This is a genomic window from Massilia orientalis (genome assembly GCF_030411975.2).
In the GTDB taxonomy this organism is placed as follows: domain Bacteria; phylum Pseudomonadota; class Gammaproteobacteria; order Burkholderiales; family Burkholderiaceae_D; genus Telluria; species Telluria orientalis.
In genome coordinates this window covers 1-115343 of sequence record NZ_JASNRB020000012.1, presented here as the reverse complement: position 1 = coordinate 115343, position 115343 = coordinate 1, and the positions used below count along the sequence as shown (strand labels likewise).

General features: G+C 66.4%; 94 protein-coding genes and 1 tRNA gene (1 of these 95 running past the window's edge). 55 read left to right on the top strand and 40 right to left on the bottom strand.

Annotated features, from left to right (window positions below; genetic code table 11):
• The 10 genes from trpB to QPK29_RS19715 form a co-directional block, all read left to right on the top strand.
• Nucleotides 1–335 carry the 3' portion of a tryptophan synthase subunit beta gene (gene trpB / locus QPK29_RS19760; protein WP_160410287.1) on the top strand. Its footprint begins 922 nt before the window's first position, so the window shows 335 of its 1257 coding nt (coding positions 923–1257); its start codon lies beyond the left edge, outside the window; its stop codon occupies nucleotides 333–335.
• Between the two features lie 43 nt (nucleotides 336–378).
• Nucleotides 379–1179, top strand: a complete 801-nt coding sequence (gene trpA / locus QPK29_RS19755; protein WP_056136715.1) for a tryptophan synthase subunit alpha — start codon at nucleotides 379–381, stop codon at nucleotides 1177–1179.
• A gap of 223 nt (nucleotides 1180–1402) precedes the next feature.
• The gene (locus QPK29_RS19750) at nucleotides 1403–1687 is read left to right on the top strand and encodes a hypothetical protein (RefSeq protein WP_056136717.1); all 285 of its coding nucleotides are present in this window, start codon (nucleotides 1403–1405) and stop codon (nucleotides 1685–1687) included.
• A 162-nt stretch (nucleotides 1688–1849) separates the two neighbouring features.
• Complete coding sequence (accD, locus tag QPK29_RS19745; RefSeq protein WP_056136719.1) at nucleotides 1850–2722, top strand: acetyl-CoA carboxylase, carboxyltransferase subunit beta; 873 nt, start codon at nucleotides 1850–1852, stop codon at nucleotides 2720–2722.
• Nucleotides 2723–2790: 68 nt separating this feature from the next.
• Nucleotides 2791–4089 carry a bifunctional tetrahydrofolate synthase/dihydrofolate synthase gene (folC, locus tag QPK29_RS19740; protein ID WP_371770827.1) on the top strand — a complete coding sequence of 433 codons (1299 nt, stop codon included), beginning with the start codon at nucleotides 2791–2793 and terminating at the stop codon, nucleotides 4087–4089.
• A gap of 11 nt (nucleotides 4090–4100) precedes the next feature.
• A complete protein-coding gene (locus QPK29_RS19735; protein ID WP_371770826.1) occupies nucleotides 4101–5102 on the top strand; it encodes an SPOR domain-containing protein in 1002 nt (333 codons plus the stop codon).
• A 13-nt stretch (nucleotides 5103–5115) separates the two neighbouring features.
• Nucleotides 5116–5604: a CvpA family protein gene (locus QPK29_RS19730; protein WP_056136726.1), complete on the top strand. Its 489-nt coding sequence runs from the start codon at nucleotides 5116–5118 to the stop codon at nucleotides 5602–5604.
• A 40-nt stretch (nucleotides 5605–5644) separates the two neighbouring features.
• Nucleotides 5645–7168, top strand: a complete 1524-nt coding sequence (gene purF, locus QPK29_RS19725) for an amidophosphoribosyltransferase (protein ID WP_056136727.1) — start codon at nucleotides 5645–5647, stop codon at nucleotides 7166–7168.
• A gap of 66 nt (nucleotides 7169–7234) precedes the next feature.
• The gene (locus QPK29_RS19720) at nucleotides 7235–8476 is read left to right on the top strand and encodes a cystathionine gamma-synthase family protein (RefSeq protein ID WP_056136730.1); all 1242 of its coding nucleotides are present in this window, start codon (nucleotides 7235–7237) and stop codon (nucleotides 8474–8476) included.
• 52 nt (nucleotides 8477–8528) lie between these two features.
• Nucleotides 8529–9317, top strand: coding sequence for a tetratricopeptide repeat protein (locus tag QPK29_RS19715; protein ID WP_371770825.1), 789 nt, complete (start codon nucleotides 8529–8531; stop codon nucleotides 9315–9317).
• Nucleotides 9318–9333: 16 nt separating this feature from the next.
• Here QPK29_RS19715 and QPK29_RS19710 read toward each other — a convergent pair whose 3' ends face one another.
• Nucleotides 9334–9795: a hypothetical protein gene (locus QPK29_RS19710; RefSeq protein WP_371770824.1), complete on the bottom strand. Its 462-nt coding sequence runs from the start codon at nucleotides 9793–9795 to the stop codon at nucleotides 9334–9336.
• A 155-nt stretch (nucleotides 9796–9950) separates the two neighbouring features.
• Between QPK29_RS19710 and QPK29_RS19705 the strand changes: the two genes are divergently transcribed.
• Nucleotides 9951–10586, top strand: a complete 636-nt coding sequence (locus tag QPK29_RS19705; protein WP_371770823.1) for an SAM-dependent methyltransferase — start codon at nucleotides 9951–9953, stop codon at nucleotides 10584–10586.
• Nucleotides 10587–10641: 55 nt separating this feature from the next.
• On the opposite strand, the gene lexA is transcribed toward QPK29_RS19705, so the two are convergent.
• Nucleotides 10642–11304, bottom strand: coding sequence for a transcriptional repressor LexA (gene lexA / locus QPK29_RS19700; protein WP_056136736.1), 663 nt, complete (start codon nucleotides 11302–11304; stop codon nucleotides 10642–10644).
• Nucleotides 11305–11560: 256 nt separating this feature from the next.
• Here lexA and rpsF point away from each other — a divergent pair, with 256 nt between their 5' ends.
• From rpsF to QPK29_RS19660, 8 genes are all read left to right on the top strand, one after another.
• Nucleotides 11561–11944: a 30S ribosomal protein S6 gene (gene rpsF, locus QPK29_RS19695; RefSeq protein WP_056136738.1), complete on the top strand. Its 384-nt coding sequence runs from the start codon at nucleotides 11561–11563 to the stop codon at nucleotides 11942–11944.
• A gap of 23 nt (nucleotides 11945–11967) precedes the next feature.
• On the top strand, nucleotides 11968–12258 hold the full coding sequence (gene priB / locus QPK29_RS19690; protein WP_056136740.1) for a primosomal replication protein N: 291 nt from the start codon (nucleotides 11968–11970) through the stop codon (nucleotides 12256–12258).
• 38 nt (nucleotides 12259–12296) lie between these two features.
• Nucleotides 12297–12587: a 30S ribosomal protein S18 gene (rpsR, locus tag QPK29_RS19685; RefSeq protein WP_020656854.1), complete on the top strand. Its 291-nt coding sequence runs from the start codon at nucleotides 12297–12299 to the stop codon at nucleotides 12585–12587.
• Between the two features lie 46 nt (nucleotides 12588–12633).
• Nucleotides 12634–13086 carry a 50S ribosomal protein L9 gene (gene rplI, locus QPK29_RS19680; protein ID WP_056136742.1) on the top strand — a complete coding sequence of 151 codons (453 nt, stop codon included), beginning with the start codon at nucleotides 12634–12636 and terminating at the stop codon, nucleotides 13084–13086.
• A 183-nt stretch (nucleotides 13087–13269) separates the two neighbouring features.
• Nucleotides 13270–14655: a replicative DNA helicase gene (locus tag QPK29_RS19675; RefSeq protein ID WP_056136924.1), complete on the top strand. Its 1386-nt coding sequence runs from the start codon at nucleotides 13270–13272 to the stop codon at nucleotides 14653–14655.
• A gap of 96 nt (nucleotides 14656–14751) precedes the next feature.
• Entirely contained in the window at nucleotides 14752–15378 is a 627-nt protein-coding gene (locus tag QPK29_RS19670) for a DUF47 domain-containing protein (RefSeq protein ID WP_056136743.1), read from the top strand.
• A 22-nt stretch (nucleotides 15379–15400) separates the two neighbouring features.
• Nucleotides 15401–16411 (top strand): inorganic phosphate transporter, encoded by a 1011-nt coding sequence (locus tag QPK29_RS19665; RefSeq protein WP_056136745.1) that lies wholly within the window; start codon nucleotides 15401–15403, stop codon nucleotides 16409–16411.
• 387 nt (nucleotides 16412–16798) lie between these two features.
• The gene (locus QPK29_RS19660; protein WP_371770822.1) at nucleotides 16799–19894 is read left to right on the top strand and encodes an alpha-1,6-glucosidase domain-containing protein; all 3096 of its coding nucleotides are present in this window, start codon (nucleotides 16799–16801) and stop codon (nucleotides 19892–19894) included.
• 65 nt (nucleotides 19895–19959) lie between these two features.
• Here the strand turns inward: QPK29_RS19660 and QPK29_RS19655 are convergent, their stop codons facing one another.
• The 3 genes from QPK29_RS19655 to QPK29_RS19645 are packed head-to-tail and all read right to left on the bottom strand — an operon-like array spanning nucleotide 19960 to nucleotide 23528.
• Complete coding sequence (locus QPK29_RS19655; RefSeq protein ID WP_371770821.1) at nucleotides 19960–20208, bottom strand: hypothetical protein; 249 nt, start codon at nucleotides 20206–20208, stop codon at nucleotides 19960–19962.
• A gap of 36 nt (nucleotides 20209–20244) precedes the next feature.
• On the bottom strand, nucleotides 20245–22626 hold the full coding sequence (locus tag QPK29_RS19650; RefSeq protein WP_371770820.1) for a GspE/PulE family protein: 2382 nt from the start codon (nucleotides 22624–22626) through the stop codon (nucleotides 20245–20247).
• Complete coding sequence (locus tag QPK29_RS19645) at nucleotides 22626–23528, bottom strand: MBL fold metallo-hydrolase (RefSeq protein WP_056136751.1); 903 nt, start codon at nucleotides 23526–23528, stop codon at nucleotides 22626–22628. Before QPK29_RS19645 ends, QPK29_RS19650 begins: the two co-directional genes overlap by 1 nt.
• Nucleotides 23529–23738: 210 nt before the next feature.
• Here QPK29_RS19645 and QPK29_RS19640 point away from each other — a divergent pair, with 210 nt between their 5' ends.
• From QPK29_RS19640 to QPK29_RS19620, 5 genes are all read left to right on the top strand, one after another.
• Nucleotides 23739–25358 (top strand): HD domain-containing phosphohydrolase, encoded by a 1620-nt coding sequence (locus QPK29_RS19640; RefSeq protein WP_371770819.1) that lies wholly within the window; start codon nucleotides 23739–23741, stop codon nucleotides 25356–25358.
• Nucleotides 25355–27583 (top strand): CHASE2 domain-containing protein, encoded by a 2229-nt coding sequence (locus tag QPK29_RS19635; protein ID WP_371770818.1) that lies wholly within the window; start codon nucleotides 25355–25357, stop codon nucleotides 27581–27583. The genes QPK29_RS19640 and QPK29_RS19635 overlap by 4 nt, the downstream gene beginning before the upstream one ends.
• Before the next feature lie 188 nt (nucleotides 27584–27771).
• Nucleotides 27772–29340, top strand: coding sequence for a ShlB/FhaC/HecB family hemolysin secretion/activation protein (locus QPK29_RS19630; RefSeq protein ID WP_371770817.1), 1569 nt, complete (start codon nucleotides 27772–27774; stop codon nucleotides 29338–29340).
• 10 nt (nucleotides 29341–29350) lie between these two features.
• Nucleotides 29351–33418: a two-partner secretion domain-containing protein gene (locus QPK29_RS19625; RefSeq protein WP_371770816.1), complete on the top strand. Its 4068-nt coding sequence runs from the start codon at nucleotides 29351–29353 to the stop codon at nucleotides 33416–33418.
• Nucleotides 33384–34166, top strand: a complete 783-nt coding sequence (locus QPK29_RS19620) for a FecR family protein (protein ID WP_371770815.1) — start codon at nucleotides 33384–33386, stop codon at nucleotides 34164–34166. Before QPK29_RS19625 ends, QPK29_RS19620 begins: the two co-directional genes overlap by 35 nt.
• Nucleotides 34167–34330: 164 nt before the next feature.
• Here the strand turns inward: QPK29_RS19620 and QPK29_RS19615 are convergent, their stop codons facing one another.
• The 10 genes from QPK29_RS19615 to QPK29_RS19570 form a co-directional block, all read right to left on the bottom strand.
• Entirely contained in the window at nucleotides 34331–36148 is a 1818-nt protein-coding gene (locus QPK29_RS19615) for a PhoH family protein (protein ID WP_371770814.1), read from the bottom strand.
• Nucleotides 36149–36369: 221 nt separating this feature from the next.
• Complete coding sequence (locus tag QPK29_RS19610) at nucleotides 36370–36867, bottom strand: peroxiredoxin (RefSeq protein ID WP_267873886.1); 498 nt, start codon at nucleotides 36865–36867, stop codon at nucleotides 36370–36372.
• Between the two features lie 36 nt (nucleotides 36868–36903).
• Nucleotides 36904–37845 (bottom strand): polysaccharide deacetylase family protein, encoded by a 942-nt coding sequence (locus QPK29_RS19605; RefSeq protein ID WP_056136761.1) that lies wholly within the window; start codon nucleotides 37843–37845, stop codon nucleotides 36904–36906.
• Nucleotides 37846–37854: 9 nt separating this feature from the next.
• Entirely contained in the window at nucleotides 37855–38895 is a 1041-nt protein-coding gene (locus tag QPK29_RS19600; RefSeq protein WP_056136763.1) for a bifunctional UDP-4-keto-pentose/UDP-xylose synthase, read from the bottom strand.
• A 22-nt stretch (nucleotides 38896–38917) separates the two neighbouring features.
• Entirely contained in the window at nucleotides 38918–39835 is a 918-nt protein-coding gene (locus tag QPK29_RS19595; RefSeq protein ID WP_371770813.1) for a formyltransferase, read from the bottom strand.
• An 88-nt stretch (nucleotides 39836–39923) separates the two neighbouring features.
• A complete protein-coding gene (locus QPK29_RS19590; protein WP_056136935.1) occupies nucleotides 39924–40907 on the bottom strand; it encodes a glycosyltransferase in 984 nt (327 codons plus the stop codon).
• An 11-nt stretch (nucleotides 40908–40918) separates the two neighbouring features.
• Nucleotides 40919–42073: a DegT/DnrJ/EryC1/StrS family aminotransferase gene (locus QPK29_RS19585; protein ID WP_371770812.1), complete on the bottom strand. Its 1155-nt coding sequence runs from the start codon at nucleotides 42071–42073 to the stop codon at nucleotides 40919–40921.
• A gap of 77 nt (nucleotides 42074–42150) precedes the next feature.
• Nucleotides 42151–42525, bottom strand: coding sequence for a DMT family transporter (locus tag QPK29_RS19580; protein ID WP_056136768.1), 375 nt, complete (start codon nucleotides 42523–42525; stop codon nucleotides 42151–42153).
• A 9-nt stretch (nucleotides 42526–42534) separates the two neighbouring features.
• Complete coding sequence (locus tag QPK29_RS19575; protein WP_371770811.1) at nucleotides 42535–44202, bottom strand: glycosyltransferase family 39 protein; 1668 nt, start codon at nucleotides 44200–44202, stop codon at nucleotides 42535–42537.
• Nucleotides 44199–44588: an Mth938-like domain-containing protein gene (locus tag QPK29_RS19570; protein ID WP_056136772.1), complete on the bottom strand. Its 390-nt coding sequence runs from the start codon at nucleotides 44586–44588 to the stop codon at nucleotides 44199–44201. The genes QPK29_RS19575 and QPK29_RS19570 overlap by 4 nt, the downstream gene beginning before the upstream one ends.
• A 188-nt stretch (nucleotides 44589–44776) precedes the next feature.
• Here QPK29_RS19570 and QPK29_RS19565 point away from each other — a divergent pair, with 188 nt between their 5' ends.
• Together QPK29_RS19565 and QPK29_RS19560 are read left to right on the top strand one after the other, a co-directional pair.
• A complete protein-coding gene (locus tag QPK29_RS19565) occupies nucleotides 44777–46003 on the top strand; it encodes a pyridoxal phosphate-dependent aminotransferase (RefSeq protein WP_056136773.1) in 1227 nt (408 codons plus the stop codon).
• Between the two features lie 29 nt (nucleotides 46004–46032).
• Nucleotides 46033–47367: a homoserine dehydrogenase gene (locus QPK29_RS19560; protein ID WP_371770810.1), complete on the top strand. Its 1335-nt coding sequence runs from the start codon at nucleotides 46033–46035 to the stop codon at nucleotides 47365–47367.
• Between the two features lie 59 nt (nucleotides 47368–47426).
• Here the strand turns inward: QPK29_RS19560 and QPK29_RS19555 are convergent, their stop codons facing one another.
• From QPK29_RS19555 to QPK29_RS19535, 5 genes are all read right to left on the bottom strand, one after another.
• On the bottom strand, nucleotides 47427–47639 hold the full coding sequence (locus tag QPK29_RS19555; protein ID WP_056136775.1) for a hypothetical protein: 213 nt from the start codon (nucleotides 47637–47639) through the stop codon (nucleotides 47427–47429).
• Between the two features lie 185 nt (nucleotides 47640–47824).
• Entirely contained in the window at nucleotides 47825–49108 is a 1284-nt protein-coding gene (locus tag QPK29_RS19550; protein ID WP_371770809.1) for a Glu/Leu/Phe/Val family dehydrogenase, read from the bottom strand.
• Nucleotides 49109–49331: 223 nt separating this feature from the next.
• Nucleotides 49332–50678: a type II toxin-antitoxin system HipA family toxin gene (locus tag QPK29_RS19545; RefSeq protein ID WP_371770808.1), complete on the bottom strand. Its 1347-nt coding sequence runs from the start codon at nucleotides 50676–50678 to the stop codon at nucleotides 49332–49334.
• Between the two features lie 2 nt (nucleotides 50679–50680).
• A complete protein-coding gene (locus QPK29_RS19540) occupies nucleotides 50681–51064 on the bottom strand; it encodes a helix-turn-helix domain-containing protein (RefSeq protein WP_400189805.1) in 384 nt (127 codons plus the stop codon).
• A gap of 142 nt (nucleotides 51065–51206) precedes the next feature.
• On the bottom strand, nucleotides 51207–52133 hold the full coding sequence (locus tag QPK29_RS19535) for a LysR substrate-binding domain-containing protein (protein ID WP_371770806.1): 927 nt from the start codon (nucleotides 52131–52133) through the stop codon (nucleotides 51207–51209).
• A gap of 301 nt (nucleotides 52134–52434) precedes the next feature.
• Between QPK29_RS19535 and QPK29_RS19530 the strand changes: the two genes are divergently transcribed.
• Genes QPK29_RS19530 through QPK29_RS19515 form a run of 4 tightly spaced genes read left to right on the top strand, consistent with a single transcriptional unit; the run spans nucleotide 52435 to nucleotide 57994 of the window.
• Entirely contained in the window at nucleotides 52435–53706 is a 1272-nt protein-coding gene (locus tag QPK29_RS19530; protein ID WP_160410304.1) for a dicarboxylate/amino acid:cation symporter, read from the top strand.
• Nucleotides 53707–53738: 32 nt separating this feature from the next.
• Nucleotides 53739–54749, top strand: a complete 1011-nt coding sequence (locus QPK29_RS19525) for a porin (protein ID WP_371770805.1) — start codon at nucleotides 53739–53741, stop codon at nucleotides 54747–54749.
• Between the two features lie 29 nt (nucleotides 54750–54778).
• Nucleotides 54779–56641 (top strand): sensor histidine kinase, encoded by a 1863-nt coding sequence (locus tag QPK29_RS19520; RefSeq protein WP_371770804.1) that lies wholly within the window; start codon nucleotides 54779–54781, stop codon nucleotides 56639–56641.
• 9 nt (nucleotides 56642–56650) lie between these two features.
• On the top strand, nucleotides 56651–57994 hold the full coding sequence (locus QPK29_RS19515; RefSeq protein WP_056136787.1) for a sigma-54-dependent transcriptional regulator: 1344 nt from the start codon (nucleotides 56651–56653) through the stop codon (nucleotides 57992–57994).
• Nucleotides 57995–58018: 24 nt separating this feature from the next.
• Here the strand turns inward: QPK29_RS19515 and QPK29_RS19510 are convergent, their stop codons facing one another.
• Together QPK29_RS19510 and QPK29_RS19505 are read right to left on the bottom strand one after the other, a co-directional pair.
• Nucleotides 58019–59449, bottom strand: a complete 1431-nt coding sequence (locus tag QPK29_RS19510) for a sensor histidine kinase (RefSeq protein ID WP_056136789.1) — start codon at nucleotides 59447–59449, stop codon at nucleotides 58019–58021.
• A gap of 2 nt (nucleotides 59450–59451) precedes the next feature.
• Entirely contained in the window at nucleotides 59452–60150 is a 699-nt protein-coding gene (locus QPK29_RS19505; RefSeq protein WP_371767537.1) for a response regulator, read from the bottom strand.
• 164 nt (nucleotides 60151–60314) lie between these two features.
• Between QPK29_RS19505 and QPK29_RS19500 the strand changes: the two genes are divergently transcribed.
• The 10 genes from QPK29_RS19500 to ppc all read left to right on the top strand — a co-directional run bounded on the left by QPK29_RS19500 (nucleotide 60315) and on the right by ppc (nucleotide 74105).
• Nucleotides 60315–61370: a porin gene (locus tag QPK29_RS19500; protein WP_371770803.1), complete on the top strand. Its 1056-nt coding sequence runs from the start codon at nucleotides 60315–60317 to the stop codon at nucleotides 61368–61370.
• Between the two features lie 21 nt (nucleotides 61371–61391).
• On the top strand, nucleotides 61392–62345 hold the full coding sequence (locus QPK29_RS19495) for a tripartite tricarboxylate transporter substrate binding protein (protein WP_371770802.1): 954 nt from the start codon (nucleotides 61392–61394) through the stop codon (nucleotides 62343–62345).
• 23 nt (nucleotides 62346–62368) lie between these two features.
• A complete protein-coding gene (locus QPK29_RS19490; protein WP_056136795.1) occupies nucleotides 62369–63469 on the top strand; it encodes an ABC transporter substrate-binding protein in 1101 nt (366 codons plus the stop codon).
• Between the two features lie 140 nt (nucleotides 63470–63609).
• Nucleotides 63610–65406, top strand: coding sequence for an ABC transporter permease (locus QPK29_RS19485; RefSeq protein WP_371770890.1), 1797 nt, complete (start codon nucleotides 63610–63612; stop codon nucleotides 65404–65406).
• A gap of 21 nt (nucleotides 65407–65427) precedes the next feature.
• Nucleotides 65428–66501, top strand: coding sequence for an ABC transporter ATP-binding protein (locus tag QPK29_RS19480; protein WP_056136797.1), 1074 nt, complete (start codon nucleotides 65428–65430; stop codon nucleotides 66499–66501).
• Nucleotides 66462–67532, top strand: coding sequence for an AbrB family transcriptional regulator (locus QPK29_RS19475; protein ID WP_371770889.1), 1071 nt, complete (start codon nucleotides 66462–66464; stop codon nucleotides 67530–67532). Before QPK29_RS19480 ends, QPK29_RS19475 begins: the two co-directional genes overlap by 40 nt.
• Before the next feature lie 152 nt (nucleotides 67533–67684).
• A complete protein-coding gene (locus tag QPK29_RS19470) occupies nucleotides 67685–69580 on the top strand; it encodes an MFS transporter (RefSeq protein WP_371770801.1) in 1896 nt (631 codons plus the stop codon).
• Between the two features lie 71 nt (nucleotides 69581–69651).
• Nucleotides 69652–69728, top strand: a tRNA-Pro gene (locus QPK29_RS19465).
• A 230-nt stretch (nucleotides 69729–69958) separates the two neighbouring features.
• Nucleotides 69959–71164, top strand: coding sequence for a GGDEF domain-containing protein (locus QPK29_RS19460; RefSeq protein ID WP_371770800.1), 1206 nt, complete (start codon nucleotides 69959–69961; stop codon nucleotides 71162–71164).
• A 193-nt stretch (nucleotides 71165–71357) separates the two neighbouring features.
• Nucleotides 71358–74105 carry a phosphoenolpyruvate carboxylase gene (ppc, locus tag QPK29_RS19455; RefSeq protein WP_371770799.1) on the top strand — a complete coding sequence of 916 codons (2748 nt, stop codon included), beginning with the start codon at nucleotides 71358–71360 and terminating at the stop codon, nucleotides 74103–74105.
• Here the strand turns inward: ppc and QPK29_RS19450 are convergent, their stop codons facing one another.
• On the bottom strand, nucleotides 74106–76298 hold the full coding sequence (locus QPK29_RS19450) for a glycoside hydrolase family 88 protein (protein WP_371770798.1): 2193 nt from the start codon (nucleotides 76296–76298) through the stop codon (nucleotides 74106–74108).
• Between the two features lie 81 nt (nucleotides 76299–76379).
• On the opposite strand from QPK29_RS19450, the gene QPK29_RS19445 reads away from it, so the two are divergent.
• Nucleotides 76380–77354 carry an alginate lyase family protein gene (locus QPK29_RS19445; protein WP_371770797.1) on the top strand — a complete coding sequence of 325 codons (975 nt, stop codon included), beginning with the start codon at nucleotides 76380–76382 and terminating at the stop codon, nucleotides 77352–77354.
• On the opposite strand, the gene QPK29_RS19440 is transcribed toward QPK29_RS19445, so the two are convergent.
• Together QPK29_RS19440 and QPK29_RS19435 are read right to left on the bottom strand one after the other, a co-directional pair.
• Nucleotides 77323–79158, bottom strand: a complete 1836-nt coding sequence (locus tag QPK29_RS19440; RefSeq protein WP_371770796.1) for a hypothetical protein — start codon at nucleotides 79156–79158, stop codon at nucleotides 77323–77325. The genes QPK29_RS19445 and QPK29_RS19440 overlap by 32 nt on opposite strands.
• A gap of 77 nt (nucleotides 79159–79235) precedes the next feature.
• Complete coding sequence (locus tag QPK29_RS19435) at nucleotides 79236–80231, bottom strand: LacI family DNA-binding transcriptional regulator (RefSeq protein WP_371770795.1); 996 nt, start codon at nucleotides 80229–80231, stop codon at nucleotides 79236–79238.
• Between the two features lie 199 nt (nucleotides 80232–80430).
• Here QPK29_RS19435 and QPK29_RS19430 point away from each other — a divergent pair, with 199 nt between their 5' ends.
• On the top strand, nucleotides 80431–81255 hold the full coding sequence (locus tag QPK29_RS19430; protein WP_371770794.1) for an NAD-dependent epimerase/dehydratase family protein: 825 nt from the start codon (nucleotides 80431–80433) through the stop codon (nucleotides 81253–81255).
• A gap of 374 nt (nucleotides 81256–81629) precedes the next feature.
• Here QPK29_RS19430 and QPK29_RS19425 read toward each other — a convergent pair whose 3' ends face one another.
• The 4 genes from QPK29_RS19425 to QPK29_RS19410 form a co-directional block, all read right to left on the bottom strand.
• Nucleotides 81630–84122, bottom strand: coding sequence for a TonB-dependent receptor (locus tag QPK29_RS19425; protein ID WP_371770793.1), 2493 nt, complete (start codon nucleotides 84120–84122; stop codon nucleotides 81630–81632).
• 18 nt (nucleotides 84123–84140) lie between these two features.
• On the bottom strand, nucleotides 84141–85361 hold the full coding sequence (locus tag QPK29_RS19420; protein ID WP_371770792.1) for a glycoside hydrolase family 88 protein: 1221 nt from the start codon (nucleotides 85359–85361) through the stop codon (nucleotides 84141–84143).
• Between the two features lie 155 nt (nucleotides 85362–85516).
• Nucleotides 85517–85807 (bottom strand): hypothetical protein, encoded by a 291-nt coding sequence (locus tag QPK29_RS19415; RefSeq protein WP_371767463.1) that lies wholly within the window; start codon nucleotides 85805–85807, stop codon nucleotides 85517–85519.
• Nucleotides 85804–86514, bottom strand: a complete 711-nt coding sequence (locus QPK29_RS19410; protein ID WP_056136824.1) for a LexA family transcriptional regulator — start codon at nucleotides 86512–86514, stop codon at nucleotides 85804–85806. The genes QPK29_RS19415 and QPK29_RS19410 overlap by 4 nt, the downstream gene beginning before the upstream one ends.
• Nucleotides 86515–86642: 128 nt before the next feature.
• Here QPK29_RS19410 and QPK29_RS19405 point away from each other — a divergent pair, with 128 nt between their 5' ends.
• Both QPK29_RS19405 and ftsH read left to right on the top strand, forming a co-directional pair.
• Nucleotides 86643–86855, top strand: a complete 213-nt coding sequence (locus QPK29_RS19405; protein ID WP_156403740.1) for a phage holin family protein — start codon at nucleotides 86643–86645, stop codon at nucleotides 86853–86855.
• A 189-nt stretch (nucleotides 86856–87044) separates the two neighbouring features.
• Nucleotides 87045–88964, top strand: coding sequence for an ATP-dependent zinc metalloprotease FtsH (ftsH, locus tag QPK29_RS19400; protein ID WP_371770888.1), 1920 nt, complete (start codon nucleotides 87045–87047; stop codon nucleotides 88962–88964).
• Between the two features lie 37 nt (nucleotides 88965–89001).
• On the opposite strand, the gene QPK29_RS19395 is transcribed toward ftsH, so the two are convergent.
• The 6 genes from QPK29_RS19395 to QPK29_RS19370 all read right to left on the bottom strand — a co-directional run bounded on the left by QPK29_RS19395 (nucleotide 89002) and on the right by QPK29_RS19370 (nucleotide 94599).
• Entirely contained in the window at nucleotides 89002–90099 is a 1098-nt protein-coding gene (locus QPK29_RS19395; RefSeq protein WP_371770791.1) for a glycosyltransferase family 9 protein, read from the bottom strand.
• Complete coding sequence (locus tag QPK29_RS19390) at nucleotides 90096–90659, bottom strand: D-glycero-alpha-D-manno-heptose-1,7-bisphosphate 7-phosphatase (protein WP_371770790.1); 564 nt, start codon at nucleotides 90657–90659, stop codon at nucleotides 90096–90098. The genes QPK29_RS19395 and QPK29_RS19390 overlap by 4 nt, the downstream gene beginning before the upstream one ends.
• 26 nt (nucleotides 90660–90685) lie before the next feature.
• On the bottom strand, nucleotides 90686–91498 hold the full coding sequence (locus tag QPK29_RS19385; RefSeq protein ID WP_371770789.1) for an SDR family oxidoreductase: 813 nt from the start codon (nucleotides 91496–91498) through the stop codon (nucleotides 90686–90688).
• Between the two features lie 2 nt (nucleotides 91499–91500).
• On the bottom strand, nucleotides 91501–92445 hold the full coding sequence (locus QPK29_RS19380) for a glycosyltransferase (protein ID WP_371770788.1): 945 nt from the start codon (nucleotides 92443–92445) through the stop codon (nucleotides 91501–91503).
• Nucleotides 92446–92453: 8 nt separating this feature from the next.
• Nucleotides 92454–93437: a glycosyltransferase family 4 protein gene (locus QPK29_RS19375; RefSeq protein WP_371770787.1), complete on the bottom strand. Its 984-nt coding sequence runs from the start codon at nucleotides 93435–93437 to the stop codon at nucleotides 92454–92456.
• Nucleotides 93438–93645: 208 nt separating this feature from the next.
• Nucleotides 93646–94599, bottom strand: a complete 954-nt coding sequence (locus QPK29_RS19370; RefSeq protein ID WP_056136834.1) for a hypothetical protein — start codon at nucleotides 94597–94599, stop codon at nucleotides 93646–93648.
• A 293-nt stretch (nucleotides 94600–94892) separates the two neighbouring features.
• On the opposite strand from QPK29_RS19370, the gene QPK29_RS19365 reads away from it, so the two are divergent.
• From QPK29_RS19365 to QPK29_RS19330, 8 genes are all read left to right on the top strand, one after another.
• Nucleotides 94893–95135 carry a KGG domain-containing protein gene (locus tag QPK29_RS19365; RefSeq protein WP_052170513.1) on the top strand — a complete coding sequence of 81 codons (243 nt, stop codon included), beginning with the start codon at nucleotides 94893–94895 and terminating at the stop codon, nucleotides 95133–95135.
• 155 nt (nucleotides 95136–95290) lie between these two features.
• Nucleotides 95291–95692 (top strand): hypothetical protein, encoded by a 402-nt coding sequence (locus QPK29_RS19360; protein WP_229412077.1) that lies wholly within the window; start codon nucleotides 95291–95293, stop codon nucleotides 95690–95692.
• 86 nt (nucleotides 95693–95778) lie between these two features.
• The gene (locus QPK29_RS19355) at nucleotides 95779–96903 is read left to right on the top strand and encodes a M14 family metallopeptidase (RefSeq protein WP_371770786.1); all 1125 of its coding nucleotides are present in this window, start codon (nucleotides 95779–95781) and stop codon (nucleotides 96901–96903) included.
• 1 nt (nucleotide 96904) lies between these two features.
• The gene (locus QPK29_RS19350) at nucleotides 96905–97381 is read left to right on the top strand and encodes a CYTH domain-containing protein (protein ID WP_371770785.1); all 477 of its coding nucleotides are present in this window, start codon (nucleotides 96905–96907) and stop codon (nucleotides 97379–97381) included.
• Complete coding sequence (locus QPK29_RS19345; protein WP_371770784.1) at nucleotides 97378–98544, top strand: serine hydrolase domain-containing protein; 1167 nt, start codon at nucleotides 97378–97380, stop codon at nucleotides 98542–98544. Before QPK29_RS19350 ends, QPK29_RS19345 begins: the two co-directional genes overlap by 4 nt.
• A 107-nt stretch (nucleotides 98545–98651) precedes the next feature.
• The gene (locus QPK29_RS19340; RefSeq protein ID WP_371770783.1) at nucleotides 98652–99809 is read left to right on the top strand and encodes an acyltransferase family protein; all 1158 of its coding nucleotides are present in this window, start codon (nucleotides 98652–98654) and stop codon (nucleotides 99807–99809) included.
• 78 nt (nucleotides 99810–99887) lie between these two features.
• Nucleotides 99888–101594, top strand: a complete 1707-nt coding sequence (locus QPK29_RS19335) for an FAD-dependent oxidoreductase (protein WP_371770782.1) — start codon at nucleotides 99888–99890, stop codon at nucleotides 101592–101594.
• A 116-nt stretch (nucleotides 101595–101710) separates the two neighbouring features.
• Nucleotides 101711–103768 carry a tetratricopeptide repeat-containing diguanylate cyclase gene (locus QPK29_RS19330; protein ID WP_371770781.1) on the top strand — a complete coding sequence of 686 codons (2058 nt, stop codon included), beginning with the start codon at nucleotides 101711–101713 and terminating at the stop codon, nucleotides 103766–103768.
• Between the two features lie 311 nt (nucleotides 103769–104079).
• Here the strand turns inward: QPK29_RS19330 and QPK29_RS19325 are convergent, their stop codons facing one another.
• The gene (locus QPK29_RS19325) at nucleotides 104080–105333 is read right to left on the bottom strand and encodes a DUF2863 family protein (protein ID WP_371770780.1); all 1254 of its coding nucleotides are present in this window, start codon (nucleotides 105331–105333) and stop codon (nucleotides 104080–104082) included.
• 275 nt (nucleotides 105334–105608) lie between these two features.
• Between QPK29_RS19325 and QPK29_RS19320 the strand changes: the two genes are divergently transcribed.
• The gene (locus QPK29_RS19320) at nucleotides 105609–107909 is read left to right on the top strand and encodes a TonB-dependent receptor (protein WP_371770779.1); all 2301 of its coding nucleotides are present in this window, start codon (nucleotides 105609–105611) and stop codon (nucleotides 107907–107909) included.
• Nucleotides 107910–107911: 2 nt separating this feature from the next.
• A complete protein-coding gene (locus QPK29_RS19315) occupies nucleotides 107912–108589 on the top strand; it encodes a Fe2+-dependent dioxygenase (RefSeq protein WP_371770778.1) in 678 nt (225 codons plus the stop codon).
• 123 nt (nucleotides 108590–108712) lie between these two features.
• Here the strand turns inward: QPK29_RS19315 and acnA are convergent, their stop codons facing one another.
• The 4 genes from acnA to QPK29_RS19295 form a co-directional block, all read right to left on the bottom strand.
• A complete protein-coding gene (gene acnA / locus QPK29_RS19310; RefSeq protein WP_371770777.1) occupies nucleotides 108713–111421 on the bottom strand; it encodes an aconitate hydratase AcnA in 2709 nt (902 codons plus the stop codon).
• A 42-nt stretch (nucleotides 111422–111463) separates the two neighbouring features.
• A complete protein-coding gene (locus QPK29_RS19305; protein WP_371770776.1) occupies nucleotides 111464–111760 on the bottom strand; it encodes a hypothetical protein in 297 nt (98 codons plus the stop codon).
• A gap of 215 nt (nucleotides 111761–111975) precedes the next feature.
• On the bottom strand, nucleotides 111976–112965 hold the full coding sequence (locus QPK29_RS19300) for an HpcH/HpaI aldolase/citrate lyase family protein (RefSeq protein ID WP_371770775.1): 990 nt from the start codon (nucleotides 112963–112965) through the stop codon (nucleotides 111976–111978).
• Between the two features lie 51 nt (nucleotides 112966–113016).
• Nucleotides 113017–114009 (bottom strand): malate dehydrogenase, encoded by a 993-nt coding sequence (locus QPK29_RS19295; protein WP_056136855.1) that lies wholly within the window; start codon nucleotides 114007–114009, stop codon nucleotides 113017–113019.
• A gap of 263 nt (nucleotides 114010–114272) precedes the next feature.
• Here QPK29_RS19295 and QPK29_RS19290 point away from each other — a divergent pair, with 263 nt between their 5' ends.
• Nucleotides 114273–115070, top strand: a complete 798-nt coding sequence (locus QPK29_RS19290) for a GntR family transcriptional regulator (RefSeq protein ID WP_371770887.1) — start codon at nucleotides 114273–114275, stop codon at nucleotides 115068–115070.
• Nucleotides 115071–115343 lie beyond the last annotated feature (273 nt).

The following is a 115343-nucleotide window of genomic DNA, read 5'->3' as shown; positions in this document are numbered from 1 at the left end:
ATCTGCTGCAGGACGAGCATGGCCAGATCATCGAGACGCATTCGGTGTCGGCGGGCCTGGATTATCCGGGCGTCGGACCGGAACACGCGTGGCTGAAGGACAGCCAGCGTGCGGAATACGTGTCGATCACGGACGACGAGGCGCTGGCCGCCTTCCACGACTGCTGCCGCATCGAGGGCATCATCCCCGCGCTGGAATCGTCGCACGCGATCGCCTACGCCGCCAAGCTGGCGCCGACCCTGCCCAAGGACCAGATCATCCTGGTCAACCTGTCGGGCCGCGGCGACAAGGACATGCACACCGTGGCGCAACGGGCGGGACTCAACTTCGGCTGAGCCCCCATCCATCGTTTGCAACCACAGAATAAGGAATAACAGCATGTCCCGTATCGCACAAACTTTCGACGCCCTCAAGGAACAGGGCAAGACCGGCCTCGTCACCTTCATCACCGCCGGCGACCCGGCCCCGGAACTGACCGTCCCGCTGCTGCACGCCCTCGTGGAAGGCGGCGCCGACGTCCTCGAACTGGGTGTCCCGTTCTCCGACCCGATGGCGGAAGGCCCCGTCATCCAGCGCGCCTGCGAGCGGGCGCTCACTTTCGGCGTCAGCATGACTGACGTGTTCGGCTACGTCGCCGAGTTTCGAAAAACGAACCAGCACACGCCGGTCGTGCTGATGGGCTACGCGAACCCGATCGAGCGCATGGGCCAGAGCGAATTCGTCCGCCGCGCGAAGGCGGCCGGTGCCGACGGCGCCATCGTCGTCGACTACCCGCCGGAGGAATGCGAAGCGTTCGCGGCCGAGATGAAGGCCAACGACCTCGACGTGATCTTCCTGCTCGCACCGACGTCGACCACGGAACGCGTGAAGCAGGTGGCGCGCCACGGCAGCGGCTTCAGCTACTACGTGTCGCTGAAGGGCGTGACGGGTGCCGGCGGCATCGACACGGCCGACGTGGCCAAGCGCGTGGCCGCGATCCGCGAGCACGTCAAGCTGCCGATCGGCGTGGGCTTCGGCATCCGCGACGCGCAGACGGCGAAATCGGTGGCGAGCGTCGCCGACGCGGTCGTCATCGGCAGCCGCATCATCCAGGAACTGGAAAACACGCCGAAAGAGCAGGGGCCCGCGGCCGTGCGCGCCTTCGTCGCCGGGATCCGGGAAGCGCTGGACGCCCGCTGATTCATCCGCAGCACGACACGAACCGGGGCATGCCCCGGTTTTTTATTGCCCAAATTCGGGGTCAGAGCACATTTTCGAGAAAATGTGCTCTGACCCCGAATTTGGGAAATTGCTCGAAATCGGGAGCTGACCCCGGTGTTTTTTGATGCGGTCGATTTTCTTGGTGGAAATGGAGCGATAGAGTGGAAGTGCAGTTTTCTTCCACTCAACCCCGGCATCCATCATGAAAAAACAAATCGTGCAGGTTTCCGTCGTGCAGTCGGCCAAGGTCATGGCCGCTGTCTATCTCATCACCGCCATCCCCGTCGTCGTACTGGCCGGGTTGTTCATGTCATCGTTCATGCCTGCAGGCGCCGGCATCGCCATGCTGATCATGATGCCGGTGGCCTACGCGGTAGGCGCCTTCATCGGCGCTGCCTTCGGTGCGTGGATTTACAATCTGGTCGCAGCCCGCATCGGCGGCTTCGAATTCACGACGGCGGAGGTCGGCGAGGCTGCCGTGCGCTGACGCCGGGATCGTGCACGACATTACCGGGGCCAAGCGCCCCGGTTCTCATGTCTGCTAGCGCAACTTTGCTAAGAAGGCAAGTAATTAACGGCAAGAATTCGACAAGCCTGATGCGAACGGCTACACTACGCCCAATTCCAGAATTGCCGCAAAGGAGAGAACATGAGTTGGTTGGAAAAGCTGCTGCCCCCCCGGATCCAGCGCTCCGATGCCGCCAAACGCCAGACCATGCCCGAAGGCCTGTGGGTCAAGTGCCCGTCGTGCGAGTCGGTCCTGTACCGCGCCGACCTGGAGTCGAACCTGCATGTCTGCCCGAAATGCAGCCACCACATGCGCATCCGCGCCCGCGAGCGCCTCGACGCACTGCTCGACGAGGGCGGCCGCTACGAGATCGGCCAGGACGTGCTGCCGGTCGATACCCTCAAGTTCAAAGACAGCAAGAAATATCCTGATCGTCTGAAGGACGCGATGGAAGCCACCGGCGAGACCGATTCGATGGTCGTGCAGGGCGGTTCGATCATGAGCCTGCCGGTCGTGGTCGCCTGCTTCGCCTACGAATTCATGGCCGGCACGATGGGTTCCGTGAACGGCGAGCGCTTCGTGCGCGGCGCCCAGGTGGCGCTCGAGCAGAAGGTGCCGTTCATCTGCATTACCGCCAGCGGCGGCGCGCGCATGCAGGAAGGCCTGCTGTCGTTGATGCAGATGGCCAAGACCACGTCGATGCTGACCAAGCTGGCCGAGAAAAAACTGCCGTTCATCAGCGTGCTGACCGACCCGACGACGGGCGGCGTGTCCGCTTCGTTCGCGTTCATGGGCGACGTCGTCATCGCCGAACCGAAGGCCCTGATCGGCTTCGCAGGTCCGCGCGTGATCGAGAACACGGTGCGTGAAAAACTGCCGGAAGGCTTCCAGCGTTCCGAGTTCCTGCTGCAAAAAGGCGCCATCGACATGATCGTCGACCGCCGCAAGATGCGCGAAGAAATCGCGCAACTGCTCGCCCTGCTGCAAAGCCAGCCGGCCGACGTCATCGCCTGATTCGCTGTCACCGCGCGGCCGGCTGCTTGTGCAAAGCAGCCGGCCGCGCGCATTCCGGAAGCCATCCCATGCCTAACCTGCCGACTACCTTGCCCGACTGGCTGGCGCTGCTCGAGTCGCGCCATGCCGAAACCCACATCGACATGGGCCTGGACCGTGTGCGCGCCGTCAAGGAGCGCATGGGCCTCGCCTTTTCCTGCCCCGTGATCATGGTCGCGGGCACCAACGGCAAGGGCTCGACCTGCGCCATGCTGGAAGCCATCCTGCTGCAGAGCGGCTACAAAGTCGGCCTGTACATCAAGCCGCACTTCCTCGACTTCAACGAGCGCGCCCGCATCAACGGCGACATGGCCAGCGACGACAAGCTCATCGCCGCCTTCAACGAGGTCGAGGCGCGCCGCGGCGACATCGACCTCACGTATTTCGAATTCACGACGCTCGCGATCATGCACCTGCTGTCGACGTCCGGCGTCGACGTGGCGATCCTGGAAGTGGGTCTCGGCGGCCGCCTGGATGCCGTGAACGTGATCGATGCGGACGTGTCCATCGTCACGAGCATCGACATCGACCACAAGGATTATCTCGGCGACACGCGCGAAGAGATCGGCTTCGAGAAGGCCGGCATCTTCCGTCCCGGGAAGCCCGCGATCTGCAGCGATCCGCAGCCGCCGCAAGCGCTGATCAAGCATGCGGAAGACATCGGTGCCGACCTGTGGCTGCTGGGCCGCGATTTCAACTACCAGGGCGACAAGCAGCAGTGGGCCTACGGCGGCCGCACGCAGCGCCGCAATTCGCTCGCGTATCCGGCGCTGCGCGGCGCCAACCAGCTGCTGAACGCATCGGCCGCGCTGGCCGCGCTGGAAGCGCTGCGGAACAGGCTGCCGGTCGGTGCGCAGGAAACGCGCGCGGGCCTTGCGATGGTCGAATTGCCGGGCCGCTTCCAGGTGCTGGCGGGCCGTCCGACGACGATTCTCGACGTCGCGCACAACCCGCACGCGGCCGCGACGCTCGCCCAGAACCTGGGCAATATGGGGTTCCACCGGTTCACGTACGCCGTGTTCGGCATCATGCAGGACAAGGACATCGACGCCGTCATCGCCCACCTGGCGCCGACCATCGACCACTGGTGCGTGACGGCGCTGCCGTCGCCCCGGTCGGCCGACCCGGCCGTGCTGGCCGAGAAGCTGCAGGCATTGAAGCCGAGTGGTGCGAAAGACGACGAATTCTCGGTCAAAACGTTCGCGAATCCGGCCGATGCATTCGCAGATGCAACAAGCCGGGCCGGACAGGATGATAGAATAGTGGTCTTTGGCTCGTTCTATACCGTGGCTGGCGTGATGGCAGCCCGTAAATCCTCTCTTCATTGACGTGACACCGCATGGGCTTGTTCTCCCGTAAAAGCAAGCAGGACCGCCTCACCGAGGACAGTGGCCGCTTCTACAGCAAGGACGACGACGCCGCGATTGGCGAGCGCGCCCGCGCCAAACGCGCCAGCAATGCCGGTGGCGGCGCATCGCGCCGTCCCGGTGCCGACCCCATGCTCCCCGAAAAGAAGCGCGCCCGGCGCCGCCTCGTCGGCGCGATTGCGTTGGCGCTCGCGGCCGCCGTCGGCCTGCCGATGCTCCTCGATTCCGAGCCCAAGCCGCTCGCCGGCGACATCGCGATCCAGATTCCCGCGAAAGACAAGGCCGCGCCGCTGCCCGTGCCGGCCGCCGACAAGGCCGTGTCCGCCGCGGACAGCGTCGACAAGGGCGAGGAAGTGGTCGACGCACCGCCGCCCGCGCCCGCCGCGAAGGCCCCGGCCGCCGTCGCCGCCGCCAGGCCGGAGAGCGCCGCGACGCAGCCGCCGGCCGTGATCGCGCCGAAACCGGAGCCGAAGGTCGAGCACAAGCCCGAACACAAGGAAACGCCCGCGGCCGAGCACAAGGATGCGAAGGCCGAGGCGCGCCTCGCCGAGAAGGAAAAGGCGGAACGCGCGAAGGCCGAGCACGACCGGGCCGAGCACGAGAAGGCGGAGCGCCTCGCGCGTGAAGCCCGGGAGAAGGCGAAGAAGGCCGAGGACAAGCCCGTGAAGCCGAAGGACGACGCGGCGCGCGCCATGGCCATCCTGGAAGGCAAGCCGGCGGAGAAGGACAAACCGGCCGAGGCCTCGTCGCAGCGCTTCGTGCTGCAGGTGGCCGCGCTGTCGAGCCAGGAAAAGGCGGCGGAAGTGCAAGCGAAGCTGCGCGAAGCGGGCATCTCGTCGTACACGCAGAAGACGTCCACCCCCTCCGGCGAACTGATCCGCGTTAGAGTCGGCCCCCTGAACAAGGAAGACGCCGAGAAAGTACGCGCCAAGCTGGGCCGCCTGGGCTTGTCCGGCGCCATGACCCCGGTCTGATTCGATTGAAGCCGTGACGATTTTCGACTACGTGGTGTTGTTCATCCTGATCTCGTCGGTCGTCATCAGCACCATGCGCGGCCTGGTGAAGGAAATCCTGTCGCTGGTCGGCTGGGTGGCGGCCTTCATCGTGGCCAACGCCTTCGGCGCGAAACTGGCACCCATGCTACCATCCGTGATTCCGGGCGAAGCCTTGCGGCTGATCGTTGCCTTCATTGCACTGTTCCTCGGCGTGCGCGTGCTGATGGGCCTGCTGGCCCTTGCGATCAGCGCCCTGATCGAGGCCTCCGGCCTGTCCCTGGCCGACCGCGGACTCGGCGGCCTGTTCGGATTGGGCCGGGGTATTGTGATCGTGCTGGCCGGCGTCATATTGTGCGGGATGACATCCATCCCCCAACAGGCTTTCTGGAAAGACGCGCTGTTCTCGCCCATGGCGGAAACCGGAGCGCGCACCGTCAAACCTTTCTTGCCCGCTGCCTTCGCGCAGCACGTGCAGTTTTGAAACACCCTTTTGTCTAGCTGTCCAAGTTTAGGAGCACACCATGTGTGGCATCGTCGGCGTCGTCTCGCAAGCCCCCGTCAACCAGCTGTTATATGATGCGTTGCTGCTGTTGCAGCACCGCGGTCAGGACGCAGCGGGGATTGCAACCAATCACAGCAGCATGTTCTCGATGTACAAGGCCAACGGCCTCGTGCGAGACGTCTTCCGCACGCGTAACATGCGTTCGCTGCAAGGCAATTCCGGCATTGGCCACTGCCGCTACCCGACCGCCGGCTCGTCCAGCGAAGAGGAAGCGCAGCCGTTCTACGTGAATGCCCCGTTCGGCATCACCCTTGCGCACAACGGTAACCTCACGAACCAGGAACAACTGAAGGAAGAGCTGTTCCGCATCGACCGCCGCCACGTCAACACGAACTCCGACTCGGAAGTCCTGCTGAACGTGCTGGCCCACGAGATCGCCACGGCCGCCGACGGCTACTCGCTCGATCCGGACGCCGTGTTCAAGGCCGTCGCGCACGTGCACCGCCGCGTGCGCGGCGCGTACGCCGTCATCGCCCAGATCGCCGGCCATGGCCTGCTCGCGTTCCGCGACCCGTTCGGCATCCGCCCGCTGTGCCTCGGCATCAACGAGACGGAAAACGGCCCCGAATACCTCGTCGCCAGCGAATCCGTCGCGCTGGAAGGCCTGGGCTTCCGCTTCGTGCGCGACATCGCGCCGGGCGAAGCCGTCTGGGTCGACGCCGATCGCCAGCTGCACACCCGCCAGTGCGCCGAGAATCCGTCGCTGAATCCGTGCGCGTTCGAATACGTCTACCTGGCCCGCCCGGACTCCGTGATCGACGGCGCCTCCGTGTACGCCACCCGACTGCGCATGGGCGAATACCTGGCCGAGAAGATCCGCAAGGAGATTCCGGTCGAAGAGATCGACGTCGTGATGCCGATCCCGGATTCGTCGCGTCCGGCCGCCATCCAGCTCGCGCTGAAACTGGGCGTCGAATACCGCGAAGGCTTCATCAAGAACCGCTACGTCGGCCGCACGTTCATCATGCCGGGCCAGGCGATGCGCAAGAAGTCGGTGCGCCAGAAGCTGAACGCGATCCCGTCCGAATTCAAGGACAAGAACGTGCTGCTCGTCGACGACTCCATCGTGCGCGGCACGACGAGCCGCGAGATCGTGCAGATGGCGCGCGAATCGGGCGCCCGCAAGGTGTTCTTCGCGTCCGCCGCGCCGCCGGTCCTGTACCCGAACGTGTACGGCATCGACATGCCGACGCGCGACGAGCTGATCGCCCACGGCCGCACCGTCGAGGAAGTGTGCCGCGAGATCACGGCCGACCGCCTCGTCTACCAGGACCTCGATGCGCTGAAGAAGTCGATCTCCGACGTCAACCCGGCCCTGACGAACGTGGAAGCGTCGTGCTTCGACGGCGTCTACGTCACGGGCGACGTCACGCCGGCCTACCTCGACCAGCTGGAGCACGCGCGCCACAAGTCGTCCGGTAAATCGTCGGAAGACATCGTGCGCACGCAACTGAACCTGAACCCGCCCGTCGCGGCGGAATAACGCGTATTCCGTAGGGCGGGCACCCGGTGCCCGCCTGGCGTATCGCGGCCCATCATTCAAAAGACCATGAGCGACAAACCCAACTACGGCTTCACCACCACCATCCTGCACAACGATCGCAGGAAGTCGATCGAACACAACTCGCTGCACAAGCCGATCCACACGTCGGTCGCGTTCGGCTACACGGATGCGCGCCAGCTCGCGTCCGTCTTCCAGGGCAAGGAACCGGGCTTCCGCTACGGCCGCCAGGGCAACCCGACCGTCAGCGCGCTGGAAGACAAGATCAGCAAGATGGAAGACGGCGTCGCGTCGCTGTGCTTCGGCACCGGCATGGCTGCCATCGGCGCGCTCGCGCAGGCACTGCTGCGCGCCGGCGACCACGTCGTGTCGTCCTCGTTCCTGTTCGGGAATACCAACAGCCTGTGGAACACGGTGGCCGCGCAGGGCACGGAAGTGTCGTTCGTGGACGCGACCGACGTCGCGAACGTGGAAGCCGCGCTGAAGCCTAACACGCGCCTCGTGTTCGTCGAGACCATCGCCAACCCGCGCACGCAGATCGCGGACCTGGCCCGCATCGGCGCACTGTGCCGCGCGCGCGGCATCCTGTACGTCGTCGACAACACGATGACGACGCCCTACCTGTTCCGCCCGAAGGCGGTCGGCGCGGGCCTCGTCGTGAACGCGCTGACGAAGTCGATCGGCGGCCACGGCATGGCGTTGGGCGGCGCGCTGACGGACACCGGCGTGTTCGACTGGAGCGCCTATCCGAACATCGCCGACAACTTCCGCCGCCAGCCGTCCGCCGCGCAGGGCATGGCCCAGCTGCGCGCGAAAGCGCTGCGCGACTTCGGCGCATCGCTGGCGCCGGAAGCGGCGCACCACATCGCGGTCGGCGCCGAAACGCTCGCGCTGCGCATGGAGCGCACGTGCGCGAACGCCCTGGCATTGGCCCGCATGCTCGAGGCCGATGATCGCGTCGCCGCCGTCCACTATCCTGGCCTGGAATCGCATCCGCAGCACAAGCTGGCGTCCGAACAGTTCCGCGCGTACGGCTCGCTGTTCAGTTTCGAGCTGAAGGAAGGCATCGACTGCTTCGATTACCTGAACCGCCTGAAGGTGGCGATTCCGGCGTCGAACCTGGGCGACACGCGCACGCTCGTCATCCCGGTCGCGCACACGATCTTCTTCGAGATGGGCGCCGAGCGCCGCGCCAGCATGGGCATCGCGGAATCGCTGATCCGCGTGTCGGTGGGTATCGAGGATACGGCCGACCTGCTGGCCGATTTCGGTAACGCGCTGAACGGTTGAGCCCGGGCGACGCTGCGGTTATGATCGACTTGTTGCCATTCATCTATTCGCCATGAAGACTGTCCTGTTCTGTGCCGCATTGCTGTGCGGCGGTGTCGCGCTGGCTGCCGAGCCCGCAGCAAAAAAAGGTGCTGCGCCGAAGCCGGTCGCCGCCGCCCCGTCCGCCAACGTCGCCGCCGAGCTCGCTGAAGCGGACGCGCTGTTCGCCAAGAAATCGTATCCGGACGCGCTGGCGAAATACACGAAGCTGGCGAACGCCGGCAACGTGATGGCCCAGCAGCACCTGGGTGAAATGTATTTCTACGGCGAGGCCGGCAGCGTCGACATGGACAAGGCCGCGCAATGGTTCCAGAAGGCGGCCGCCAAGGGCAATGCCGTCGCCATCGCATCGCTCGAGCTGATGAAGCAGCGCGAGGCCCGGCGCGCCGACCTCGACTACTGGATCGCGAAATACGACGGTTCCGACGTGCGCACCAACGACTACCGCTGCCCGGCGCCGCGCTTCCCGACCATGTCCAAGGTCAACGAGGAAATCGATTACTACAGCGGCAAGATGAAGGATTGGGAAGCGTGCCACAACCGTTGGGTGAAGCAGCTGAACGCCTCCCTGCCGCTGACGAAACGCATCCCGGAAGACATCGCGAAGCTGATGACGAAGGACGAGACGGAGAAGGCGAACGTGCACCTGAAGGAGGTGGGTGATCGCCTGGCGGAAGACACCAAGGTGGCCGGCCGGATGATCGTGGCGGACTTCGACGCCTGGCGCGCAGGCACGGAAGCCTACGTCAAGGAACACAACGAGATGGTCAAGAACGCGCCGCCGCCGGATAACGACAAGTAAGCGTCGGGGAGGCGCGCTAGCGCGGGCATGTGGTGTTCATGGGCGCGCTGCCGTTTGCCGGGTAGGTGCGGCAGAATGCGCCCACCGGCGTGACGATGCGGTACACGCGCGCGTTGCCGTCGGCTGCCGTCGTGATGTCTTCGATGCGCGCCGACCGGAACCAGCTGCCGCCCGCCGCGTGAGCGGCGTCGAACCGGCGGTCGATTTCATCCTGTCCGCGCGAGCGGAAGCGTTGCGGCACGCCAGGTGCGTGGTTCAGTTCGCGGGCAATCACGGCCGCATCGCGCGTGGCGGCCGCCAGCATGTCCATGCGCCCCGGAGGGCGCGCGTCCGTCGGCGCGGCAGGCGCGGGGTCGGGCTGCGGCTCGGCGGCGGCTTGCGGCGGCACGTCATCGTGGCCGGGAAAACGTGGCAGGGGAACGGACGTCGTCTCGACCAGGCCCAGCCACAGCAGGTGCGCCGCGCCGGATACCAGCACGGCAAGTGTCAGCCTTCCGTGCGCACGGGCGCCGGGCAGTTGGATTCTGGGGGAGGGCGGCACAAGACTCCTTCGCGGTACGGCGCCGCAGGCCGACGCACCAGGATCATATCTAAAAAATATCGTTGTTTTCTCACCAAAAGTCGCTTCGGCATATGCTCATCATCACCATCAAACAAGGCAAGGAAAAAAGCCTGCTGTCCGGCGACCCGTGGATTTATTTGTCCGCCGTCGAGAAAATCGAGGGACGGCCCCAGGAGCGCGGCAAACCCGGCGTCACTGCGATCGTGCAGTCGTCGGCACGCCAGTTTCTGGCGCGCGCGGCCTACAACGCGAAGTCGCAGATCGCGGCCCGCGTCTGGACGCTGCGCGAGCACGAGCCGGTCGATCACGCCATGATGAAACGGCGCGTGCAGGCCGCGGTCGCGCGGCGCGCCGTGGCCGTGCGCGGCGCCGATCCGCAAGCCCTGGTCCTGGTGATCGATGGCGAAAAAGACGGCCTGCCGGGGCTGCTGGTGCACAGCTATGGCGGGACCGGCGGTTACCTGGTGTGCCAGTTCAATGCCGCCGGCGTCGACGCGTGGAAAGTGACTATCGTGCAGGCGCTGGTCGCGGCGACGGGTTGCGCCAACGTATTCGAGCGGAGCGACGAGCTGTTGCGCAAAGGAGAGGGGTTGCCTGTCATCTGGCGCGCCCTGGCCGGCGACGAGCCGCCGCAGCGCCTGATGGTACGTGACGGCAGCCGGCTGCTGCCGACGGATATCCGTACCGGTTTCGTCTATCCGCGCTGAGAGCAGGATAAAACGACAAGGCCCGCATGACGCGGGCCCGTGTGCAGGCGGAAGGTCAGTGCCAGGACCGCAGCAGTCCGACGGCCAGGCCTTCCAGCGCGAACTCGTCGGCCTGCGGGTCGACGGTAATCACGGAAAAGTCCGGGTTTTCCGGCAGCAGTTCGATCGTGGAACCGGTCTTGCGGTAGCGCTTGACCGTCACTTCGTCGCCGATGCGGGCGACGACGATCTGGCCGTTCTTCGCGCTGTCGACCTTCTTGACGGCGAGGAAGTCGCCGTCGCAGATGCCGGCGTCGCGCATCGACCAGCCCTTGACCTTCAGCAGGAAGTCGGGCTTGCTCGAGAACATGGCCGGGTCGACGGAGTAGGTCGCTTCGACATGTTCCTGGGCGAGGATGGGCGAGCCCGCAGCGACGCGGCCGACGAGCGGCAGCGACATCAGGTTCGGCGGAATCGGCGGCACGAAGGCAGGTACCGCGGCCGCAGTCGCCTTGGATTCGACGGACTGGCCGACGAGGCGGATACCGCGCGAGGTACCCGGGGAAATTTCGATCGCGCCCTTACGGGCCAGGGCCTGCAGGTGTTCCTCGGCGGCATTGGCCGAGCGGAAGCCAAGCTCCTGGGCGATTTCGGCGCGAGTCGGCGGGAAGCCAGTGTTGTCGATGGCTTCCTTGATCAGGTTGAGGATCTGTTCTTGCCGTGCGGTGAGCTTAAGCATGTTCGTCTTCGTTGGTACGGGGTCAGACTGTATTTTTGTACAGTATTGCGCCACGCGCAAGGGGATTTCAAATTTTTTTTGCGGTGCGGTACGCAGCGCACGTTTACAACTCTTTGCGGTGCGGTACGCAGCGCACCTGCAAGCGGTACCTATTGAGCACTTGACGGTCTTGCTGTTATAATGTTGGGCTTTCCCTTCCCACACTCGTCTTGACGCCGAGGTGGGCATTTGTTTAAACGTCCTTAAGGAGTGTTTCATGCGTCATTATGAAATCGTGTTTATCGTCCACCCGGACCAGAGCGAGCAGGTCCCGGCGATGATCGAACGCTACAAGGCTACGGTCACCTCGCGCGGCGGCAACATCCACCGCGTCGAAGATTGGGGCCGTCGTCAAATGGCTTACCAGATCCAGAAGCTGCCGAAGGCACACTACATCTGCCTGAACATCGAGTGCGACAACGAGACCCTGGTCGAGCTGGAAACCGCATTCAAATTCAATGATGCCGTGCTGCGTCACCTGACCGTGAAGATGAAGAAAGCTGAAACCGCACCGTCGCCGATGATGAAGTCGGTCCAGCGCGAAGACGCAGCCAAGAGCCACCGCGCCGAGCAGGCCGCCGCTCCGGCCGCCGCAGCCTAATCTCGCGGGAGCAACAAGCTGTAGTGAACGAGCTGTCCCTGGTCGCGAGCATCCTGGAACGCGACGTCCTGCGCTACACACCGGCCGGCATCCCCATCGTGGGCGGCATCCTGCAACACGGATCGACGCAGACGGAAGCGAGGCTGGACAGGCAGGTCGAATTCGAGATTCCCGCGGTTGCCGCGGGCGAGATTTCGGGGCGATTTGCCAATGCCGAGTTGGGCGCGATGTACCGCTTCACGGGATTCTTGGCCAGGAAAAGCCGTCACAGCAAAAGCTTGGTGTTTCACATCATTGATTTCAGTGCCGCGTAAATGCGGGCACGTTTATAGATAGATACAGGAGCCTCAAAATGGCATTCGGTAAAAAGTTCGACAAAAACAAAGCTAAGCTCAAAGAGAAGCGCAAACAGCAGAACCCGCTGTTCAAGCGCAAGAAGTTCTGCCGCTTCACCGCAGCAGGCGTGGAACAGGTTGACTACAAAGACGTCGACACCCTGAAGGATTTCGTCCAGGAAAACGGCAAGATCATGCCGGCACGCCTGACCGGCACCAAGGCTCACTACCAGCGTCAAGTGGACACCGCCATCAAGCGCGCCCGTTACCTGGCTCTGCTGCCGTACACCGACCTGCACAACGCTTAATCGTCGGTTACGACATCGAAGCATAGTCAGATTACTGGAGAATAAAATGCAAGTTATCCTGCTGGAAAAAGTCGTCAACGTCGGCAACCTGGGCGACGTCGTCAAGGTCAAGGATGGTTACGCTCGTAACTTCCTGATCCCGCAAAAAATGGCCCGTCGTGCAACGCAAGCTGCCGTGGCCGAGTTCGAAGTCAAGCGCGCCGAACTGGAAAAAGCAGCTGCCGAGAAACTGGCTGCCGCTCAAGGCCAAGGCGACAAGCTGAACGGCATGACCGTCACGATCGCCCAGAAAGCCGGCGTCGACGGCCGTCTGTTCGGTTCCGTGACCAACTTCGACATCGCTGAAGCCCTGACCAAGCAAGGTTTCGCCGTCGAAAAGGCACAAGTGCGCATGCCGACCGGTCCGCTGAAGACCACCGGCGAGCACCCGGTGTCGGTCGCTCTGCACACCGACGTCGTGGTGGAAATCACCATCGCTGTCGTGGGCGAAGCCGCCTAATCAGAGTTTCAAAGTAATACCGTCGTCCCCGCGCAGGCTGGGGCCCAAGTTGCGACTTCGGATGCAAAGCTTGGGTCCCCGCCTCCGCGGGGACGAATTATTTTTGCAACAGCAAAAATAATTCGTTTTTGGAAACTCACCAATGATTTCAGCGCCTGATCGGGAACGGGTATAATGCCGGCCATGAACACCCCAGCAGACCCGCAGATCGAGTCGCTCCGCATCCCCCCGCATTCCATCGAAGCAGAACAGTCCGTCATCGGCGGCCTGCTGCGCGATAACGCGGCGTGGGACCGCATTGCCGACTTCATGCATGCGGAGGATTTTTACCGCTACGACCACCGGATCATCTTCGAACAGATGGTCCGCCTGATCAATGCCGGCAAGCCTGCCGACGTGATCACCGTGTACGAGGCGCTCGTCCAGCTCGGCAAGGCCGAGGACGTCGGCGGCCTGCAGTACCTGAATGCGATGGCGCAGAACACGCCATCCGCCGCCAACATCCGCCGTTATGCCGAGATCGTCCGCGATCGCGGCGTGCTGCGCCAGCTCATCACCGTTGCCGACGAAGTGTCCGGCAAGGCATTCAATCCGCAAGGCGCCGAGGTCAAGCAGATCCTCGACGAGGCGGAATCGCGTATCTTCGCGATCGCCGAGCAGGGCGCCCGCGGCGCCCAGGGCTGGCTGCCCGTCCAGCCGCTGCTGACCCAGGTGGTCGAGCGCGTGGACGAGCTGTACAGCCGCGACAACCAGGGCGAGATCACCGGCGTCCCGACGGGCTTCACCGATCTCGACAAGATGACGTCCGGGCTGCAGCCGGGCGACCTCGTCATCGTCGCCGGCCGTCCGTCGATGGGCAAGACCGCGTTCTCCGTCAACATCGGCGAAAGCGTGGCGGTCGACGCCGGACTGCCGGTCGCGATCTTCTCGATGGAGATGGGCGGCGTGCAGCTGGCGATGCGTATGCTCGGCTCCATCGGCCAGCTCGACCAGCACCGCCTGCGTACCGGCAAGCTGCTGGACGAGGACTGGCCGCGCCTGACGCACGCGATCCAGAAGATGAACGATGCGCAGATCTTCATCGACGAGACGCCGGCGCTGAACCCGATCGAGATGCGCGCCCGCGCGCGCCGCCTGGCCCGCCAGTGCGGCAAGCTGGGCCTGATCATCGTCGACTACCTGCAACTGATGCAGGGTTCCAAGCCGGGCGACAACCGCGCGTCCGAAATCTCGGAGATCTCGCGTAGCCTGAAGGGCCTGGCGAAGGAACTGGGATGCCCGGTGATCGCGCTGTCCCAGCTGAACCGCTCGCTGGAACAACGCCCCAACAAGCGTCCCGTGATGTCCGACCTGCGCGAATCGGGCGCTATCGAACAGGATGCGGACGTGATCATCTTCCTGTATCGTGACGAAGTTTACAACCCGGACTCGCCCGACAAAGGCACTGCCGAGATCATTATCGGCAAACAGCGTAACGGCCCGATCGGCGCCATTCGCGTGACCTGGATGGGCATGTACACCAAGTTCGGCAATTACACCGGCAACCTGGCTGTGTACCAGGGCGATTAAGCCGGCGGCAGTCAAGGATCGCGGCGCCCGGTCCACCCTGGAACGGGCGCCGCGACTTTCAAAGAAGTCCCAAGAGATTTACCCAACGGAGAACCTATGTTTGGACGCCTGATGCCCACGGAGGGCAAATTTTTCGACCTGTTCAACCAGCACGCCGCGTTGTGCGTGAAGGGTGCACAAGAGATGGTCGGCCTGATGACCAACTTCGACGACCTGGAAAACCGCACGCACGCCGTGGAGAGCATCGAAAAACAGGCGGACAAGGTCACGTACCAATGCGTGGACCTGCTGCACAAGACGTTCATCACGCCGCTCGACCGCGACGACATCCATAAGCTGATCACCCGCATGGACGACATCCTCGACATGATGGAGGACGCCGCCCAGACCATCTCGCTGTACGACCTGCACGCCGTCACGCCGGAAGCGAAGCGCCTGGCCGAGCTGTGCCTGGCATGCTGCGAAAAGGTCCAGCAGGCCGTCGGCATGCTGCACAACATGGACAACGCCCAGAAGATGGTCGCCATCTGCGAAGAGATCGACCGCCTGGAATCGGACGCCGACCACGTGATGCGCGCCGCCATGTCCAAGCTGTTCCGCGACGAGCCGGACGTGCGCAACCTGATCAAGATGAAGGCCATCTACGAAATCCTCGAGACCGTGACCGACCGCTGCGAAGACGTTGCCAACATCATCGAAGGCATCATCGTCGAGAACGCGTAACGACCGGAACAACAAAAACAACATGGACTCTCTACATATCAGCATTTATGTGCTGGGCCTGCTCGTCTTTTTAGCGCTGGTCTTCGACTTCATGAACGGCTTCCACGACGCCGCCAACGCGATCGCGACGGTGGTGTCGACGGGCGTGCTGCGTCCGCAGACGGCCGTCGCGATGTCCGCGATGTTCAACTTCGTCGCCATCTTCACCGTCGGCCTGCACGTGGCGTCGACGGTGGGCAAGGGCACCGTCGACCCGCACATCGTCGACCACTACGTCGTGTTCGGAGCGCTCGTCGGCGCGATCATCTGGAACATCATCACGTGGTACTACGGCATTCCGTCGTCGTCCTCGCACGCCCTGATCGGCGGCCTGGTGGGCGCGGCCGTCGCCAAGAGCGGCACCGGCGCGCTGGTCGGCGGCGGCCTGCTCAAGACCGTGCAATGGATCATCCTGTCGCCGCTGCTGGGCTTCATCCTCGGTTCGCTCGTGATGCTGGCCGTGTCGTGGATCTTCGTGCGCACCCCGCCGCGCAAGGTCGACACGTGGTTCCGCCGCCTGCAGCTGTTCTCGGCCGCGGCGTACAGCCTGGGCCACGGCGGCAACGACGCGCAGAAGACCATCGGCATCATCTGGATGCTGCTGATCGTGGCCGGCGTCTCCAAGGCCGGCGATGCCACGCCCCCGCTGTGGGTCATCATCTCCTGCTATACGGCGATCTCGATGGGCACACTGTTCGGCGGCTGGCGCATCGTGCGCACGATGGGCCAGAAGATCACCAAGCTCAAGCCGGTCGGCGGCTTCTGCGCGGAATCGGGTGGCGCCATCACGCTGTTCATCGCCAGCGCGATCGGCGTGCCGGTGTCGACGACGCACACCATCACGGGCGCCATCGTCGGCGTCGGCTCGGCGCAGAAGGCGTCGGCCGTGCGCTGGGGCGTGGCCGGCAACATCGTATGGGCCTGGATCTTCACCATCCCCGCGTCGGCGTTCATGGCGGCGATCGCGTGGTGGGTCGGCACCCACATCCTGTAAGCGCACCGCGCCGTCATCCACAAGCAGCCTCCGGGCTGCTTTTTTATTTCCCAAAACCGAAGTCAAACCCCAGCTTTAGGAAATTGCCCAAATTCGGGGTCAGAGCACTTTTTCAAAAGATGCGCAGAAGCGACGCTGCTACGATCACTGACCACATTGGTCGCCGTTTTGTGCCCGCAGCGCAGTCGAAATTTCTTGCAGTTTCTTCCCTCAAAAAGGGCTCTGACCCCGAATTTGGGTTTTGCGCCACATTTCGGTGTTTCCTTTTCATTTTTGCTAACGCACGTAGTAATATTACAGGCGATCGTCGGCCAGCGTTGCCGTCCGGGCCACGCCCGTCGGTCAGAATAAGAATGAAGAGGGGACAATATGATATTGAGAAGTAGTTTGACTTCATGGTTGGGGCTCGCCGCGGCCGCCTGCGCCAGCCTGCTGCTGGCCGGTTGCGGCGCCGGCGGTACCGGCCAGCAGGCCACCCAGTCCGGCACGCGGCTGCTGGCGGCCAGCGCCACCACGGCCACACCCGTCGCGCCGGGCAGCATCCGCATGCACTTCCACCGCGTCCAGAACGACACGGCCCAGTGGGGCGTATATTCGTGGGATGGTCCGCAGCATCCCAGTTCGGCGTGGATCACCGACCGCTTCATGTTCACGGGCACCGACGGTTTTGGCGGCTACGTCGATATTCCGGTGGCGGCGGGCAAGAGCGCGATCTGGTTCCTCGTCACCGACGGCAACGGCAGCAAGAATTGCGGCGCCGACCAGCACGCCGACTTGAATGCCGACGTCGCCACGAAGGGCCAGGAAGCCTGGATGCTCGAAGGCGACTGCGCGGTCTACGCCACCCAGCCCGCGCTCAGCTTCGGCAATCTCGCCTTCGCCAACGCCCAGTGGCTCACCAGCACGACGCTGGCCTGGCCGGGCGTGCCCACCGGCGGCACCTATAAACTGTTCCATGCCGCGAACGGCGGTCTCGCGGCGAGCGAAGGCGGTCCCGTGGGCCTCAGCGGCGCGGAGGTCGCCTTCGACCTCACCGTGTCCGCGCTGCCGGACGCCATGCGCCAGAAATATCCGCACCTGGCCGGCGCGACCGGCCTGCGCCTGAAGGACGCCGACGCGGCCAGGGTCGCATCGCTGGTCAGCGGCCAGTTCGCCATCGCCCAGTACGACGGTGCCGGCAACCTCGTGCAGGTGACGTCGCTGCAGACGGCCGGCCTGCTGGACGATCTGTACGCGGCGCAAGCGGTGCAGGCTCAACTGGGCGTGTCGTTCGACCGCAGCGGCCGCGCGACGTTCCGCGTGTGGGCGCCGACGGCGAAATCCGTCGCGCTGAACCTGTACGCGAGCGCCAACGCGGCGACCGCGACGACCGTCCCGATGACGCGCGACGCGGCCAGCGGCGTGTGGAGCGCCACGTCGAACGATCCGACGCTCGCCAACCGCGCCTACTACACGTACACCGTGCAGGTGCTGTCGCGCTGGGCCGACAACAAGATCGTGACGAACACCGTGACCGATCCGTATTCGCTGAGCCTGTCCGCGAACAGCGCGCGCAGCTTCGTCGCGAACCTCGACAGCCCGCAACTGAAGCCGGCCGGCTGGGACGACCAGCGCATTCCGAAACTGGACGCGCCTACCGACATCGCGCTGTACGAGCTGCACATCCGCGACTTCTCCGCGTCCGACGCCACCGTGCCGGCCGCCCACCGCGGCAAATACCTGGCCTTCACGGACGGCGACGCCAACGGCATGCGTCACCTGAAATCGCTGCAGAAGGCGGGCATGACGCACGTGCACCTGATGCCGAGTTTCGACATCGCCAGCGTCGACGAAAAGGGCTGCGTCACCCCGGCCATTCCGAACGCGGGCGCGGATTCGACCGCGCAGCAGGCCGCAGTCGCCGCCGTGGCGGATACGGACTGCTTCAACTGGGGCTACGACCCGGTCCACTACAATACGCCGGAAGGCAGCTATGCGACGAATGCCGACGACGGCGCCGTGCGCGTGCGCGAGTTCCGCGCGATGGTGCAGGCGCTGCACGAGACCGGCCTGCGCGTGACGATGGACGTCGTGTACAACCACACGAGCCAGTCGCAGCAAGGTCCGCTGTCGGTCCTCGACCGCATCGTGCCGACCTATTACTACCGCCTCGCCAACGATGGCCACATCCTGAACGACAGCTGCTGCGCCGATACCGCGCAGGAAAACGCGATGATGGGCAAGCTGATCGTCGATTCCGTGTCGCTGTGGGCGCGCCAGTACAAGGTCGACAGCTTCCGCTTCGACATCATGGGCCTGTCGCCGCTGGATCTCATCAAGCGCCTGCAGGTCAGCGTCAACCAGGCCGCGGGCCGCGACATCTACCTGTACGGCGAAGCGTGGAACTTCGGCGCCGTCGGCAACGACGCCCGCTTCGTGCAGGCGCGCCAGGCCAACATGGCGGGCACCGGCATCGGTTCGTTCAACGACCGCATGCGCGACACGGTGCGCGGCGGCGGTTGCTGCGACGGCGGCCAGGCGCTGGTCAAGGAGCAAGGCTTCATCAACGGCGTCTACACGGACCCGAACGCACTGTCGACGCAGACCCGCGACGATGCGCTGCGCCTCGCGGACCTCGTGCGCGTCGCGCTGTCCGGCACGTTGCGCGACTACCGTTTCACGGACCGCTTCGGCAACGAGCGCACGAACGCGCAGATCGATTACTTCGGCCAGCAGGCCGGCTTCGCGGCGAGTCCGGCCGAGACGATCAACTACATCGAGGCGCACGACAACCAGACGCTGTTCGACATCAACGCGTTCCGCCTGCCGCAAGCGACCTCGCTGTCCGACCGCGTGCGCGTGCAGACGCTCGGTGCCGCGATCAACGTGCTGGCGCAAGGCATCCCGTTCTTCCACGCCGGCCAGGAAATCCTGCGCTCGAAATCGCTCGACCGCGACAGCTACAACGCAGGCGACTGGTTCAACAAGCTGGATTACAGCTACGCGTCGAATAACTTCGGCGTCGGCCTGCCGATGGCGGGGCAGAACCAGGACAACTGGTCCTTGATGGCGCCCATCCTCGCCAACCCGCTGATCAAGCCGGACACGCGCGCGATCCTCGCCGCGAAGAACGCGTTCGAGGACTTCCTCGCGATCCGCGCGGACAGCACGCTGTTCCGCATGCGCACGGCGCAGGACGTGATCGACCGCCTGAAGTTCTACAACGTGGGACCGAACCAGGTGCCGGGACTCGTCGCGCTGAGCATCGATGGTGCGCGCTATCCGGGCGCCCGGTACAAGGCGGTCGTCGTCGTGTTCAACGTCGACAAGATCCCGAAGACCATCATGATCCCGGAACTGAAGGGCCGCAAGCTGCAGCTGCATCGCATCCAGCGCAACGGCAGCGACGACGTCGTGAAGGCCTCCACCTTCGTGCCCGGCGTCGGCATCTTCGCGATCCCGGCGCGCACGGCGGCGGTGTTCGTGCAGAACGCGAACGACTGATCGGGGTGCAATGAAAAAGGGCCGGGGATGCGATCTCCGGCCCGTGTGCCATGGCGTGTTGCGACTCAGGGCTTGCCGGCTGCCCAGTTGTTGGTGCCGCTGCCGTTGGTGCGGTCGTTCTCGAGCGCCTGCTTGTCGACGATCGTCAGGTTGTCCGTGCGGCTCGGCGCCTTGCGCGGGATGAGGGTGCCGGTCGGCGTGTAGCTCGAATCGAGGTAGGTGTTGCCACCTTGCGCCGGTTTGGCGCCGTCGGCGGCGCAGCCGGGCAGCAGGATGGCGGTGGCCGCCAGGATCGGCGGAACGATGCGGTTCATTACGTTACTCTCCTGTAGTGAGTTGCGGTTGGCAGGTCATTTGATACAGACGGCACGCACCATCTTGATGTCGGTGACGCCGCCCAGGATCTTCTCGATGCCGTCCATTTTCAGGGTCAGCATCCCGTCCTCCAGCGCGGCCGCGAGCAGGTCGGCCACGCGCGCGTGCTCGGTCAGCAGGCGCTTGATATGCTCGCTGCCCAGCATCAGTTCATGCAGGCCGACGCGCCCGCGGTATCCCTTGTTGCACTCGGCGCAGCCCACGGCGCGGTACAGCGTGAAGCGCCCCGAAGCGTCGCCGTGGCGCTGGCGCCAGCCGGCCAGCACGGCCGCGCGCGCGGCCTGCGGGTCCGTCTTGTACGAGGCCTGGCCGCGCAGCTCTTCGCAGTACTCGTCGAGCAACGCCTCCACCTCGGCGTCGTCCGGGCGGTAGGGCTGGCGGCACGCGGTGCACAGGCGGCGTGCGAGGCGCTGCGCCAGGATGCCCAGCAGGGCGTCGGCGAAATTGAATGGGTCCATGCCCATGTCGAGCAGGCGCACGACCGATTCGGGCGCGCTGTTGGTGTGCAGGGTCGAGAACACGAGGTGGCCCGTCAGCGAGGCCTCGATGCCCGTGCTGACGGTCTCGCGGTCACGCATCTCGCCGACCATGATCACGTCCGGATCGGCGCGCAGGAAAGCGCGCATGACGGTGGCGAAGTCGAGGCCCGTCTTGCGGTTGACCTGCACCTGGCGCAGGCCCTTCTGGGTGATCTCGACCGGGTCCTCGGCAGTCCAGATCTTGGTTTCCGGCGTATTCAGGTGCGCGAGGATCGAGTGCAGCGTCGTCGTCTTGCCCGAGCCGGTCGGCCCGCACACGAAGAACAGGCCGTATGGCTTGGCGACGGCGGCCTTCAGGCGCCCCAGGTTGTGCGGCAGGATGCCCAGGCTGTCGAGCGGGATCGGTTCGCCGGCCTGCAGGATGCGCATCACGACGTCCTCGACGCCGCCGCTGGACGGGATCGTCGCCACGCGCAGTTCGATGTCGAGCGGACCGTATTTGCGGAAGCGGATCTTGCCGTCCTGCGGCTTGCGCCGCTCGGAGATGTCGAGGTCGCACATGATTTTTACGCGCGCGACGAGGGCGTTGCGGTAGCTGGCCGGAATCTCGATGTACGGTACGAGCACGCCGTCCTTGCGGAAGCGGATGCCCGTCTTGCCGCGGCCCGGCTGCGGTTCGATGTGGATGTCGGACGCGCCCTGGCGGTGCGCGTCGACGATGATCCGGTTCAGCAGCTTCACCAGTTCGTTCTCGACGGCGGCCGAGACCTCGGTGCTGCCGCCCTCCGTCTCCTCGTCCGGATCGCCTTCCTCGTCCAGGTGCGACAGCAGTTCGCCGACACTCCCTTCGTCGGCCACGGGGGCGCCGAAGAACTGGGTCCCCGTAAGGCGCAGGTCGTGCCGGGTCGTCACGCGCCACGCGATGCGCGCGCGGCCGAACACCTGCGCGGCGATGTGGCTGGCGGCCACCCGCTCCGGGTCCAGCGCCATCAGCACGAGGCCGTCGGGACCATCTTCCAGCGGCAGCCAGCCGTGTTCGAGCGCGTATTGCGGCTTCAGGTTGCGCAGCAGCTCGACGGGCTTCACGCGCTCGGCGCGGAACGCTTCGTAGGGCAGGCCGCAGTACGCCGACAGCGCCTCGCCGATCTGGCCCGGCTTCAGGTGGAAGTCGGACAGCAGCACGTCCTCGATGTCGGCATCGCGCTCGCGCGCGAGGCGCGTGGCCAGTTCCAGTTCCTGCACGGCGAGGACCGCGCGCGTGACGAGGGCATCGTAGCGGCCGCGCGGCAGCGGGGCGCGCAGGCGCTGGCTGAACGCGACGGCCAGGGTGTCGCACAACTGCTTCACGCCGTCGAGGCACAGCTGGGGGAAGGGGCCGCCGGCGCGGTGGTTGATGAACTGGATGACGCCGAGCAGCGCACCGCCCGCGTCGATCAGCGGCGCCACCAGCATCTCGCGCGTGCGGTAGCCCGTGCGCTGGTCGACGCCGCGCTGGAAGCGCAGCGTGGGCGCCAGGCGGCGCAGCTCGGCCTCGTCGTAGACGTCGGCGATGTTGACGGTCGCGCGCGCCAGCGCCGCGAAGCCGGCGATGGAGCCGGGACCGATCGGCAGCTGCAGGTGGCGGATTTCGGACAGGCCGGTCTTGACCTTGGCGACGAGGGCGTCCTGCGCCGGCGTCACGGCGTACAGGGTAAAGCGGTCGGCATCGAACAGGTCGCAGAAGTCCTGGCCCAGGTCGAGCATGATCTGGTCCAGGTTGGCGGTGGCGTGGATCCTCGTGGTGATCGCCTGCAGGCGGCGCTGGAAGTCGAGGCGCCGCGCCGTGTCGTCGGGCGCGCGCCGGTCTCCCTTGCGCTGTTCCACGAAGTCCCCGCTCATCAGAGCTCCACTTCCAGGCCTTCGAAAGCCAGCGTCACGGCGAGGCCGTTCAACCGGTCCCGCCAGCGCGCGACGGCCTGCGCGAACACCGCTTCCAGCTCGTCGTCCGAGCGGGTCGGCTCGTGGTGGGTGCAATACAGGCTGCGCGCGCCGACCTTCAGCGCCAGCGCGATGGCGCCGTCGAACGTGCCGTGGCCCCAGCCCTGCTTGGCGGGATATTCCTCGAACGTGTACGAACAGTCGGCGACGAGTGCGTCGACGCCTTCCATGGCGCGCTCGATCTCCCGCTCGCGCCGCTCGATCTCGCGCTGGGCCGCGTCGTAGGCCGCGCTGCCGGGCGCGTGCGGGTTGAAGAACGCTTCGTGGTCGCCCGTGAAGAACATGGCGCGGCCGTTGCATTCGACGCGGTAGCCGAGGTTCGTCACGGGGTGGTTCATCACGACGTTGTGCACGACCACGTCGCCCACGGCGTGCGGCACGCCGATGTCCAGGGTCCGGTAATCGATGGTGGCGTCCATCCGTTCCTCGCTGACGGGGAAGTAGCTGTTCTGCAGCTGCACACCCATCACATGCTCGATGCCCTGGCCGGTGACGGGATCGTGGGCGCCGTGCAGGCAGACCCGCGTGCCCTTCACGAACAGCGGCGTGAAGAAGGGCAGGCCGTGGATGTGGTCCCAATGGCTGTGCGTGATGAAGATGTTGGCGCGCACGGGCGCGCCGTCTTCCGCGCGCCGGCGCATCAGGTCCTGGGCGAGCGCGTAGATCCCGGTGCCGGCGTCCAGCACCACGAGGGTGCCGTCGTCGCCGCGCACCTCGATGCACGTGGTGTTGCCGCCGTAGCGCACGGTACGCGGCCCGGGGGACGGGATCGATCCGCGTACTCCCCAGAATCTGAATTTCATTGGGACTCCCCTTGCTGTGCAGCCTCGTCGTCTGCTCTGTTTTTTGTCGCGGCCAGGCCAGCACCGTTGCAATATATGTCAGATCATAACGTTTATTTGTAACTGATTATCTGGAATTTGCAATTATGCATCGGTTGGTGTACAGCAGGGCGTAATGACGTTACACTGTGGTAGAATTTCACAGCGGCAACTAATGTGGCGATACATCACATGCAAGAGCTCACCCCGGCCAATATCGTGGAGCGCCTCGACCTGCTCACGGAGGTCAGTGTCGCCCTCGGCGACGGCCATGACATCGGCACCTTCCTCGACCGCATCCTGAAGGTCGCCAAGAGCATGACGCATGCGGACGGCGGCACGCTGTACCGCCCGAGCAGCGACGAGCGCAGCCTGTGCTTCCACATCTCGCTGAACGACACGCTGGACCTCTACCAGGGCGGCGCCAGTGGTGTGTCCATCGACCTGCCGCCGATTCCCCTGTACGACCAGCACGGCAACAAGAACCTCGCGTCGGTGGCGGCCTATGCGGCCAACTTCCACCAGTCCGTGAACATCGCCGACGTCTACAGGGCCGACGTCTTCAACTTCTCGGGCATGCGTTCGTTCGACCAGACGTTCGGCTACCGGTCCAAGTCGATCCTGACGGTGCCGATGACGAACCACGAGGGCGAACTGCTCGGCGTGCTCCAGCTGATCAACGCGAAGGACCGGGACACCGGCGAGATCGGCGCATTCTCCGACACCGACCAGCGCTTCATCGAGGCGCTGGCGGCGCAGGCGGCCGTCGCGCTCACGAACCAGCAGCTCGTCGTGCAGATGGAACAGCTGCTGGAAGCCCTCGTCAACCTGATCAACATCGGCATCGACGAAAAATCGCCGTACACGGGCCGCCATTGCCAGTTCGTGCCGGAGCTGACGATGATGCTGGCCGAGGCCGTGCACGAGACGCCCCTCGGGCCGATGGCGTCGTTCCGCATGAGCGACCGCGACCGCCGCGAACTGTGGCTGGCCGGCCTGCTGCACGACTGCGGCAAGATCACGACGCCGGTCCACGTCGTCGACAAGGCGACGAAGCTGGAAACGATCTTCGACCGCATCCACATGATCGACACGCGCTTCGAGGTGCTGCTGCGCGACGCCGAGATCCGCGCGCTGAAGGCGCAATGCCAGCCCGGGGCGAACCGCGCCGCGATCGCCGACCGCCTCGCGTCCGAGCAGGCGCGCCTGCGCGCGGACCGCGACTTCCTGCGCCAGGCGAACATCGGCGGCGAAGGCATGTCGCCGGACGACCAGGAGCGCGTGCGCCGCATCGCCGCGGTCCGCTGGACGGGGCCGGACGGCCGGGAACGGGACTTCCTCGACGAGGACGAAGTACGCAACCTGACCGTGCGCTTTGGTACACTCAACGACGATGAACGCAAGATCATCAACAACCACATCGTCGTGACGATCCGCATGCTCGAATCCCTGCCCTGGCCGAAGCACCTCAAGAACGTCCCGGAATACGCCGGCGGCCACCACGAGCGCATGGACGGCAAGGGCTATCCGCGCGGCCTCACGCGCGAGCAGATGTCCGTGCAGGCGCGCGTGATGGCCATCGCCGACATCTTCGAGGCCCTGACGGCGCGCGACCGCCCGTACAAGAAGGGCAAGTCGCTGTCCGAATCGCTGCATATCCTGGGCAAGTTCGCCCTCAACGGCCACATCGACCCGGACCTGTTCGACATCTTCGTGCGCCAGAAGGTGTACCTGAAATTCGCGCGCAAGAACCTGGATCCGTCGCAGATCGACCACGTCGACGAGGCGGCGATCCCGGGCTACACGCCGTGAAGCTGCTGCGCCGCTACGGCGCGCGCTGGGCACTGGGGCTGGCGCTCACGCTTGCCGCGCTGGCCTACGTGATGGGCATGTGGAGCAGCCACGCGATCGCGCGCCAGGACACCATCATCGGCGATGTGCGCATGCGCCTGGAGGCGCCGGTGCTCGATCCGCGCATCGTCATCGTCGACATCGACACGAAGAGCCTGGGCGAGGTCGGGCGTTTTCCCTGGAGCCGCAACGTGCTGGCGAAGCTCGTCGACCAGCTGGCCGGGCATTACGGCGCCGCCGCGATCGGCTTCGACATCTCCTTTCCCGAGCCGGACACGAGTTCCGGCTATGCGGTGCTGGACCGCCTGGCGGCGCACGAGCTGAAGGACGTTCCCGCGCTGCGCGCGCAACTGGCGCAGCTGCAACCGGCGCTCGACTACGACGGGCTGTTCGCGAAAGCGCTGCAAGGCCGGCCCGTCGTGCTGGGCTATAACCTGGCCGACGTGAAGCGGGGCGTGCTGCCGGCGCCCGCGTTCACGGCGGCCGACCTGCGGGGGCGCGAACTGGTCGCCTACGCGGCGGACGGCTACGAGGCCAACCTGGCGCGCCTGCAGGCGGCCGCGCGCGGCGCCGGCAGCTTCACGGTGATCTCCGACGACGACGGCATGGTGCGATCCAGTTCGCTGCTGCAGCAGATCGGCGACGGCTACTACCCGTCGCTGGCGCTGGCGACGGCCGCCGTGTACCTGGATGCCGGCAAGCTGACGCCGGACTTCGGCAAGTACGATGCGGACAGCGGCGCCGCCGACGCCATCCGCGTGGTGGGAACGCGCGGCAAGCGCCGCATCCCGGTCGGCCTGGGCCTGCTCACGGCCGTGCAGTTCCGCGGCACGGGCGGGCCGCAGGGCGGGGCGTTCCGCTACGTGTCGGCGGCGGACGTGCTGGCGGGACGGGTGGACCCGCGCGTGCTGAAGGGCGCGATCGTGCTGGTGGGGACGACGGCGCCCGGCCTGCAGGACTTGCGCGCCACGCCCGTCAACAAGGAGTACCCGGGCGTCGAGGTGCACGCCAACGTCATCAAGTCCATCCTCGACCAGCACTACAAGACGCATCCCGATTATGCCTCCGGCATCGAGTTCGCGCAGGTGATCGTCGTCGGGCTGGCGTTGTCGCTGCTGCTGCCGGCCCTCGCGCCGCTGGCGGCCGTGCTCACGTCCGGTTTCGCCTTCGCGGCCGTCGTGGGCCTCAACTGGTACGCCTACCGTGCGCTCGACTGGACGACCGACATGTTCATCTGCCTGTTGCTGGTGGCCGTGCTGTTCGTGCTGAACCTGGCGTGGGGCTGGTTCTTCGAGCACCGCAAGGGCCGCGCGCTCGTCTCGCGCTTCGGCGAATACGTGGCGCCGGAACTGGTCGCGCAGATGGCCGAGAATCCCGAAGCCTATACGATGGAAGGCGAAAGCCGCGAGCTGTCCGTGATGTTCGTCGACGTGCGCGGCTTCACGACGATCTCGGAAGGCCTGTCGCCGAAGGCGCTGCGCGAGTACATCAATCTCTATCTCACGGCGATGTCCGAGGACATCCGCGGCAGCCACCAGGGCACGCTCGACAAATACATCGGCGACGCCGTGATGGCCTTCTGGGGCGCGCCCGTCGCCTTCGCCGACCACGCGCGCCGCGCGGTGGCCACGTCGCTGCTGATGCAGGCCAGCGCGGCGCGCCTGAACGAGGATTTCCAGCGGCGCGGCTGGCCCCCGCTCGCGATCGGCATCGGCATCAACTCGGGCCTGATGCACGTGGGCGACATGGGTTCCGCGATCCGCCGCGCCTACACGGTGATGGGCGACGCGGTGAACCTGGGCTCGCGCCTGGAAGGCATCACGAAGGTGTACGGCGTCGGGATCGCGGTGGGCGAGGCGACGCGCCTGGCCGCCCCCGAATTCGTCTACCGCGAACTGGATCTCGTCCGTGTAAAAGGCAAGAACGAGCCGGTGGCGATCTTCGAACCGCTCGGCAAGCCGGCCGATCTCGATCCCGCCGTGCTGGACGAGCTGGCCGCGTGGGATGGGGCGCTGGCCAAGGTGCGCGCGCAGGACTGGGATGGCGCGCAAGGCGCGATCGCGGCGCTGCACGCGGCGCATCCGCAGCGCGCGCTCTACACCCTGTACCTGGAACGGATCGCGCACTGGCGTGCGGACCCGCCGGGGGCAGGGTGGGATGGCGTGACGACGTTCGAGACCAAGTAGCGCCCGCGCAACGTCCTTACCCGTAATCCCCCCATCCCATGGGGAAGATGCCTGATTTTTCCTGATTTTTCTCTCAGGCAAGGAAAACCTCTTTACACTCGTGACAAACCGAAGTTTTCCTTTCGGCGGCATTGCCGCAGGCCCGGGGATGCATGGGCCAGAACAATAACGATATGGTCATCCACAACATGAAACTACGCTTGGCACGCCTGGTCGCGGGCTCGGTGCTGGCTGCCGCCGTCGGCGCCGCCTGGGCCGACGATGCGATCCGGTTCGAGATCAGCCGCTTCGATGTGAGCGGCAATACGCTGCTGCCCGCAGCCGACGTGCAGGCCGCCGTCGCCCCGTACACGGGCACGGGCCGCGATTTCGGCGACGTCCAGCGCGCGCTGGAAGCGCTCGAGGCGCTGTACCACGCGCGCGGCTGGAACGTCGTCACCGTCCAGTTGCCGGAACAGGAACTCAATGGCGGCGTCGTGCGCCTGCACGTGGTGCAGACGACCGTGCGCCAGGTCGAGGTGACGGGCAACCGCTGGTTCTCCGAGGCGAACGTGCGCGCGAGCCTGCCCACGCTGGTCCCGGGTGCGACGCCCAACCTGGCCGAGGTGTCGCGCAACCTCCGACTCGTCAACGAGAACCCGGCGAAGAAGGTCAAGCTGAGCCTCGCCGGTGCGAACGGCGAAGACGCGGTCGACGCGAAGGTCGAAGTGGCCGATGAGCGTCCGTGGAAGGTGATGTTCAATGCCGACAACACGGGCACCGAGTCCACCGGCCAGACCCACGCCGGCGTGCTGCTGCAGCATGCGAACCTGTGGGGCCGCGACCACGTGGGCACCCTGCAGTACACGACGACGGCCGAGCGCCCGGACCGCGTGGCCGTGTGGGCCGCCGGCTACCACGTGCCGCTGTACGCGCTGGGCGATTCGATCGACCTGTTCGCGAGCTATTCGGACGTCGACTCGGGCGCCGTCAACGCCGGCCTGTTCGACCTCGCCGTGAGCGGCAAGGGCACGGTCTACGGCGGCCGCTACAACCACGTGCTGCCCAAGCGCGGCAACCTGGAGAGCCGCATCGTCCTTGGCTTCGACGTCAAGGCCTACCGCAACAACGTCGTCTTCGGCACGCAGAACTTCGGCAACGATGTCACCGTGCGCCCGCTGAGCATCGCCTGGGCCGGCGGCCACGCGACGGCCGACGGCCAGGCCGATTTCTCCATCGCCCTGCTGCAGAACGTGCCGGGCGGCTCGCGCGGCAGCGCGGACGACTTCGCGGCCGTGCGCAGCGGCGCCAAGGCAGGCTACCGCATGGTGCGTTTCGCGGCCGCCTTCACCAACTTCGTGGCACACGACTGGCAGACGCGCGTGCTGCTGAACGGCCAGTGGACGCACGACGCGCTGGTGCCGGGCGAGCAGTTCGGCGCCGGCGGCGCGACATCCGTGCGCGGCTTCGGCGAGCGCGATCTCGCGACGGACACGGGCATCGTCTCCAACATCGAACTGTACACGCCCGACCTGTGCGGCCGCGCGGGCTGGCAGTGCCGCCTGCTCGGCTTCTACGACACGGCCTGGGGCGAGCGCAATCGCGCACTCCCGGCCGAGCTGCATCGCACCGCGATCTCCAGCACGGGCCTCGGCCTGCGTGTCTCGGCGGGCGGCGCGGCCAGCGTGCAGCTCGACTACGGCCACGGCCTGCACGTGGGCCAGGTGGCGGCCACCAGCAGGAACAAGCTCCACGTGCGCGTGGCGCTCGCGTATTGAGGATCCATCCATGACTTCTTCCATCCAAAGACGGCTCGGTGCGCTGCTGCTCGCGGCGTGTTACTGCGCCACCGGTTCCGCCGCGCCCACGCTGCCGCAGGTCGTCGCGGGCCAGGCGACGTTCAACCAGCAGGGCAACGTGTTCTCGATCACGAACACGCCCGGCGCGATCATCAACTGGCAGAGCTTCAATATCGGCGCAGGCGAGGTCACGCGCTTCATCCAGCAGGGCGCGGACAGCGCGGTGCTGAACCGCGTGCTGGGCCAGGACCCGACGAAGATCCTCGGCGCGTTGCAATCGAACGGCAAGGTCTTCCTGATCAACCCAAACGGCATCCTGTTCGGCCAGGGCGCGCGCGTGGACGTGAACGGCCTCGTGGCCTCCACGCTGGACATCGGCGATGCCGACTTCCGGGCGGGCCGCAAGCGCTTCCAGGCCGGCACCGTCGCGGGCAGCGTGCGCAACGAAGGCACGATCGCGACGCCGTCCGGCGGCCAGGTCTTCCTGATCGCGCCGCACGTCGAGAACACGGGCATCGTCACGGCGCCGGACGGCGACGTCATCCTCGCGGCGGGCCACAGCGTGCAGCTGGTGGATTCGAACGATCCGGACCTGCGTGTGGAGCTTTCCGCGCCGGCCGGACAGGCCATCAACCTGGGCCAGGTGATCGCGCAGGGCGGCCGCATCGGCATCTACGGCGCGCTCGTGAACCAGCGCGGCGTCGTCAACGCGGACAGCGCCGTCATGGGCGCGAACGGCCGCGTCGTCCTGAAAGCGACCCGCGCGGTCGCGCTGGACGCGGGCAGCGTGACGCGCGCTGCCGGTAGCGCGGGCGCGGACGGCGGCACGGTGCAGGTGCTGGGCGAGCAGGTGAATGTCGCCGCCGGCGCGGGCGTGGATGCGAGCGGCCGCAATGGCGGCACGGTGCTCGTCGGCGGCGGCTGGCAGGGCGGCGGCGGCATCATGCGCGCGCAGACCACCAGCGTCGCGAAAGGCGCCGTCATCCGCGCCGACGGCAGTGCCGGCAACGGCGGCAAGGTCGTGCTGTGGTCCGACGGCGCGACGGCGGCGCACGGCGTCGTGTCCGCGCGCGGCGGCGCGGCCGGCGGCAAGGTCGAGACGTCGGGCCATGCGCTCGACGTGGACGGCATCGCGGTCGACGCCTCCGGCAGCAAGGGGAAGAACGGCACGTGGCTGCTGGACCCGTACGACATCGAGGTCGTGGCGGACGGCACGGCGGGCACCGACAACGTCACCCGCGTGGCGCCCGCCACGTTGACGGCCCCGGGCACGGACGTCGTCCTGCAGGCGGAGCACGACCTCACCATCACGGACGCGCTGGACGCGGCCGCCAGCGTACGCGCGACGGCGGGCAACGACATCCGCATCAACGCCCAGGTGAGCGCGGGCGGCGACCTCGATTTCCGCGCGCAGAATGCGTTCACGCTGGGCGCCAACGGCCTGCTCAAGACCGGGAACTACATCGACATCAGCGCCAACCGGATCACGCTGGCGGGTGGCATCGCCGGTACCGGCCAGTTGCCGATCCTGACCCTGACGTCGGCCGATCCGGGCCGCGCCATCAGTATCGGCACGGGCACCGGCAGCACGGGAGCGCTGGCGCTGGACGCCGCATCCCTGCAGCGCCTGAGCACCAACCTGTTCGAGATCAACGTGGGCAACAGCGTGCACAAGGGCACCGTGTCCGTCGACAGCGCGCTCTCTGCGGCGACCAACGTGGTGCTGGAAAACGCCGGCGACATCCACATCGGCGCGCCCGTCGACCTGACCGCGAACGCGGGCAGCCGCTTCATCGCGAGCCAGTATGCCGATGGCGGCCGGATCGACGTCGCGGGCGGCGTGAAGGCAGCGAAATCCGTGCTGCTGCAGGGCGACCAGCTCGCCATCGGCGCGACCGTATCCGCCGACAAGGTCACGCTGCAGCCCAGCAGCGCGGGCACGCACATCAGCATCGGCGGCACGGGCCAGTCCGACGGCTTCATGATCGGCCAGGCGGCCCTGTCCAATGTGCGGACGAACGATCTCACGATCGGCGGGCTGGCCGGCGGCTGGGGCGGCATCGACGTCGACGGCGCCGCGAGCTTCGCGGGCGCGAAGCTGACCCTCGATGCGGGCGCCGGCGAGCTGGCGATCAAGGAAGCGTTGGGCGCAACCGGCACGCTGGCGCTGGCGTCGACCGCGCGCATCTATGAACTGGACCTCGGCACCGTCAGGGCGGGCAACGTGGCGCTGCGCGGCGGCCAGGTGATTCTCACTGGTGCCAACGAGATCGGCACGCTGTCCGGCAGTGCGGGCGGCGACACGTTCCACGTCGTCAACCGGGGTGCCGTGCGCATCGGCACCGCCGACGGCATGAGCGGCATCGCCGCGCAGAACGCCAGCGTGCAAGTCATCACCGGCGGTCTCCTGGCGCTCGATGCCGGCATCGCCGGCGCCGACGCGACCCTGGACGCGGCGGGCATCGCGGGCAGCGGACTGCTGCAGGCCGGCACGCTGACGCTGAAGTCCAGCGCCGGCATCGGCACCACGACGAGCCCGCTCAAGACCCGCACCGGTGTCCTGACGGCGTCCAACCAGGGCACGGGCAGTCTTCCGATCAACATCGCCAACGATGGCCCGCTGCTGCTGCGCCGGGCCGTGCAGGATGGCGCGGGCAATGGCGGCGCGATCGCCATCGACAGCGTGGGCGGCATGACCGTGCCCTTGTTCGATGTCGAGAACGGCGCCGGCGAAGTGCGGACCAACAGCGGCGACATCAGCCTCACGACGCACAGCCCGCTGACCATCGACGGCCGCGTGGCGACGACGAGCGGCAACGTGCGTCTCTTCGCCGACAATGGCGGCGTCCTCAAGATCAGCGACAGCGCCAGCGTGATGTCGGTCACCGGCAACGTCACCATCACGGCAGGCACCACGGAGATCGCGCCGAACAGGGTCACGGGCGCGCACGTCGACATCACTTCCACGAACGGTGGCACCACGACCCCGCCGCCGACGCCGACACTCGACGCCTGCCTCGCCGACCGCACCGCGGCCGGCTGCGCGCCCGTGCTGGCGGCCGCGCTGCAGGCCTGCACGGCGAATCCGTCCGCCCCGCACTGCGGCGAGATCATGCCGACGTACGAGACGTGCTCGGCCCAGCCCACCGCGGCGGGCTGCGGTGCCATCATCAAGGAACACGATGCGATCACCGCGTGCATGGCCGACCCGAAGGCGCCGGGCTGCACGACCACGCTGCCCGTGTACGACGTCTGCAAGACGGCGCCGGCGACCTATGGCTGCGCGGTCGTCATCAAGGAACACGACGCCATCTCCGCCTGTATCGCCGATCCGAAGGCGCCGGGCTGCACGGCGACCCTGCCGCCGCTGGACCAGTGCCGCGCGGACGGCAGCGCCTACGGCTGCGCGGCCGTGCTGGCGCGCGCCCGGTTCGACGCCTGCCTCGCGAATCCGGCCGGCGCGGGCTGCGGCGACGTCCTGCCGAAACTGGACGTGTGCAAGCTGACGCCGTCGCTGGAAGGTTGTACGCAGGTGCTGGCGCTGGGCTTCCAGGCCTGCCTCGCGAACCCGCACGATGCGAGCTGCAGCGGCATCCTGCCCACGCTGACGCAATGCCAGGGCAATACGAAGCTGCCCGGCTGCGACGCCGTGCTGCCGACCCTGGCGCAATGCATCGGCAGCCCGAGCCTGCAGGGTTGCGACGTGCGCCTGCCGAGCCTCGCGGTGTGCGCGGCGGCGCCGAACACGGCGGGCTGCGAAGCCGTGCTGCCGACGGCGTCGTTCTGCAGCACGCATCCGGGCGATGCCGTCTGCGTGGTGTTCGGCGGCAGCGCCGGCGCCGGCCAGGACGCGAAGGGCACGCCGGTGGCCCAGGCGGTACAGACGGTCGTCCAACTCATCAACACGTCGACGCCCACTGTCTCCGGCAGCGGTGCCGACAAGAGCGACAAGGACGCGGCGGCCGCCAAGCCGGGCGAACGCCTGTCGGGCCTCGCGCAAGCGGAACAATCTGGAGTCAAGAATGAAAAACCTGCGACCAAAATGTACTGCAATTGAGGCGCTGGCGCGGGTCATGCTGTGCGCCGTGCTGCTGTTCGGCGCAGGCGCGGCATGGGCAGGGCAGGCCGTGGGCATCGTGGAGCACCTGAGCGGGCCGCTGATGGACCGCAAGGCCGACGGCACCGTCAAGATACTCGCAGCGAGGTCGGAAGTGGAGAGCGGCGACACGCTCGTGGCGGAGAAGAACACCTACGCGCAGATCCGCTTCATCGACAACAGCGAGATCACGCTGCGACCGGGCACGACCTTCAAGATCGACAACTTCGCGTATGACGCCGACAAGCCGGAAGCCGACAGCGCCGCATTCAGCCTCGTGAAGGGCGGCCTGCGCTCGATCACGGGCCTGCTGGGCAAGCGCAACAAGGAGAAGTTCCAGCTCAAGACGCCGGCCGCCACGATCGGTATCCGCGGCACGACGTTCATCGCGCAGTGGGTCGAAGACGCGGCCGCGGCGAAGCAGGCGCCGGGGCCGGTCACGCCCGGTCTCGCGCCCGACCTGGCGCCGGGTCTGCACGTGGCCGTCCTGGACGGCATGATCGTCGTGACGAACCCCGGCGGCGCCCAGCATTTCCAGGCCGGCCAGTTCGGCTTCGTGCCCAACATGACCGTGCCGCCGATCGTGATCCCGCAGAATCCGGGGCTGAAGTTCACTCCGCCGCCGACGTTCAATATCGGTACGGGTGGACCGCTGGCGTCGCAGGGGCCTGCGGCGCAGCAGAACAAGGTGGATTGCATCGTGCGCTAAGCCGCACGGCAAAACAACGTCGCCCCTGCGCAGGCAGGGGCCCAATTTTGCAAGCGCTGCGGTAACGCCAGCAAAATTGGGTCCCCGCCTTCGCGGGGACGACGGTGAAAAAAAAGCCTGTGCACCTTTCGGCGCACAGGCTTTTTTATCGGGGAAGTCGACCGTTACAGCACGTCGCTCGCGTGATCCGCCAGGCGCGAACGCTCGCCGCGCGCCAGGGTCACGTGGCCGCCGTGACCCCAGCCCTTGAAGCGGTCGACCACGTACGTCAGGCCGCTCGAGCCCTCGGTGAGGTAAGGCGTGTCGATCTGCGCGATGTTGCCGAGGCAGAGGATCTTCGTGCCCGGACCCGCGCGCGTGACCAGCGTCTTCATCTGCTTCGGCGTCAGGTTCTGCGCCTCGTCGATGATGAGGAACTTGTTCACGAACGTGCGGCCGCGCATGAAGTTCAGCGACTTGATCTTGATGCGCGAACGGATCAGGTCCTGCGTCGCCGCGCGGCCCCAGTCGCCGGCGTCGCCGTCGCCCTTCATCAGCACTTCCAGGTTGTCGTCGAAGGCGCCCATCCACGGCGACATCTTTTCTTCCTCGGTGCCCGGCAGGAAGCCGATGTCTTCGCCGACGGGCACCGTCACGCGGGTGACGATGATCTCGTTGTAGACCTTCGTCTCCAGCACCTGCGCGAGACCGGCGGCCAGCGCCAGCAGCGTCTTGCCCGTACCGGCCTGGCCGAGCAGCGAGACGAAGTCGACTTCCGGATTCATCAGGAGGTTCAGCGCGAAGTTCTGCTCGCGGTTGCGCGCCGTGATGCCCCACACGTTGTTCTTGTTGCTGGAATAGTCGCGCAGGGTCTGCAGCACGGCGGTCTTGCCGTTGATCTGCTTGACCTGGGCGTACAGCGGCGCTTCGCCGTTCTTCGGTTCCAGGTACACGAACTGGTTGACGAGCAGGGTCGGGATCAGCGGACCCGTGATGCGGTAGAACGTGGACGAGTAGCCGCCCTTGATCTCCTGCCACGATTCGACGCCCTTGCCGTGCTTCGTCCAGAAGTCGTCCGGCAGCTGGACGATGCCCGAGTACAGCAGGTCGGTGTCTTCCAGCACGTGGTCGTTGAAGTAGTCTTCGGCGGCCAGGCCCAACGCACGCGCCTTGATGCGCATGTTGATGTCCTTCGACACCAGCACGATCGCGCGGCCCGGCTGCTCCGCTTCCAGCGCGCGCACGACACCGAGGATCTGGTTGTCGGCCTTGCCGGACGGGAGACCCTCCGGCAGGGCGGCGCCGTTCAGGCGCGTCTGGAAGTGCAGGCGGCCCTTCGCATCCTTGTTGCCCAGCTTGGCCAGCGGGATGCCGGTCTCGATGGCGTCGTCGTCGACATTGGCGATCAGCGCGTCCAGCGTACGCGAGACCTGACGTGCGTTGCGCGCGACCTCCGACATCCCCTTCTTGTGGTTGTCGAGTTCTTCCAGCGTCATCATCGGCAGGTAGACGTCGTGTTCCTCGAAGCGGAACAGCGAGGTCGGGTCGTGCATCAGCACGTTCGTGTCGAGCACGAACACCTTCGTGGTGCCCGACGTGTCGGCCTTGCGGCTCGCTTGCGACTTGACGTTGATCTCGACCGGCTTGTGCTTGGCCGGATGCGGTTCGTTCATGTCGCTCTCGCGCAGCTTGGCGCCGGCGCCTTCGGCCTTCGCCTTGCCGGGTTTCGCAGGCTTTTCGCCGCGTGCGGGCATCGGGGGCGTGGGTGGCGCAGCCACCGGCGTGTCTTCGCGCGCGGGCGCCTCGGCCAGCAGGGCGGCCTTCGACTTGCGCGGCTTCGTCGCCTTCGGGGCCGGCACGGCCGGGCCGCTGATCAGGTCTTCGACGGGGTCGTTTTCCGCTTTCGCGGTTGCGCGCACAGGCGTCTTGCCCGGTTCGGCCCTCGGGTAATCCTTGGCCAGCAAAATGGTTGCCGGCTTGGTGGGGAGTTTAGGCAGTGGCATCAGGTTCTCAATCCAGAAAAAAAGTCGGAAAAACGCACCGCACGGCACGCGCGCGCCGCCGGGCAGACAGATGCAACTGGGGGGAGCTGCGAGGCGCCGGCGAGCCCAGACGGGGGCCCTGGCCGGCAGCCAGATTGGAATGATGCGGTGAGGTAAAACAGTGACTCAAAATAGGCGAACGCTCGGCTAAAGGTTTGTAAGAACCATCGCCAGCCCGCTCTTCAAGGCTGGCTTTGTAGAAATTCCAGCACTTCTTGGACGTGATCATTGACTTTCACGCCACGCCATTCTTTCACCAACTTGCCGTCAGCGTCAATGACAAACGTACTGCGCTCGACCCCCCGCACTTTTTTGCCGTACATATTCTTCATCTTCATGACGTCGAACTGGGTGCACACGGCTTCGTCCGGATCGGAAATCAGTTCGAAGGGCAGGCCCAGTTTGGTCTTGAAGTTTTCGTGCGAGCGCAGGGAATCGCGGCTGATGCCGTAGACGTCGGTGTTCAGCGCCTTGAATTCGTCGTAGCGGTCGCGGAAGTTCATCGCTTCCGTCGTGCAGCCGGGAGTATTGTCTTTGGGATAGAAGTACAGCACCGTGTAGCGCGCGGGGCGACCGTTCAGTTGAAAAGTCCGGTCGCCGGTCATCGGCGCGCTGAAATTCGCCAAGGGCGCGGCGGCGCCGTCTGCGGTTGCGGGTGCTGCGGTTGGGCTTTCGGCCACGGTTTTCTCCTGTCTCGCGGCCCTAGCACCGCGTGCTTACATAGTCTTGTCGAGGATGATCAGTTCGCCCGATCGTCCCGGTAACTCGCCCCACTGGACCGGATGCTCGGGCAGCGGGTCGCCTTTTATCTTCTCATAATAGTCCGCCATCGAGGCAAGTCGGTAGCCCTGGGCTTTCCAACCTGACAACAGCTGCTCGAATATGGGGGCGAGTTTCTGTCCTTCAAGCTCTGCGTGCAAGGTATACACGTGGTCGCGTTGCGGATCCGCCGTCAGCTTGAGCAAATGGGCGGCGATATTGTTCTCGTCGATGACGGTGCCGTCGATCTCGCGGCCCAGCAGCTCGTCCAGCGTGGGCAGCGTGGTGGGCATCTGGATGTGCGACAGGCCCCGGTAGCGGTACGGGCCGAACTGCGGATCGGCCAGCGAGCCATCGTCGCGCAACTGGGCGCGGCCGTCCGACGCGTAGCGGTAGCCGACGGCGTCATGACGGGCGAAGGCATGCGGGTTCATTTGCCAGCCCGCCGCGCCGTGCGTGTGCGGCGGCTCGCCGAACACCTGCGTATAGCGCTGCTCGCTCTTCTTCATCATGCGGTCCGTCCACGCGGCATCGCGCCCGCGCACGTTGTCCTGCCACCAGACGTGGTCCCACGTGTGGATGCCGCATTCGAAGCCGGCATCGCGCGCGGCGCGCATCTCGGCCGCCGCCTTCGCCCCGATGTCCGGGCCGGGCAGCAGCACGCCGTACATCAGCGTCCTGACGCCGTAGTGTTCAACCACGGACGTGCGCGACACCTTCTGGAAGAAGCCGGGACGCAGCGCGCGCCGCATCGCCCATCCGGTGTGGTCGGGGCCCAGCGAAAACAGGAACGTCGCCCCGGCCCCGTGCTTGCTCAGCATGCGCACGAGGTTGGGCACGCCTTCGCGCGTGCCGCGGTAGGTGTCGACGTCGATCTTGAGGACGAGCAGCGGTGCCAAGGTCGTTCCTTAATCGACGAGGGCCTGGGCCGCCGCGACCTGGCCGCGGTAGGCGTCGAAGATGTGGCGCAGCGCGTCCGCCATCGTCACGGTCGGTGCCCAACCGAGATCGTTCTTCGTGTTCTCGATCTTCGGCACGCGGTTCTGCACGTCCTGGTAGCCGGTGCCGTAGTAGGCGCCCGAGCTGGTCTCGACGATCTGCACCTTCTGCGCGCCGGCCGCGTATTCCGGGTACTCGGCCGCGAGCTTCATCATCATGTCGGCCAGTTCGCGGATCGAATAATTGTTGACCGGGTTGCCGATGTTGTAGATCTGGCCGGTGGCACGGCCATCCTTGTTCTCGATGATCTTCATGAGCGCCGCGATGCCGTCGTCGATGTACGTGAACGCGCGCTTCTGGTGGCCGCCGTCGACGAGCTGGATGGTCTCGCCGCGCACGATGTGGCCGAAGAACTGCGTCAGCACGCGCGACGAACCTTCCTTCGGCGTGTGGATGGAGTCCAGGCCGGCGCCGATCCAGTTGAACGGGCGGAACAACGTGAAGTTCAGGCCTTCCATGCCGTAGCCCCAGATCACGCGGTCCATCAGCTGCTTCGCGCAGGCGTAGATCCAGCGCGGCTTGTTGATCGGGCCGTAGACAAGTTCCGAGTTCTCCGGATCGAATTCGGCGTCGCGGCTCATGCCGTAGACTTCCGACGTCGACGGGAAGATCAGGTGCTTTTTATATTTCGCGGCCGAGCGGACGATCGGCAGGTTCGCCTCGAAGTCCAGTTCGAAGACTTTCAGCGGCTCCTTCACATACGTCGACGGCGTCGCGATGGCGACCAGCGGCAGGATCACGTCGCATTTCTTGACGTGGTACTCGACCCATTCCGTGTTGATCGTGATGTCGCCTTCGAAGAAGTGCATGCGCGGATTGTCCAGTAGGTGCGCGATGCGGTCGGACGCCATGTCCATGCCGTAGACTTCCCAGTCGGTCGTCTCGAGGATGCGCTTGGACAGGTGGTGGCCGATGAAGCCGTTGACGCCGAGGATGAGGACTTTTTTCATGTGGGTTTTCCTGGATGCTTGTTCAGGCCTGGCCTTCTGCGAGTTGTGCCCGCAGTTCGGCAGGGGAGACGCGCAGGCCGTCGGCCAGCAGGCTGTGGATGACCAGCGCGCGGCCGTCGCCGCAGACGCCGAGGATGGCATTATCGACGACCGCAAGACCCGGCGAGAGGCCCTGAACATTACCGTTCTGTAATCGAGCGCGTTCGATGACGTAGCGGCGCGGTCCGACGTCCGTGAAGGCGCCGGGGTAGGGCGGGGCGACGGCGCGGTGCAGGTTGTACACCTCCTGCGCCGGTTTGGTCCAGTCGATGCGGCCGTCTTCCGGCTTGCGGCCGCCGAAGTAGCCGCCCTTCGTCAGGTCGTTGGGCGTGCGCGGCGCCGTGCCGGCGAGGAGGCTCGGCAGCACGTGGTACAGCGCCAGCTCCGCGGCGACCGTCACCTTGCCGAACACTTCGAACGCGGTGTCGTCCGGCAGGATCGGGACGGCCTGCTGGGCGACGATGGCGCCGGCGTCCGGTTTCACCGTCATCTCGTGCAGGGTGGCGCCCGTCTCGGTGGCGCCGTGCAGCACGGCCCAGTTGGTGGGCGCGCGGCCGCGGAACGCCGGCAGCAGCGAGCCGTGCATGTTGTACGCGGGCGCGATGTCGAGGATCGCCTGCGGCAGCATGTGGCGGAAGTAGAAGCTGAACATCAGGTCCGGCTGCGCGGCCCGGATGGCCTCGGCCAGGTCGGCGCCTTTCGCATCGATCGGCGTGAGGTAGGGGATACCTTCGGTCTCGCACAGCGAGAGGACGGATTCGAACCAGATGTTTTCGGTGGCGCTGTCCTGGTGCGTGATGACGAGCGCGACGTCGACGCCGCCGGCCAGCAGCACCTTCAGGCAGCGCACGCCCACGTTGTGGTAGGCGAAGACGACTGCGCGTTTGCGGGGTTGGGTCATAGTGTTCGAGTCAATTTGGGATGAGCATGCAAAACACCGTCATCCCCGCTTTCGCGGGAACGACGATTTTATTGCCGCGGCCAGATACTCAGCGCGCGACCTGCCGCTTCTCGATCCCGTCGAGTTCCGCCAGGTCCGGCGGCACGCCCTCCAGGATCGTCGCGACGACGTAGCGCGGCCGTGCGCGCACCTGCTGGTAGATGCGGCCCACGTATTCGCCCACGAGGCCGATGCCGAACAGGATCACGCCCATGAAGAAGAACGCGATCGCGAACAGCGTGAACACGCCTTCCGCCTCGGCGCCCAGCAGGAAGCGGCGGAAGATGAGCACGATCACCAGCAGCGCCGACAGCAGCGACAGGGTCATGCCCAGCAGCGAGAACATCTGCAGCGGCACGAGCGAGAAGCCCGTCATCAGGTCGAAGTTCAGGCGAATGAGGCTGTACAGCGAATACTTCGATTCGCCGGCCGCGCGTTCCTCGTGCTCGACGACGATCTCCGTCGGCTTGCGCGCGAACTTGTACGCGAGCGCCGGCACGAAGGTGTTCACTTCGCCGCACTGGTTGACGAGGTCGATCACGTTGCGGCCGTACGCGCGCAGCATGTTCCCCTGGTCCGTGATGTGGATGTTCGTGATGCGCTCGCGCACCCGGTTCATCGCCTTCGATGCCACCGTTCGCCACGCGGAATCCTGGCGCTTGCGGCGGATCGAGCCCACGTAGTCGTAACCCTCGCGCATCTTGGCGATCAGCTTGTGGATCTCTTCCGGCGGGTTCTGCAGGTCGGCGTCGAGCGTGATGACGATCTGGCCGCGCGTCTGCTCGAAGCCCGCGAGGATCGCCATGTGCTGGCCGTAGTTGCCGTTGAAGAGGACGACGCGCGTGACGTCCGGGCGCTTGCGGTACTGCTCCGCCAGGATCGCCACCGAGTTGTCGCGGCTGCCGTCGTTGACGAAGACGACTTCGTACGCGATACCGAGCGCATCCATGGCGGGGTACAGGCGCGCGAACAAATTCGCCAGGCCCGCTTCCTCGTTATAGACCGGAATGACGACCGAGACTTCCGGTTTCATCGCCACCGCCGTCATTTTGCGAGCACCGCGCTGTTGAGTACCGACTTTACGGCTGCGACGGCACGCTCGACGTCCGCGAACGTCATCGCATTGAACATCGGCAGCGTGACGGTCAGGCGGCCGATCTTCTCGGCGACGGGGAACATCCCTTCCTTGAAGCCGCGCTCGCGGTACAGCGTGAACAGGTGGATCGGCGCGTAGTGGTAGCCGGTGCCGACGTTGTGTTCCTTCTGCATGCGGGTCATGAAGTCGGCGCGCGTGCCGGGGCCGTTGTCCGGCAGGATGATCTGGAACAGGTGCCAGTTGCTCGTGCCGAAGGCCTGGATCGGCAGCTGGGCGCCGGTCTGCGCCTCGAAATCGGGGCCGAAGCAGTCGAAGTAATGGCGCGCCAGCGCGGCGCGGTGCGCCGTCAGCGTCTCCAGGTTCTTCATCTGGCCCAGGCCGATGGTGGCCATGATGTCGCTCATGTTGTACTTGCCGCCCAGGACGTCGACGTCGATGCCGTCCACGCCGCTGCGCGTCACGCCCTGCAGGCGGTACTTCTCGGCCAGGCGCGCTTCTTCCAGGTTGTTCAGCACGAGGCAACCGCCTTCGCCCGTCGTGATGTTCTTGTTGGCCTGGAAGCTGAACGACGCGAAGTCGCCGAACGAGCCGATGCGCTTGCCGTTCCACAGCGAGCCGATGGCCTGCGCGGCATCCTCGACGACGCGCAGGTCGTGCTTGCGCGCGATCGCGTACAGGCGGTCCATGTCCAGAGGCAGGCCGGAAAGGTACACGGGGATGATCGCCTTCGTACGCGGGGTGATCGCGGCTTCCAGCTTGTCCAGGTCCATGTTGCGCGTGACCGGGTCGATGTCGGCGAAGACCGGCGTCGCGCCCACCTCGATGATCACGTTGGCGGTGGCCGGCCACGAGATCGGCGTCGTGATCACTTCATCGCCCGGACCGACGCCGGCGATGCGCAGCGCGATCTCCATCGTGCAGGTGCCGGAATTGAAGGTGCGGACCGGGCGGCCGCCGAAGTATTCCGACAGCAGGGCCTCGAATGCCTGGTTTTTCGGACCGGTCGTGATCCAGCCGGAGCGCAGCACTTCGCCGACGGCGGCGATGGTCTCTTCGTCGATGGTGGGCCGGGAAAAGGGCAGGAAGGGCAGCTCGGCAGTCATGGGAAACTCGTTATTCTCTTGATAAAGATATATGCGGACAAAGCGGGCATTGTAACAGCGCCCTGTCCGACGCTAAATTAGGTTCTCGCCAGCAACACGACGCCCACCACGATGACGCCGATGGCCGCCAGGCGCTGCGGCGACACCGCCTCGCCCAGGAACATCCACGCGCCGAACGCGGACACGACATAGCCCAGCGACAGCATCGGATACGCGATCGTCACGTCCGTGCGCGACAGGCCGATGATCCACACGACCAGCGAGACGGCGTAGCACGCCAGGCCGCCCAGGATCGGCAGCTGGGTCACGACCTTGACGAAGGTCTCGAACCAGTTGCTCATGGTGAGGTGGATGGCGCCGCCGATGGCGTTGGTGCCCGCTTTCAGCAGCAGCTGGGCACAGGCGTTCAGGATCACGCCGGAGATGATGAAGGCAAAGGTGGTGAGGTTCATTCGGGAGTATCAAAAATTCGCGATGACGGTACGGCGCGCGTCCGCCGCCACGATGCGCAGGGGGACGCCCTGGCGCTGCAGGTCCGCGGCGATCTCGGGACGGGTGATCGCCACGTCGTGCACGCCCGCGGCCGCATCGAGCCGCCAGCGGGCGACGAACTCGGGAATCGTCGGGATCGTGAGTTCCGGTTGCTGCTGGAGGCCGAAGTCGAACTCGTCGCGGTAATCGACGAGCGTCACGGGACGGCCGAGATAGAAGGTCAGCGACTGCTCGTAGATGCCGACCGAGTAGACTTTCACGGCCGGATTCGCGGCGCCGGCGGCCTTCAATGCGGGCAGCAGGTTGACGCCCGCGCGCACCTGCCCGATCGGCTCGAAGCCGACGAGCAGCAGCTGCGTACCGGCGAAACCGGCGACGGCCAGCACGACGACGAACAGGTCGCGCAGCATCTGGCGTGCGTACAGCAGGGCGAGGCAGCCGCCGATCAGCAGCACGAGGCCGGCCGCCAGCACCCACGGCTGATAGGCCGCGTACAGCACGTCCTCGCCCGCATGCTTGGCGAACTTCAGCATGAACGGGACGGTGACGAGGAAGCCCACGCCCAGCAGCGCCGTCAGGGCCGCCGTGATCATGCGGCCGCGGCGCGTGCCGGCGTCCAGGTAGACCGCCACCAGCAGCGCGACGGCGGGGAACACGGGCAGGATGTAGCCGGGCAGCTTGGAATTCGACTTGGTGAAGAACAGCGTGATGAACGCGACCCACACGAGCAGCATCAGGCGCGGGCGGAATTTGGTCGTCTCGCCGTCGCGGCGGGCGGCGCCGATCAGGCTTTGCACCAGCACGCCGACCCACGGCACGCTGCCGGCGGCCAGCAGCACGAAGAAGATGTACCACGCCGCTTCGCGGTGGTGTTCCTTCTTGAGGAAGCGGTCGAAGTGTTCGTGGACGAAGAAGAAGTGCGGCTGCTCCGGATTCTTCAGCCCGACCAGCACGAACCACGGCGTGGCGATCAGGAAGAACAGGAGCAGGCCTTTCACGAGGTGCAGGCGCTTCCAGATGGCCCAGTCGCGCGAGAAGATCGTGTAGAACACGAGCACGCCGCCCGGCAGCACGAGGCCGATCAGGCCCTTGGACAGCACGGACAGCGCCATGCCGGCCCAGCACACGAGCATCCAGTTGCGGCGCTCGGACTCGGAAGCATCGTCGCGCTGGGCGATGAGCAGGGCGCACAGGGCCACCGTCATCATGCCGGACAGGCCCATGTCGAGCGAATCGATCTGGCTGCACGCGACCCAGTAGAACGAGGAGCCGAGCACCAGCGCGGCGTAGAAGCCGATGCGCGCGCCGAACACGCGCGTGCCCGCGACGCCCGTCAGGACGACGCCGAGCAGGCCGCACAGGCCCGTCCACAGGCGCGCCTGCCAGTCGCCAAGGCCGAACAGGGTGAACGACAGGGCGTTCATCCACGTCTGCAGCGGGGGCTTTTCGAAATACTTGATGCCGTTCAGGCGCGTCGTGATCCAGTCGCCGCTGGCGAACATCTCGCGCGCCATCTCGGCGTAGCGGCCTTCGTCCGGCGGCACGAGCGTGCGCGCGCCCAGTGCGTACAGCAGGACGGCGGCAAAGACGATCAGCAGGGTCCAGGTGAGGGTTTTATTCCGGTGCAGGTCGTTCATGCGGCCTTCGCGTCCCCTTCGATGATCAGCGCCAGCGTCACCTTGCGGCCTTCGCCCATCAGGATGTTGTAGGTGCGGCAGGCGGCGTGGCTGTCCATGCTTTCGACGCCGATGCGCTGGCTGGACAGGCTGGTGACGAGGCGCGGATGCACGAAGCGCTGGCGCTCGCCGGTGCCGAGGATGACGACGTCCGGCTTGTCGGCCGCGATCGCCTCGAAATGCTCGGCTTTCAGGTCCTCGAAGCGCGTGACGGGCCACGCGCGCGGTGCCGTTTCGGGCATCACGAGCACGCTGTAGTCGAAGCGCTGGGCGTTGATCTCGACGCCGGCCCGGTCGTAGCCGGTGACAGTCTGGTATTTTTCGGTGCTGCTGGAATGGAGCTTCATGATGGCAAGCCGGGGAATGACAGGCACAGGGCGCGTATTGTAACTGGTTTCCATGACGTCCCAGCAATGGGCGGTTGCTTAATCCCCGCCAATTGGGCAGAATGGAATTTTTCGCATTGCAACAACGCGCTACAGATCAGGCTGCTTAACAGGCACTTTTCCGCAGCTTTTATTTCCAAGGTGATATTTTGCGACCGATTCTGAAATCCAACAAGCTCGACGACGTCTGCTACGAGATCCGTGGCCCGGCGCTGCAGATCGCGCGCCAGATGGAGGAAGACGGCCACAAGATCATCAAGCTGAACATCGGCAACCTGGCCGTGTTCGGGTTCGACCCGCCGGACGAGATCGTGCGCGACATGATCCTCAACATGCAGAACTCGGCCGGCTACACGGATTCCAAGGGCATGTTTGCACCGCGCAAGGCGATCATGCATTACACCCAGGAAAAGAATATCCGCGGCGTCGGCATCGACGACATCTACCTGGGCAACGGCGCCTCCGAACTGATCGTGATGGCGATGCAGGGCCTGCTGAACAGCGGCGACGAAGTCCTCGTCCCGGCGCCGGACTACCCGCTGTGGACGGCGGCCGTCAGCCTGGCCGGCGGCAATCCGGTGCATTATGTCTGCGACGAGCAGGCCGGCTGGCTGCCCGACATCGACGACATGCGCAAGAAGATCACGCCGAACACGCGCGCGATCGTCGTCATCAACCCGAACAACCCGACCGGCGCGCTGTATTCGCGCGACGTGCTGCTGGAAATCGTCGAACTGGCGCGCCAGCACCAGCTGATCGTCTACGCCGACGAAATCTACGACAAGACTCTGTACGACGGCGAGGAGCACGTGTCGCTCGCCTCGCTGGCCGACGACGTCCTGTTCGTCACGCTGAACGGCCTGTCGAAGAACTACCGTTCGTGCGGCTACCGCGCCGGCTGGATGGTCCTCTCCGGCGAAAAACGCCATGCGAAGGACTATATCGAAGGCCTGAACATGCTCGCGTCGATGCGCCTGTGCGCCAACGCGCCGGGCCAGTTCGCGATCCAGACCGCGCTCGGCGGCCACCAGAGCATTGCGCACCTCGTGGCCCCCGGCGGCCGCCTCGCTCGCCAGCGCGACCTGGCTCACCAACTCCTGACCGATATCCCGGGCGTTACCTGCGTCAAGCCAAAAGCGGCGCTGTACATGTTCCCACGCCTCGACCCGAAGATCTACCCGATCGCCGATGACCAGCAATTTATCTGTGAGCTGTTGTCCGAGGAAAAAGTCCTGCTGGTGCAAGGCACTGGCTTCAACTGGAAGACGCCGGACCATTTCCGCCTGGTCTTCCTCCCCAATTCCGACGACCTGACGGATGCGTGCGGCCGTATCGCCCGCTTCCTCGATGGCTACCGGCGCCGCCACGCGCGCTGAGAACGACAGACAGCAGACAGTACATTCATATGAAACCCATCAAAGCAGGCTTGCTCGGCCTCGGCACCGTCGGTGCCGGCACCTACCACGTCCTCCAACGCAACCAGGAAGAGATCCGCCGCCGCGCCGGCCGCGGCATCGAGGTCAGCATGGTCGCCGTCCGTAACGTCGAACGCGCAAGGAAGATCATTAACAGCGGCATCGTGGGCAGCGAAGTCGAGGTCGTCGCCGACCCGTTCGCCGTCGTGAACAATCCGGACATCGACATCGTCGTCGAACTGATCGGCGGCTACGACCTGACGCGCGAACTGGTGCTGCAGGCGATCGCCAACGGCAAGCACGTCGTCACCGCCAACAAGGCGCTGCTGGCGCTGCACGGCAATGAGATCTTCGAGGCGGCCCAGGCCAAGGGCGTGATGGTGGCGTTCGAAGCGGCCGTCGCCGGCGGCATCCCGATCATCAAGGCGCTGCGCGAAGGCCTGTCCGCGAACCGCATCGAATCCGTCGCCGGCATTATCAACGGCACGACGAACTTCATCCTGTCCGAGATGCGCGACAAGGGCCTGGATTTCAACACCGTGCTGAAGCAGGCGCAGGAACTGGGCTATGCGGAAGCGGATCCGACCTTCGACATCGAAGGCGTGGACGCGGCGCACAAGCTGACCATCATGTCCGCCATCGCGTTCGGCATCCCCGTGCAGTTCGGCAGCGCCCACATCGAGGGCATCAGCCAGCTGCAGGCCGTGGACCTGCGCTACGCCGAACAGCTGGGCTACCGCATCAAGCTGCTGGGCATCACGCGCCGCACGACGGTCGACGGTAAAGAGGGTATCGAACTGCGCGTGCACCCGACCCTCGTGCCGGGCGCGCGCCTGATCGCGAACGTCGAAGGCGCGATGAACGCCGTGCTCGTGCAGGCCGACGCCGTCGGTGCGACGCTGTACTACGGCAAGGGCGCCGGCGCCGAGCCGACCGCCTCCGCCGTCATCGCCGACCTGATCGACGTGACCCGCCTGGCGACCGCCGACCCGTATTCGCGCGTGCCGCACCTGGCGTTCCAGCCGACTGAACTGGCCGACGTGCCGATCCTGCCGATGGATGAGATCCGCACCAGCTACTACCTGCGCGTGACCGTGCAGGACCAGCTGGGCGTGATGGCCGACCTGACCCGCATCCTGGCCGACGCCGGCATCTCGATCGACGCCGTGCTGCAGAAGGAGCCGGGCGAGAAGGCGCGCACGGACATCGTCATCATCACCCACCAGACCCGCGAAAAATACGTCAACGCCGCGATCGCCAAGATCGAGAGCCTGGCGACGACCGTGGGCAAGGTGGTGCGCATCCGCCTGGAAAGCCTGGGCTGATCGTCCTCGCTCGAATCGAAGCCGCCGCCGTGCGAACGGCAGGCGGCTTTTTTTACGTCTCATGGTGCGGTGCGCCAGCGCCGCGCGAGCGGGATGGGAGACAGGCCGATGTGGCCGAGGAAGCCATCCGCGAATTCATCCACGCAGCGGCTTTCCGCCTGTGTCGGCGCGTGCAGCGGGGCGGTGGTGAGCGCCAGCAGGCGGCGCTCGATGTGGTCGAACAGCGCGTCGTCCGCGCCGGGCGATGGGGGAGGGAAGTCGGTCGTTTTCATCCGCACATCTTACCTGTGCTGCGGCGCACAAGAAATCATGTCCGAAGGCATGCTTGCGGTCGCTCAACGATGTGAGAATGTGCCGCGACGCATGCTTATCTCCGCGCAATGTGCGGTGAAAAATGGATTTTTTTGAAGTCGCGTGGCGTCATACCGGCAGGCGCGCCACGCGAGCTTCCGCGAGATTACGGGTACAGGCCGCGCACTTCACGCGCCTGCAGGATACGCGTGCAGGCCACTATGAACGTCGCGGTGCGCAGGCTCACCTTCTTCTCCTGAGCGACGTCCCACACGGCGCCGAACGCGCTCTGCATGATGCGGGTGAGGCGGGCATTGATCTCGTCTTCCGTCCAGAAGAAGCTGGAAAAATCCTGGACCCATTCGAAGTACGACACGGTGACGCCGCCCGCGTTGGCCAGCACGTCCGGCACGACGAGGACGTCCTTGTCGGCCAGGATGTCGTCGGCTTCCGGCGTCGTCGGGCCGTTCGCGCCTTCCAGGATGATCTTCGTCTTGAGCCTCGCCGCGACGTCCTCCGTGATCTGCCGCTCCAGCGCGGCCGGGATCAGGATGTCGGACTCGATGTCCCAGAACGCGTCACGGTCCAGCGTCGCATCCGCGCCGGGGAAGCCCTTCACGCCGCCCGCTTCGGCCACGTGCTTGTGCAGTTGCGCGACGTCGAGGCCGTCTTCGCGCACGATGGTGCCCGTGTGATCCTGCACGGCGACGATCTTCGCGCCGGCATCCGCGAAGATCGTGGCCGCGGTGCCGCCCACGTTGCCGAAGCCCTGGATGGCGATGCGCGCGCCGGCCAGCGCCACGCCGCGCCGCGCCGCCGCTTCCTGGCCGACGACGAACACGCCGCGGCCCGTCGCTTCACGGCGTCCCAGCGAGCCGCCGAGCGAGATCGGCTTGCCCGTCACGACGCCCGTCGACAGATTCCCTTCGATCATGGCATACGAATCCATCATCCAGGCCATGACCTGTTCGTTGGTGTTCACGTCCGGCGCGGGGATATCCTTCGTCGGGCCGATCAGCATGCTGATCTCGCTCGTGTAGCGGCGCGTGAGGCGCTGCAGCTCGCCCTTCGACAGGGTGGACGGATCGACGCGGATGCCGCCCTTGGCGCCGCCGTACGGCACGTTGACGGCCGCGTTCTTGACCGACATCCAGGCCGACAGCGCCATCACTTCCGACAGCGTCACGTCCTGGTGGAAGCGCACGCCGCCCTTGCCCGGGCCGCGCGACAGGTTGTGCTGGACGCGGTAACCCTCGTAGTGCGCGATGGTGCCGTCGTCGCGTTCGATCGGCACGTCCACGGTCAGGATGCGCTTCGGACGCTTCAGCGTTTCGACCCAGCGCGACAGGCCGCCCAGGTGCGGGGCGACGCGGTCGACCTGTTGCAGGTACTGGCCCCACGGGCCGAGGTCGTTCGGGTTCAGGTAGGAAGGGATGTAGTCGTGGCTCATGGCAGGTCTCCGTGTGTGATTCAAGGCTGAGCGCATCATAGGATGGGCTGCCGGAGCCTGGCCAATGCTGCTTGCGCATGCGGTCATGCGCAAAAAGCATGGCTGTGTTTGCGTGGTTTATGCGGGCCGACAGCGGTTGTCGCGGTCGAGAGTATTGTCATGATCGCGCTTACCGAATGGCGCCGGATGGCATGGACGTTCGATGTTCGTTTGTTGGGCGTTCTTAGCTTGGCGGCATTGCTTCCAGCGCGTGCGCCGCAGCCAGCACGCCATCCAGAACCTTGTCCGCTACGGCGGCCGAGAAGCCATCCGGAAGCTCACCGCGGACCTTCTCCACGACGTCCGGCGTGCGGGCGATGAACTCCTGGAGCAGCGGTTCCGCGTTATCGCCGTAGCCGACCTTTTTCGCGGTGCTGTTGAAGTGCCTTCGTTGGATGTCGCGTGCGAGGTAGTGCCGGTTCTTGCCGAGGAGGGCCATCGCCATTTTGACTTCGTATTCCGACCACTGGTTCGGGCTTGGGCCCATGACGGGGTAGGCCGACATCACGTCATAGATGGGCGTCAGCTTGAAGCGGCCCGTGCCGGCCAGCAGCTGGATACTGAAGTTCTTGGCGTGGCCGTCCGGCGCACGCATCATCCAGAACAGCAGCTGCGACGCCATCAGCGTGCGCATGTCCTCTTTGGCCTGCTGCGACTGCTGGACCATGGTGAAAATTTGCTTCAGGTCCGGGCCGCCTTCATTCTCATACTTCACCAGAGGCGACACGCCGGTGGCCTGGCAGAAGTCTTCCTGAACGAGCCGGAACAGGTGCTGACCGTTGGCCGAGCGCACCCGGTCGAAGCGCTCGACGACGAGGACACGCTGCTTGCCGAAGGTAGCAATCTCGGCGTTCGCCGTCGGCAGGCCGAATTCCTTGAACAGTCGCAGGCAGAGCCACTCGTTGTCGACCGAGGTCGAGAAGTCAGCTTTGCGGCCGCCGACCAGCCCGATTGGAAGCTTGAAGATGTGCGTCGTCGGCGTGGCGCCGCGCGGCTTCATCCATTTGCCATTCCACCTCAGGAACGCGTCCTTCTCCTGCGCGCCGGCCAGAGAAATCCGGAAGTCGTCGTCCGGGTCCCGTGGGCCGCCGCGCTGGTCTGGGTTCACCATGTCCAGCAGGTGGCGTTCGATGGCTTCGTCATCGACTACAATGCCGTCCACCTGGTCAAGACCCTCCGGCTGGGCGCCATCCGGCAGCAGCTGCAGGGCACCAACGCAGTCGCGGCCGATGGCGGCCAGCAGGTCGAATGCGTCAATGGAGCCCGTCTTGAACCGGGCCGCAACCCGTCTGCGAATCGAATCGCTGTCGGGCAGCAGGCCGTCGAAGTAGTGGGAGACCCGGACTCCCTTCAGCGGCTCATTGTGCAGGTTGAAGGGTAGCGACAGCGAGATAGGGCGGCCGCGCGGGGAGGCGCACCAGGCGGCATCGTACTGCAGCTCCGAGTTTCCGGCAGCATTGACCGTCCAGCGGCCGACATACTCTCCGTTGGCCCAGAGATTGAGGGTTTGGCTGTGCGAGCGACGGCCCATGATTACCATTCCGCCGAGTTGCTGGCCGCTGACGTGTCCCTCTCGCCGAGTTTGAGCTCCAGCTTTAGCGCCGAGCACCAGCTGAGCAGCTGCCTGATGCTGAGTTCCTCGGGGTGATTCTCGAGGTGCGAGATACGGTTCTGGCTGACCCCGACATAGCCAGCCAGCTCGGCCTGCGTGATTTTTTGCCGTTTGCGCGTGGTCTTGAGGAGCTGGCCGAGGTGGGACGCCGTAGAGAGCGTGTGGTAGTCAGGCGCGGAGGACATAGGAAATATCCGATATTCAGATACGTCGATTTTATCTGAGTAACAGATAAAGTCAATATATCCGAATATCAGATAAAAAGGGTTTGGCTGATATTCGGATAATCGCAGGCGACTGGCCAAGCGGTCAATCCGTTGTAGCTCGCGCGGGATGATCGGCCGGAATAATTGACACCGGCACATCCGCCATCGACGCCTGCGGGCGTCTGCAACGCGCGCGCCAAGTAGCGATGTGACATGCCAGACGCAAACACCGCCACCAGCATCACGTCGCCGACTGCTGCGCGACGAGGTACTCCCACAGTTCCGCGACGATCTGCTTGCCCGGCCGCGCATCGGAAGGCCGTTCGCGATACAGCCGGATCTCCATCTCGATCTCCCACTGACCCGGTTCGCTGGCACGCGCCAGCTGCCCCTGCGCGACCTCGCGCGTGACCGCCGACTCGGGCAGGAACGCGATGCCGTGGCCATCGAGCGCCATCATCTTGAGGCCTTCCGCCATGTCGGTCTCGTAGCGCTTGTCGACGTGCAGGCCGGGCTTCGCGTCGGCGAGGATCAGGTCCACCATCCGACCGAGGTAGGCGTTCGTCGTGTAGGAGAGGAACGGCAGCGGCGCGTCCCTGCGGCCGGGCAGGCGGTATTCCGCCTGGCCGTCCGCGCCGCAGCGGGCATACGCGCACAACGCCTCGCGGCCCATCAGCAGCATGTCGTAGCGGCCCGGGTCGAGCTGCACCGGCTGGCGCGGATGGTGGTAGCACAGCAGCAGGTCGCACCCGCCCTCGACGAGCTGCAGCACCGCGTCATGGACGTTGAGGGCGATGAGGCGGCTGTTGATCGACGCGAAGTCGCGTTCCAGCGCGGCGAGCCACTTCGGCACGAACGTGAGCGACAGGGTATGCGGGACGGCCAGGTCGATCGTCTTCGTCGCCGTGACGCGGTTGTTGCGCAGCATCTCGCGCACGCCGTTGATCTGCCCGAGCATTTCCAGCGCCTGTTCGTAGAAGATCATGCCGGCCGGCGTGACGCGGGTGGGGAACGTGGTGCGGTCGATCAGGTCCGTGCCGAGCCAGTTTTCCAGCGAGCGGATGCGGCGCGAGAACGCGGGCTGCGTCACGTGCCGCAACTGCGCGGAGCGGCTGAAGTTCTTGGTCTCGACCAGTGAAATGAAATCTTCCAGCCATTTGGTTTCCATGCCGCGTCCCGCACCGTTGAATATCGCGGCATTGTAAGGCCATTCCCGGCCCCGCAGACAGGGCCTTGCGGCGCCTTCCAAGTATTCATACAGCCCCCGCCGAGCGCGTCCCGAAAGTTGGACGCTCCGCGCCGGCCAACTTCAGTTTCCAAAATAAAACACATTTGTAATCAGGAGTTTACGACGTAAATATTTCAAAGATCTCTCTGGCATGCGGCTTGCTGTTGTGGTCGCACCCGGTTCCCGCCGGGTCACGACAACACGCGGCGACAGTAAAACGCCGCGATTCTTGGAGATCAAAGTGAAAAAGAAGCGTCCCCTGACCCTGTACATCCTGATCGCGATGGTGCTGGGCGCCGCGGTCGGCTACGGCCTGCATGAAACCGTCGCCGACAAGACGATCAGCGCCGACATCGCCGCCCACATTTCCATCGTCACCGACGTGTTCCTCCGGTTGATCAAGATGATCATCTCGCTGCTCGTGTTCTCGACGCTGGCCGTCGGCATCGCGCACATGGGCGACGGCCGCGCCGCGGGCCGCATCGGCATGAAGGCCATGGCCTGGTTCGTGATCGCGTCGCTGGTCTCGCTGAGCCTGGGCATGTTGCTGTCGAACGTGATGCAGCTGGGCGCGCACCTGAACCTGCCGCTGCCGCCGGTCGACGCGGCCACGGGCCTGAAGACCACGGCGTTCACCTTGAAGGACTTCGCCGCCCACCTGGTGCCGAAATCGCCGATCGAGGCGATGGCCAACAACGAGATCCTGCAGGTGCTCGTGTTCGCACTGTTCTTCGGCGCCGCGCTGGGCGCGCTGGGCCCCGCCGCCGCCGGTCTCACCGCCGTGATCGACCAGCTGGCGCAGGTGATGCTGCGCATTACCGGCGTCATCATGAACATGGCGCCGCTGGCCGTGTTCGCGGCGATGGCCTCCATCATCACCACCAACGGCCTGGGCATCCTCTTCACGTTCGCCAAGTTCATGGGCGGCTTCTACCTCGGTCTCGTGACGCTGTGGTTGCTGCTGATCCTGGGCGGCTCGCTGTTCATCGGCAAGCGCGTGCTGCACCTGCTGGCGCTGATCCGCGAACCGTTCCTGCTCGCGTTTTCCACCGCCAGCTCGGAAGCCGCGTATCCCAAGCTGCTGCTGGCGCTCGACCAGTTCGGCGTGCAGCGCAAGATCTCCAGCTTCGTGCTGCCGATGGGGTATTCGTTCAACCTGGACGGCTCGATGATGTACTGCACCTTCGCCGTGCTGTTCATCACGCAGGCGTACGGCATCGACCTGTCGCTGGGCACGCAGATCACCATGCTGCTGCTGCTGATGCTGACCTCCAAGGGCATGGCCGGCGTGCCGCGCGCGTCGCTGGTCGTCATCGCCGCCACGCTGAACCAGTTCCACATTCCCGAAGCGGGCCTGCTGCTGTTGATGGGCATCGACCAGTTCCTCGACATGGGCCGCTCGGCCACCAATGCCGTCGGCAACGCCGTCGCCACGGCCGTCGTCGCCAACTGGGAAGGCGCGCTGGAAGAAAAACCGCAACAGGTCGCACCCGTCGTCGCGCAAGTCGGCTGACCACATAACAAATCAAATCAACGGAGACTTCATTGAAATATCGTCATATCGCCGGCGCCGGCGCCGGCGCGTGCGCGCTCGCCCTGTTTGCCACCTGCGCGCAGGCGCAATCGTTCGTTAAAGTCTACGGCGTCGCCGACGCTGGCATCGTGCTGGACCGCGGCGGCGCCGCCGGTTCGTCGCAGAACATCGGCAGCGGCGTGGCGTCCGGCTCGCGGCTGGGCTTCAAGGGCAAGGAAGATCTCGGCGACGGCCTGAGCGCCGTCTTCGTGGTGGAAAACGGCTACAACATCGACACCGGCAAGGCCGCGCAGGGCGGCCTGCTGTTCGGGCGCCAGGCGTACGTGGGCCTGTCCGGCGCGGCCGGCACGATCAGCCTGGGCCGCCAGTACGCGCCGTACTACAAGGTCATGCGCGACATCGCCGACCCGTTCTGCACGGGCCTCGCGGGCAATGCGCAGAACATCCTCCCCGGACTCGGCCGGGTCGACAACTCGGTCGAGTACCAGTCGCCGAAGTGGAACGGCCTGTCCGCCGATGTGCTGTACGGCGCGGGCGAAGTGGCCGGCGACGCCGCGAAGAACCGTACTTTCGACGCGTCGGCCACGTACGAAGCGGGTCCGCTGACGCTGGCGCTGACGCATCACCGGCAGAACGATGCGACGGGCGCCGCGCACGAGCGCAACACGATGCTGGTGGGCCGCTACCGCTTCGGCACCGTGACGGCGCACGCAGCCTTCGCGCGCAACCGCAACGTGCTGGGCCACGCCAGCCGCGACGCGCTGCTGGGCGCGGCCGTGCAGGCCGGCGCCGCGGGCAGGGTGCTCGCGTCCGTGATCGTCCACCACGACGATTCCGGCCGCGGTGCAAACGCGCGCCAGGCCGCGATCGGCTACGAGTACAGCCTGTCGCGCCGCACCGACCTGTACGCGGCGTATGGCCATATCGTCAACAGCGGCGGCGCCGCGTACACGGTCGGCGACGCCACGAACGCCGGTACCGGCACCACGGGCATCAACCTGGGCGTGCGTCATGTGTTTTAATCGCACAACGTAAACATTCCAGGACCGCCATGCCCGCAGCCGCACCCACCGTCAACCCGCAGCAGACCGGCCGCTGGCCGCGGCGGCTGGGGCTGTCGCTCATGCTGCTGCTGGTGTGCGCGGCGCTGGCGGCCGTGGCGTACCGCTATGCCGAGGATGCCGCGATCGACCGGCTGCGGCTGTCTGGCGCGCAGCGGCTGGACACGTACGCGGCCGGCCTCGAACACCTGCTGGCCAAGTACGATTTCCTGCCCGGCACGTTCGAACTGAACAAGGACGTCATCGCGCTGCTGCGCCAGCCGGGCGACGAGGCGCTGCGCCGGGACGTGAACATCTACCTGGAGCGCGTCAACCGGCTCGCCGGGTCGACCAGCATCTACATCGTCAACCTGAAGGGCGTGACGCAGGCCGCCAGCAACTGGCGCGCGCCCGACAGCTACGTCGGCGACTACATCGCGTTCCGGCCCTATATCCGCGAGGCCCTGCGGGGCATGCCGGGCGGCTTTTACGGGGTCGGCACGACCCGCGGCGAGCCCGGCTATTACTTTGCCCGCGGCATTTATCACGAGGGCCGCATGCTGGGCGTGGCGACCGTCAAGGTCAACATCGAGAGCCTGGAGGCGAGTTGGGCGGAGGCCGGCGGCAAGGCCTTGCTCACCGATGCGCATGGTGTCGTGTTCCTGAGTTCGGTGCCCGAATGGAAATACCGGACGCTTGCGCCGCTGACACCGGCCGCGCGGCAGGAACTGGAACAGTCGCGCCAGTATTTCTCGCATGCGCTCACGCCGCTGGGCCTGCGCGAGGTGCGCGCGCTCGACGCCCGCGCGCGCATCGTCGCCGGACCGCCGCCGGCCACCGGGCCGATGCTGAGCCAGTCGCGCGGGCTGGTGACGCGCAACTGGCAGATGGTGTACCTGTCCGACCTCGCGCCGGCCCGCGCGAGCGCCCGCGCGGCGGCGCTGCTGACGGTGCTGTCGGAAGCGCTGGCGGTCATGCTCGTGCTGTATGCGCGCCAGCGCCACCGCCTGGGCCGGCAGCGCCAGCGGGCGCGCGAGGATCTGCAGCGCGCGTACGACCAGCTGGAACACCTGGTGGCCGACCGCACCGCGAGCCTGGAGCAGATCACGCGCGAGCTGCGCGACGAGAACGCCGTGCGGCGCCAGGCCGAAGAGCAGTTGCGCAAGGCGCAGAGCGAATTGGTCCAGGCGGGCAAGATGGCCGTGCTCGGGCAGCTCTCCGCCGGCATCACGCATGAACTGAACCAGCCGCTGACGGCGCTGCGCACGATGGCGGACAATGCCCGCGTGCTGATCGAGCGCGGCCGGCACGCCGACGCCTCCGCGAACCTCACGACCATCTCGCAACTGGTCGAGCGCATGGGCCAACTGACCGGGCAGTTGCGCCAGTTCGCGCGCAAGTCCGACACGCGGCCGAGCGCCGTGCCGGTGGCGGATGCCGTCACCGCGGCGCTGTTCCTCGTCGAGCGCCGCATCGCGCAGGAACGTGTAGGATTCCGGATGGCGACCCATCCGCGCGACCTGTACGCGCTGTGCGACAGCAACCGGCTGCAGCAAGTCCTCGTCAACCTGTTCGGCAATGCGCTCGATGCGATGGAGATGGCGGGAAGTCATCCGCGCCAGCTCGTCGTCGAAGCGGGAGGCGCGGGGGCGCGCGTCGTGATCTCCGTGACGGACAGCGGTCCCGGCATCCCGGAGGACGTCCGCGCGCACCTGTTCGAACCCTTCTTTACCACCAAGCCGCAGGGCAAAGGACTGGGCCTCGGGCTCGCGATCTCCGAGCAGATCGTGCGCGAGTCCGGCGGCCGGCTGCGGGCCGAGTCGCTGCCCGAGGGCGGCGCCCGGTTCATCATCGATCTGCCCCGGGCGGAGTAGGAGACAACCATGTACGAATCCATGAAAGTGCTGCTCGTCGAAGACGACGCCATCGTCCGCGCGGGCAGCGCGCAGGCGCTCGATCTCGCCGGCTTCCAGGTCGAGGCGTTCGACGCCGCCGAGCCGGCGCTGGCGCAGATAAAGCCCGGTTTCGCGGGCGTCGTCGTCAGCGACGTGCGCCTGCCCGGCATGGGCGGCATCGAGCTGATGGCCGCCGTCAAGGCCATCGATGCGCAGTTGCCGGTGATCCTCGTGACGGGCCACGGCGACATTTCGATGGCCGTCGGCGCGATGCGCGGCGGCGCCTACGATTTCATCCCGAAGCCGTATTCGTCGGAACAGCTGGTCGAGGCGGTGCAGCGCGCGCTGGAGACGCGGCGCCTGATCCTGGAAGTCGAGACGCTGCGCCACCGCATCGCGAACGGCGAGGGCATCGAGGCGATGCTGCTGGGTGATTCGGCCCCGATGCGCGACCTGCGCCGCCTGATCCTGGACCTGGCCGACGAATCGGCCGACGTGCTGATCTACGGCGAGACGGGCACCGGCAAGGAGATGGTGGCGCGCTGCCTGCACCAGTTCAGCCGCCGCCGCGCGCATCATTTCGTCGCCCTGAATTGCGGCGCGATCCCGGAAAACATCTTCGAAAGCGAAGTGTTCGGCCACGAACCGGGCGCGTTCACGGGCGCGACCAAGCGCCAGGTCGGCAAGATCGAGCATGCCGACAAGGGTTCGCTGTTCCTCGACGAGATCGAAAGCCTGCCGCTGTCGCTGCAGGTCAAGCTGCTGCGCGTGCTGCAGGAGCGCTACGTCGAGCGGCTCGGTTCCAACCACCCGGTGCCGGTGGACGTGCGCGTGATCGCCGCGTCGAAGGTCGACCTGAAGGAATGGTCCGACCAGCAGAAATTCCGCAGCGACCTGTACTACCGCCTGAACCTGATCGTGCTGAACCTGCCGCCGCTGCGCGAGCGGCGCGAGGACATCCCCTTGTTGTTCGAACACTTCATGCTGGGCGCGGCGGCCCGCTACAAGCGCGCCGCGCCCACGGTGCCGGGGCCGCTGATGCAATCGCTGATGGCGCACGACTGGCCCGGCAACGTGCGCGAGCTGCGCAACATCGCGGAGCGCTTCGTGCTGGGCCTGTCCAGCGGCGCGGACGGCCTGCTGACCGCGCGCACGGCGGCGCCGGTGCCGCTCGCGGACCAGGTGGGCGCGTTCGAGCGCGCCGTCATCGAACAGGAGTTGCGCCGGGCGGCGGGGAGCGTCGTCGACGTCGCCGCGGCGCTCGGGGTGCCCAAGCAGACGCTGTACTACAAGATGCAGAAATACGGGCTTACTCCGGACGACTACCGCTAGATTAAATTGACCGACGTACTTGCGTTACAGGCCTAACGGGAACGTCACGCTGACCTTCAATCCGCGTCCGCTTTCCGCTCGGTCCAGCGCCAGCGTCGCCCCATGCACCGTGGCGATGTCGCGCACGATGGCGAGCCCCAGCCCCGTGCCGCCCGGATTGCTCTCCAGCGTCGCCTGCGCCCGGTAAAAGGGCATGAACACCTTGTCGTATTCGGCCGGATCGAGTCCCGGCCCGCTGTCCTGCACGTCGAGCACGACGACGCCGATCAGCCGCCGCACGCGCAGCAGCACGGTGCCGCCCGGCGGCGTGTAGCGGATCGCGTTGTCGACCAGGTTGCTCGCCAGTTCGTGCAGCAGCAGCGCCTGGCCGTCGATGGTCGTGGCGCCGTCGTCTTCCGCCTCCAGCGCCAGGTCGATGCCTTTCTGGACGGCCGGCAGCGCCAGTTCCAGTCCGACCTGGCGCGCCACCTCGGACAACGCCACCGGCGCCAGCGCCGCGTTCGCGCCGCCGTGCTCGATGCGCGCGAGCGTCAGCAGGCGGTTCGCGAGGTGCACGGTCGAATCGGTCGTCGCCGCGATCGAGCGCACGATGGCCTGCATCGCGGCCGGGTCGTTTTCGCGCAGCGCCAGCTCGGCCTGTGTCTTGAGCACCGTCAGCGGCGTGCGCAGCTGGTGCGAAGCGTCGGCGATGAAGCGGCGCTGGCTCGCGATCAGGTTCTGCATGCGCGCCATCGTCCCGTTCATCGCGGCGACCAGCGGCCGCACTTCGCGGTGCACGAGGGCTTCGTCGACGTCGGACAGGTCGGAGATCGCGCGCGTCTCCACGACCTGTTTCAGCTGCATCAGCGGCTGCAGCACGAGGCGCACGGCGAACCACACGAGCGTCGCCACGGCCAGCACGAGCAGCGCCTGGCGCAGCAGGGTGTTGAGCAGGATGCGCCGCGACAGCGCGCGCCGTGCGTCCAGCGTCTCGCCCACCTGGATCAGCGCGATGCCGCGCATGGAATCGTCGTACACGGGTTGCAGCAGGGCGGCGATGCGCACCGGCTCGCCGTTGTAGTCGGCGTGATAGAAACGCACGAGGGCCGGATACAGTTCCGAGCGGGGCGTGTCCTTCGGGACGGGCGGCAGGTCGTCGTAGCCGGACACCGTCTCGCCATGCAGCCCGCCCACGCGGTAGTAGATGCGGCCGAGCGTGTCGGTCTCGAAGCTGTCCAGCGCCACATAGGGCACGTCCGCCACGACCTTGCCGTCGCGGACGGACACGCGCTCCGCCAGCGCGCGCGTGGACGCGAGCAGCGAGCGGTCGTAGGCGATGTCGGCGGCGTCGAGCGCATCGCGGTACAGCGAGACGGCGTTGGCCGCCACGAGGATCACGAGCGGCACGATCAGCCAGCGCAGCAGCTGGCCGCGCAGGCTGCCCAGCTTCGTCGTCGCCGCCGGCAGGAACCGCATGCTCAGGACGCGGCCGGCGGCCGTTCCTGCAGCAGGTAGCCGATGCCGCGCAGGGTGGCGATGGCGGCGCCGCCGTCCGGGCGCTTGTCCAGTTTCTTGCGCACGCGGTGGATGTACAGTTCGATGGCGTCGAGGTTGGCGTCGTCGTCCAGCGCGAACACTTCGTCGAACAGCTTTTCCTTCGAGACGGCGCGGCCCGGGCGCGAGATCAGCGCTTCCAGCACGGCGTGCTCGCGCGGCGTCAGCGCCAGCGGCTCGCCGCAGTAGGCGAACATGCGCGATACCGTGTCGAAGCTGAGCTGCCCGCACGTGTGCACCAGCGCCTCGTTGCCGACGCTCCGGCGCAATAGCGCCTTCACGCGCGCTTCCAGTTCGGCGAGTTCGAACGGCTTGGCGAGGTAATCGTCCGCGCCCAGGTTCAGGCCCTGCACCCGTTCTTCCAGGCCGCCGCGCGCCGTCAGGATCATCACGGGCGTGCGCCCGCGCGTGCCGCCGCGCGCCCGCAGGCGGCGCAGCACTTCCAGGCCGTCCATGCGGGGCAGGGTCAGGTCCAGGATCACGAGCGCGTAGTCCTGGGTGTGCAGCAGCGCGTCGGCGTCGGCGCCGGTGGCCGCGCATTCGACGGTGAGATTGGCGTCGCGCAGGGCTTTGGATACCCAGTGCGACAGCTCGACGTGGTCTTCGACTAACAGGATTCGCATCGCGCCAGTGTAAGCGACGATCCGCTTCGTGTCTCCATCCCTAAGTGATTTCCACAACACCCGACATTGAAAGGTTCAGTGAAAGCTGATTGAAAGGTTGGCGGACCTATCCTTGGTCTCACGAAGCGGCACACGACCGCCTTGATGACAACAACGGAGACAATATGAAGAAATCGGCCCTCGCGCTCGCCGTCCTGGCAGCGCTTTCCCTGAACGCATCCGCCCAGACCAATGTCCAGGTCTACGGCATCATGGATGCCGGCGTCGAATACGTGAACCACGCAACCGCCAGCGACGGCAGCCAGGTGCGCGTCGTCTCGGGCGGCAAGAACACGTCGCGCTGGGGCTTCCGCGGCAGCGAAGACCTGGGCGGCGGCCTGAAAGCCATCTTCAACCTGGAAGGCGGCGTCATGCTCGACACCGGCGCCCAGGACGGCAACCTGTTCAAGCGCCAGGCCAACGTCGGCCTCGAAGGCGGCTTCGGCCGCGTGATCATCGGCCGCTCGTTCACGACGACCTACGACCTGGTCATCAAGTTCGACCCGATGGGCTTCGCGCCCAACTATTCGTGGGCGACGTCGAGCAACGCCACCGGCCCGTCGAAGTACGGCATGACGACGGCGTTCGACAACCTGATCAAGTACACCGGCACCACGGGCGGCTTCACCTACGGCGCCACCGTCGGCATGGGCGAGCAGGCCGGCAGCGCGGCCGATGGCCGCAAGTACGCCGTCGGCGGTTCCTGGTTCGGCGGCCCGGTCGGCCTGATGGCGTCGTACGAACAAATCAACGGCAACACGCTCGCCGCCACCGGCGACCGCGACAAGACGACGGCCTTCCACCTGGGCGCCCTGTACAAGGCGGGTCCGATGACCTACCAGGCCGGCATGCGCGGCTACAAGCTCCAGTCGGGCAAGGCAGCCACGCCGGACGTGCGCGGCGACACCTACTGGGCCGGCGCCACCTGGGCGGCCTACCCGTGGACCCTGACGGGCGCCGTCTACCACGTCAACACGAAGAACCTGCCGTCCGCGAAGGACGCGGATCCGACGATGCTCGTGGGCCGTGCCATGTACTCGCTGTCCAAGCGCGTCTGGCTGTACGCATCGGTGGCGCATGCCAAGGCCGACCACGGCCAGCTCGTGGGCCTGTCGCGCGACGATCCGGGCTTCGGGTCGACGCAGACCGGCGTCACCACCGGCATCCAGTACCGGTTCTGACCTACCCCTGGCCGCAACATCATGAAGCGCGCCATCTCGATCCTTACCGCCGCGGCGCTGTCCGCGGCAGCGGCGGCGGCCAGCGCCAACGCCGAATGCGTGGTGCCGTCCAAACCGGGCGGCGCCATGGACCTGACCTGCAAGCTGGCCCAGAAGGCCTTGCCGGACGCGAAGCTGAAACTGGCCTACCTGCCGGGCGGGATCGGCGCCGTCGCGTGGCACACCCTCGTGTCGCAGCGGCGCGCCGAGCCTGACACGCTCGTCGCGTTCTCGGGCGGTTCGCTGCTGAATCTCGCCGAAGGAAAATTCGGCAAGGCGCTTGCTGCCGACGTGCGCTGGGTCGCGGCGCTGGGCGTCGACTACGGCATGATCGCGGTGCGTTCCGACGCGCCGTGGCACAGCCTGGACGAGCTGATGGACGCGATCCGCAAGAATCCGCAGCAGGTCCTGATCGGCGTGTCCGGCACCATCGGCAGCCAGGACTGGATGAAGGTCGCGCTGCTGGCGCGCCACGCCGGCATCGAACCGCGGCGCCTGCGCTTCGTCGCGCTGGAAGGCGGCGGCGAGACGTTCACGGCGATGAGCGCGAACTATGTGCAGGTGATTTCGGGCGACGCATCGGAAGCGGTGCTGTATGCCGGCCCGGGCAAGGTGCGCGTGCTGGCCGTGCTGGCCGAGAAGCGCCTGGCCGGCGTGCTGGCGTCCGTGCCGACGGCGCGCGAGCAGGGCTACGACATCGTGTGGCCCGTGATCCGCGGCGTGTGGATGGGCCCCGGCGTGCCGGATGCCGACTACCGCCGCTGGGTCGACGCCTTCGCCCGCGTGCAGGCCACCCCCGATTTCGCGGCTTTGCGCAGCCAGGCCGGCCTGTACCCGTTCTCGCTCACGGGCGACGCGCTCACGCGCTGGGTCAAGCAGGCCATCAACGATTACAACCGACAGGCCAGGGAATTCAGCCTGGTCCGCGAACACTGACAACAACACCCTAGGAGACAACCATGAATTTCAAGAAGACCGCATTTGCCACTTCCTTTGCAGCTGCCGTTTTCGCCTTCGCCGCACCGGTGCAGGCGCAGGCCCCGGCAGGCTACCCGGCCGGCTACCAGCAACTGATCGACGCCGCCAAGAAGGAAGGCAAGCTGGTGATCTACGGCGCCACCGACAGCAAGGCCGCCGAACCGCTGATCTCCGATTTCAAGACGATGTACCCGGGCATCACGGTCGAGTACAACGACATGAACTCGACCGAAGTCTACAACCGCTTCTTCTCCGAGAACGCGGCCGGCGGCGACACGGCCGACGTGCTGTGGTCGTCGGCGATGGACCTGCAGATGAAGCTGGCCGCGGGCGGCTATGCGCTGCCCTATAAATCGGTCGAAGCCGCGAAGATCCCCGGCTGGGCCGTCTGGAAGGACATGGCCTACGGCACCACGTTCGAGCCGGCCGCCTTCGTCTACAACAAGCGCCTGCTGAAGCCCGAGGAAGTCCCGCAGACGCACGCCGATTTCGTGCGCATCATCCAGCAGCCGAAATTCCAGGACAAGGTCACCACCTACGACATCGAGAAATCCGGCGTCGGCTTCATGTTCATGACGCAGGACGCGCGCGCCTACCCGCAATACAAGCAGCTGGAACAGGCGTTCGGCGCGGCCAGGGTGCGCGTGCAGTCGTCGACCGGCACCATGCTGGAGCGGATCTCGTCGGGCGAAAACCTGATCGGCTACAACGTGATGGGTTCCTACGCGCTCGTGCGCGCCAAGAACGATCCGTCGCTGGGCGTCGTGCTGCCGAAGGACTACACCCTGATCATTTCGCGCGTCCAGTTCATCAACAAGATGTCCAAGCACCCGAACGCGTCGAAGCTGTGGATCGACTACATGCTGTCGCACCGCGGCCAGACCGTCATCGCCAATGCCTCCAAGCTGTACGCGATCCGCGCCGACGTCACCGGCGAAACGACGTCCACTGACCTGATCAAGATGGTCGGCGAGAAGAACATCAGGCCGCTGCCGGTCAGCCCGGCCGTCGGGGAATACCTCGATCCGGCGCTGCGCCTGGCGTTCCTGAAGGAGTGGAAAGCCACTGCCGGCAAGAAGTAAGCCAACCCTTGAACCGTCGTCCCCGCGGACGCGGGGACCCATACTGAGCCGACCAGGACACTCAGCATGGGTTCCCGCCTGCGCGGGAACGACGGACTCAGGCTCCATCTCTATCGGACACTCCCATGCCTACTTCAACCATGCCACTGGAATCCAAGGGCGCCGACGCCGGCAGCCTGCCGGCCGTGCGCGCGCCGCGCTTCAACTGGACGCGCGGCATCGTCGTGCTGCTCACCTGCGTGGCCATCTTCCTGCCGCTGTACCTCATCTTCTACCAGAGCTTCCTGACGGCGCCGTTCTTCATGCCCGACAAGATGCTCGGCCTGGACGCGTACCGCTTCATCTTCGATGACCCCGACTTCTGGCTCGCCTTCAAGAACGGCCTCATTCTGGCCGGCGGCCTTGCCGCCATCGCCGTGCCGCTGGGCGGCATGCTCGCCTTCCTGATGGTCCGCACCGACCTGCCGGGCCGCGGCATCGTCGCGCCGCTGCTGCTCGTGCCGATCTTCGTGTCGCCGATGGTGATGGGCTTCGGCTACGTCGTCGCCATGGGCCCCGTCGGCTTCTACTCGACGTGGGCGCACGACCTGCTGGGCTTCGTGCCGTGGAACGTGTACTCGTTCGCGAGCATCGTCGTCATCGCCGGGCTCACGCACGTGCCGCACGTGTACCTGTACGCCTCGTCCGCGCTGAAGAGCCTCGGCTCCGACGTGGAGGAAGCGGCGCGCGTCTCGGGTGCGTCGCCGTGGCAGGTTATGTTCAACGTGTCGCTGCCGATGATCATGCCGGCCCTCGCGTATGCGGGCGTGCTCGTGTTCTTCCTCGGCTTCGAAGTGTTCGGCCTCGTGCTCGTGCTGGGCGACCCGGAAGGCCACCTCGTGCTGGCGACTTACCTGTACAAGCTGACCAACAAACTGGGCACGCCGTCGTACCACCTGATGGCCGCCGTCGCCGTCTGCCTCGTCGCCGTGACGATGCCGCTCGTGATGCTCCAGCGCTGGCTCCTGAAGTCGGCCAACAAATACGTGTCCATCAAGGGCAAGGGCGCGCGCCAGAAGCCGCTCGCGCTGGGCAAGTGGAAGTGGGTCGCCTTCGCCGTGCTGGGCGCGTGGATCGCCGTCACCATCGTGCTGCCGTTGACCGGCATCGTGCTGCGCTCGTTCGTCCAGTACTGGGGCGAGGGGGTGAAACTGGCCGACGTGCTCACCCTGCAGCACTTCCGCGACATCTTCGAGCAGCCGTCGCTCGTGCGCGGCATCGTCAACACGATCCTGATCGGCGTGATCGGCGGCGCGCTGGCCGTGGCCTGCTATACCGCGATCGCGCTGGCCATGCACCGCAAGAACGACGGCGTCACGCGCCTGCTGGACTACAGCGTCCTCGTGCCGCGCGCGGTGCCGGGCCTGCTGGCCGGCCTGTCGTTCCTGTGGGTGTTCCTGTTCGTGCCGAGCTGGCTGGACGGCATCCTGCACGGCATGGACAACGGCGTGGCCGCCTGGCTGTCGGAGCACGTCATCCCGGCCCTGCGCCAGCTGCGCTCGACGATCTTCGCGCTGTGGCTCGCGTACTCCGTCGTGTGGCTCGCCTACGGCATGCGCCTCGTGTCGACGTCGCTGCTGCAGGTGGGCCCGGAACTGGAAGAGGCGGCACGCGCCGTGGGCGCCAGCCGCGGCCGCGTGACCCGCGACGTGACGCTCCCGCTGATCAAGTTCGGCATGCTGGGCGCCTGGCTGATGGTGTTCCTGATCTTCGAACGCGAATACTCGACGGGCGTGTACCTGCTGTCGCCCGGCACCGAGGTGATCGGCGCGATGCTCGTGTCGCTGTGGGCCGGCGGCTCGACGGACCTCGTGGCCGCGCTCTCGTTCATCAACATCACGCTCGTGGCCATCGGCCTCGGTATCGCGCTGCGTTTCGGCGTGAAGCTTCATAACTAATAGAATCGCGAGACAAACATCATGAACGTTTTGACCGTCAACGACCTGCACCTCGACTACGGCCATGGCGCCACCGCCAACCCGATCCTGAAGGGCGTGTCGATGCATCTGCAGCGCGGCGAAGTGGTGGCGCTGCTGGGCCCCTCGGGCAGCGGCAAGACCACGCTGCTGCGCGCCGTGGCCGGCCTGGAAAGCCCGAAGGCCGGCACGATCGACATCGGCGAGCGCCGCGTGTACGACGGCAGTAAAAAACTCGAACTGCCGGCGGAAGCGCGCAACCTGGGCCTCGTGTTCCAGTCGTATGCGCTGTGGCCGCACAAGACCGTGTTCGACAACGTCGCCTACGGCCTCAAGCTGCGCAAGCTCGCCGCGCGCGACATCGAACCGAAGGTGCGCGAAGTGCTCGCGCAACTGGGCCTCGGCCACCTGGGCGAACGCTTCCCGCACCAGCTCTCCGGCGGCCAGCAGCAGCGCGTGGCGATCGCCCGCGCGCTCGTCTACAACCCGCCGGTGATCCTGCTCGACGAACCGCTGTCGAACCTGGACGCCAAGCTGCGCGAGGAAGCCCGTGCATTCCTGCGCGAGCTGATCGTGCGCCTGGGCCTGTCGGCACTGATGGTCACGCACGACCAGGCCGAGGCAATGGCGATCTCGGACCGCATCCTCCTGCTCAACAACGGCAAGATCGAGCAGCAGGGTACGCCGCAATCGATGTACGAAGCGCCGGACACGCTGTTCACCGCGGAGTTCATGGGCAGTAACAACCGCCTGCCGGCGCGCGTCGTGGCGCGCAGCGGCGGCGCGGCCCGCCTGCAGGTGGAAGGCATGGCGCTGAACGCGACGGCGCGCGGCAGCGGTGCCTCGGATCCGGACGTGGAAGCGTCGGCGCTGATCCGCGTGGAAGAGGTGCGCATCGGCCGCACGCCCGTCGACAACGGCATCCAGCTGCCGCTGTCCACCTGCATGTACCTGGGCGACCGGTGGGAATGCCTGTTCAAGCACGGTAATTCGAGCGTGCGCGCGTACTCCAAGCACCGCGTCGATCCGGGCCAGTACTGGCTCGAGATGCCGGCCGAGAAGCTCTGGGTGTTCTGATCAGGACGTTCCTCCCCGCGCTGGCGCTGGCCTTCACGGCGGCGCAGCTGTGCATCTTGCTCGACACGCCGCTGCCGTGGATGATCGGCCCGCTGTTCTCGACGGCGATCGCGTGCATGCTGGGCGCGCGCCTCTCGGCCCCCGTGCAGGCGCGCGAGGCGGGGCAGTGGGCCATCGGTAGCGCGCTGGGCCTGTACTTCAGCGCGCCCGTGCTGGCGGTGCTGGCGCGGCACCTCGGCTGGATCCTGCTGGCGGTCTCCTTCGCGATCTGTCTCGGCATGGCCGGCGGCGCGCTGCTGCGCCGGCTGTCCGGCAGCGACGACGCGACGGCCTTCTTCGCGATGGCCGTCGGCGGCGCCTCCGAGATGGCCGTGCAGGCGGAGCGCCACGGCGCCGTCGTCGAACGCGTGGCGGCCGCGCACAGCCTGCGCATCATGATGGTCGTCGGCACCATTCCATTCGCCGTGCGCTGGTTCGCGGCCCACGGCTGGGGCAACGGCCTCGATGCGTTCGTGCCGCTCGCCGGCCGGGTCGATGCGGCCGGCCTGTGCGTGCTCATCGCCGTCACCAGCTGCGCCGCGCTGGCGCTGAAACGCCTGCGCGTGCCGAACGCCTGGGTGATCGGCCCGCTGGTCGTGGCGATGATGCTGACGGCGGCCGGCGTGCAGCTGTCGCGTCTACCCGAGTGGATGATCCGCACGGGCCAGCTGTTCATCGGCGTCTCGCTCGGCACGCGGTTCACGCCCGCGTTCGTGCACACGGCGCCGCGCTTCCTGGCCAGCGTGGCGGCGTGCACGGCGGTCACGTTGCTGCTGGCGGGCCTGTTCGCGTTCTGCGTGGCGGCCGTGACGGGCCTGCACCCGGGGACGATGGTGCTGGCCACGTCGCCCGGCGGCATCGCCGAGATGGCGCTGACGGCGCGCGTGCTGCACCTGGGCGTGCCCGTCGTGACGGCGTTCCACGTCGCGCGCATGGTGGTCGTCGTGCTGGGGATAGCGCCGCTGTACCGGGTGTGGATGCGGGTCGGGTGACGCCGGACGCGCCTTGGCGCTGGCTTGGTTGCATATCCAGTCGCTTCGGGTAGCGGATTGCGCGACCATTGATTCACGCCCAGCAACATTGTGTGTTCAACGTGCCGGTTGTGTTGTAGATTGTCGCATCCCCGACATCCGCATCGTTGAACATGAGCCACCCGAACCACACCAGCCAGTTTGCCCTGCTGACCCAGCGCCGCTTCGGTCCGTTTTTCTGGACCCAGTTCCTGGGCGCCTTCAACGACAACCTGTTCAAGACGGCGCTGCTCGTCGTGCTGACCTATGACGCGCTGGCGTGGACGACGCTGCCCGCCGCGCTGCTGAACAACCTGATCCCGGGCCTGTTCATCCTCCCGTACGTCGTGTTCTCCGCCACCGCCGGCCAGATCGCGGACAAGGTCGAGAAGGGCCGGCTGGCGCGCTTCGTCAAGCTGCTCGAAATCGGCATCATGGCCATTGGCGCCATCGGCTGGCTCACGCACAACCTGTGGCTGCTCGTCGCCGCGGTCGTCGGCATGGGCGTCCATTCGACGCTGTTCGGCCCCGTGAAATACGCCTACCTGCCGCAGCACCTGAAGCCGGAAGAACTCGTGGGCGGCAACGGCGTCATCGAAATGGGCACGTTCGTCGGCATCCTGCTGGGCGAAGTGATGGGCGCGATCCTGGCCGGCCACGGCGCCGCCGGCGTGCACTTCGTCGCCTTCGGGACGCTGGCCGTCGCCGTGCTGGGCCTCGCCACGAGCTGGCGCATCCCGGCGTCGCCGGCGCCCGCGCCGGGCCTCAAGATCAGCGCGAACTTCGTCGCCGAATCCGTGCGCAACCTGGCGTTCTCGAAACGGAACCGCACCGTGTTCCTGTCGATGCTGGGGAACTCGTGGTTCTGGTTCTACGGCGCGCTCGTGCTGTCGCAATTCCCGCTGTACGCGAAGGAGTACCTGCACGGCGACCACAGCGTGTTCGTGCTGCTGCTGACCATCTTCTCGCTGGGGATCGGCGCCGGCTCGCTGCTGTGCGAAAAACTCTCCGGCCGCAAGGTCGAGATCGGCCTCGTGCCGTTCGGCGCCATCGGCCTGTCGCTGTTCGGCATCGACCTGTACTTCGCGAGCCTCGGCTACACCAACACGGTCCCCGTCGATTTCGTCGGCGTGCTGGCGCAGCACGGCACGCTGCGCATCCTGGCCGACATCCTGCTGCTGGGCGTGTTCGGCGGCTTCTTCATCGTACCGTTGTTCGCGCTGATCCAGACGCGCTGCGACCCAGCGCACGTCTCGCGCACCATCGCCGGCATGAACATCCTGAATGCGCTGTTCATGGTGGCGTCGGCCGGCGTCGCGGTGTTCCTGATCGGCCGCGGCTTCAGCATCCCCGAGATGTTCCTGACGACCGCGCTGCTGAATGCCGTCGTCGCCATCTACATCTTCTCGCTCGTGCCGGAATTCCTGATGCGCTTCCTGGCCTGGCTGCTGATCCACACGATCCACCGCGTGTCGACGGTGGACGTCGAGCGCATCCCGGAACAGGGCGCCGCGGTCCTCGTCTGCAACCACGTCAGCTACGTCGACGCCATCGTCATCCTGGCCGCGAGCCCGCGCCCGATCCGCTTCGTGATGGACCACCGCATTTTTAAAACGCCGCTGCTGGGCTTCATTTTCCGCACCGGCAAGGCGATCCCGATCGCGCCGGCGCACGAGAACCCGTGGCTGATGGAAAAGGCCTTCGTCGACGTCGCCCAGGCGCTGCACGAAGGGGAACTCGTGTGCATCTTCCCGGAGGGGAAACTGACGCGCACGGGCGAGATGAACGCGTTCCGCGGCGGCATCGCCAAGATCGTCGCGCGCAGCCAGGTGCCGGTGATCCCGATGGCGCTGCGCGGGCTGTGGGGCAGCGTGTTTTCGCACGATCCGTCCAACGTGTTCGAGCGCTCTTTTGCGCGCGGGCTGCGCTCGAAGCTGGCGCTGGCCGTCGGGCGGCCGGTGCAGCCGCAGCAGGTGACGCCGGAGGGGTTGTACGAGGAAGTGCTGGCGTTACGGGGGGATTGGAAGTAAGTTTCTCCATGATGCCCGGTGACAAAAAGACTAGTCATCCCGCGTGCCTCTGTTATAATTCTGGACCAAGTCGGGGCGTAGCGCAGCCTGGTAGCGTACGTGCATGGGGTGCACGTGGTCGGAGGTTCGAATCCTCTCGCCCCGACCAACGAATTCAAAGAATCAGGCCAGCTTTCGAGCTGGCCTTTTTCATTTCTAGGGGTTACCGCACGGGAATGATCGCAGCCGCTTGATGATTTCAGTATATTGATCGCCGAATATATACATCAGCGATCCGCCATGATCCCTCGACACGCGCGCGCAATGACGATAGTCCAGTCCCTGGTTGGATTATTGCTGGTTCTGACCCCCGCATTACTGATCTGGCAGCACTTCGGGATGACCCGGGTCTTCGAACTCTCGCCCCGGCAGTCCTACGGCGCGACCGTTACCGACGACCGTCACGAGAACGGCAAGTCCGTCGCGTCGCTGGTGCGTGCGAACGATGCCCTCGTCATGCGCTGCGACCTGCGCGCCGGCTATGCCTGGCCATTCTGCAAGCTGCAGTTCCACCTGGGGCAGGACGGAAAAGGCGTGGACTTGGGCCGGTTCGATTCGGTCACGTTCGACATGCGTTATTCGGGCGAGTCGGGCAGGAAAATCAGGCTGCACCTGACGAACTTCGAGCCGGAATTTTCCACCGTCGGCGACTGGAATTCGCAGCGGTACAACTCCGTCGAATTCGACGCGCCGGCGCAGGCCACGTTCACGATTCCCGTCAACGTCGTGCGCACTGCCGACTGGTGGATCACGGCGCACAACGTGCCGCTGGCGAAAACGTATACCCGGCTCGATAACGTCACGGCGGTGGAAATCTCGACGGGATCGGTGCCGTCCGGCCAGTCGATCACGATCGAAGTGCGGTCCATCCAGTTTCGCGGCAAATGGATATCCGACACCACGCTGCTGACCTGGCTCGTGGGCGCGTGGATCGGGTGCGGCCTGCTCGGGCTATCGCTGAGTCTCTTGCACGTCCGCTCCAGCCTGTCCGCCAGCAATGCGCGTGTGGAGTTGCTGGATGCGATCAACAAGGCGCTGCAACTGGAAGCACGCGACCTGGCCAGCCAGGCCCACACCGACCCGCTGACCGGCGCATTGAACCGCCAGGGCCTCAGGGAGGTGCTGATGAAACGCTTGCACGTCGCCGGCCACGTCGACGAAGAGATGGCGGTCGTCTTCATGGATCTCGACCATTTCAAGCGGATCAACGATCAACATGGCCACGACGCCGGTGACGAGGTGTTGCGGCGCTTCGCCGCGGTCATCCGGGGCGAAGTCCGGTCGAGCGACAAGCTGGTACGCTGGGGCGGAGAGGAATTCCTGCTCCTGTGTCCGGAAACCGACGTGGCGCATGCCATGACGATGCTGGACAAGCTGCGTGCGGCGTTCGCGACGCAGGACTGGCCGCACGGGTTGCGCATCACGTCATCCTTCGGCCTGACGTCGCTGAAGCCGGAAGAGGACATCGGGGCGGCGATCAAACGGGCGGACGGGGCGTTGTATCGCGCGAAAGCGAACGGCCGCAACCGGGTGGAAATCGCCTGACTTTGTTTTCCCATCTGTAGCATTTTTTCAACCTCACCCACCGAATTGATCAATGTTCGTAGTAAAATTTCATAACATTGCATTTTTTGCCGTGCCACGCTGTGTATAAAGGCTGGTATATACAAGGTATCTGCCCGCCAACGCTGGTTATCTGGTGCGTGTTCTGTAAATTATTTACATTTTGGAGAGCTGAATGAGCGTTGAAGAGGCACGGAACTTCAAGGAAGAGTTGCTGGGGCGGGATATCCGCCAGCTCGGCCGCATGCTGGGGGAAACGATCCGGGCCCAGGAGGGTAACGGGGTGTTCGACCGCATCGAGTCGGTCCGCAAGAGCTGCATCGGTTTCCGGCGCGACGAGGACGGCAGCGCGCACGAGGAACTGGCGGCGATCCTCGCAGACATCTCGGCCGACGAGAAGACCCAGCTGATCCGCGCCTTCACGTATTTCTCGCTGCTGGCCAACATCGCCGAAGACCAGCACCACATCCGCCGCAGCCGCGCGCACCTGTCCGCCGGCTCGGCGCCGAAGAAGGGCAGCATCGCGCACGCCGTCGACGGCGTGTTCGCCGCCGGCCGCATGGACGACCTGCGCGCCTTCTTCGACGACGCGCACGTGAGCCCCGTCTTCACCGCGCACCCGACCGAGGTGCAGCGCAAGAGTGTCCTCAACTGCCAGATGGCGATCGCGCGCCTGATCGGCGAACGTGACCGCACGCAGCTGACGCCCGACGAAGAGCAGGACAACGATGAAGCGCTCGCGCGCGCGATCCTGACGCTGTGGCAGACGCGCCTGCTGCGCCCCACCAAGCTGTCGGTGCTGGACGAAGTGGAGAACGGCCTATCCTTCTTCGACTACACGATGTTCAGGAGCGTGCCGCGCCTGTACTGCGCCCTCGAGGACACGCTGGCGCAGAAGGATACCGGCTGGGCCGACACCGAGCTGCCGTCGTTCATGAAAGTGGGCAGCTGGATCGGCGGCGACCGTGACGGCAACCCGTTCGTCACGGCCGACATCCTGCGTGAGACACTCCGGGCACAAGCGACCCGCGCACTGGATTTCTACCTGCCGGAAGTGCACACGCTGGCATCGCAACTGTCGCAGGCGCAGTCCCTGTGCGGCAGCACGGAAGCCCTGCACCGCATCGCCGAGCGCACGCCCGACCAGTCGCCGCACCACCAGGACGAGCCGTACCGCCAGGCGCTGCACGGCATGCATGCGCGCCTCGTGGCGACGCGCGACTGGCTCGTCGCCGGCGCCAGCGAACCGGATGCGATGGCCTACGCCAGCGCGGCCGAACTGCTGGCCGACCTGGACGTCATCCACGAGTCGCTCGTGGCCAACGGCGCCCGCCAGCTGGCACGCGGCCGCCTGCGCCTGCTGCGCCGCGCCGTGAAGGTGTTCGGTTTCCATCTCGCGCCCGTCGACCTGCGCCAGAACTCCGACGTCCACGAACGCGTACTCGCGGAACTGCTGACGCAGGCGCGCCCCGGCGTCGATTACCTGGCGCTGGACGAAGCCGCGCGCTGCACGCTGCTGCTGGAAGAACTGCAGTCGCCGCGCCTGCTCGTGTCGCCGTTCGAGGCGTATTCCGAAGAGACGGCGTCCGAGCTGGCGATCCTGCGCGAGACGAAACGCGCGCACCTGACGTACGGCCGCGCCGCCGTCACGAACTACATCATCTCGAAGGCGGCTTCCGTCTCCGACCTGCTGGAAGTGGCCGTGCTGCTGAAGGAGGCGGGCCTGCTGCATCCGACGCTCGGCACGCTCGACGTCAACATCATCCCACTGTTCGAAACCATCGACGACCTGCGCGCCGGTCCGGCGATCATGGCCGCGGCGTTCGGCCTGCCGTTCTACCTGCGCCTGCTGCAGTCGCGCGACCGCCTGCAGGAAGTCATGCTGGGCTACTCGGACAGCAACAAGGACGGCGGCTACGTCACGTCCGGCTGGGAGCTGCACAAGGCGGAGCTGGAACTCATCGCCGTCTTCCGCGCCCACGGCATCAAGCTGCAGCTGTTCCACGGCCGCGGCGGTTCGGTGGGCCGCGGCGGCGGGCCGAGCTACGAAGCGATCCTCGCGCAGCCGCCGGGCGCCGTGCAGGGACGCATCCGCCTGACGGAGCAGGGCGAAGTCATCACCGCGAAGTACGCCAACGCCGATGTGGGCCGCCGCAATCTCGAGGTGCTCGTCGCCGCGACGATGGAAGCGACCCTGCTGTCGCATGATCAGCCGCAGCCGGACGCGGCGCAGGTGGCCGCGATGGACCGCCTGTCGACGGAAGCGCTGCGCGCCTACCGTTCGCTCGTGTACGAAACGGAAGGCTTCGAGACGTACTTCTGGGAGTCGACGGTGATCACGGAAATCGCCGCGCTGAACATCGGCAGCCGTCCGGCGTCGCGCAAGAAGTCGCGCTCGATCGAGGACCTGCGCGCGATCCCGTGGGTGTTCAGCTGGGCCCAGTGCCGCCTGATGCTGCCGGGCTGGTACGGTTTCGGCACGGCGGTGGAACGCTTCATCGCGGACGCGCCGGCCGAGCGCCTCGCGCTGCTGCGCACGATGTACAAGACGTGGCCGTTCTTCACGACGCTGCTGTCGAACATGGACATGGTGCTGGCGAAGAGCGACATCGCGATCGCGAGCCGCTACGCCGACCTCGTGGCCGACGCGGCGCTGCGCGAGCGCATCTTCGGCGCCATCAGCGCGGAGCATGCGCGCACGGTGGAGATCCTCCGGCAGATCATGGAGCAGGACGAGCTGCTGGACGGGAACCCGCAGATGCAGCGTTCGTTGCGCAACCGCCTGCCGTACATCGATCCGCTGAACCACCTGCAGGTCGAGCTGCTGCGCCGCTACCGCGCCGGCGTCGACGACGATGCGACCCGCAATGGGCTGCACATGTCGATCAACGGCATCTCGGCAGGGCTGCGCAACAGCGGCTGATCACTCCTGATCCGTCACCCGCAGCGGCACGGCCAGCCGCTGCGCCACGTTGCGCACGTGGGCTTCCCACGCCTGCGCATCGGGAAAATCGCCGCTCTTGCTCCATCCCGCGCCCAGGTAGTGCACGAACGGCTGCCCGGGCTGCGCGGTCCCGACCAGCAGGGCGTCGCCGCCGTCCACCGCGGCGCGCGTCGCCTGGCCGGGGACGATGACCGCGCACGCCGTGTGCCCGTTCGGCGCGCTCTCCGGTTCCCAGTAACTCATCCAGCTTGCGCTCGTGTCGCGCACGAGCCGGCCGTCGCCCTTGCGCTGGGCGATGCCGACGGCGACGGGCAGCGCGCCCGCCTGGTCGCTCGTGTAGCGGCTTTCGACGCGGCTGAAGTTGGCGCCGGCGTCGATCGAGATGCGCTTCGTTTCCGCGACCCGGCGTCCGCCCGCGCTCCACGCGTCGTAGCGCAGCTCGAACACGGCGCGCAGCGGCCCGTCCGCGATCACTTTCCAGCCCGCGTAGACGGATGACGGATACGCCTTGCCGTCGCGGTAGACTTCCGTGCCGCCGCAGCCGCGGCCCGTGCCGACGCTGTAGTTGTCGAGGCCTTCGCCATGGTCGCTGTGGTATTCGCCGCGCTTGTACCACGTGTCCACGACGGGACGGCGCACGCGCTTGAGCCACACGTCCACGCCGCTGCCCACGTGTTCGTTCGGCACGTGCAGGATCGCGGGGCCGTACGTGCGGTGCGCGATGCGGTCGCTCTCCCACGCGAAGTCGTCGTAGCGTTCGGGCACGTAGCGCGCATGCACCTTGACGTCGGGCGGCGCCAGCGCGGGCAGGGCGCTTGCCGGCAGCAGCAGGAAGCGGCGTCGTTCACGGGGCGCGAAGTTCGCCTGGAACAGCAGCGTGTCGCCGATGCGCTGCGTGGGCAGCAGGCGCGACGTGCCGGCTTCCATCACGGCCAGCGGTGCTTGGGATGCATCCGGGCCGAGCGCGAGTTCGACCGTCTCGTCGGCACGGTAAAAGTCGCCCGGATTCGTCACGTGCACCGGGCGCGGCGCCGCGCGTTCGAGCACCGCCATGCGAAACACTTCGCTCCCCGCGAGCAGGAAGGCGCCGACGCCATAGACTTCCGTCGCATCGTCCGCGAAGCCCGTGGGCGCCTGGCCGATCGGCTGTACGTGCGTGAGCTTGCCGTCCGGCTGGACGCTGGCGACGAGCGCGGACCATGCGCGCCGCACACCCGGCTCGAACGCGGCGCGGTCCAGCAAGCCCTGGTTGATGCCCCACGCGAGCGCATACGCGAACAGCGCGGTGCCGCTCGTCTCGCGCGCCGGATAACTGCCCGGGTCGAGCAGGCTCGCGCGCCACAGGCCGTCGGCCTGCTGCAGTGCGAGCACCTTCGCGGCCATCGCGCGGAACTGCTGTTCGAAGCGCGCGCGCGCCGGGTGGTCCGCCGGGATGTATTGGAGCGTGCGCGCCAGGCCGGCCATCACCCAGCCGTTGCCGCGTGCCCAGAACACCTTGCGGCCATTGGCTTCGCGCCGCGCGAAATAATTGCTGTCGCGGTAGTACAGGTGTTCGTCCTTGTCGTACAGGTAATCCGTCGTGCGCCACCACGCGGCGATGGCGTGGTCGAGATAGCGCGCGTCGCCGGTGGCGGCCGCCAGGCGCGCCCACGCGGGCGGTCCCATGAACAGCGCGTCGCACCACGACCAGCGGTCCTGGTTGCCGGACGCCGTGAATTCCAGCGTGCCGTCGTGCGGCTCGGCGAGGATGGTGTCGAAGCGCGCGCGCAGAGGCGCCAGCATGGCCGGGTCGCGCAGCTGCAGGTACAGCTCCGCATACGTCTGCCCGACCACGTGGTCGTCCGCGTGGTACGCGCGCGGACCGAGCTGCCAGCCATTGCGTTCGCCCATCGCGACCATCGCATCGCGGTAGACGCGCGTGCCGGACAGGTTGGCCAGCGCCATGAACCCGGCGTCGCCGACGCCCTGCGTCCAGTGCGTCGTCGCGTGCGCGCTCGGGTGCGCGAGCTGCCAGTCGGCGACGCGTTCCATCGTCGCCAGCACGGCGGCCGGTGTCAGGGCCTGCGCATCGGCCCTGGCGGCGGGCGGCGTATGTGTCGCGCATCCGGGGAGGAGGGGGCCGAGCAGCAGCAGGGCGAGCGCGGCGTGCTTGAAGGGGATAGTCGGGACCATGGAAGGTTAACGTTTAACTAGATATGTGGATTCTGGCTTAAAGCTGAGATAAGGTAAACGCTTTCATAAAAAGGAGGAGACATGCGGATACGAGGACTCGGAGCAGGCATGTGCATCGCGGTGCTGGCCGCGCGTCCGGCCGGCGCGTGCGAGGCGCCGCCGCCGGCCGTCGTCGACATCGACGCGAACAGTTATTACAGCGACAGCCACCACTCGATCGTGGACCCGGTGCGCAAGGCGCGCAACGAGGCGGCCGTCAAACCCGTCAACGACTACCTCGATGCGGTGGCCCATGCCGCCGTCGCCTGGCAGCGGACGCACCGCGACGCGGATGCCCGCTGCGCGCTGACCTGGCTCGCCAGCTGGGCCGACCGCAAGGCGATGCTGGGCACGATGACGACGGAGCAGTCGTACTACACGCGCAAGTGGACGCTGGGCGGCCTCGCGCTCGGCTACGCCCGCGTGAAGCCCGCGGCGACGCTGGACGAGCGCCGCCGCATCGAGGCGTGGCTGCTGGCGCTGGCCGATGCGACGATGCGCCACTCGGACGCGCACAAGGGCGTGCGCAACAATCACTATTACTGGGAAGGCCTCGCGGTGACGGCGACGGGCGCCGTGACGGGCGACGCGCGCTGCCTGGCCTGGGGCCGCAAGGTATTCGACGATGCGATGGCGCAGATCCGGCCGGACGGCGTGCTGCCGTATGAACTCGAACGGGCCGGCAGGGCGCTGCACTACCACCTGTACGCGGCCGCGCCGCTCGTGCTGATGGCGTCGATCTTCGACGTGCAGTCGCCGCAGCTGGACAAGCTCATTGCGTTCTCCGTCGGCGGCGTCGCGGATCCGTCGGCCATCGCGAAGATGACGGGCGTCGAGCAGGCGTGGTCGGGCGGCGTGCCGGGATGGATCGCAATCTACCTGCGCCACGGCGGCAAGGCCGCGGTGCCTGTCAAGCTGCCGGCCGTGAACTGGGATGCCAGGATGGGCGGCGACCGCAGCCTGGCCAATCCGCTCGAACATGTCGTCACTGGTAGCGGATCGTCCAGCGGATCCTGAGCGGCTTGTCGAACGTGAACGCGCCCGTGCGGCAGGCGGCCAGCGTGGCCATCGGGCCGTACGGCGCGCGGTACGCTTCGCTGCCGGTCACGTCGGCGGCGCTGCAGCTGGCGAGGCCGTCGACGGCGAACGTGCGCACGGCGCCGTCGCGGAAGGCGATCGTGTTGCCGTCCACCGTGGCGCCGCTTGAAAACGACGCGAAGTCGAGGCTCACGCCGGCCACGTCCAGCGGCGCCGCCGGCGTATAGGTGTCGGTGCGCGTGATGACGCCGTGGCGCAAGGTGTATTCCGTCTCGACCGCGATGCGCGTGTCCTTCACGGGCACGTTCTTGCCCAGCTTCGTGAGCGCATCCTGGCGGTAAGTGACGCGGTGGCCGCCGTCGATGTCGCTCGTCCGGATGTTTTTCAGGAACGCGGTCGCGATCAATTCGCTGCCGTCGGCGAGACGGAATTTCGGCAGCAACTGCGGATGCGCGGCGCCGCTGTCGGCGATGCCGGAGACGATCCCGTACGAGAACGGCAGCGGATAGTACGGGCTGTTCGCGTGCTGGCTCGGCCCGCCGTTGATCATCGACAGGCTGAATACGTGCGGTCCGTCGCGCCAGATGGCGAGGGCGCGGTCGTATTCGCCGCCCGCGAAGCGCGTGAGGCTGAAGGCAGGACGCGCGCGTTCCAGCCACGCCGCAAGGTCCGCGCGCGGCACGGCGTTCTTCATGCCGGCCCGGTTCCACATCTCGTCCGTGCTGATCAACTGGTGCAGCAGCGAGAAGTTCTCGCCGAGGATGCGGTGCTTGCCGCGGTATGTGTCGGTGCGGCGCCCCTTGCCCCACATGTCGACGGAATGCAGCGCGGGGTCGTACCAGAACGTCATGTAGCGCTCGCCGATGCGCGCCGAGTAGGCGTATGCGTACTCCTTTTCTTCCGGCGTGAGGACGCCGAGGTAGGCGGCCGTCGACAGGATCTCCAGCATCGCCGTCTCGCCGTACGGCCCGAGGCTGCGGCCCATCGTGAAGCCGCTGCCGTCCGCATTGGCCGCGTTCAGCGCGACGTCGGCCGACTTGCGCAGCAGGGTTTTCAGTTCGGGCGTCACCGTCAAGCCGGTCTCGATGAAACGCTCGCAGATCTCGGCCGCCAGCAGGATGCTGTAGCGGTCGAAGCGGCCCTGGCCGTCCGTCTCGTCGGAAAAGCCGTAGGTGCCGGAGTAATCGGCGTAATGCTTCAGCATCCGGTCGAGCAGGACGTCGCTCGCCTGCGCGTCTTCCCAGCCCATCAACAGGCGCAGGCGCGCGATGCTGAAGGCGACGCCGTAGTAATTGGTCGGCAGGTCGATCAGCTCGTAGGCCGGCACGCGCACGAACGTCCGCCAGTCGAGCTTCTTGCGCAACTGCTCGAGCGTGGCAGGGCGCACGGCGCGCTCCAGCAGGCCGGCCTGCTTCAACTTGACCAGCGCGCCGATGTAGTAATAGATGCCCCAGGTATCGTTTTCCATGCCGACGGTGAGGTCGGCGATGGATGCATAGTCGTGCAGCATGCCGGGCAGGCGCGGGTCATCGGCGGGCGTGTGCAGCAGCACGTCCGCCAGGCCCGTCGCGATTTTCCCGGGCAGGAATTTGTCGTGGCTCTGGAACGGCGCGCGGCCGTCGACCGTGATGCCGTCCCGCTCCTTCACGAGCTTCTGGAAAAAATAGTCCAGCTGGGGGTAGGCCTGTTCGACCGTCTGGTGCAGGGGCTGGGTCGCGAGTGCGGGCGCGGCGTGTGACAGGGCGAGAACCGCCATCGTAATGACGGGCAGGACAGGGCGCATGCGTGTCTCCGGTGTTGTTAAACGTTTTCCTAAAAGGATAGGTCAACTCTTCCGGAAAGTAAACGGCGACGCGGGGATCAGGGCCGGCGGGCGACGGTCGACGCGCGCAGGATCAGTTGCGGCGCCACCTTGGTGAGCTTCTCGACGTGCTGGCCGCGGATCACGGCCAGCAGCTTTTCCATCGCGGTCGCGCCCATGCGCTCGCTCTGCAGGTCGACCGTGGTGAGGGCCGGCGTCGTGTATTTGCCGTACGGGATATTGTCGAAACCGACGACGGAGATGTCCTGCGGGATCGAGATGCCGAGGTTAGCCGCTTCCTTCATGAAGCCGAGCGCCATCAGGTCGTTGTAGCAGATCAGCGCATCGGGACGCTGGCTGCCCAGCACGATGGCGGAGCACAGGCGTTCGCCCTCGGCCAGCGACGGCGCCTCGGCGTCGAAGATCGCGAGTTCGAGACCGGCCGCGTTCAGCGATTCGCGGATGCCGCCCAGGCGTTCCTCGTCGCGCCGCGACTTGGAAAAACCCAGGTAGGCGATGCGGCGGTGGCCCAGCATGCGCAGGTGCTGCGCGAGCATGTAGGCCCCGCCGTGGTCGTCGCTGGCCACCGTCGGCAGCGGCAGTTGCGCCAGGCTGCCGAAGAAGACCAGCGGCTTGTCGATCTCGGTCATCCACGTCATCTCGTGCTCGCGCATGCGCGAGAACACGATCATGCCGTCCACGCGCCGGCTCAGTTCTTCCAGGGTGCGCCGTTCGCGGCTGGGCGTTTCCTCGGTGTCGACGAGCAGGACGGAAAAGCCCTGGTCGTGCGCCACGCGGTTCGCGCCCTTCAGGATGCTGGAGAAGTGCGGGTTGGTGATGTCCAGCACCGAGAGGCCGATGGTGTTCGTGCGCCCCGTGATCATCGACTTGGCCAGCGGGTTCGATTTATAGCCCAGGCCCGCGATCGCGGACTCGATCGCCGCCTCGACCTTGGGCGAAAAGCGCTGTGCGCCGTTGATGAATTTCGACACCGTGGCAGTGGACACGTGGGCGGCTGCGGCGACGTCGCGGATGGTCGGGGCGGTCTTTTTCATGGGAGGTTAATCGTTACTCAGCGGCACATCTTAGCATGCGTCCTTACGGGCGGAGCCGAGCTTGGGCAAGAAATCGGCGTGTGGAATCGTTGCCACCTGTACTGGCAAGGTCTCCCGGCGAAAAAGCGGTCCAAAAAATTGACATTGAAAGCGGTTTGGATATACTCGGTTAAACGTTTAACAGAATGCGAGCCTGTCCATGACCCAAGCGACTGAGTCCAAGCCTTTCCACCGTCTTCTCCTGACCGGCGCCGGTGGCGGCCTGGGCACCATGCTGCGCGAGCGGATCAAGCCGTGGGCCGACGTGGTCCGCCTCAGCGACATCAAGGACATCGCGCCCGCGGGGCCGGGCGAGGAAGTCGTGCGCTGCGACCTGGGCGACCGCGCCGCCGTGATGGCGCTGACGGAAGGCGTGGACGCCGTGCTGCACTTCGGCGGCGTCTCCGTCGAGGACACGTTCGAGACGATCATGCATGCCAACATCCTCGGCCTGCACCACCTGTACGAGGCCGTGCACAAGCGCGGCATCAAGCGCGTGATCTACGCGAGCTCCAGCCACGTGGTCGGCTACTACCCGACCACGCAAGTCGTCGACGCCAACGTGCCGCTGCGGCCGGACGGCATCTACGGCGTGTCGAAGTGCTTCGGCGAGGCCTTGTCGCGCTACTATTTCGACCGCTTCGGCATCGAGACCGTGTGCCTGCGCATCGGCTCGTCGTTCGGCGAGCCGCGCAACGCGCGCATGCTGGTCACGTTCCTCGCGTACGACGACCTCGTGGAACTGGTGCGCTGCGCCCTGTTCACGCCGCGCGTGGGCCACACGATCACGTACGGCGTGTCGGACAACCCGGTGCGCTGGTGGGACAACCGCGCGGCCGCCCACCTGGGCTTCGAGCCGCGCCACAGCGCGCGCGCGTTCGCCGACCGCTTCCCGGCCGGTGGCGCGTGGTCGGATGCGGGCGACATCACGGCCGTGTACCAGGGCGGGCCGTTCCTGACGGCGGGGCCGATCTACGAAGACTGAAGCGCGCGCGAACGCGGCATGCCGGGCCGGTGCAGCGATGCCCGGCCCTTTTTGTTTCCAGCAACCGGATCAAACCGCGATTTTTGGAAATAGCTTCAATTCGGGGTCAGAGCCCTTTTCGGTGCAAGTTCCTTGAAGCGAGTACGAACGGGTGGCAGAGGAAGGGCCGCCCGCCACATCGTGATGCGGCGGGCGCAAGCCAGTGTTTGTTAGCGCAGTGGACATTGATCCGAAATGTGCTCTGACCCCGAATTGAGAAAAAAATGTGCTCTGACCCCGATTTTGGGAAATGGCTTAGGATAAAAAAATGCCGCCAGGTTGCCCCGGCGGCATCGAGGGAAACGCGGGCTGGGGCCCGCGGAGGAAACCCAGTATCAGAACTTCAGGTCGAGGCGCACGCTGTAGAAGCGGAACACGTCGCGCGGCGGCACCCAGCTGTTGACCGTGATGGCCGGCGAGGTCGACGTCGGGCCCGTGCGGTACGACGGACCGCTCGCGTTGGCGTTGCCGATGTAGAAGCGGTCGAACAGGTTGTTGATGCGGAAGGACAGGCGCCACATGTCGTTGTTTTGGCGCAGGCCGAATCCGAGGTCCGAGATCGAGTACGCGTTGTTCACCGAGCGCGGGTCGTTGTTGATGTTGGTCTGGTACTCGCTCTGGTAACGCACGTTCGCGTTCACGAACGCCCAGTACGGACGGTCCGCGAAGTGGTAATCGTAGTTGGTGCCGATGTTGACCTTGTTCTTCGGCGTGCCCGGGAAGATCCCGCCCGTCAGGTTCTGCACGCCCGTCGTCGAACCGGCGCGGATCGGGAAACAGGCGCGGTTCCAGCCGCCCAGCGAACCGCCTTCGCCCAGGCCCGTCGTGCCGATGGCGGGGTTCGTGTTGTCCTGGTAGCAGGGGCCGTTCTTCCAGTCGACGATCTCCGGCCGGGTGTACGCGTACGACAGGTTCATCGACCAGTTCGACGTCAGCAGGAAGTGCGAATCGAGTTCGAAGCCGCGCGTGCGGATCTTCGGGATCGAGTTCAGCTGCGTATAGATCGTCGGGTCGTTCGGCAGCACGAACGACGTGTTCTGCTGGTAGTTCTTGAAGTCCGTCTTGTAGATCGTGGCCGCGAGCGACATGCGGTTGTGGAACAGGTTCGCCTTGGTCCCGAGCTCGATACTGCGGCTCGTCTCCGGGGCCACCGGGAACGCGGCCGCCGCCTTCAGGCCGCTCGTCACGTCGTACGCGAGCCCCTTGTAGCCGGTCGCCGTCATCGCATAGACCATCCAGTCGCTGTTGATCTGCTTCTGGATCGACAGCTTGCCCGTCGTCGCCCAGTCGCGGTTGCCGCTGCTGGAGAACTGGTCCTGGCCGACGGGGCCCGGCACGAACGTCGAGCGGTCCAGCTGGTCCGTGTAGAAGTTGCGGAGGTAGTTGAAGCCCGACGTTTCCACGTTGCGGCGGATGCCCGCGACCAGCGTGTACGTCGGATAGAAGTCCCACGTGGCCTGGCCGAACACGGCGCGGTTCACGTTGTAGATGTCGGTGTAGTAGTTCGTGGGGCTCGACGGCGAGCTGGCCGTGCAGACGCTCGGCCGCACGCAGAAGCCGCGGATGAAGTGGCGGTCGATCTCGTTCTGCGCCCACCACAGGCCGGCCACGTAGCGCAGCTTGCCCACGTCCGGCGACACGTAGCGGAATTCCTGCGTCTTCGAGCGGATGTCATAGGTGCCGAACTGCGCGTTGCCGACGCTGAACTTCGTCTCGCCCGGTCGCGCGATGGTCGGCACGTCGACGAAGTCCTGGTCGCGGTAATCGTTTGCCTTGTAATGCTCGTACGACGAGATCGACATCAGCGTGCCATCGTTCGGCAGGTTGTACGAGAACTTCAGGCCCGTGCCGAACGTGGACGAGTTGATCCCGGTCGGGAAGTCGCGCCGCACGTTGCGGTTGTTCGGATCGTACGGGTTGATGCCGGCCAGCGTGAGCGACGCGGGCAATTGCGGGTTACCGTTCATGTACGCGGTCGCGAGGTCGGCCTGGCTGCCCGCGCGGTTAAAACCGTTCACGGCCGTCACGCCGCGGCTGTTTTCCTGCACGTTGTAGTGCGGCGTGAAGTCGATCTCCAGGTCCTTGATCGGGTTCCACTGGAACTTCGTCATGATCGTCCTACCGCCCGAGCCGTTGACCTTCTGGCCGTTCGTCAGGTTCGTGAAGTTACCCGGCATGTCGCTCTTGTTGACGGCGATGCGCATGCCGAAGTCGTCGCGCAGCTTGCCGCCGACCGACGCGCCCGCGCGCCACTCGTGGTCGTTCGTGTAGTACGCGTTGGCGCGGTAGACGATCGGCCCGCTGATCGGCTTCGTCACGATGTTGATGGCGCCGGCCACGGCGGACTTGCCGAACAGCGTGGACTGCGGTCCTTTCAGCACCTCGACGCGGGCCACGTCGGCCAGGTCGCGGAAGGCCTGGAACTGGCTCGCGATCGGAATGTCGTCGATGATGACGGAGACGTCGGACTCCACGCCGATGCCGACGGAGACGGTACCGATACCACGCATGAAGATGGCGTTGTTGGCGGCCGTCGTGCCCGACGACAGCGTCAGCGACGGCGTCAGGTTGATGACATCCTCGATCTCGCGCACGTTGTTGCGCTGGATCTCCGCCTCGGACAGCACGGAGATCGACTCCGGCACGTTTTCCAGCCGCTCCACGCGCTTGTTCGCCGTGACCAGGACGGTCTGCAGCTGGTTGGGGTTCGCCGGTGCTTCTTGCGCCTGCGCCTGCGCGGGCACGGTCCAGTGGGCGACGGCCATCGCGACGACGGCCGCCATGGGCTTGGCCGCGATCCGCGCGCCCGGTGTTCTCTGCTTGCTCACAACGTCTCCTTGGTTTTTCTAATGAAAACTGCCAGTCCCGCTGCGCGCCGCCTTCAGGCGCAGCAGCGCCTCCAGAAAGTAGTAGTCCGCGTAGTTCAGCGGTACGTCGATTTCCGATTTGGCCGGCTTGTGGCCGGTCGCATGCTTGAGGAGGAAGCCGCCGTTGTCGCCGGGCTTTGCGAGGTACGCATCGGACGACAGGCTGCGCAGCGTCTGTTCGGCGAAGTCGCGGTAGCGCGCGGCCGTCTCGCGGTCGGAGAACGTCGCCAGTTCCAGCAGGGCGGAGGCGGCGATGGCGGCGGCGGACGCGTCGCGTGGGGCGTCGGGAATGGCCGGGTCGTCGAAGTCCCAGAAGGGCACCTTGTCGGCCGGCAGGCGTGGATGGGTCGTGTAGAAGCGGGCGATCTTGTGCGCCTGCCGGAGGTATTCGTCGCGATGCGTTTCGCGGTACATCATCGTGTAGCCGTACAGGCCCCACGCCTGCCCGCGCGCCCATGCGGAGCCGTCCGCGTAACCTTGCACGGTCACGCGCGCACGCACGGCGCCCGTCTTCGGGTCGTAGTCGACGAGATGGAAGCTGGAGCCGTCGGGGCGGAAGTGGTTCTTCAGTGCGGTGTCGGCATGGGCGATGGCGATCTCGCGGTAGCGCGGTTCGTTCGCGGCCTTCGCGGCCCACATCAGCAGCTCCAGGTTCATCATGTTGTCGATGATGACGGGGAAGGCCCACGTCGTATTGGGCCACAGGTCCCACGACTGGATGCTGCCGACTTTCGGGTTGAAGCGCGTGATGAGCGTCGTCGCGCCGGCCAGCAGGGCGTCGCGGTAGGCGCTGCGCGTGGCCGCGTCGTCCACGAGGCGCAGGCCGTTGCCGTAGCCGGCGCCCAGCATGAAGCCGAGATCGTGCTGGGACTTGTCGAACTTCGCGGGCGCCGTCAGCGCCGTGTAGCGCATCGCGGCCGTTTTCCATGTCGCGTCGCCGGTGGCCTCGAACAGGTACCACAGCGAGCCGGGAAAGAAGCCGGCCGTCCAGTCTCCCGGCCCGACCATTTTTACGTCGCCGCGCTCCACGGTGCGGGGGAAGCCCGGCTTGCCCGCGGCCTTGTCCAGCAGGATGCGGTACTGCGCGGAGGCGACCTTGAAGTCCTTGTCGATGACGGCGCCGATCGGTTCCGCGGCGGCTGCGGCCGACGCGCCGCAGGCCGCCAGCAGGATCCCGCAGATAATCGTTTTCGCCGTCATGGGCCCCGTCTCCTTGTTGGTCTGATTATTGAGCAAATCGTAATCAGAACGGGAAGCGGTGTCAACAAAAATAGGTAAACGCTTAACTTGACGTTTTCAGGGCGTGGCGACGTGCTGGTGGCAGCTAGAGCGAAAACGTTTTGCCGGCCGGGCGACTAGAACGGCGGCGGCTCGTCCGGCGGGAGCGGAGGCACGTCGAGGTCGATCGTCGTACGCGGCAGGTGTGCGAGATCCGCGCCGTCGACGAGCGCCTGCGCCTGGAACGCGGCATGCGCGCGCACGCCATGCTTTTGCACGGCCACGAGCATCACGGGCAGGGTGGGGAAGTATGGACGCAGGCGTTCCAGCAGCACGTCCCCGACGCCGGGTGCGACCCACGCCGGCGGCGGGAAGGCCAGTGCCACGCGCACGCCTTTCAGTTCGGCGAGGGCGACCTCGAGTTTCATATCCGGTCGCTTTCCTTGCGCACGACGCGGCCGATGATGAGGCAGGCGTTGCCCTGGCAGAGTTTGCGGTGGTATTTACGCTGGTCCGGATTGTCCGATGTCAGCCACCATTTGCCGGCGTCGCGCGTCAGCCGCTTCACGACGGCCTCGCCTTCGTAGTTGAAGGCATACACGGCACCGTCCATGAGCTTCGTGTCGAGCGTGTTGATGATGACGATGTCCCCGGCATACAGCGACGGTTCCATGCTCTCGCCCTTGACGAGGATGGCCATCAGGTGGTCGGGATGGTAGTTGTGCCGTTCGATCCACGTGCGGCGCATGCCGAGCGTGCCGCCGTCGCGGCGTTCGGGCTCAGTCTGGAAGCCTGTGATCCCGGCCGACAGCCGCAGCTTGACCATGCGGATCTGGACGAATTCCGCATCGTCGTTGTCGGCCGGGCGCACCGGCATGCCGTCCTTCAGGCCGTGGAAGGGCGCCTGGCGCGGGTCGCCTTCGCCGGTCATCAACCAGATGTGCGAGAACCCGAGTTCACGCTCGATGTTCAGCGCGTAGCGGATGTCCATCGACTTGATTTTCCCGGTCAGCCACTGGTTCACCACGCTCTTCGAGGCGCCCGAGGCTTTGACGAGGCCGGTCTGCCCACGCTCGCCTTCGAGCTGCGGTGTGGTGCGGTAGATGTGGTCGAGGCGGTCGGATAAGAGGTTCATGTTCAGGCCCTGCACTCGTTTGGGTTTAGTGTTCTTGACGTTGATCAGTTTAGAGTTCTATACTGGACTCTACTCGACTTGCCGGGTTTTGTGAAGGGGAGGCGAGCTTTCGATGGGGGAGAACAGCTATGAACAGACCAAGTATCTTCGGCGTGGCCAGCTATGTCGCGGGCGTGGCGTCGATCGGCGCATCGTTGACGATGGCGGACGTCGGGGCGGCGGTCGGTATCGCGACCGCCGTCCTGACCTGCCTGACCAATACCGTGTACACGTACCGCCGCGATCGGCGCGAGCAACGGGAGTGCGAGGCGCGGCTCGCGCAGCTGGAGCGGCAGACGTGAGAGTCACTTTGATTTAGATCAAAGCGACTTCGGTGTGATCTGTCAGACAGTGGGGCGAGAGGCTTAGGCGCTGAAAGAGCTCAGGCTGACAGAGCTCAGGCGCAGGGAGGCGGCGTGAACGATATGTCCGATACGAAGGGGACGCCAACCGGGCCGGGCGCGGACGGCGGCGGCCCGACGCTGCGTCCCATGCTGTGGTACTGGCTGTTCGCCATCGTCCTGTTCATGCTGTTCCAGTCGGTGACGGACGTGATCACGTCGTCGCCGCTGGCGTACAGCGAGTTCAAGGAGCTTTTGCATGGCGGCAAGGTCAACGAGGTCACGCTGGCGGAGACGACCGTGTCCGGCACGCTCAAGTCCGGCGGCCTCGACGCCATCCTGCCGAAGAACCGCGCCGAGTCCGTCAAGTGCAATGCGGACGGACTGTGTCCATTCAACGCCGTCCGCGTGGCCGATCCGGATCTCGTCAAGGACCTCGACGCGGCGCACGTGCGCTACTTCGGCCAGCAGCACAGTGAATGGCTGAGTACCTTGTTGTCGTGGGCGCTGCCGCTGCTCCTGCTGTTCTGGATGTGGGGCGCCATGGCGAAGCGGGGTGGCGTTGCGGCCGGGTTGTTTGATGTGGGCAAGAGCCGGGCCCGTGTCTACATGCAGAGCAAGACCGGCGTGAGTTTCAACGACGTGGCCGGCATCGACGAAGCGCGCGACGAGTTGATGGAGATCGTCGACTTCCTCAAGAGCCCGCAGCGTTATCGGCGGCTCGGCGGGCGCATTCCGAAAGGCGTGCTGATCGTCGGGCCGCCCGGCACCGGCAAGACCCTGCTGGCCCGGGCCGTGGCCGGGGAGGCCGGGGTGCCGTTCTTTTCGATCAGCGGCTCGGAATTCGTCGAGATGTTCGTCGGCGTCGGCGCGGCCCGCGTGCGCGACATGTTCGTGCAGGCGCAGAAGGTGGCGCCCTGCATCATCTTCATCGACGAGCTCGATGCGCTGGGCCGCGCGCGGGGCGTGGCGGGCGTCGTCGGCGGCTACAACGAGCAGGAGCAGACGCTCAACCAGTTGCTCGTCGAGATGGACGGCTTCGACACCAACAAGGGCGTGATCATCCTCGGCGCCACCAACCGTCCCGAGATCCTCGATCCGGCCCTGCTGCGCCCCGGCCGCTTCGACCGCCACGTCGCGCTCGACCGTCCGGACCTGAAGGGCCGCCAGACAATCCTGCAGGTGCATGCCCGCGACGTCAGGCTGGCGCCGGACGTGGACCTGGCCGCCGTGGCCGCGAAGACGCCCGGCCTGGCCGGTGCCGACCTCGCCAACCTGATCAACGAGGCGGCGCTGCTGGCCGCGCGGCGCGGCAAGGAGCGGGTCGAGCGCGGCGACCTGGAGGAAGCCGTGGACCGCGTCATCGCGGGCATGGAAAAGCGCTCGCGCCTGATCAACCCGATGGAAAAGGAAACGGTGGCCTTTCACGAGGCGGGGCACGCGCTGACGGCGGAATTCCGCGCGCATGCCGACCGTGTGGCGAAGGTGTCGATCATCCCCCGCGGCATCGCCGCGCTCGGCTATACGCAGCAGCTGCCGACCGAGGACCGCTACCTGCTGAAGAAGAGCGAGCTGCTGGACCGGATGGACGTGCTGCTCGGCGGACGCGTGGCGGAGGAGCTCGTGTTCGGCGACCTCTCGACGGGGGCGCAGAACGACCTGCAGATGGCGACCGATCTCGCGCGCCGCATGGTCGCGCAATACGGCATGAGCGAACGTGTCGGCCTCGCGACGTTCGAGCAGCCTGCCGCCGCCCCGTATGCGCCGGCCCAGCCGTCGAATACGGCATACAGCGAACGTACGGCCCGCCTGATCGATGGGGAGATCGCCCGGCTGCTCGACGAAGCGCATGCGCGCGTGCGCGTCACGCTGCGCGAGCAGCGGGCACTGCTGGATGCGCTGGCCCGCCAGCTGCTCGACCACGAGACCGTCGAGCGCGACGCGCTGCAGGCGCTCGTGCGCGAGCATGCGGCGCGGCCTGTCGCGGTACCATCCGCGGCGCCCGCGGTGGAGCAGGTGGCGCAGGTGGCGCAGGTGGCGCAGGTGGGGGACAGGCAGTCCGGACGGTGATTGGCACGACGTCATGAGCAACATGGTGCCGCTTCCGTCAGGTCGCCACCGCCGCCGGCGTTGCGCGCGCCGCATCCAGCAGCGCGCGCACGGCATCGACGACGCGCCGCGGCTCGATTCCGGCCAGGCAGGCCTGGTGGCCTTCCGGACACGTGCTCTTGTAGCAGAAGCGGCACGGCACATCGTGGAACAGGACGCGGCTGCGCACATTCCACGGCGTGTGCTGCGGGTTGGTCAGGGCGTACAAGTCCACGACGGGCGTGCCCACGGCGGCGGCCATGTGCGCCGGCCCCGTGTTGTTGGTCACGGCGACGGCGGCCAGGCGCAGCGCCGCGCCCAGCTCGCCCAGCGCCAGCCGGCCCGCGAGCGAGATGGCCGGCACGGCGCTGGCGAACTGGATGCCGTCGACGAGCTCGCTTTCCTCCGCGCTGCCCGTGAGCACGAGGGGCAGTTGCAGTTCCTGCGCGAGCAGGCGCAGCACGTGGGCCCAGTGCGCGGCGGGATAGCGGCGCGAGGCCGCGCTGGCGCCCGGATGCAGCAGGATCCACGGCCGGTCCGGGTCGACGCCGGCGGCGGCCAGGCGTGCCCGTGCCGCCGTAACGTCCGCCGGACGGGGAACGAACGACAGGCCAAGGCCGGCGCTGCGGCAGCCGACCCGCTGCACGAGGGCCAGCTGGCGCTGGACTTCATGCCGCACGAGCGTGGCCGGCTCGGGGTCGGGCACCCAGTCGCTCAGCAGGTCGTACGGGTTCTCGCGGCAGTGGGCCAGCCGCAGCGGGATGCCCGCCAGCTGGCACAGCAGGGCTGCCGGTAGCGCGCTCTGCGTGTAGGTCGTGAAGATCACGGCCGCGTCGAAGCCGCGCGCGGCGAGCGTGGCGATCGGCGCCGGCGCGGCGGCCCCACTGGCGGCAGGTTTGGCGGACTTCGTCCACGGCGCCGACCAGGCGATGGCGTCGTCCAGTTCGGGAACGAAGGGCAGGGCGGGGGCGCCGGACGGGGAACCCAGCAGGGTCAGCGTGCGGCCCGGCACGGCCTCGCGCAGCGCACGCATGGCCGGGGTGCACATCAGCACGTCTCCGAGCGAATCAAGGCGCACGCACAGGATGCGCCGGGCGCGATGCCACGGGGCCGTCATGGCACGTCTCCATGGCTGGCGATCAGCACGGCGGCCGTGTACAGGTCGGGGGCCATGCGCGTCGGCACGCGGCGGGGGCCGAGCCGCCATTCCGCCTCGTTGCCGTTGTCGATGAGGATGGTGCGGCAGCCGGCCCGGTTGCCGGCCTCGACGTCGTGCAGGATGTCGCCCACCATCCACGACGACCGCAGGTCGATGCCGTGCTCGTGCGCCGCCTTGAGCAGCAGGCCCGGCAGCGGTTTGCGGCAATGGCATTCGACCGACCAGGGCGCGACCGTGCCTTCCGGATGGTGCGGGCAGACATAAAAGCCGTCGAGCGCCAGGTGTTCGCGCAGCAGCAGGTCGCGTATGCGGGCGCTGACGGTGTCCATCGCGGCCGCGGCGAAGCGCCCGAAGGCGATGCCAGGCTGGTTGGTGACGACGAACAGCCGGTAGCCGAGGCGCACCAGCAGGCGCAGCGCCGGGCCGGCGCCGCGGCACAGCGTGATGCACGCGGGCTCCACGTTGTGGGGCAGGTCGGGTATGAGCGTCCCGTCCTTGTCGAGGAATATGGCTTTCAAAGCGCGGCTTTCATGTGAGAGCAACATCAGGGCCAGGAAGTTTCCTGCATGGGCAGAACGGTCATTTCCGCGATCACGCTTTCGCGCGGCAGCAGCAGCGCGTGCCGGATCGCCTGGGCCACGCTGGCGGGATCCTGCAGGCGGGTCGGATCGAGCTCGGGAAAGCGGTCGAGCAGGAACGGCGTGCGCATGCCGCCCGCGACGACGGCCGTGACGCGGATGCCGTGCGGCCGCAGTTCGGCATGCAGCGCATGCGACAGCCCGAGCAGTCCCCATTTGCTGGCGTGGTAGGCGCTCGCGTTCGGCCAGGCCCGCTTGGCCGCCGTGGAGGCCACGTTGACGATGTCGCCGCTGCCCTGGCTGCGCATGTGCGCGGCCGCGTGCTTGGCCAGCAGGAACGGCCCGTTCAGGTTCGTGTTGATGACGCGCAGCCAGTCCTGCTCGGACAGGTCGGACAGGGGCAGGGTCACGTCCGTGCCGGCATTGTTGACGAGGATGTCGATGCGCCCCATCGTCGCGACGCAGCGTTCGATGGCGGCGCGCGCGGCGCCCGGGTCGCCGACGTCGAGGGCCAGCGCGCTGGCGCGCACGCCGTGGCCGAGCAGGGCCGGCATGGCCATCTGCAGCGCGTCGGCGCGGATATCGGCGGCCACGAGGTCGCATCCTTCCGCCGCCAGCACGGCGGCCAGCGCGGCGCCGAGCCCGCTGGCGGCGCCCGTGACGAGCGCGACCCTGCCGTGCAGGGGCCGCTGCCAGCGGATCGGGTCCGGGGCCGGGTCGGGCAGTGCATCCACGGACGGTTGCGCCGTGGTGGACGGGGAGGCGTTGAGGTCGGCCATGCTTACTCCTGGGGTTGGGTCACGGCGATGGGGGCGCGCGCTTCGGCGAGGACGGCGGCATAGATGGCCGCGACCTGCCCGGCGACGGTGCGCCACGTGTAATGGCGGTAGGCGCGGCGCAGTCCGGCGTCGATGCCGTACGCCGCGCGCAGCAGCGCGACGGCTTCGATCACCGTGTCCACGTCCTTGCGCGGCGCCATGCGGCCCAACTGGAGCACGGTGAAGCGGTCGGGGGCCAGCGCCAGCGCGGCACGGGCCTCGCCGCGCGGCATGGGCCACAGCTCGTCGGGATCGAAGCCGCACGGCGCGATCGCGATGCGCTCGCCGCTGGCGCCATACAGGCGCTCCATGTCCTGCCGGTCGTGCTGGCATTCCGCGACGATGCGGTCGGCGTGCCGCATCAGGCCGCTTTCGATACGGGTGCGCGCCGCCGGAAACACGTCCGCCGTGCCCTGCGCGAGGCGGCGTACGCGGCCGAGCGCGTGGAAGGTGATCGCGAACGGCAGGCCCGGCGCCTGCTTGAGGTGGCGCGCGACCATGCCGGACATGAAGAAGTTCGCGTGCACGATGTCGTACGGGACCGGCTGGTGGCGGGCGAAGCGGGCGGTGAAGCGGGAGAAGGATGGGATGTGCGGCAGCATCTGCTCCTTGGGGACGTAATGGGCCGGTCCCGCCGGCACGTTGACGACGCGCAGGTTCTCGCGCCAGCGCACGAGCTGCTTCTGTTTCGCGTCGTCGCGGCGGGTGAAGACGTCGACGAGGTGGCCGGCCAGCGCCAGTTCGCGCGCGAGGTGCGCGACGTAGACGTTCTGGCCGCCGCAATCGATACTGCCCGGTCCCGCGAGCGGCGACGCGTGGTCGCTGATGAGGGCGATGCGGCGCCGGCCGGCGGAGTGGGCCGGTCGGGGCGTGGCGGCTGCGGCGCGCGGCCGGTCGTCGAGTTTCATGGCGGCGGTCAGCTGGTCACGGCGCGCAGCGCGGCATCCCAGTCGGCGCTGAAGCGGGCGATGGCGAAGCGTTCGCGCGCCCGCACCTGCGCCGCCTCGCCGAGGCTGCGGGCCAGGCCGGCGTCGCCGAGCAGCGCGCGCATGGCGATGGCGAGCTGGCGCGTGTCGGTCATGGCGAAGCCGGAGACGCCGTGCTCGATCACGGTCGCCATTTCGGCCGTCGCGAGAGCGACGACGGGCATGCCGATCATCATGGCTTCGATCACGGACAGGCTGAGGCTGGAATAGCGGACGGGCGAGAACAGGAACCGGTACGCGGCGGCGAACGCGGGCAGTTGCGGATGGTCGACCTCGCCCAGGCCGCCCAGCTCCGTCGCGCCCATGCCGACGAGGTCGAGAGGCAGGGTCGTGCGCACGCGGGCGAACAGGTCCGCGCCCATGCGCCGGCCGCGCCGCGCCAGGTGGTTCGTGATCACGAGGCCCCGTTCGACGTCGCCGCGCCAGCGCACGCCGTCGGGCACGGCGACGCCATGCTCGATGACGCGCGTCGGCGTGCGGCCGCTGTTCCACATCAGGTCGTTGAACGGCGTGACGTGCACGAGCAGCACGGCGGGATCGTCGACCGGGTGGCGCACGTCGGTCGGCCATTGCGGCCGGCGGGCGTCAGCGGCGATGTCGTCCGGGGGCAGCGAGGGCGGATCGTGCTCCAGGTAGATGCGGGGCAGCGCCCGCTGGGCCGGCGTGAGGAGTTCGTACTGGTCGCGTTCCCAGTGATGGTCTTCCTGGAACAGGATGCAGTCGAAGGCCTGCGTGCGCGCCTGGTCGGCGGGCAGGTCGCGGACGTTCGGGCCGAACGGGAAGGGGCCGCAGCGGCCGCCGTAGCCGGGCGGACGGCCCGGTTTCACCAGCACGTGGAAGTCGTGCGGCGCATGGGACAGGTAGTACAGGTAGCTGCCATGCGTGTGCCACGTCAGGACGTTCAGGCGGCGCATGACGCCCCCATGGCCCGAGTGGCTGCGGCACTGGCGGCGGCACTGGCGGTGGCACTGGCGGCGGCACTAAGCTCGTGTGCAATCCCGTTCTGGTTTGGCATGCTTCGCTCGCGGTCTGGCAATGTGACAGGTTCGACCGCGAGCGAAATGGCTGGGTTCCGGGACTAGCCCGGCGCTTGAATCTGGATCAAGAACAGGGGAGGACGCTTCAGGGCTTACGCTTGAAGCCGGTATCGTCGTCCATGTTGTCGTCGCCGTGCAGCTTGTTGGCGAAGCCGGGGCTGCGCGGGTAGCCGCCGGCGGCATCGTTCGACTTGTGCACCGCCGGCCCGCCTGCCGAGGCCGTGGAACCGGTCTGCGAGCCCTGGCGGTCCGTGCTGTCCGCGCCCGTGTTGCCCGGCGAGCGCGGCAGGCCGCCGGCCACGTCGTTCGACTGGTGCACGCCGCCCACGTCCGAGTTCTGGTTCGACATCGAGCGCGAGCCGGCCACGTCCAGCTGCGTGTTGCCGCGCTGGGCTTCATGGCCGCCGGCCGCGCCCGGTCCCGGCATGCCGCCGCCCTGCGTGGCGCCCGATGCCGACTGGCGGTTGCCCATCGAGCCGCGCGGCGGCTGTGACGGCAGTTCGCTGCGCGGGCCGTGCATGCCGCCGCCCTGCGTGTGCGTGGATGCCTGCAGGTTGCCGCGCGAGTCGGACAGGGAGCCACCCTGAAGGTCGGGCTGCCGGGCGCTTTGCGAGGGCAGGTTGCCCCGCACGACGTCCCGGTGCATGTCGCGCTGCTGGTTCAGATCGACCCCCGAGTCTTTCGGACGGTGTCCGACAGCCTGTTCCAGCAAGCCGTAGGCACCGGACTTCTGTTCCATTTGGCGCTGGTGGCTGTCCGTGATGCCCTGCACGGCACCGGAGCCGCCGTTGATCTGGTTGTCCATCGAGCCGCCGGGAATGCCGGCATCCTCGCCGTACTCGCGGCCGCCCACGCCACCCTGGCCGCCCATGATGTCGCGCTGCTGGTTGCCCTGCTGCTGTACGCCGGTGCCTTGCGGATACGTGTGGTCGAGCGGCTGGCCGCGGTCGGCGCTGGCGCCCTCGGACCCGGGCGTCCATTTTTCGTTGGCGCCGTTGTTCGTCTGGTTGTTCGCTTCGCTGCGTTGGTTCGCGTCCATGGTCGTCTCCTTTCGATCTGGAATTGAGATAATGCGCGTCCAGGAGCGACTTCAGTATAGGAAGACGTTGCGGTTATATGTAGGACGATTACCGACGAGTTATTTACGACTGGAAGTAGTGTTTCGAGAGTGAATTTTCTGTGTCACATTGTCCTACAAAGTCATCTGAAATGCTCCTATAGTCTCATCTGGAAGGCATGCCTAAGATGTTTTCCGACCGAGCGCTCATCCGATGGCATCGGCAGGCCTGCCGCGGGACGCGGCGGTTTCAACTGCAACGAGGAGAGAACATCATGGCATCCAGCAATCAAGGCAACAAACAAAGCGGCGGCACCAAGAACCGCGGTTTCGCATCGATGGATCCGGAGCGTCAGCGCCAGATCGCCAGCGAGGGTGGCAAGGCCGCGCACCAGAAGGGCACCGCCCACGAGTTCACCTCGGAAGAGGCACGTCGCGCAGGCAGCATGAGCCATGGCAACCGCCAGTCGGCTTCGGGCTCGTCGTCGCGCAGCTCGTCCAAGGGCAACAAGCAGTAGTGTTGCGCAGGCGGGACGGTGGCGGCGCCGTCCCGTTGCCACGGATTCCACACGGGGAGCGCAGGCTCCCCGTTTTGCATTTCTTTAACACAATTCTCAAATGGGATGCGGTAGAATCCTCGGGCTTTCAACCACTTAGCCCATAGGAATTCGTCGTGAAATCAGCGGTCATCCGTCAAGTCAAGAGCATGTCCATGTCGTGCGACCGGGTCGGCAACCTGTTGTTGACCAAGTTTTCCGCACACGGCGCGAGCGACGTCGCCGTCTTCGTGCCGGCATCGGTCGTGTTCTGGCTCCTCAAGCACCTGCCGGTGAACCAGGACCCGAACCTGCAGCCGCCGCCGGCCGGCCCGCAGATCACCCAGTGGGACTGGGATCATCCGAACATTCCGCGTGCGTTCACCGTGCAGTGCAAGGTCTTGCCGGGCAAGATCAGCATGACGTACAACCTCGACCGCAAACCGGACCTCACCGTCGTCCTCGACCGCAGCAACGTCGAGCTGATGCGCCAGATCATGCTGGCCTACAGCAAGGACCTGATCGACCTCGACGCGTAAGTCGAAGCGCCCGGCCGTCAGTGATGGCCGGCGGGCGTGGGCTCGGCTATCATGCGGTCTTTGACCGTTATTCGAGGACCCCGCCCATGCCCATCAAGATCAGCCAGCTGTTCGATTCCGGTGCGATCGACGTCGTCCAGGCCACCGACCCGCGCCAGATCGACCTCAAGCTGCGCAAGGATTCTTCAGCCGACATCCACCAGTGGTTCCACTTCCGCCTGCAGGGCGCGCGCGGCCAGGCCTGCACGATCCGCTTCCTGAACGCGGGCCAGGCGACGTATCCGAAGGGCTTCGAGGGCTACCAGGTGGCGGCCAGCTACGACACCGAGAACTGGTTCCGGGTGCCGACGTCCTTCGACGGCCAGGTCATGACCGTCAACCACACCCCCGAGCTGGACAGCATTTATTACGCCTATTTCGAGCCCTACACCTGGGAGCGCCACCTGCGCCTGCTCGGTGAAGTGGCGGAAAACCCGATCGCGCGCGTGCACGACATCGGCACGACCGTCGACGGCCGCGACATGAACCTCGTCGTGGTCGGCAATCCGCAGGCCGAGAAGAAGATCTGGGTGATCGCGCGCCAGCATCCGGGCGAGACGATGGCCGAGTGGTTCGTCGAGGGCATGATGGATGCGCTGCTCGACAATTCGAACCCGATCTCGCGCAAGCTGCTGCAGCGCGCCGTGTTCTACATCGTGCCGAACATGAATCCGGACGGTTCCGTCCGCGGCAACCTGCGCACGAATGCGGCCGGCGCCAACCTGAACCGCGAGTGGATGACGCCGTCGCCCGAGCGCAGCCCGGAAGTGCTGTGCGTGAAGAACAAGATCCACGAGGCGGGCGTCGACATGTTCTTCGACATCCACGGCGACGAGGCGCTGCCGTACAACTTCGTGGCGGGCAGCGAGATGCTGGAAGATTTCACGCCGGAGCGCCTGGCCGCCCAGAACGCGTTCATCGAGCGCTACATGGCCGCCAGCCCCGACTTCCAGAATGTCTACGGCTATGCCGCGAGCAAGTACAACGAAGAACTGCTGACCCTGGCCTCGAAGTACATCGGCCACACGTTCAAATGCCTGTCGCTGACCCTGGAGATGCCGTTCAAGGACAACGCCAACCTGCCCGACCCGTACGTCGGCTGGAACGGCGCGCGCAGCGCCGCGCTGGGTGCCGCGATGCTGCAGCCGATCCTGCAATCGCTGGACGACTGACATGGGTGTCGAGATCGAACGCAAGTTCCTGCTGGCCAGTGAGGGCTGGCGCGGGCAGGGCATCCCGACGCGCATGCGCCAGGGCTACCTCGTGGCGGATGCCGTGCGGACCGTGCGCGTGCGCATCGAGGGCGAGCGGGCCGTCATCACCATCAAGGGAAAAAGCACGGGCGCGTCGCGCGGCGAATGGGAATACGAGATCCCCATGGCGGACGCGACGGAGCTGCTCGACGGCCTGTGCGAGCAGCCGCAGGTGGAGAAGATCCGCCACCGCATCGAGCATGCGGGCCACACGTGGGAAGTGGACGAATTCCTCGGCCTGAATGCCGGGCTCGTCGTTGCGGAGATCGAGCTCGATGCCGAGGATGAAGCGTTCGAGAAGCCGGACTGGATCGGCCAGGAAGTCACGGGCGAGAAGCGCTATTACAACTCCAGCCTGATCCGGATGCCGTACGCGCAGTGGCAGGATAAGCCGTGAGGCGGCGCGCGCTCCTCGCGCTGACCTTGTCCGCGACAGCGCTGGCCGGTGCTTCCACGGCGGCCGCCACGCTGCCGAAGCCCAAAGCGGAGCCGTCGTACTTTCCGCCGGCCGGCGCGTGGGCCCACAAGACGCCGGGCCAGCTGGGCATCGACGCCGCCAGGCTGCGCGACGCCGTCGCGTACGCGCAGGCGCACGAGACCGAGCGGGCCCGCGACTTTTCCGACCAGCGACAGACGTTCGGCGAGCCGCTCGGTTCGCTGCCGTCGAAACGCGCGCCAACGAACGGCGTCGTCATCTACAAGGGCTATGTCGTGGCGGAATTCGGCGACACGCACTTCGTCGACCCGACGTATTCCGTCGCGAAGAGCATGCTGTCGACGGTCGCCGGCGTCGCCCTGCGCGACGGCCGGATCGCGGACCTCGACCAGCCCGTCGCCGCGACCGTGAAGGATGGCGGCTACGACTCGCCGCACAATGCCCGCGTCACGTGGAAGCACCACCTGCAGCAGGAATCCGAGTGGGAAGGCAGCATGTGGGGCAAGAACGCGGACTTTGTCGGCCACGACGCGTTCGGTGCGGGCGAGCGCAAGCCGCGCACATTCCAGGATTCGGGCACGTTCTACGAATACAACGACGTGCGCATCAACCGCTTCGCGCTGTCGCTGCTGCGCGTGTTCGGCAGGCCCGTCCCGGACGTGTTGCAGGACGAGGTCATGGACCCCATCGGCGCGTCGCACCAATGGAAGTGGGTGCCGTACACCAATAGCTACGTTGACATGAACGGCAAGCTCGTGGCCTCCGTCAGCGGCGGCACGCGCTGGGGCGGCGGCATGTGGATCGATTCGTGGGACATGGCGCGCTTCGGCTATTTGTGGCTGCGCCAGGGCAATTGGAACGGCCGCCAGATCGTGCCCAAGGACTATGTGAAGGCGGCACTGACGCCCAGCGCGCACGGGCCCGACTACGGCTATCTGTGGTGGCTGAACACGACGGGCAAGAACCTGCCTGGGCTGCCGCCGACGGCGTTCGCGGCGCTGGGCGCCGGCAGCAACGACATCGTGGTGTCGCCCGACCATGATCTCGTGATCGTGTGGCGCTGGCATGCGGGCAATCCGGCCGAGTTCGCCAAACGCGTGATCGCGGCGCTGCCGGTCCGGTAATCCGCCCGATACTGCCGTTTTTGTAGTTTTTGAGACGTTTTTTTTAGCAACTACAGGCCGGACCCGGCGAGAATCGGCCGCATCGATCACTTTGCGATGGGGACACGATGCGGGACGCCCGTACGACGATGGATTTGCCGGTGGCGCCGGACGCGCGGCATGCAGCGGCCCGGTATTACCGCCCCGAACTGGACGTGCTGCGCTTCATCGCGTTCCTGTTCGTGTTCATGACGCACCGCGCCGACCTGGCGCCCATCGACCAGGCGCGGCATCCGTGGTTCCATGCGTTCGCGCAGATCGGCGTGTATGGCGTGCCGGTGTTCTTTTTCCTGAGCGCCTTCCTGATCACCGAATTGCTGGAGCGGGAACGGAGCGCGACCGGCACCATCGACGTGCGCGCCTTTTATGTCAGGCGCATATTGCGGATCTGGCCCCTGTATTTCCTGGTCTTTTTCGGGCTCGTCCTGCTCAACCTGGTCTTGCCCGGCGCCGGCGCGGACTCGCCCGCCAAATGGCTGTTCTTCACGCTGTTTGCCGGGAACTGGTACATCACGTTCAACGGCTGGATCGAGTATCCCGTCAATCCGATGTGGAGCCTGTCGGTCGAGGAGCAGTTCTACATCGTCATCCCGTTCCTCGCCTCGCTCGGACGCCGCGCGCTCGTGGCGGTCAATGTCGCCGTGCTCGCCGTGTCGTACGGCGTGATCGTCTGGTATGCGCGCGGATTCACCACGCCGCCCGGCTTCAGCGGCCAATGGACCAACAGCTTCGTGCACTTCCAGTTCTTCGCGGGCGGCATGTTGCTGGCGCTGGCCTTGCGCGGCCGCCGGCCCGACTGGCATATCGCCGCGCGGGCCGGCCTGTGGAGCGCCGCCATCGCCGCCTGGCTGGTCGCGTCGGCCGTGTGCGGGATCAAGGCCGATTATCCCCAGTCGACCGTGACGGAAAGCCTGGCGGGCTGGGGCCTCGTGCTGGCCGGCGCCGCGCTCATGCTGGTCGCGACGCTCGGCACGCCGCAGCGGTTCCTGCCCGCGCCCCTGGTCTACCTCGGACGCATTTCGTACGGCCTCTACCTGACCCATATCTTTTTCTTCTGGCTCGTCTATGACAAATGCAAACCGTGGCTGGCCGGCCTCGGCGGCGACGTCGGCATGCTGCTCGCCTTTGCCGCGACGGTGGCCGTGGCCTCCGTGCTGTACCGGACGTTCGAAACGCCGTTCCTGCGGCTGAAACGGCGTTTCACGCGGGTGCCTTCGCGCGACTGATACCCCTGCATTTATCCAGTCCACTTCGCGCCCGAAGTGCGCTAGCATGCCGGCGTACCCCACCACAAGGCGCCGACCATGTCCGAACACGATCCCGAACTCATCTCCGCCAGCCTCGCGCCCGATTCCGAGGCGCGCGCCGCCATCGACCTGGCCACGCGCGGCCACCAGATCTATCCCGTCCTGGGCGCGGACGACATCCAGCGCCTGCGCCGCTTCGGCACGTGCCGCACGTGGCCGGACGGGGCCACCGTGTTCCGTGCCTGCGTGGATTCGCCGGGCATGGTCGTCGTGCTGGCGGGGCGGTTGTCGTGCAGCCGGACGGACGCGCTCGGCAACCGGGTCGAGGTCGTCGAATACGGACCCGGCCAGTTCAGCGGCGAAGTGGCCCAGCTCTCGGGCCGGCCGCCGCTCGCGGACGGCCTCGCGGTGGGCCGGCTGGAAGCCCTCGTGCTCGACGCGGAATGCCTGCGCGCCGTGATCGTGGCCGAGGCCGAACTGGGCGAGCGCCTGATGCGCGCGTTCATCCTGCGCCGCGTGCAGCTCATCAACAACAAGCCGGGCGGCCCCATCCTGATCGGGCCGAACGCGCACGCGGGGCTGTTCGAGCTCGAGAATTTCCTGTCGCGCAATGCCTACCCGTACACGCGGCGCGACCCGGCCACGGACCCGGAAGCGGCCCAGCTCGTCCGCGAGCACTGGCGCAACGAGTCCGACTGGCCGCTCGTCGCGCTGCCGGACGGCTTCGTGCTGAAGAACCCGACCCTGGCCGAGGTCGGCCGCTGTCTCGGCACCTTGCCCCGCATCGAGCGCGGGACGGTGTTCGATGTGCTGGTCGTGGGCGCCGGTCCGTCCGGCCTCGCGACGGCCGTGTACGCCGCTTCCGACGGCCTGCGCGTGATGGTGCTGGACCAGCGTTCCTATGGCGGCCAGGCCGGCGCCAGCGCCCGCATCGAGAACTTCCTCGGCTTCCCGACCGGGATCTCCGGCCGCGCGCTCGCGGGCCGCTCGTACGTGCAGGCCGTGAAATTCGGCGCCGAGGTCGCGATCCCCGCGCCGGCCACGCGCCTGCTGTGCCACGAGCGGCCGCTGAAGGTGGAAATGGATGACGGCACCTGTCTGCAGGCCAAGGCCGTCGTGCTGGCGTCGGGCGCGCGCTACCGCAAGCCGGACCTGCCCAACCTGGCGCAGTTCGAAGGCCGCGGCGTGTACTACTGGGCGTCGCCCGTGGAAGCGCGGCTGTGCCGCAACGAAGCCGTCATGCTCGTGGGCGGGGGCAATTCGGCCGGGCAGGCCGCGGTCTTCCTCGCGGCGCATGCGTCCGAGGTGCACATGCTGGTACGCCGGGGGCTGGAGGCGACGATGTCGAGCTACCTGATCGAGCGCATCGCGGCCACGCCCAACATCCATGTGCACACGCGGCGCGAGATCGCCGCGCTGGAAGGCGACGACAACGGCCTGACGGGCGTGCGCTGCCGCAGCATCGACGGCGACGACGAGCGGTCGTTCGCCGTGCGCCGGTTGTTCCTGTTCATCGGCGCCGATCCGAACAGCGACTGGCTGCACGAATGCGGCGTCGAACTGGACGACAAGGGCTTCGTGCTGACGGGCGCCGACACACGCCCGGAACACGGCGCCCGCTCGCTGGAGACGAGCGTCGACGGCGTGTTTGCCGTGGGCGACCTGCGGGCCGGCTCGACCAAGCGCGTGGCCGCGGCGGCGGGCGAGGGGGCGGCGGCCGTGTCGCAGATCCACGGGTATCTGGCGACATTGGCCGAGCGCTGACGGTTGCAACCCGCGGCGCATGGCGAAGACAAGGTTGAGTTGAACCTTCTAGATGACAGCAGGCATAATGCGCCGGCAAGCGGCCGACCGTCCTTCGGCCCAGCCCGAGGAGTGCAATGGCCTTTTCCGTACTGTCATCATCCAGCATGCGCGCCGTGTGCGTCGCCGCGGTCTTGCTGTGCCCGCTCGTGGCCCATGGCGACGAGGCACAGGCACGCCGCCTGCGCGACATCGGCGCCATGGCCCGCTTCGTGCCGGACGAAGCGTCGCGCCGGCTGCGCGCGATGGAATGGGAAATGGCCACCGCCCCCGCGGCGCTGCGGACGGACTTCCTGTACCACTACAGCACCGCCGAGCGCGGCATCGGCGACCTGACGCATGCGCTGACCCTGGCCGACCAGCTCGTCACGTATGGCCGGCGCAACCATGACAACGTCGCCCTGGCGAAAGGCCTGATCGGGCGCGCCAACACGCTCTATTTGCGGGAAGAACTGGCCGCGTCGCACGCCACGGCGTTCGAGGCGGAACGGGTCGCCCTGGCGACGGACGACGTCCCGACCAAGGTGCTGGCGACGATCGCCGCCGGGCAATCGTTCCAGGAGGAGGGTAATTATCCGGAGGCGCTGGCGAAACTGCATGCCGCCATCGACATGGCACGCCACGTCAAGGACGACGCCGCCCCGCTGGCCAGTGCGCTGCACACGCTGGTGCAGCTGTTTTTGAACACGGGCGATTTCGACAAGGGATGGGCGGCGCAACGGGAAGCGCTGGCCGTGGCCAGGCAGATGGCCTCCCCGGGCTATATCGCGACGGCGCTGGCCGACGAGTTCGCGCTGGCCGTCGAGCAGAAAGCGTTCGCGCGGGCCCGGCATGCCCTGTTCGAGGAACTCGCCCTCGAACGCAGCATCGGCGCCCGCCAGATGGTGGCGACCACGCTCGTCAACCTGTCGGATTGCTACCTGAAGGAGGGCCGGTTCCGCGAGGCCCAGACCTATGCCGCGCAGGCGCTGGAGGCCGCCCTCGACGCCAGGAGCAACAACGACGTCGCCACGGCCCGCGTCAACCTGGGCCAGGCGCTGCTCGGGCAAGGCCACCTGGCCGACGGCAAGCGGCAGGTCGAAGCCGGCCTCGCGACCTATGAAAAACAGGGCGACAAGCCCGAACTGCTGGCGGTGCTGCGCGAGTATGGTTACGCGCTGGAGCATGCCGGCGACTACAAGGGCGCCGTCGACGCGTACAACCGCGAGCGCAAGCTGTCGAGCGAGATCTTCGACGAGCAGCGCCAGAAGGCGCTGATGGAGCTGCAGCAGAAGTACGAGGCCGAGAACAAGCAGCGCCGGATCGACGCCCTGCGCCAGGAGAACCGGGCCACGAAGGCGGAGCTGGACAACCGCCGCCTGCATCAACGCATCTGGTGGATGCTCGCCATCGTCTTCGGGCTGGCGTCGGTGGTCGTCGGCCTGCTGTACCGGAAAGTGCGCCGCGCCAACGCCGAGCTGGAAGAGAAGAACCAGCAATTGAAGCGGCAGGGCGCGCTCGATCCGCTCACGCTGCTGTACAACCGCCGCCACTTCCAGGAATTCATGGGCCGGACCGGCACCGAGCGGCGCGCGGGCGGCGACGGGACCGTGGGTGCCCTGTTCCTGCTGGACGTCGACCGGTTCAAGGACATCAACGACACGCTGGGCCATGCGGCCGGCGACGCCGTCCTGAAGACCGTTGCGCACAACCTGCGCCTGGCACTCCGCGAGACCGACATGATCGTGCGCTGGGGCGGCGAGGAATTTCTCGTGTTCGTGCCGTCGGTCGCGCGCGACGGCCTGGACGAGGTGGCGCTGCGCATCCTGCACGGCATCTCGTCGCAAGCCGCCGAGCACCGGGGGACGCGCGTTCCGGTCAGCGTATCCGTCGGGTTCGCGCCGGTTCCAGTGGCGCTCGGCGGTACGGCGCTGACCTGGGAACAGGTCGTCAACCTCGCGGACATGGCCTTGTACCAGGCCAAGGCGCGCGGCCGCAACTGCGCGTGCGGCGTGCTCGGCTTTCCCGACGGCGCCCCGGCGACGCTGGAGCCGATCGAGCGCGACCTGGAAGAGGCCTGGCGCCAGGGATGGGTCGACCTGTCGGTGGTGCCGGGCGACGTTGAATACACGATGGCGGTGCGGTCGCGCGCGTGACCTTCAGCCGCCCGGCAGGTCGCGCTCGAGTTCGGCGACCTGCGCGAGCCAGCGCGCGACGACGTCGAGCTCGTCCGGCGTGAACCCGGCCGTCAGGCGCGCGTTCAAGTCCTGCAGCACGGCGTGGGCCTGGCGGCTCGCGTCCTGTGCCTGCGTGCCAAGAACCGGGGTCAGAGCCCGGTTTTAATCAATTTCCTCGAGGCTTAACAAGTTTGCCTTATGGATCTTGCCAAAAAAAGGGCTCTGACCCCGGTTTTCAAAAACAAAACCCGGCACGGGGCCGGGTCTTGTGGTTGAGGCGATGCCGCGCGTTAGTGGAAGTGCTCGTTCCCCGCCGGCGTGTCTTCCGGCATTTCGGCATGGACGAGTTCGCCGCTCGGGTCGGCGAACAGCGGTGCGCCGCAGTCGTCGCAATACTCCGCGACATAGCGTTCGCCGATGCGCTTGACGTGCGTGATGCCGACCTCGTTCAGGTGCTTGACGATCTCGTCCAGCGGCGCGAGCGGGCGGTCGCCGCCGCCGGCCGGGCCTTCCATCGGCGTGCCCTCCTCGTCTTCCTGGCCGTACAGGGGCCAGACGATGCCGTAGACGACGTCCGGCGACTGGCGCAAGGTGAAGCCGACGCGGTATTCGTCGACCTGGCTGTCGTTGACTTCGTCACCGAAGCCGGCCACGACCGCGCGCAGGTCGTTCGGTTCGACTCCCAGCGTGTTGGTCAGGTAGTGGACGGCGGCGCGGATCGATACCGGCCGGATCAGTTTATCGGCCTCGCGGCACGCGACGTAATACGCTTCCGGCAGCAGCAGCTCGACGCCGCAGCCCGGCAGCAGGCGCGCGATGTTCGGACCGGCCTGGGCGCGCCATTGCTCGAGGCAGTTCTCGCGCTCGGCTTCGAAGTTGATGTGGTGCTGCGGTTCCTGCCAGCGGAACAGCGGGGCGCCCACCGGGGCCACGACGGCCGCGAGCAGGTAGCGCGTGTCGGCCAGGAATTGCGACGTGTCCGGGCCGGGCGCGGCCGGCTTCACCGTCGAGCCCTTGTGGGCGGCGGCGGCGAGCTTGTGCGTCAGGGAATAGGTCTCGGCATGGGTGCGCGGCAGCTGGTCGATCGAGTACAAGGTCGGCGCGATGGCCACCTTCGTGTTGTCGGCCAGCAGGTGCGCGGAGAAGTGCGCCGTCAGCGTGGTCAGGATGTCGCCGGGGATCGTGCCGGACGCGATCGAGAAACGGGTCCAGGCCAGGATCGGCGCAGCCACGAGCAGCACCTGCCACGTGGCCTCGGTACCGTCCTTGGCCTGCTCGGTCATCGTCGAGGACTCGCTGACCGCCTCGACGCCGTCCATCAGCACGTCGTAGACCGCGAGGTCGCCCTTGAACAGGACGTTGAGGGCGGCGTCGATGCTGTCCTGGTGGTTCGTCTTGAGCAGCTTCTGCAGCTGCGTGTCGAGGTTGCGTTCCCAGGTCCGTTCTTCAATGCGGCTGGCGGCCTGCACGATGGCGTTGCTGATGCTGATGAGACGCTGGCTTTCTGCCGAAAGTTTGGGTGAGTCTTTGGAAGGGCGACGCATACGCTTGAGGAGTCTCTTCAGTAAGGTGATTCGTATTCTTGGTTGACATCTCGGGTCATGATAAACCCTTATCCCCGACATTGTAGTTGATTCGCCCACACCCCAGTAACACGACGGCAAGATTGCCGGCGTCGCATTCCTGCCTCACCCCCGTATTTATTGGCCTTCGCGCTTGCTAAAAGTACTAATCAGAATCATAATGCGAATCGTTCTCATTCATGTTCCTGCTACCTACGGCGCAGCGAGACGCCCGGCAGGGCGCAATCCCCCACACCATGACCACCAACAAAAACAACACCCGGAATTCCTTCATTACCAGCCGCAAGCATGCCCGCACGTTGCCGACCCCGGCACTGGCCATGCTCGCGTCGCTGGCGCTGCCCGCCGTTGCCCATGCCGGTCCGGACGTCACCCCGGATCCGACGATCCCGAGCGTCCAGGTGACGGGCGCCAACCAGCAGCCCACGTCGGCCAACACCAAATTCACCGCGCCGCTGCTCGACACGCCGAAATCCGTCACGATCGTGCCGGCCGAGGTCATCGCGCAGACGGGTGCCACGTCGCTGACGGATGCGCTGCGCACCGTGCCCGGCATCACCATCGGCGCGGCCGAAGGCGGCAACCCGGTCGGCGACAACATGTTCATCCGCGGCTACAACGCCCAGACGGACACGTACATCGACGGCATCCGCGACGCCGGTTCGCAGTCGCGCGAGATCTTCGCCGTGGACCAGGTCGAAGTCGTGAAGGGCCCGAACTCGGCGCTGGGCGGCCGTTCGTCGGCCGGCGGCGGCGTCAACCTGATCACGAAGACGGCGCAGTCGTATGACTTCAACCATGCCAGCATCGGCCTCGGCACGGACAAATACCGCCGCGTCACGGGCGACTTCAACCGCAACATCGGCAGCAACAGCGCGTTCCGCCTGAACGTGATGGCGCACGAGAACGACGTGCCGGGCCGCGACGTCGTCGGCGGCAACCGCTACGGCGTGGCGCCGACCGTGACGTTCGGCCTGACCGGTCCCACGCGCGCCATCGTCAGCGTCTACCACCTGACCTCGCACGAAATCCCGGACACGGGCATCCCGTTCAACAACCCGGTCACGACCGGCGCCAACGTGTCGAAGAACGGCAACGGCACCCCGTTCAACGTCGACCGCTCGACGTTCTACGGCCTCGCCAACCGCGACTTCCGCGACACGAAGAGCGACATCGCGACGATCGACCTGCGCCACGAACTCGCCAACGGCATCCTGCTCCGCAACGTCACGCGCTACGGCAAGTCGAACAACGACTACGTGTGGACCCAGCCGGACGATTCGAAGGGCAACACGGTCCTGTACGGCACCGTCTGGCGCCGCGCCAACACCCGCGCGACCGAGACCCGCACGGCGTCGAACGTGTCGAGCATCTCGGGCAAGTTCGACACGGCCGCCATCAGGCATGCGTACAACGCGGGCATCGAGTTCGACCGCGAGACGACCGACCGCGCCGCCTACGTCTTCACGCCGGGCACGAACAACCCGCTGACGGGCACGTTCACCTGCCCGACGTCGGGCGCCGCCACGCTGTACAACTGCACGACGCTCGTCGACCCGAATCCGTACGATTCGTGGGTCTATACCCGCGCCGTGTCGGGCGCGCTGACGCACGTGAACACGAAGACGAAGGCGGCCTACGCGTTCGACACCATCGAATTCAACCCGCAATGGCAAGTGAACCTGGGCGCGCGCTACGACGACTTCCAGACCACGCTGAACACGCTGGCGACGTCGTCGACGGCGGCCGTGGCGGCGCACGTCGACAGCACCTTCTGGAGCTGGCAGACGGGCCTCGTCTACAAGCCGGCGTCGAACGGCAGCATCTACCTGGCGTACGCGACCTCGGCGACCCCGCCGGGCAATGACGGCGGCGACGGCCTGGACGCGCTGACGGTGGCCGTGCAGAACCTGCAGCCCCAGCGCAGCAAGAACTTCGAGCTGGGCACCAAGTGGGACGTGATGCCGGGCGGGCGCCTGTCGCTGACGGCGGCCGTCTTCAAGAGCACGATGAACAATGCCCGCGTGACGGCGCCGGACGGCACGACGCAGAACGTCGGCCGCAAGGAGATCAGGGGCGTCGAGCTGGGCTTCTCGGGCAAGCTGTCGTCGCAGTGGAGCGTGTTCGGCGGCTACACGTACCTGGACGCGGAAATCGCGGACAACGGCTACCTGAACGTCGGCACGACCGCGCAACCCGTGTACGTGGCCTCGCCGTACAGCGGCAACCGCTTCCCGACGACGCCGAAGCACTCGGCCTCGCTGTGGACGACGTACGCCGTCACGAAGGCGCTGACGTTCGGCATGGGCCTGAACTCGATGTCCATGGTGTACGCGAACGTCAACAACAACAAGTGGGCGCCGGGCTATACCCGCTTCGACGCGATGGCCAGCTATGCGCTGAACAAGGACGTCAGCCTGCAGCTGAACGTGCAGAACCTGACCGACAAGCTGTACTTCGACAAGGTCTCGTCGCCGCACTACGCGGGCGTGGGTCCGGGCCGCTCGGCCACCCTGTCGGCCAACGTCAAGTTCTAATCATGATGCTGCATATCCCAGGCGTGCTGACCGCGGACCAGGTGAAGGCCATGCGCGCGCGCCTGGATGCGACGGACTGGATCGACGGCCGCGCGAGCGTCGGGAGCCAGGGCGCGCAGGTCAAGCGCAACCGCCAGCTGGCGGAGGGTTCGCCGCTCGCGCTGGAGCTGGGACAGATCGTGAGCGCCGCGCTGATGGCGAACCCGCTGTTTTTCTCGGCGGTGCTGCCGTTGCGCATCCTGCCGCCGTTCTTCAACAGCTACGCGGGTGGGGAACACTACGGCCTGCACATCGACGGCGCCATCCGCGCGCAGCGGGGCGGGTCGCCCGTCCGCTCGGACGTGTCGTGCACCGTGTTCCTGAGCGATCCGGACGACTACGAGGGCGGTGAGCTGACGGTCGTCGACACGTACGGCACGCACGAGGTGAAGCTGCCGGCGGGCGATGCGATCGTCTATCCATCGTCCAGCGTGCACGAGGTGAAGCCGGTGACGCGCGGCGAGCGCGTGGCGTCGTTCCTGTGGGTGCAGAGCATGGTGCGCGACGACTGGAAACGGGCGATGCTACTGGAGCTGGACACCAACATCCAGGCCTTGCGCGCGAAGCATGGCGATGGCGCGGAGATGGTGGCGCTGACGGGGCATTATCACAACCTGTTGAGGATGTGGGCGGAGACATAGGGGTCAGACCCCGGTGTTGATGGTTGGGGTCTGACCCCGGTGTTCTGACGCAGTGCCACTTAGCACCGGGGTCAGAGCCCTAAAAGAAACACCGGGCTCTGCCCCCTGCGATGACCCCTAGGCTTAGGCAGCGAGAAGCTGACGCAGCACGAACGGCAGGATGCCGCCATGCTTGTAGTAATCCACTTCGATCGGCGTATCGATGCGCAGCAGGACCGAGGTCTCCTTGGTCGAGCCGTCGGCGCGGTGGATCACGAGGGTCGCCTGCATCTGCGGGCGGATCTCGCCTTCCAGGCCCTTCAGGTCATAGGTCTCGTTGCCGGTGATGCCCAGGGTGTCGACGCTGTCGTCGCCCAGGAACTGCAGCGGCAGCACGCCCATGCCGACCAGGTTCGAACGGTGGATGCGCTCGAACGAACGGGCGATCACGGCCTTCACGCCCAGCAGCTGGGTGCCTTTCGCCGCCCAGTCGCGCGAGGAGCCGGTGCCGTACTCTTCGCCCGCGAAGATCATCGTCGGGGTGCCTTCCGCGATGTACTTCATGGCCGCGTCGTAGATCGACAGCTGTTCGCCGCTCGGCTGGTGGATCGTGATGCCGCCTTCGACCGCGGAACCGTCGGCCTTCGGCGGGATCATCCTGTTCTTGATGCGGACGTTCGCGAACGTACCGCGCATCATGATCTCGTGGTTGCCGCGGCGCGAGCCGTACGAGTTGAAGTCGGCCTTGATGACGCCGTGGTCCTTCAGCCATTTACCGGCCGGACCGTCTTCCTTGATCGAACCGGCCGGGGAGATGTGGTCGGTGGTGATCGAGTCGCCGAACACGCCCAGCGCGCGCGCGTTGGCGATGCCGGCGGCGGCCGCTTTCGGGGTCATCTCGAAGTCGCCGAAGAACGGCGGCTCGGCGATGTAGGTCGACTCCGGCCAGTCGTAGACCTGGCCCGACACCGACGACACGGCTTCCCACAGCGCGCCCGGGTTGCCCTTGACGTCCGCGTAGTTGGCCTTGAAGACGTCCGAGTTCATCGCGAGCTTCATCAGGTCGTGGATCTCTTGCGAGGTCGGCCAGATGTCGCCCAGGTAGACGTCGACGCCGTCCGCACCCTTGCCGACCGGTTCCGTCATCAGGTCGCGCATGACGTTGCCGGCGATCGCATAGGCGACGACCAGCGGCGGCGAGGCCAGGAAGTTGGAGCGGATGTTCGGGTGGATGCGCGCTTCGAAGTTGCGGTTGCCCGACAGGACGGCGGCGGCGATGATGTCGTTCGACGTGATCGCGGCGTTCAGTTCCGGGGTCAGGTCGCCGGCGTTGCCGATGCAGGTGGTGCAGCCGTAGGCGGTCAGGCCGAAGCCCAGTTGCGTCAGGTACGGCAGCAGGCCGGCCGCTTCCAGGTAGTTGGTGACGACGCGCGATCCCGGCGCCAGCGACGACTTGATGTGCGGCGCGACGGTCAGGCCCTTCTCGACGGCCTTCTTGGCCAGCAGGCCCGCGGCCAGCATCACGCTCGGGTTCGACGTGTTGGTGCACGACGTGATCGCGGCGATCAGCACGTCGCCGTTCTTCACGCGCACGCCGTTGGTCGTCTCGTAGACCTTCGACAGGTCTTCCGGCGACTTGTTGAAGCCGTTTTCGCTCGTCGGCTTGGAGAACAGCTCGGTGAAGTTGTGCTTCACGTTGCCCAGTTCGATGCGGTCCTGCGGACGCTTCGGACCGGCGAGCGACGGGGTGACGGTCGACAGGTCCAGGTGCAGCACGCGGGTGTAGTCGATCTCGCCGTCCTTCGGGATGCCGAACAGTTGCTGGGCCTTGAAGTAGTTTTCGAAGGCGGCCAGCTCTTCTTCCGTGCGGCCGGTGCCGCGGAAGTAGTCGACGGTCTTGTCGTCGACCGGGAAGAAGCCCATCGTCGCGCCGTATTCCGGTGCCATGTTGCCGATGGTGGCGCGGTCGGTGGTCGACAGCGAGGCCGTGCCTTCGCCGAAGAATTCCACGAACTTGCCGACGACCTTCTCTTTACGCAGCATCTCGGTGATGGTCAGCACCAGGTCGGTCGCGGTGCAGCCTTCGCGCAGCACGCCGGTCAGGTTGACGCCGATGACGTCCGGGGTCAGGAAGTAGACCGGCTGGCCCAGCATGCCGGCTTCCGCCTCGATGCCGCCCACGCCCCAGCCGACGACGCCGACGCCGTTGATCATGGTGGTGTGCGAGTCGGTGCCGACCAGGGTGTCCGGGTAGTACATCGAACCGTTCTTCATCACGCCGCGCGCGAGGTATTCCAGGTTGACCTGGTGGACGATGCCGAAGCCCGGGGGCACGACGCCGAACGTGTCGAACGCCTGCATGCCCCACTTCATGAACTGGTAGCGCTCGTTATTGCGCTGGAACTCGATCTTCATGTTCAGGTCGAGCGCGTCCGGGGTACGGAAGTGGTCGATGGTGACCGAGTGGTCGACGACCAGGTCCACCGGGACGAGCGGCTCGATCTTCTTCGGATCGGCGCCGGTCTTGGCGGCCACGTTGCGCATCGCGGCCAGGTCGGCCAGCAGCGGCACGCCGGTGAAGTCCTGCAGGACGACGCGGGCGACGACGAACGGGATCTCTTCGGTGCGGGCGGCGGTCGGGCTCCAGTTCGCCAGCTGGCGGACGTGCTCTTCGGTCACCTTCTTGCCGTCGCAGTTGCGCAGCACGGATTCGAGGACGATACGGATCGACACCGGCAGGCGCGACAGGTTCACGCCCAGCGATTCGGCCAGGGCCGGCAGCGAGTGGAACTGGCCGGTCTGTCCGCCCGCGAGCGGGAATTCCTTCAGCGTATTCAACGTGTTCTGAGACATTAACTTCTCCTTTGTGGGGATGTTGTTGTTACCTGCAATCAATCAGCTCTTCGGTTCGGCCGGTGCCGAGGCCACGACCCGCGGCTTGGCCTGCTCCGCGTCCTTGCATTCGTTGGCCAGCTGGCGGCTCTGCTTCGAATCGAGCAGGATGCCCTTCGACGGGATGCCGATCCAGACCAGGCCCAGTTTCGCGTTCTCGTAGCGCTGCGCGCCCGTGGTCGTGCCCACCTTGTCCATGCGGCGCAGGTGGTTCTTCCAGCGCAGGGCGATGTGGCTGTCGTCCATCAGGTTGCGGTAGATGGTGACCTTGTTGTTCAACTCGCAAGAGTATTCGGCCATCGTCGTGTCGGTAACGTCCGGTTCGGGCTCGTTGTCGACGACTTCTTGCTTAGTGTCCTCTTTTTTCGCCTTTTTATGCTTGGAGGATTTTGCCTTTTGTTTCAGGACTTTGGTCGCTTTGGGATGGGTTTCGGCGGCAGTCGCCGTTGCGCAAAGACCGGCGGCCGCGAGCGCAAAGGCACAGGCGGCTGCGATTTGATTCAGAGTGATGGCCATCAGATGGATTCCGGTTGATTGACGAGTGCCGCCGCGGCATCCGGCAGCGCAAGGCCGGCCAGCTTCGCGCGCTGCAACACCGTCCAATAATATCGGTAGCTGGCGCGGTCGTGCAAGCGGCCACCGTGGGCAATCGGACCCCAGTCCTTCGCCATGGCCGCCGTCAGGATGCTCGTCGCGTCGTTCACCTCCGCGAGGCGCGGCGTGAATGCCTTGACGATCGGCTTGATCTGGTCGGGGTGGATGCTCCACATGCGCGTAAAGCCGAATTCGGCGGCGGCGCGCTGGGCGTCGTTGGCGACCACGGCGCTGTCCTTGATCTCGGTCGTCACATTATGCGAAGGGACTTTGTCATGCGCATGACATGCCGCAACCATCTCCAGCTTCGCCCGGACGACGAGGGGATGGGTAAATTGACCCGGCGTACGCATCGCGGCGGCCGGTACCGCGCCATAGTGGGCCGAGACGAAGTCCATGATGCCGAACGACAGGCTTTCGACCTGGGGCAGGGCGGCGATCGCGTACACGTCGTGCAGGGCGCCGTGCGTTTCGATCAGGACGTGCAGCGGCAGGAAGTCGCGGCCGGCGCGTGCAGCGGCCTGGTTGACGAGATCTTGCGCGCGCACCACGTCTTCCAGGCTGTTCGGCTTGGGCAGCACGACGTAGGCGAGGCGCTTGCCGGCGGCGCCGACGATGATCTCGACGTCCTGCGCGAAGTGGGGACTCCCGACGTCGTGCAGGCGGGCGCCGATGCGGTTGTAGCGGTTGTCGTCGCTGTCGATGAGCGCTGCGACGAGTTCGGCGTGGGCGCGCTCGCTACCGGCGCTGGCGCCGTCTTCGCAGTCGAAGGTGATGTCGAAAATGGGACCAAGCTCTTGTTGCAAGGCCATCGATTTGCGCATCAGCTTCTCGCTGCCGGCATAGTGGTCGCAGGCAGGGAGCAGCAGCGGCTGGCGTTGGCCCTGGAATAAAACCTCGGAAGGATGCATGGTGGTTCCGAAAAAAACGGCGGCGCGTCGATGCGCGCCGCCGTTGTGGAATTACTGGCCCAGCAGGTGAGCGACGCCTGCGCGCTCTTCGTTCAGTTCGTTCAGCGTCAGGTTGATGCGCTCTTGCGAGAACGCGTCGATTTCCAGGCCTTGCACGATCTTGTACTCGCCGTTTTCGGTGGTCACCGGGAAGCCGAAGACGATGCCTTCCGGAATGCCGTACGAACCGTCCGACGGCACGCCCATCGTGGTCCACTTGCCGTTGGTGCCCAGCACCCAGTCACGCACGTGGTCGATGGCGGCGTTGGCGGCCGAAGCAGCCGACGATGCGCCGCGCGCGTCGATGATGGCGGCGCCGCGCTTGCCGACGGTCGGCAGGAACGTGTTGGCGTTCCATTCCTGGTCGTTGATCAGGTCCTTGACCGACTTGCCGTTGACCGTGGCGAAACGGTAGTCGGCGTACATGGTCGGCGAGTGGTTGCCCCAGACGACCATCTTCTCGATGTCGCCGACGGCCGTGCCGGTCTTGGCGGCGACTTGCGACAGGGCGCGGTTGTGGTCCAGGCGCAGCATGGCGGTGAAGTTCTTGGCCGGCAGGTTCGGGGCCGATTTCATCGCGATGTGGGCGTTGGTGTTGGCCGGGTTGCCGACCACCAGGACTTTCACGTCGCGCGAGGCGACGGCGTCCAGCGCCTTGCCCTGCACCGTGAAGATCTGGGCGTTGGCTTCCAGCAGGTCTTTACGCTCCATGCCCGGGCCGCGCGGACGGGCGCCGACCAGCAGGGCGACGTCCGCATCCTTGAATGCGGTCATCGGGTCGCTGTGGGCGGTCATGCCGGCCAGCAGCGGGAATGCGCAGTCTTCCAGTTCCATCATGACGCCTTTCAGCGCCTTCTGTGCTTTTTCGTTGTCGATCTCGAGCAGCTGCAGAATGACCGGCTGGTCCTTGCCCAGCATGTCGCCGTTGGCGATGCGGAACAGCAGGGAATAGCCGATCTGGCCGGCCGCGCCGGTAACGGCAACGCGCTTAGGGGTTTTAGCCATGATGAATCTCCAAAGTGGGAAAGAAAAACGGGGCGACGCAGAAGGATACGCCAGTTTGGGAAAACTGCAATCATACCAAAAGGCCTACCCGCAAGCCGGGCGTGCGACGATTGCCGACAGGCGGGCGCCCACGCTCGATCGACCGCGAGTGTATGCCCGCACGATTCCATCTGTCAATTCATATCATATGTCTTATATAAGACACATAATCCGAGGGTTTCTCCACTGGACGGACAATGGGATTTATGAAAAAATCGATGTCTATGAACCCAGCCCCGTCCAATCCGAACAGCAATGGCGCCACGACTACGAGCGCCGGCAGCGCTGTCGGCGGCGTGGCGCCTTCCCCCACATTCTCTCCACTTTACCAGCAGATCAAGGCGCTGATCACGCAGAGCCTGCAGTCCGGCGAATGGAAACCGGGCGAGCTGATCCCCAGCGAAGTCGAGCTGGCCGGCCGCTACAAGGTCAGCCAGGGCACCGTGCGCAAGGCCATCGACGAGCTCGCCGCCGAGCACCTCGTCGTGCGCCGCCAGGGTAAAGGGACGTTCGTCGCCACCCACAACGAGGCGCGCGCCCACTTCCGTTTCCTCAAGCTGATGCCCGACGAGGGCGTCCCCCAGCATCTCGATCACGACTACCTCGAGGTCAAGCGCATCCGTGCGCCGGCCGAGGTGGCGCGCCTGCTCGAGCTGAAATCGGGCGACGCGGTCGTCTATATCAAACGGCTGATGAGCGACGGCGGCGCGCCGACTATCCTGGAAGAACTCTGGCTGCCGGGGCAATTGTTCAAGGGACTGACGGCGGAGCGCCTGGCGGAATACAAGGGACCGATGTATGGACTGTTCGAATCGGAATTCGGCACGCGCATGATCCGCGCGTCCGAAAAGATCCGGGCCGTGGCGGCCGACGCACCGACGGCGCAGGCGTTGAAAGTGCCGGAAGGAACGCCGCTGCTGTGCGCGGACCGGGTGTCGTTCACCTATGGAGACAAGGCGGTGGAGTTGCGGCGCGGGCTGTATCTGACCACGAAGCATCATTACCAAAACGAATTGTCGTGAATTGTTTTTGCGGCGGCTCTATGCTGCTGCATGAATCGCTTGCAGCGATTACAATGCCTTGATTTTGGGCAAGCGTCGAAGACCAAAATCGGCGTAGTCCGGGTGTCAATATAAATAAACGCTTTAAGGGAGGTGTTCCAATGTCCGAAGCCGTGAAGAACGCGCAAAAAAGAGGGCAGCCGATCCGTAATGTGAGCATTACGGACATCACGATGAACTACAAGCAGCCGCCGTCGGCCATCGTGTCGATCCTGCACCGTATCAGCGGCTTCG

What these genes read in the sequence shown, in the direction of transcription:
- QPK29_RS19300 (WP_371770775.1), bottom strand. Translation starts at nt 112,965, where the DNA reads ATGCATCCTTCCGAGGTTTTATTCCAGGGCCAACGCCAGCCGCTGCTG.
- QPK29_RS19615 (WP_371770814.1), bottom strand. Translation starts at nt 36,148, where the DNA reads ATGCCACTGCCTAAACTCCCCACCAAGCCGGCAACCATTTTGCTGGCC.
- QPK29_RS19325 (WP_371770780.1), bottom strand. Translation starts at nt 105,333, where the DNA reads ATGCGTCGCCCTTCCAAAGACTCACCCAAACTTTCGGCAGAAAGCCAG.
- QPK29_RS19630 (WP_371770817.1), top strand. Translation starts at nt 27,772, where the DNA reads ATGAAACTACGCTTGGCACGCCTGGTCGCGGGCTCGGTGCTGGCTGCC.
- QPK29_RS19705 (WP_371770823.1), top strand. Translation starts at nt 9,951, where the DNA reads ATGCTCATCATCACCATCAAACAAGGCAAGGAAAAAAGCCTGCTGTCC.
- QPK29_RS19600 (WP_056136763.1), bottom strand. Translation starts at nt 38,895, where the DNA reads ATGAAAAAAGTCCTCATCCTCGGCGTCAACGGCTTCATCGGCCACCAC.
- trpA (WP_056136715.1), top strand. Translation starts at nt 379, where the DNA reads ATGTCCCGTATCGCACAAACTTTCGACGCCCTCAAGGAACAGGGCAAG.
- QPK29_RS19335 (WP_371770782.1), top strand. Translation starts at nt 99,888, where the DNA reads ATGTCCGAACACGATCCCGAACTCATCTCCGCCAGCCTCGCGCCCGAT.
- QPK29_RS19560 (WP_371770810.1), top strand. Translation starts at nt 46,033, where the DNA reads ATGAAACCCATCAAAGCAGGCTTGCTCGGCCTCGGCACCGTCGGTGCC.
- QPK29_RS19375 (WP_371770787.1), bottom strand. Translation starts at nt 93,437, where the DNA reads ATGCGCCGCCTGAACGTCCTGACGTGGCACACGCATGGCAGCTACCTG.
- QPK29_RS19290 (WP_371770887.1), top strand. Translation starts at nt 114,273, where the DNA reads ATGAACCCAGCCCCGTCCAATCCGAACAGCAATGGCGCCACGACTACG.
- QPK29_RS19495 (WP_371770802.1), top strand. Translation starts at nt 61,392, where the DNA reads ATGAAGCGCGCCATCTCGATCCTTACCGCCGCGGCGCTGTCCGCGGCA.
- QPK29_RS19620 (WP_371770815.1), top strand. Translation starts at nt 33,384, where the DNA reads ATGAAAAACCTGCGACCAAAATGTACTGCAATTGAGGCGCTGGCGCGG.
- QPK29_RS19580 (WP_056136768.1), bottom strand. Translation starts at nt 42,525, where the DNA reads ATGAACCTCACCACCTTTGCCTTCATCATCTCCGGCGTGATCCTGAAC.
- acnA (WP_371770777.1), bottom strand. Translation starts at nt 111,421, where the DNA reads ATGTCTCAGAACACGTTGAATACGCTGAAGGAATTCCCGCTCGCGGGC.
- QPK29_RS19365 (WP_052170513.1), top strand. Translation starts at nt 94,893, where the DNA reads ATGGCATCCAGCAATCAAGGCAACAAACAAAGCGGCGGCACCAAGAAC.
- QPK29_RS19315 (WP_371770778.1), top strand. Translation starts at nt 107,912, where the DNA reads ATGATGCTGCATATCCCAGGCGTGCTGACCGCGGACCAGGTGAAGGCC.
- rpsR (WP_020656854.1), top strand. Translation starts at nt 12,297, where the DNA reads ATGGCATTCGGTAAAAAGTTCGACAAAAACAAAGCTAAGCTCAAAGAG.
- QPK29_RS19555 (WP_056136775.1), bottom strand. Translation starts at nt 47,639, where the DNA reads ATGAAAACGACCGACTTCCCTCCCCCATCGCCCGGCGCGGACGACGCG.
- QPK29_RS19450 (WP_371770798.1), bottom strand. Translation starts at nt 76,298, where the DNA reads ATGGTCCCGACTATCCCCTTCAAGCACGCCGCGCTCGCCCTGCTGCTG.
- ppc (WP_371770799.1), top strand. Translation starts at nt 71,358, where the DNA reads ATGAGCGTTGAAGAGGCACGGAACTTCAAGGAAGAGTTGCTGGGGCGG.
- QPK29_RS19645 (WP_056136751.1), bottom strand. Translation starts at nt 23,528, where the DNA reads ATGAAATTCAGATTCTGGGGAGTACGCGGATCGATCCCGTCCCCCGGG.
- QPK29_RS19420 (WP_371770792.1), bottom strand. Translation starts at nt 85,361, where the DNA reads ATGACGGCGAAAACGATTATCTGCGGGATCCTGCTGGCGGCCTGCGGC.
- QPK29_RS19355 (WP_371770786.1), top strand. Translation starts at nt 95,779, where the DNA reads ATGCCCATCAAGATCAGCCAGCTGTTCGATTCCGGTGCGATCGACGTC.
- QPK29_RS19715 (WP_371770825.1), top strand. Translation starts at nt 8,529, where the DNA reads ATGAAGACTGTCCTGTTCTGTGCCGCATTGCTGTGCGGCGGTGTCGCG.
- QPK29_RS19650 (WP_371770820.1), bottom strand. Translation starts at nt 22,626, where the DNA reads ATGAGCGGGGACTTCGTGGAACAGCGCAAGGGAGACCGGCGCGCGCCC.
- QPK29_RS19470 (WP_371770801.1), top strand. Translation starts at nt 67,685, where the DNA reads ATGAGCCACCCGAACCACACCAGCCAGTTTGCCCTGCTGACCCAGCGC.
- QPK29_RS19395 (WP_371770791.1), bottom strand. Translation starts at nt 90,099, where the DNA reads ATGACGGCCCCGTGGCATCGCGCCCGGCGCATCCTGTGCGTGCGCCTT.
- QPK29_RS19320 (WP_371770779.1), top strand. Translation starts at nt 105,609, where the DNA reads ATGACCACCAACAAAAACAACACCCGGAATTCCTTCATTACCAGCCGC.
- purF (WP_056136727.1), top strand. Translation starts at nt 5,645, where the DNA reads ATGTGTGGCATCGTCGGCGTCGTCTCGCAAGCCCCCGTCAACCAGCTG.
- QPK29_RS19370 (WP_056136834.1), bottom strand. Translation starts at nt 94,599, where the DNA reads ATGGACGCGAACCAACGCAGCGAAGCGAACAACCAGACGAACAACGGC.
- QPK29_RS19735 (WP_371770826.1), top strand. Translation starts at nt 4,101, where the DNA reads ATGGGCTTGTTCTCCCGTAAAAGCAAGCAGGACCGCCTCACCGAGGAC.
- QPK29_RS19575 (WP_371770811.1), bottom strand. Translation starts at nt 44,202, where the DNA reads ATGAACGACCTGCACCGGAATAAAACCCTCACCTGGACCCTGCTGATC.
- QPK29_RS19625 (WP_371770816.1), top strand. Translation starts at nt 29,351, where the DNA reads ATGACTTCTTCCATCCAAAGACGGCTCGGTGCGCTGCTGCTCGCGGCG.
- folC (WP_371770827.1), top strand. Translation starts at nt 2,791, where the DNA reads ATGCCTAACCTGCCGACTACCTTGCCCGACTGGCTGGCGCTGCTCGAG.
- QPK29_RS19340 (WP_371770783.1), top strand. Translation starts at nt 98,652, where the DNA reads ATGCGGGACGCCCGTACGACGATGGATTTGCCGGTGGCGCCGGACGCG.
- rplI (WP_056136742.1), top strand. Translation starts at nt 12,634, where the DNA reads ATGCAAGTTATCCTGCTGGAAAAAGTCGTCAACGTCGGCAACCTGGGC.
- QPK29_RS19380 (WP_371770788.1), bottom strand. Translation starts at nt 92,445, where the DNA reads ATGAAACTCGACGACCGGCCGCGCGCCGCAGCCGCCACGCCCCGACCG.
- QPK29_RS19670 (WP_056136743.1), top strand. Translation starts at nt 14,752, where the DNA reads ATGTTTGGACGCCTGATGCCCACGGAGGGCAAATTTTTCGACCTGTTC.
- QPK29_RS19675 (WP_056136924.1), top strand. Translation starts at nt 13,270, where the DNA reads ATGAACACCCCAGCAGACCCGCAGATCGAGTCGCTCCGCATCCCCCCG.
- QPK29_RS19510 (WP_056136789.1), bottom strand. Translation starts at nt 59,449, where the DNA reads ATGCGGTTCCTGCCGGCGGCGACGACGAAGCTGGGCAGCCTGCGCGGC.
- QPK29_RS19385 (WP_371770789.1), bottom strand. Translation starts at nt 91,498, where the DNA reads ATGGCCGACCTCAACGCCTCCCCGTCCACCACGGCGCAACCGTCCGTG.
- QPK29_RS19720 (WP_056136730.1), top strand. Translation starts at nt 7,235, where the DNA reads ATGAGCGACAAACCCAACTACGGCTTCACCACCACCATCCTGCACAAC.
- QPK29_RS19330 (WP_371770781.1), top strand. Translation starts at nt 101,711, where the DNA reads ATGGCCTTTTCCGTACTGTCATCATCCAGCATGCGCGCCGTGTGCGTC.
- QPK29_RS19430 (WP_371770794.1), top strand. Translation starts at nt 80,431, where the DNA reads ATGACCCAAGCGACTGAGTCCAAGCCTTTCCACCGTCTTCTCCTGACC.
- QPK29_RS19535 (WP_371770806.1), bottom strand. Translation starts at nt 52,133, where the DNA reads ATGGAAACCAAATGGCTGGAAGATTTCATTTCACTGGTCGAGACCAAG.
- QPK29_RS19485 (WP_371770890.1), top strand. Translation starts at nt 63,610, where the DNA reads ATGCCACTGGAATCCAAGGGCGCCGACGCCGGCAGCCTGCCGGCCGTG.
- QPK29_RS19515 (WP_056136787.1), top strand. Translation starts at nt 56,651, where the DNA reads ATGTACGAATCCATGAAAGTGCTGCTCGTCGAAGACGACGCCATCGTC.
- QPK29_RS19505 (WP_371767537.1), bottom strand. Translation starts at nt 60,150, where the DNA reads ATGCGAATCCTGTTAGTCGAAGACCACGTCGAGCTGTCGCACTGGGTA.
- QPK29_RS19570 (WP_056136772.1), bottom strand. Translation starts at nt 44,588, where the DNA reads ATGAAGCTCCATTCCAGCAGCACCGAAAAATACCAGACTGTCACCGGC.
- QPK29_RS19585 (WP_371770812.1), bottom strand. Translation starts at nt 42,073, where the DNA reads ATGACTGCCGAGCTGCCCTTCCTGCCCTTTTCCCGGCCCACCATCGAC.
- rpsF (WP_056136738.1), top strand. Translation starts at nt 11,561, where the DNA reads ATGCGTCATTATGAAATCGTGTTTATCGTCCACCCGGACCAGAGCGAG.
- QPK29_RS19545 (WP_371770808.1), bottom strand. Translation starts at nt 50,678, where the DNA reads ATGGGCCGTCGCTCGCACAGCCAAACCCTCAATCTCTGGGCCAACGGA.
- QPK29_RS19590 (WP_056136935.1), bottom strand. Translation starts at nt 40,907, where the DNA reads ATGAAACCGGAAGTCTCGGTCGTCATTCCGGTCTATAACGAGGAAGCG.
- QPK29_RS19750 (WP_056136717.1), top strand. Translation starts at nt 1,403, where the DNA reads ATGAAAAAACAAATCGTGCAGGTTTCCGTCGTGCAGTCGGCCAAGGTC.
- QPK29_RS19480 (WP_056136797.1), top strand. Translation starts at nt 65,428, where the DNA reads ATGAACGTTTTGACCGTCAACGACCTGCACCTCGACTACGGCCATGGC.
- QPK29_RS19595 (WP_371770813.1), bottom strand. Translation starts at nt 39,835, where the DNA reads ATGACCCAACCCCGCAAACGCGCAGTCGTCTTCGCCTACCACAACGTG.
- QPK29_RS19295 (WP_056136855.1), bottom strand. Translation starts at nt 114,009, where the DNA reads ATGGCTAAAACCCCTAAGCGCGTTGCCGTTACCGGCGCGGCCGGCCAG.
- QPK29_RS19640 (WP_371770819.1), top strand. Translation starts at nt 23,739, where the DNA reads ATGCAAGAGCTCACCCCGGCCAATATCGTGGAGCGCCTCGACCTGCTC.
- QPK29_RS19445 (WP_371770797.1), top strand. Translation starts at nt 76,380, where the DNA reads ATGCGGATACGAGGACTCGGAGCAGGCATGTGCATCGCGGTGCTGGCC.
- QPK29_RS19435 (WP_371770795.1), bottom strand. Translation starts at nt 80,231, where the DNA reads ATGAAAAAGACCGCCCCGACCATCCGCGACGTCGCCGCAGCCGCCCAC.
- QPK29_RS19550 (WP_371770809.1), bottom strand. Translation starts at nt 49,108, where the DNA reads ATGAGCCACGACTACATCCCTTCCTACCTGAACCCGAACGACCTCGGC.
- accD (WP_056136719.1), top strand. Translation starts at nt 1,850, where the DNA reads ATGAGTTGGTTGGAAAAGCTGCTGCCCCCCCGGATCCAGCGCTCCGAT.
- QPK29_RS19405 (WP_156403740.1), top strand. Translation starts at nt 86,643, where the DNA reads ATGAACAGACCAAGTATCTTCGGCGTGGCCAGCTATGTCGCGGGCGTG.
- QPK29_RS19520 (WP_371770804.1), top strand. Translation starts at nt 54,779, where the DNA reads ATGCCCGCAGCCGCACCCACCGTCAACCCGCAGCAGACCGGCCGCTGG.
- QPK29_RS19440 (WP_371770796.1), bottom strand. Translation starts at nt 79,158, where the DNA reads ATGCGCCCTGTCCTGCCCGTCATTACGATGGCGGTTCTCGCCCTGTCA.
- QPK29_RS19655 (WP_371770821.1), bottom strand. Translation starts at nt 20,208, where the DNA reads ATGAACCGCATCGTTCCGCCGATCCTGGCGGCCACCGCCATCCTGCTG.
- ftsH (WP_371770888.1), top strand. Translation starts at nt 87,045, where the DNA reads ATGCTGTGGTACTGGCTGTTCGCCATCGTCCTGTTCATGCTGTTCCAG.
- QPK29_RS19665 (WP_056136745.1), top strand. Translation starts at nt 15,401, where the DNA reads ATGGACTCTCTACATATCAGCATTTATGTGCTGGGCCTGCTCGTCTTT.
- lexA (WP_056136736.1), bottom strand. Translation starts at nt 11,304, where the DNA reads ATGCTTAAGCTCACCGCACGGCAAGAACAGATCCTCAACCTGATCAAG.
- QPK29_RS19410 (WP_056136824.1), bottom strand. Translation starts at nt 86,514, where the DNA reads ATGAACCTCTTATCCGACCGCCTCGACCACATCTACCGCACCACACCG.
- QPK29_RS19460 (WP_371770800.1), top strand. Translation starts at nt 69,959, where the DNA reads ATGACCCGGGTCTTCGAACTCTCGCCCCGGCAGTCCTACGGCGCGACC.
- QPK29_RS19305 (WP_371770776.1), bottom strand. Translation starts at nt 111,760, where the DNA reads ATGGCCGAATACTCTTGCGAGTTGAACAACAAGGTCACCATCTACCGC.
- QPK29_RS19350 (WP_371770785.1), top strand. Translation starts at nt 96,905, where the DNA reads ATGGGTGTCGAGATCGAACGCAAGTTCCTGCTGGCCAGTGAGGGCTGG.
- QPK29_RS19500 (WP_371770803.1), top strand. Translation starts at nt 60,315, where the DNA reads ATGAAGAAATCGGCCCTCGCGCTCGCCGTCCTGGCAGCGCTTTCCCTG.
- QPK29_RS19490 (WP_056136795.1), top strand. Translation starts at nt 62,369, where the DNA reads ATGAATTTCAAGAAGACCGCATTTGCCACTTCCTTTGCAGCTGCCGTT.
- QPK29_RS19415 (WP_371767463.1), bottom strand. Translation starts at nt 85,807, where the DNA reads ATGAAACTCGAGGTCGCCCTCGCCGAACTGAAAGGCGTGCGCGTGGCA.